Source organism: Actinoplanes sp. NPDC049802 (assembly GCF_040656595.1).
Lineage (GTDB): Bacteria > Actinomycetota > Actinomycetes > Mycobacteriales > Micromonosporaceae > Actinoplanes.
In genome coordinates, this window is sequence record NZ_JBFAMR010000011.1 from 1 (window position 1) to 113,275 (window position 113,275).

Annotated in this window: 109 protein-coding genes and 1 riboswitch (1 of these 110 cut by a window edge); of the genes, 34 read left to right on the top strand and 75 right to left on the bottom strand. The window is 71.2% G+C overall.

Translation table 11 applies throughout. The features are described 5' to 3' along the window. Positions 1-145: 145 nt before the first annotated feature. The 3 genes from AB0I88_RS10620 to AB0I88_RS10630 form a co-directional block, all read right to left on the bottom strand. The gene (locus AB0I88_RS10620; RefSeq protein ID WP_361021005.1) at positions 146-1,222 is read right to left on the bottom strand and encodes an NAD-dependent epimerase/dehydratase family protein; all 1,077 of its coding nucleotides are present in this window, start codon (positions 1,220-1,222) and stop codon (positions 146-148) included. Between the two features lie 385 nt (positions 1,223-1,607). Beyond that, on the bottom strand, positions 1,608-1,955 hold the full coding sequence (locus AB0I88_RS10625; RefSeq protein ID WP_361021007.1) for an Lsr2 family protein: 348 nt from the start codon (positions 1,953-1,955) through the stop codon (positions 1,608-1,610). A 780-nt stretch (positions 1,956-2,735) separates the two neighbouring features. After that, positions 2,736-3,287, bottom strand: a complete 552-nt coding sequence (locus tag AB0I88_RS10630) for a hypothetical protein (RefSeq protein ID WP_361021009.1) — start codon at positions 3,285-3,287, stop codon at positions 2,736-2,738. Between the two features lie 279 nt (positions 3,288-3,566). Between AB0I88_RS10630 and AB0I88_RS10635 the strand changes: the two genes are divergently transcribed. The 4 genes from AB0I88_RS10635 (at position 3,567) to AB0I88_RS10650 (ending at position 7,418) form a co-directional block, all read left to right on the top strand. Continuing rightward, complete coding sequence (locus AB0I88_RS10635; protein ID WP_361021011.1) at positions 3,567-4,289, top strand: HipA family kinase; 723 nt, start codon at positions 3,567-3,569, stop codon at positions 4,287-4,289. Next, positions 4,286-4,651, top strand: a complete 366-nt coding sequence (locus tag AB0I88_RS10640) for a DUF3037 domain-containing protein (RefSeq protein WP_361021013.1) — start codon at positions 4,286-4,288, stop codon at positions 4,649-4,651. Before AB0I88_RS10635 ends, AB0I88_RS10640 begins: the two co-directional genes overlap by 4 nt. A 101-nt stretch (positions 4,652-4,752) precedes the next feature. Then, positions 4,753-5,820 carry an ATP-dependent DNA ligase gene (locus AB0I88_RS10645; protein ID WP_361021015.1) on the top strand — a complete coding sequence of 356 codons (1,068 nt, stop codon included), beginning with the start codon at positions 4,753-4,755 and terminating at the stop codon, positions 5,818-5,820. Positions 5,821-5,855: 35 nt separating this feature from the next. Next, positions 5,856-7,418 carry an alpha/beta hydrolase gene (locus AB0I88_RS10650; RefSeq protein WP_361021017.1) on the top strand — a complete coding sequence of 521 codons (1,563 nt, stop codon included), beginning with the start codon at positions 5,856-5,858 and terminating at the stop codon, positions 7,416-7,418. On the opposite strand, the gene AB0I88_RS10655 is transcribed toward AB0I88_RS10650, so the two are convergent. The 4 genes from AB0I88_RS10655 to AB0I88_RS10670 all read right to left on the bottom strand — a co-directional run bounded on the left by AB0I88_RS10655 (position 7,345) and on the right by AB0I88_RS10670 (position 10,232). Next, positions 7,345-7,830, bottom strand: a complete 486-nt coding sequence (locus AB0I88_RS10655; protein ID WP_361021019.1) for a potassium channel family protein — start codon at positions 7,828-7,830, stop codon at positions 7,345-7,347. The two genes, AB0I88_RS10650 and AB0I88_RS10655, sit on opposite strands and share 74 nt — an antisense overlap. Before the next feature lie 89 nt (positions 7,831-7,919). Further along, the gene (gene ligD, locus AB0I88_RS10660; protein ID WP_361021020.1) at positions 7,920-8,939 is read right to left on the bottom strand and encodes a non-homologous end-joining DNA ligase; all 1,020 of its coding nucleotides are present in this window, start codon (positions 8,937-8,939) and stop codon (positions 7,920-7,922) included. Positions 8,940-9,017: 78 nt separating this feature from the next. Then, positions 9,018-9,644 (bottom strand): hypothetical protein, encoded by a 627-nt coding sequence (locus tag AB0I88_RS10665; RefSeq protein WP_361021022.1) that lies wholly within the window; start codon positions 9,642-9,644, stop codon positions 9,018-9,020. A 99-nt stretch (positions 9,645-9,743) separates the two neighbouring features. Beyond that, positions 9,744-10,232, bottom strand: coding sequence for a hypothetical protein (locus AB0I88_RS10670; RefSeq protein ID WP_361021024.1), 489 nt, complete (start codon positions 10,230-10,232; stop codon positions 9,744-9,746). 63 nt (positions 10,233-10,295) lie between these two features. On the opposite strand from AB0I88_RS10670, the gene msrB reads away from it, so the two are divergent. Then, on the top strand, positions 10,296-10,694 hold the full coding sequence (gene msrB / locus AB0I88_RS10675; protein ID WP_361021026.1) for a peptide-methionine (R)-S-oxide reductase MsrB: 399 nt from the start codon (positions 10,296-10,298) through the stop codon (positions 10,692-10,694). Here the strand turns inward: msrB and AB0I88_RS10680 are convergent. Genes AB0I88_RS10680 through AB0I88_RS10695 form a run of 4 tightly spaced genes read right to left on the bottom strand, consistent with a single transcriptional unit; the run spans position 10,678 to position 12,897 of the window. Continuing rightward, on the bottom strand, positions 10,678-11,175 hold the full coding sequence (locus AB0I88_RS10680) for a dihydrofolate reductase (protein ID WP_361021028.1): 498 nt from the start codon (positions 11,173-11,175) through the stop codon (positions 10,678-10,680). The two genes, msrB and AB0I88_RS10680, sit on opposite strands and share 17 nt — an antisense overlap. Before the next feature lie 10 nt (positions 11,176-11,185). Continuing rightward, on the bottom strand, positions 11,186-11,983 hold the full coding sequence (locus AB0I88_RS10685; RefSeq protein WP_361021030.1) for a thymidylate synthase: 798 nt from the start codon (positions 11,981-11,983) through the stop codon (positions 11,186-11,188). 15 nt (positions 11,984-11,998) lie between these two features. Next, complete coding sequence (wrbA, locus tag AB0I88_RS10690) at positions 11,999-12,604, bottom strand: NAD(P)H:quinone oxidoreductase (protein ID WP_361021032.1); 606 nt, start codon at positions 12,602-12,604, stop codon at positions 11,999-12,001. A 38-nt stretch (positions 12,605-12,642) separates the two neighbouring features. Beyond that, the gene (locus AB0I88_RS10695; protein WP_361021276.1) at positions 12,643-12,897 is read right to left on the bottom strand and encodes an isoamylase early set domain-containing protein; all 255 of its coding nucleotides are present in this window, start codon (positions 12,895-12,897) and stop codon (positions 12,643-12,645) included. Between the two features lie 98 nt (positions 12,898-12,995). Between AB0I88_RS10695 and AB0I88_RS10700 the strand changes: the two genes are divergently transcribed. Further along, positions 12,996-13,451 carry a GNAT family N-acetyltransferase gene (locus AB0I88_RS10700; protein ID WP_361021034.1) on the top strand — a complete coding sequence of 152 codons (456 nt, stop codon included), beginning with the start codon at positions 12,996-12,998 and terminating at the stop codon, positions 13,449-13,451. On the opposite strand, the gene hemQ is transcribed toward AB0I88_RS10700, so the two are convergent. From hemQ to hemE, 3 genes are all read right to left on the bottom strand, one after another. After that, the gene (gene hemQ / locus AB0I88_RS10705; protein WP_361021036.1) at positions 13,448-14,152 is read right to left on the bottom strand and encodes a hydrogen peroxide-dependent heme synthase; all 705 of its coding nucleotides are present in this window, start codon (positions 14,150-14,152) and stop codon (positions 13,448-13,450) included. The genes AB0I88_RS10700 and hemQ overlap by 4 nt on opposite strands. Further along, positions 14,149-15,543, bottom strand: a complete 1,395-nt coding sequence (gene hemG / locus AB0I88_RS10710) for a protoporphyrinogen oxidase (protein WP_361021038.1) — start codon at positions 15,541-15,543, stop codon at positions 14,149-14,151. Before hemG ends, hemQ begins: the two co-directional genes overlap by 4 nt. A gap of 94 nt (positions 15,544-15,637) precedes the next feature. Beyond that, positions 15,638-16,672: a uroporphyrinogen decarboxylase gene (gene hemE, locus AB0I88_RS10715; protein WP_361021040.1), complete on the bottom strand. Its 1,035-nt coding sequence runs from the start codon at positions 16,670-16,672 to the stop codon at positions 15,638-15,640. Between the two features lie 81 nt (positions 16,673-16,753). Between hemE and AB0I88_RS10720 the strand changes: the two genes are divergently transcribed. Beyond that, complete coding sequence (locus tag AB0I88_RS10720; RefSeq protein WP_361021043.1) at positions 16,754-17,320, top strand: DUF3000 domain-containing protein; 567 nt, start codon at positions 16,754-16,756, stop codon at positions 17,318-17,320. Positions 17,321-17,330: 10 nt separating this feature from the next. Here the strand turns inward: AB0I88_RS10720 and AB0I88_RS10725 are convergent, their stop codons facing one another. Then, positions 17,331-18,383, bottom strand: coding sequence for a trypsin-like peptidase domain-containing protein (locus tag AB0I88_RS10725; RefSeq protein ID WP_361021045.1), 1,053 nt, complete (start codon positions 18,381-18,383; stop codon positions 17,331-17,333). A 143-nt stretch (positions 18,384-18,526) separates the two neighbouring features. Between AB0I88_RS10725 and AB0I88_RS10730 the strand changes: the two genes are divergently transcribed. The 4 genes from AB0I88_RS10730 to AB0I88_RS10745 all read left to right on the top strand — a co-directional run bounded on the left by AB0I88_RS10730 (position 18,527) and on the right by AB0I88_RS10745 (position 24,375). Beyond that, positions 18,527-19,846 carry a ribonuclease D gene (locus AB0I88_RS10730; protein WP_361021047.1) on the top strand — a complete coding sequence of 440 codons (1,320 nt, stop codon included), beginning with the start codon at positions 18,527-18,529 and terminating at the stop codon, positions 19,844-19,846. A gap of 323 nt (positions 19,847-20,169) precedes the next feature. Then, complete coding sequence (locus tag AB0I88_RS10735; protein WP_361021049.1) at positions 20,170-21,366, top strand: thiolase family protein; 1,197 nt, start codon at positions 20,170-20,172, stop codon at positions 21,364-21,366. After that, a complete protein-coding gene (locus tag AB0I88_RS10740; protein WP_361021051.1) occupies positions 21,363-23,423 on the top strand; it encodes a 3-hydroxyacyl-CoA dehydrogenase NAD-binding domain-containing protein in 2,061 nt (686 codons plus the stop codon). The genes AB0I88_RS10735 and AB0I88_RS10740 overlap by 4 nt, the downstream gene beginning before the upstream one ends. Positions 23,424-23,808: 385 nt before the next feature. Continuing rightward, positions 23,809-24,375: a hypothetical protein gene (locus AB0I88_RS10745; protein WP_361021053.1), complete on the top strand. Its 567-nt coding sequence runs from the start codon at positions 23,809-23,811 to the stop codon at positions 24,373-24,375. Positions 24,376-24,390: 15 nt separating this feature from the next. On the opposite strand, the gene AB0I88_RS10750 is transcribed toward AB0I88_RS10745, so the two are convergent. From AB0I88_RS10750 to dxs, 6 genes are read right to left on the bottom strand one after another with little or no spacing between them, the layout of a single operon-like run. Further along, the gene (locus AB0I88_RS10750) at positions 24,391-25,563 is read right to left on the bottom strand and encodes a HAMP domain-containing sensor histidine kinase (protein ID WP_361021278.1); all 1,173 of its coding nucleotides are present in this window, start codon (positions 25,561-25,563) and stop codon (positions 24,391-24,393) included. Positions 25,564-25,589: 26 nt separating this feature from the next. Further along, complete coding sequence (locus tag AB0I88_RS10755; protein ID WP_361021280.1) at positions 25,590-26,264, bottom strand: response regulator transcription factor; 675 nt, start codon at positions 26,262-26,264, stop codon at positions 25,590-25,592. A gap of 58 nt (positions 26,265-26,322) precedes the next feature. Then, on the bottom strand, positions 26,323-27,630 hold the full coding sequence (locus AB0I88_RS10760) for a PQQ-binding-like beta-propeller repeat protein (protein WP_361021055.1): 1,308 nt from the start codon (positions 27,628-27,630) through the stop codon (positions 26,323-26,325). Positions 27,631-27,657: 27 nt separating this feature from the next. Then, a complete protein-coding gene (locus AB0I88_RS10765; protein ID WP_361021057.1) occupies positions 27,658-29,010 on the bottom strand; it encodes a PQQ-binding-like beta-propeller repeat protein in 1,353 nt (450 codons plus the stop codon). Positions 29,011-29,026: 16 nt separating this feature from the next. Next, complete coding sequence (locus AB0I88_RS10770; RefSeq protein ID WP_361021059.1) at positions 29,027-30,337, bottom strand: PQQ-binding-like beta-propeller repeat protein; 1,311 nt, start codon at positions 30,335-30,337, stop codon at positions 29,027-29,029. Positions 30,338-30,353: 16 nt separating this feature from the next. After that, positions 30,354-32,267, bottom strand: coding sequence for a 1-deoxy-D-xylulose-5-phosphate synthase (gene dxs, locus AB0I88_RS10775; RefSeq protein WP_361021061.1), 1,914 nt, complete (start codon positions 32,265-32,267; stop codon positions 30,354-30,356). 143 nt (positions 32,268-32,410) lie between these two features. Further along, positions 32,411-32,493, top strand: a riboswitch (ZMP/ZTP riboswitch). Between the two features lie 14 nt (positions 32,494-32,507). Here dxs and AB0I88_RS10780 point away from each other — a divergent pair. Continuing rightward, entirely contained in the window at positions 32,508-33,368 is an 861-nt protein-coding gene (locus AB0I88_RS10780; protein WP_361021063.1) for a bifunctional 5,10-methylenetetrahydrofolate dehydrogenase/5,10-methenyltetrahydrofolate cyclohydrolase, read from the top strand. A gap of 292 nt (positions 33,369-33,660) precedes the next feature. On the opposite strand, the gene AB0I88_RS10785 is transcribed toward AB0I88_RS10780, so the two are convergent. From AB0I88_RS10785 to AB0I88_RS10795, 3 genes are all read right to left on the bottom strand, one after another. Next, positions 33,661-36,321 (bottom strand): DUF6493 family protein, encoded by a 2,661-nt coding sequence (locus AB0I88_RS10785; protein ID WP_361021065.1) that lies wholly within the window; start codon positions 36,319-36,321, stop codon positions 33,661-33,663. Between the two features lie 108 nt (positions 36,322-36,429). Beyond that, a complete protein-coding gene (locus tag AB0I88_RS10790; protein ID WP_361021067.1) occupies positions 36,430-37,707 on the bottom strand; it encodes a TRAM domain-containing protein in 1,278 nt (425 codons plus the stop codon). Continuing rightward, the gene (locus AB0I88_RS10795; RefSeq protein WP_361021069.1) at positions 37,704-39,725 is read right to left on the bottom strand and encodes an APC family permease; all 2,022 of its coding nucleotides are present in this window, start codon (positions 39,723-39,725) and stop codon (positions 37,704-37,706) included. Before AB0I88_RS10795 ends, AB0I88_RS10790 begins: the two co-directional genes overlap by 4 nt. Before the next feature lie 194 nt (positions 39,726-39,919). On the opposite strand from AB0I88_RS10795, the gene AB0I88_RS10800 reads away from it, so the two are divergent. Both AB0I88_RS10800 and AB0I88_RS10805 read left to right on the top strand, forming a co-directional pair. Then, positions 39,920-40,585 carry a TrkA family potassium uptake protein gene (locus AB0I88_RS10800; RefSeq protein ID WP_361021071.1) on the top strand — a complete coding sequence of 222 codons (666 nt, stop codon included), beginning with the start codon at positions 39,920-39,922 and terminating at the stop codon, positions 40,583-40,585. Further along, complete coding sequence (locus tag AB0I88_RS10805) at positions 40,582-41,268, top strand: TrkA family potassium uptake protein (protein WP_361021282.1); 687 nt, start codon at positions 40,582-40,584, stop codon at positions 41,266-41,268. Before AB0I88_RS10800 ends, AB0I88_RS10805 begins: the two co-directional genes overlap by 4 nt. Here AB0I88_RS10805 and AB0I88_RS10810 read toward each other — a convergent pair. The 4 genes from AB0I88_RS10810 to dut form a co-directional block, all read right to left on the bottom strand. Further along, on the bottom strand, positions 41,236-42,054 hold the full coding sequence (locus AB0I88_RS10810; RefSeq protein ID WP_361021073.1) for a DUF3159 domain-containing protein: 819 nt from the start codon (positions 42,052-42,054) through the stop codon (positions 41,236-41,238). The genes AB0I88_RS10805 and AB0I88_RS10810 overlap by 33 nt on opposite strands. Then, entirely contained in the window at positions 42,051-42,428 is a 378-nt protein-coding gene (locus AB0I88_RS10815; protein WP_361021075.1) for an OB-fold nucleic acid binding domain-containing protein, read from the bottom strand. The genes AB0I88_RS10810 and AB0I88_RS10815 overlap by 4 nt, the downstream gene beginning before the upstream one ends. A gap of 88 nt (positions 42,429-42,516) precedes the next feature. Continuing rightward, a complete protein-coding gene (locus AB0I88_RS10820; RefSeq protein WP_361021077.1) occupies positions 42,517-43,191 on the bottom strand; it encodes a DUF3710 domain-containing protein in 675 nt (224 codons plus the stop codon). Between the two features lie 29 nt (positions 43,192-43,220). Next, positions 43,221-43,673, bottom strand: coding sequence for a dUTP diphosphatase (gene dut, locus AB0I88_RS10825; protein WP_361021079.1), 453 nt, complete (start codon positions 43,671-43,673; stop codon positions 43,221-43,223). A gap of 93 nt (positions 43,674-43,766) precedes the next feature. On the opposite strand from dut, the gene AB0I88_RS10830 reads away from it, so the two are divergent. Then, positions 43,767-44,267 carry a DUF3093 domain-containing protein gene (locus tag AB0I88_RS10830; RefSeq protein WP_361021081.1) on the top strand — a complete coding sequence of 167 codons (501 nt, stop codon included), beginning with the start codon at positions 43,767-43,769 and terminating at the stop codon, positions 44,265-44,267. Here AB0I88_RS10830 and AB0I88_RS10835 read toward each other — a convergent pair. Together AB0I88_RS10835 and AB0I88_RS10840 are read right to left on the bottom strand one after the other, a co-directional pair. Continuing rightward, positions 44,230-45,042 carry a hypothetical protein gene (locus AB0I88_RS10835; protein ID WP_361021083.1) on the bottom strand — a complete coding sequence of 271 codons (813 nt, stop codon included), beginning with the start codon at positions 45,040-45,042 and terminating at the stop codon, positions 44,230-44,232. The genes AB0I88_RS10830 and AB0I88_RS10835 overlap by 38 nt on opposite strands. Before the next feature lie 144 nt (positions 45,043-45,186). Continuing rightward, positions 45,187-45,483: a DUF4193 domain-containing protein gene (locus AB0I88_RS10840; protein ID WP_014446959.1), complete on the bottom strand. Its 297-nt coding sequence runs from the start codon at positions 45,481-45,483 to the stop codon at positions 45,187-45,189. A gap of 334 nt (positions 45,484-45,817) precedes the next feature. On the opposite strand from AB0I88_RS10840, the gene AB0I88_RS10845 reads away from it, so the two are divergent. Next, positions 45,818-46,366, top strand: a complete 549-nt coding sequence (locus tag AB0I88_RS10845; protein ID WP_361021085.1) for a LytR C-terminal domain-containing protein — start codon at positions 45,818-45,820, stop codon at positions 46,364-46,366. A 4-nt stretch (positions 46,367-46,370) separates the two neighbouring features. On the opposite strand, the gene AB0I88_RS10850 is transcribed toward AB0I88_RS10845, so the two are convergent. Further along, the gene (locus AB0I88_RS10850; RefSeq protein WP_361021087.1) at positions 46,371-47,192 is read right to left on the bottom strand and encodes an inositol monophosphatase family protein; all 822 of its coding nucleotides are present in this window, start codon (positions 47,190-47,192) and stop codon (positions 46,371-46,373) included. Positions 47,193-47,446: 254 nt separating this feature from the next. On the opposite strand from AB0I88_RS10850, the gene AB0I88_RS10855 reads away from it, so the two are divergent. Further along, entirely contained in the window at positions 47,447-49,024 is a 1,578-nt protein-coding gene (locus tag AB0I88_RS10855; protein WP_361021089.1) for an RNA polymerase sigma factor, read from the top strand. A 245-nt stretch (positions 49,025-49,269) separates the two neighbouring features. Next, a complete protein-coding gene (locus tag AB0I88_RS10860; protein WP_361021284.1) occupies positions 49,270-49,512 on the top strand; it encodes a hypothetical protein in 243 nt (80 codons plus the stop codon). 78 nt (positions 49,513-49,590) lie between these two features. Here AB0I88_RS10860 and AB0I88_RS10865 read toward each other — a convergent pair whose 3' ends face one another. From AB0I88_RS10865 to AB0I88_RS10885, 5 genes are all read right to left on the bottom strand, one after another. Further along, entirely contained in the window at positions 49,591-49,815 is a 225-nt protein-coding gene (locus AB0I88_RS10865) for a helix-turn-helix transcriptional regulator (protein ID WP_361021091.1), read from the bottom strand. Further along, positions 49,815-50,312, bottom strand: a complete 498-nt coding sequence (locus AB0I88_RS10870) for a hypothetical protein (protein ID WP_361021093.1) — start codon at positions 50,310-50,312, stop codon at positions 49,815-49,817. Before AB0I88_RS10870 ends, AB0I88_RS10865 begins: the two co-directional genes overlap by 1 nt. Positions 50,313-50,359: 47 nt before the next feature. After that, on the bottom strand, positions 50,360-52,090 hold the full coding sequence (locus AB0I88_RS10875) for a DEAD/DEAH box helicase (RefSeq protein WP_361021095.1): 1,731 nt from the start codon (positions 52,088-52,090) through the stop codon (positions 50,360-50,362). Positions 52,091-52,181: 91 nt separating this feature from the next. Then, positions 52,182-52,796 carry a TRIC cation channel family protein gene (locus tag AB0I88_RS10880; protein ID WP_361021097.1) on the bottom strand — a complete coding sequence of 205 codons (615 nt, stop codon included), beginning with the start codon at positions 52,794-52,796 and terminating at the stop codon, positions 52,182-52,184. A 7-nt stretch (positions 52,797-52,803) separates the two neighbouring features. After that, positions 52,804-53,028, bottom strand: a complete 225-nt coding sequence (locus tag AB0I88_RS10885) for a DUF3039 domain-containing protein (protein ID WP_361021286.1) — start codon at positions 53,026-53,028, stop codon at positions 52,804-52,806. Positions 53,029-53,131: 103 nt separating this feature from the next. On the opposite strand from AB0I88_RS10885, the gene AB0I88_RS10890 reads away from it, so the two are divergent. Continuing rightward, positions 53,132-54,085: a pseudouridine-5'-phosphate glycosidase gene (locus AB0I88_RS10890; RefSeq protein ID WP_361021099.1), complete on the top strand. Its 954-nt coding sequence runs from the start codon at positions 53,132-53,134 to the stop codon at positions 54,083-54,085. Positions 54,086-54,087: 2 nt separating this feature from the next. After that, positions 54,088-54,972, top strand: a complete 885-nt coding sequence (locus AB0I88_RS10895; RefSeq protein WP_361021288.1) for a PfkB family carbohydrate kinase — start codon at positions 54,088-54,090, stop codon at positions 54,970-54,972. 201 nt (positions 54,973-55,173) lie between these two features. Here the strand turns inward: AB0I88_RS10895 and AB0I88_RS10900 are convergent, their stop codons facing one another. The 13 genes from AB0I88_RS10900 to AB0I88_RS10960 all read right to left on the bottom strand — a co-directional run bounded on the left by AB0I88_RS10900 (position 55,174) and on the right by AB0I88_RS10960 (position 67,078). Continuing rightward, positions 55,174-55,554: a DUF3099 domain-containing protein gene (locus AB0I88_RS10900; RefSeq protein WP_361021101.1), complete on the bottom strand. Its 381-nt coding sequence runs from the start codon at positions 55,552-55,554 to the stop codon at positions 55,174-55,176. 66 nt (positions 55,555-55,620) lie between these two features. After that, on the bottom strand, positions 55,621-56,199 hold the full coding sequence (locus tag AB0I88_RS10905) for an HhH-GPD-type base excision DNA repair protein (RefSeq protein ID WP_361021103.1): 579 nt from the start codon (positions 56,197-56,199) through the stop codon (positions 55,621-55,623). Between the two features lie 17 nt (positions 56,200-56,216). Then, on the bottom strand, positions 56,217-56,489 hold the full coding sequence (locus tag AB0I88_RS10910; RefSeq protein WP_361021105.1) for a hypothetical protein: 273 nt from the start codon (positions 56,487-56,489) through the stop codon (positions 56,217-56,219). 27 nt (positions 56,490-56,516) lie between these two features. After that, positions 56,517-57,563 (bottom strand): methyl-accepting chemotaxis protein, encoded by a 1,047-nt coding sequence (locus AB0I88_RS10915; protein WP_361021107.1) that lies wholly within the window; start codon positions 57,561-57,563, stop codon positions 56,517-56,519. A gap of 29 nt (positions 57,564-57,592) precedes the next feature. Next, on the bottom strand, positions 57,593-57,964 hold the full coding sequence (locus AB0I88_RS10920) for a response regulator (protein WP_361021109.1): 372 nt from the start codon (positions 57,962-57,964) through the stop codon (positions 57,593-57,595). Next, positions 57,961-58,236 (bottom strand): hypothetical protein, encoded by a 276-nt coding sequence (locus AB0I88_RS10925; protein ID WP_361021111.1) that lies wholly within the window; start codon positions 58,234-58,236, stop codon positions 57,961-57,963. The genes AB0I88_RS10920 and AB0I88_RS10925 overlap by 4 nt, the downstream gene beginning before the upstream one ends. After that, complete coding sequence (locus tag AB0I88_RS10930) at positions 58,217-60,571, bottom strand: chemotaxis protein CheA (RefSeq protein ID WP_361021113.1); 2,355 nt, start codon at positions 60,569-60,571, stop codon at positions 58,217-58,219. Before AB0I88_RS10930 ends, AB0I88_RS10925 begins: the two co-directional genes overlap by 20 nt. Further along, complete coding sequence (locus AB0I88_RS10935) at positions 60,568-60,966, bottom strand: response regulator (RefSeq protein WP_361021115.1); 399 nt, start codon at positions 60,964-60,966, stop codon at positions 60,568-60,570. The genes AB0I88_RS10930 and AB0I88_RS10935 overlap by 4 nt, the downstream gene beginning before the upstream one ends. Then, on the bottom strand, positions 60,966-61,832 hold the full coding sequence (locus AB0I88_RS10940) for a protein-glutamate O-methyltransferase CheR (RefSeq protein WP_361021117.1): 867 nt from the start codon (positions 61,830-61,832) through the stop codon (positions 60,966-60,968). Before AB0I88_RS10940 ends, AB0I88_RS10935 begins: the two co-directional genes overlap by 1 nt. After that, complete coding sequence (locus AB0I88_RS10945; protein ID WP_361021119.1) at positions 61,832-62,455, bottom strand: HEAT repeat domain-containing protein; 624 nt, start codon at positions 62,453-62,455, stop codon at positions 61,832-61,834. Before AB0I88_RS10945 ends, AB0I88_RS10940 begins: the two co-directional genes overlap by 1 nt. Before the next feature lie 27 nt (positions 62,456-62,482). Beyond that, entirely contained in the window at positions 62,483-63,544 is a 1,062-nt protein-coding gene (cheB, locus tag AB0I88_RS10950) for a chemotaxis-specific protein-glutamate methyltransferase CheB (protein WP_361021121.1), read from the bottom strand. 13 nt (positions 63,545-63,557) lie between these two features. Further along, positions 63,558-65,120 (bottom strand): chemotaxis protein CheW, encoded by a 1,563-nt coding sequence (locus tag AB0I88_RS10955; protein WP_361021123.1) that lies wholly within the window; start codon positions 65,118-65,120, stop codon positions 63,558-63,560. Between the two features lie 17 nt (positions 65,121-65,137). Next, entirely contained in the window at positions 65,138-67,078 is a 1,941-nt protein-coding gene (locus AB0I88_RS10960) for a methyl-accepting chemotaxis protein (RefSeq protein WP_361021125.1), read from the bottom strand. Positions 67,079-67,265: 187 nt separating this feature from the next. On the opposite strand from AB0I88_RS10960, the gene AB0I88_RS10965 reads away from it, so the two are divergent. Continuing rightward, positions 67,266-67,508: a hypothetical protein gene (locus tag AB0I88_RS10965; RefSeq protein WP_361021290.1), complete on the top strand. Its 243-nt coding sequence runs from the start codon at positions 67,266-67,268 to the stop codon at positions 67,506-67,508. A gap of 24 nt (positions 67,509-67,532) precedes the next feature. Next, the gene (gene dtd / locus AB0I88_RS10970; protein WP_361021127.1) at positions 67,533-67,952 is read left to right on the top strand and encodes a D-aminoacyl-tRNA deacylase; all 420 of its coding nucleotides are present in this window, start codon (positions 67,533-67,535) and stop codon (positions 67,950-67,952) included. Here dtd and AB0I88_RS10975 read toward each other — a convergent pair. Further along, positions 67,949-68,737, bottom strand: a complete 789-nt coding sequence (locus AB0I88_RS10975) for a sporulation protein (protein WP_361021128.1) — start codon at positions 68,735-68,737, stop codon at positions 67,949-67,951. The genes dtd and AB0I88_RS10975 overlap by 4 nt on opposite strands. 270 nt (positions 68,738-69,007) lie before the next feature. Between AB0I88_RS10975 and sigB the strand changes: the two genes are divergently transcribed. Continuing rightward, positions 69,008-69,961, top strand: a complete 954-nt coding sequence (gene sigB / locus AB0I88_RS10980; RefSeq protein WP_361021292.1) for an RNA polymerase sigma factor SigB — start codon at positions 69,008-69,010, stop codon at positions 69,959-69,961. Between the two features lie 54 nt (positions 69,962-70,015). Here the strand turns inward: sigB and AB0I88_RS10985 are convergent, their stop codons facing one another. Beyond that, entirely contained in the window at positions 70,016-72,562 is a 2,547-nt protein-coding gene (locus tag AB0I88_RS10985) for a GNAT family N-acetyltransferase (protein WP_361021130.1), read from the bottom strand. Between the two features lie 2 nt (positions 72,563-72,564). Then, on the bottom strand, positions 72,565-73,746 hold the full coding sequence (locus AB0I88_RS10990) for an acetoin utilization protein AcuC (RefSeq protein WP_361021132.1): 1,182 nt from the start codon (positions 73,744-73,746) through the stop codon (positions 72,565-72,567). Between the two features lie 248 nt (positions 73,747-73,994). Between AB0I88_RS10990 and AB0I88_RS10995 the strand changes: the two genes are divergently transcribed. Further along, the gene (locus AB0I88_RS10995; RefSeq protein ID WP_361021134.1) at positions 73,995-74,696 is read left to right on the top strand and encodes a metal-dependent transcriptional regulator; all 702 of its coding nucleotides are present in this window, start codon (positions 73,995-73,997) and stop codon (positions 74,694-74,696) included. Here the strand turns inward: AB0I88_RS10995 and AB0I88_RS11000 are convergent. Both AB0I88_RS11000 and AB0I88_RS11005 read right to left on the bottom strand, forming a co-directional pair. After that, on the bottom strand, positions 74,693-75,253 hold the full coding sequence (locus AB0I88_RS11000) for a hypothetical protein (protein ID WP_361021136.1): 561 nt from the start codon (positions 75,251-75,253) through the stop codon (positions 74,693-74,695). The genes AB0I88_RS10995 and AB0I88_RS11000 overlap by 4 nt on opposite strands. A gap of 70 nt (positions 75,254-75,323) precedes the next feature. Continuing rightward, positions 75,324-75,566, bottom strand: a complete 243-nt coding sequence (locus AB0I88_RS11005; protein ID WP_361021137.1) for a DUF5522 domain-containing protein — start codon at positions 75,564-75,566, stop codon at positions 75,324-75,326. Positions 75,567-75,618: 52 nt separating this feature from the next. On the opposite strand from AB0I88_RS11005, the gene AB0I88_RS11010 reads away from it, so the two are divergent. Beyond that, entirely contained in the window at positions 75,619-76,074 is a 456-nt protein-coding gene (locus AB0I88_RS11010; RefSeq protein WP_361021139.1) for a hypothetical protein, read from the top strand. Next, positions 76,074-76,973 carry an alpha/beta hydrolase gene (locus tag AB0I88_RS11015; RefSeq protein WP_361021141.1) on the top strand — a complete coding sequence of 300 codons (900 nt, stop codon included), beginning with the start codon at positions 76,074-76,076 and terminating at the stop codon, positions 76,971-76,973. The genes AB0I88_RS11010 and AB0I88_RS11015 overlap by 1 nt, the downstream gene beginning before the upstream one ends. Here AB0I88_RS11015 and AB0I88_RS11020 read toward each other — a convergent pair. The 10 genes from AB0I88_RS11020 to AB0I88_RS11065 all read right to left on the bottom strand — a co-directional run bounded on the left by AB0I88_RS11020 (position 76,970) and on the right by AB0I88_RS11065 (position 88,102). Continuing rightward, positions 76,970-77,929, bottom strand: coding sequence for an SGNH/GDSL hydrolase family protein (locus tag AB0I88_RS11020; protein ID WP_361021143.1), 960 nt, complete (start codon positions 77,927-77,929; stop codon positions 76,970-76,972). The two genes, AB0I88_RS11015 and AB0I88_RS11020, sit on opposite strands and share 4 nt — an antisense overlap. A gap of 69 nt (positions 77,930-77,998) precedes the next feature. After that, complete coding sequence (locus tag AB0I88_RS11025) at positions 77,999-78,547, bottom strand: hypothetical protein (RefSeq protein ID WP_361021145.1); 549 nt, start codon at positions 78,545-78,547, stop codon at positions 77,999-78,001. A 175-nt stretch (positions 78,548-78,722) separates the two neighbouring features. Next, entirely contained in the window at positions 78,723-80,066 is a 1,344-nt protein-coding gene (locus AB0I88_RS11030; RefSeq protein WP_361021147.1) for a hypothetical protein, read from the bottom strand. After that, positions 80,066-81,403, bottom strand: coding sequence for an AAA family ATPase (locus tag AB0I88_RS11035; RefSeq protein WP_361021149.1), 1,338 nt, complete (start codon positions 81,401-81,403; stop codon positions 80,066-80,068). The genes AB0I88_RS11030 and AB0I88_RS11035 overlap by 1 nt, the downstream gene beginning before the upstream one ends. Before the next feature lie 26 nt (positions 81,404-81,429). Further along, entirely contained in the window at positions 81,430-83,118 is a 1,689-nt protein-coding gene (locus AB0I88_RS11040) for a ribonuclease H-like domain-containing protein (RefSeq protein WP_361021151.1), read from the bottom strand. A 2-nt stretch (positions 83,119-83,120) separates the two neighbouring features. Beyond that, positions 83,121-83,267 carry a hypothetical protein gene (locus AB0I88_RS11045; protein WP_361021153.1) on the bottom strand — a complete coding sequence of 49 codons (147 nt, stop codon included), beginning with the start codon at positions 83,265-83,267 and terminating at the stop codon, positions 83,121-83,123. A 236-nt stretch (positions 83,268-83,503) separates the two neighbouring features. Next, positions 83,504-83,950 carry a hypothetical protein gene (locus AB0I88_RS11050; protein ID WP_361021155.1) on the bottom strand — a complete coding sequence of 149 codons (447 nt, stop codon included), beginning with the start codon at positions 83,948-83,950 and terminating at the stop codon, positions 83,504-83,506. Positions 83,951-84,105: 155 nt separating this feature from the next. Beyond that, entirely contained in the window at positions 84,106-87,012 is a 2,907-nt protein-coding gene (locus AB0I88_RS11055; protein WP_361021157.1) for a vitamin B12-dependent ribonucleotide reductase, read from the bottom strand. Between the two features lie 83 nt (positions 87,013-87,095). Continuing rightward, positions 87,096-87,614: a transcriptional regulator NrdR gene (gene nrdR / locus AB0I88_RS11060; protein ID WP_361021159.1), complete on the bottom strand. Its 519-nt coding sequence runs from the start codon at positions 87,612-87,614 to the stop codon at positions 87,096-87,098. A gap of 350 nt (positions 87,615-87,964) precedes the next feature. Beyond that, positions 87,965-88,102 carry a hypothetical protein gene (locus tag AB0I88_RS11065; RefSeq protein WP_361021161.1) on the bottom strand — a complete coding sequence of 46 codons (138 nt, stop codon included), beginning with the start codon at positions 88,100-88,102 and terminating at the stop codon, positions 87,965-87,967. A gap of 252 nt (positions 88,103-88,354) precedes the next feature. Between AB0I88_RS11065 and lexA the strand changes: the two genes are divergently transcribed. Next, a complete protein-coding gene (gene lexA / locus AB0I88_RS11070) occupies positions 88,355-89,128 on the top strand; it encodes a transcriptional repressor LexA (protein ID WP_361021163.1) in 774 nt (257 codons plus the stop codon). A gap of 73 nt (positions 89,129-89,201) precedes the next feature. Here the strand turns inward: lexA and AB0I88_RS11075 are convergent, their stop codons facing one another. Then, the gene (locus AB0I88_RS11075) at positions 89,202-90,986 is read right to left on the bottom strand and encodes a hypothetical protein (RefSeq protein WP_361021165.1); all 1,785 of its coding nucleotides are present in this window, start codon (positions 90,984-90,986) and stop codon (positions 89,202-89,204) included. Positions 90,987-91,202: 216 nt separating this feature from the next. Then, the gene (gene hflX / locus AB0I88_RS11080) at positions 91,203-92,615 is read right to left on the bottom strand and encodes a GTPase HflX (RefSeq protein WP_361021167.1); all 1,413 of its coding nucleotides are present in this window, start codon (positions 92,613-92,615) and stop codon (positions 91,203-91,205) included. A 221-nt stretch (positions 92,616-92,836) separates the two neighbouring features. Here hflX and AB0I88_RS11085 point away from each other — a divergent pair, with 221 nt between their 5' ends. Continuing rightward, complete coding sequence (locus AB0I88_RS11085; protein WP_361021169.1) at positions 92,837-94,297, top strand: NAD-dependent malic enzyme; 1,461 nt, start codon at positions 92,837-92,839, stop codon at positions 94,295-94,297. Between the two features lie 250 nt (positions 94,298-94,547). Here the strand turns inward: AB0I88_RS11085 and AB0I88_RS11090 are convergent, their stop codons facing one another. From AB0I88_RS11090 to miaA, 3 genes are read right to left on the bottom strand one after another with little or no spacing between them, the layout of a single operon-like run. Then, positions 94,548-95,270 (bottom strand): glycerophosphodiester phosphodiesterase family protein, encoded by a 723-nt coding sequence (locus AB0I88_RS11090; RefSeq protein ID WP_361021171.1) that lies wholly within the window; start codon positions 95,268-95,270, stop codon positions 94,548-94,550. Further along, on the bottom strand, positions 95,270-96,115 hold the full coding sequence (gene dapF, locus AB0I88_RS11095) for a diaminopimelate epimerase (protein ID WP_361021173.1): 846 nt from the start codon (positions 96,113-96,115) through the stop codon (positions 95,270-95,272). Before dapF ends, AB0I88_RS11090 begins: the two co-directional genes overlap by 1 nt. 8 nt (positions 96,116-96,123) lie before the next feature. Then, complete coding sequence (miaA, locus tag AB0I88_RS11100; protein WP_361021175.1) at positions 96,124-97,029, bottom strand: tRNA (adenosine(37)-N6)-dimethylallyltransferase MiaA; 906 nt, start codon at positions 97,027-97,029, stop codon at positions 96,124-96,126. 179 nt (positions 97,030-97,208) lie between these two features. Here miaA and AB0I88_RS11105 point away from each other — a divergent pair, with 179 nt between their 5' ends. From AB0I88_RS11105 to AB0I88_RS11120, 4 genes are all read left to right on the top strand, one after another. Continuing rightward, complete coding sequence (locus tag AB0I88_RS11105) at positions 97,209-98,417, top strand: DUF349 domain-containing protein (protein ID WP_361021177.1); 1,209 nt, start codon at positions 97,209-97,211, stop codon at positions 98,415-98,417. A gap of 238 nt (positions 98,418-98,655) precedes the next feature. Next, positions 98,656-100,557 (top strand): SCO2524 family protein, encoded by a 1,902-nt coding sequence (locus AB0I88_RS11110; RefSeq protein WP_361021179.1) that lies wholly within the window; start codon positions 98,656-98,658, stop codon positions 100,555-100,557. Further along, positions 100,557-101,474 carry an SCO2523 family variant P-loop protein gene (locus AB0I88_RS11115; RefSeq protein WP_361021181.1) on the top strand — a complete coding sequence of 306 codons (918 nt, stop codon included), beginning with the start codon at positions 100,557-100,559 and terminating at the stop codon, positions 101,472-101,474. Before AB0I88_RS11110 ends, AB0I88_RS11115 begins: the two co-directional genes overlap by 1 nt. After that, positions 101,471-102,445, top strand: a complete 975-nt coding sequence (locus tag AB0I88_RS11120; protein ID WP_361021183.1) for an SCO2522 family protein — start codon at positions 101,471-101,473, stop codon at positions 102,443-102,445. The genes AB0I88_RS11115 and AB0I88_RS11120 overlap by 4 nt, the downstream gene beginning before the upstream one ends. Here AB0I88_RS11120 and AB0I88_RS11125 read toward each other — a convergent pair. Further along, entirely contained in the window at positions 102,411-106,622 is a 4,212-nt protein-coding gene (locus AB0I88_RS11125; RefSeq protein ID WP_361021185.1) for a HEAT repeat domain-containing protein, read from the bottom strand. The two genes, AB0I88_RS11120 and AB0I88_RS11125, sit on opposite strands and share 35 nt — an antisense overlap. A gap of 46 nt (positions 106,623-106,668) precedes the next feature. Then, positions 106,669-107,634, bottom strand: coding sequence for an FAD-dependent oxidoreductase (locus AB0I88_RS11130; protein WP_361021186.1), 966 nt, complete (start codon positions 107,632-107,634; stop codon positions 106,669-106,671). A 170-nt stretch (positions 107,635-107,804) separates the two neighbouring features. Between AB0I88_RS11130 and AB0I88_RS11135 the strand changes: the two genes are divergently transcribed. Then, entirely contained in the window at positions 107,805-108,746 is a 942-nt protein-coding gene (locus AB0I88_RS11135) for an SCO2521 family protein (RefSeq protein WP_361021188.1), read from the top strand. Positions 108,747-108,832: 86 nt separating this feature from the next. Here AB0I88_RS11135 and AB0I88_RS11140 read toward each other — a convergent pair whose 3' ends face one another. Genes AB0I88_RS11140 through AB0I88_RS11155 form a run of 4 tightly spaced genes read right to left on the bottom strand, consistent with a single transcriptional unit; the run spans position 108,833 to position 113,141 of the window. Further along, positions 108,833-109,309 (bottom strand): hypothetical protein, encoded by a 477-nt coding sequence (locus tag AB0I88_RS11140; protein ID WP_361021190.1) that lies wholly within the window; start codon positions 109,307-109,309, stop codon positions 108,833-108,835. 17 nt (positions 109,310-109,326) lie between these two features. Then, positions 109,327-111,114, bottom strand: coding sequence for an NAD-binding protein (locus AB0I88_RS11145; RefSeq protein WP_361021192.1), 1,788 nt, complete (start codon positions 111,112-111,114; stop codon positions 109,327-109,329). A gap of 44 nt (positions 111,115-111,158) precedes the next feature. After that, the gene (gene miaB / locus AB0I88_RS11150) at positions 111,159-112,646 is read right to left on the bottom strand and encodes a tRNA (N6-isopentenyl adenosine(37)-C2)-methylthiotransferase MiaB (RefSeq protein ID WP_361021194.1); all 1,488 of its coding nucleotides are present in this window, start codon (positions 112,644-112,646) and stop codon (positions 111,159-111,161) included. 21 nt (positions 112,647-112,667) lie between these two features. Then, positions 112,668-113,141: a hypothetical protein gene (locus AB0I88_RS11155; RefSeq protein WP_361021196.1), complete on the bottom strand. Its 474-nt coding sequence runs from the start codon at positions 113,139-113,141 to the stop codon at positions 112,668-112,670. A gap of 129 nt (positions 113,142-113,270) precedes the next feature. Between AB0I88_RS11155 and AB0I88_RS11160 the strand changes: the two genes are divergently transcribed. Then, a protein-coding gene (locus AB0I88_RS11160) for an amino acid ABC transporter ATP-binding protein (protein WP_361021198.1) crosses the window boundary here: on the top strand, positions 113,271-113,275 show its beginning. The gene runs 739 nt beyond the window's last position; 5 of the gene's 744 nt are visible here — the first part of the coding sequence; its start codon is at positions 113,271-113,273; the stop codon falls past the right edge of the window.

Below are 113,275 nucleotides of genomic sequence, written 5' to 3' on the forward strand. Positions count from 1 at the left end.
CCGGCCACCCGCAGCGCCCGGCGCAGCGCCTCCCGAGCCCCGACGGTGTCGTCCTTGCCGTCCGCCAGCATCGCCAGCAGCAGCCAGGCGTCCAGTGCACCGCCGTAGGGGTGAGTGGTCCGTTTTGTGAAGGGGTCAGTAGGGGTCAGTAGGGGTCGCCGGTGCCGGGGAGGCGGCCGCGCAGCAGGCCGCCCAGACGGCCGGGACGGGTGGGATCGGCCGTCAGGGGTGGGCTGTCGGTGTGGGCGTGACCGGCCATGCCGGCGATCAGCTCGCGCAGCGCCGTGAGCGCGTCGGTCCGCGGCGCCCAGCCGAGTTCGGCGGCGGCCCGGTCGCAGCTCATCAACGGCGCTTTCAGCGCCAGGCGCACCCATCCGCGGTCCACCGGCTGCATGCGAAGGTGCCAGGTGAGCGCGGCGGCACCCTCCAGAAGCAGTCCTGGTACGGGCAGAGCGACGCCGTGGAACGCCCGCGCGACCACCTCGGCGTCGAGGACCGGCCCGGCCGCGATGTTGAACGCGCCCCGCACGTCGGCCCGCAACGCCCGCAGACAGGCGTCGGCCACGTCGTCGGCGTGCACCGCCTGCATACGGAGTCCGGGGTTGCGGGGCACCACCGGCAGCCGGCCGAACCGCAGTAGCCGGGCGGGCAGCAGCGGCCCGGCGAAGTACCGGGCGATCTCGGTGCCGGCCTCCCGCTGGAAGATCAGCCCCGGGCGCAGGCGGACGATCCGGAGCGTCGGATGGTCCGATTCGATCTCGTCGAGGATCCGTTCCACCAGCGACTTGTGCCGGCTGTACGACGACTCCTGCACCCCGGCGCGCAGCCACGTCTCGCGGACGTAGGCGTGCTTCGGGCCGGGCGCGTAGACGCCCACCGAGGAGGCGTGCACCAGCGACGGGACACCGGCCCGGAGCGCGGCCCGGAAGACGGCCCGGCTGCCGAGCACGTTGGTCCGGTAGAGCCGGCGCGGATCGTGGCTGGGCTGGATCTGCCAGGCCAGGTTCACCACGGCGCCGGCCCCGGTGAAGATCCCGGTGAGCCGGCCGGCGGCATCGTCGGACCCGACGTCGACCGAGTGCCAGTCCGGTCCGGCGTACGGCGCGGTGGGCGCGGGCGGCCGACGGGCCACTCCGGTGACCTCGATGTCGTCCTCGGCGTGGAGACGCCGCAACAGGGCGGTGCCGACGTTACCGGTGGCACCCACGATCACTACACGCATGAGTGTTCGGCTACCCCGTACGGCGGTGTTGAATCTTCGGTTATTTTCCGGCGTTTTCCGGTCCGGGGCCCGCGGATGCCCTTTTCGGGCTCGCCGGACCGGTGCCGGGGCGAAGTGCGGGCCGGTTTCCGGTCGACGCCGTTACGTCGGGCCGGTACCGTCTCATTCCCGGCCGGTTAACGCTCCTTTACCGGCAGGATTTCCCTCGGCCGGGGCGGGCTTTCCCGTCGATCGCGGCCGCCTCGTTCCCGGTCCGCTGAACCGGAATAGCGCCGAACCCGCCCGCTATCGACGCCCACCGCTGAGGTCAGAGCCCCGCCCGACCGTCCACAGGAGACGGAGCGGCGCCGCCCGGAAACCCGGACGGCGCCGCGCACCGAACGCTCTAGCGCTTGTTGTGGTAGGCCTCGACCACGTTGCTCGGGATCCGGCCCCGCTCGGAGACCGGGTAGCCGTTCTTGTTGGCCCACTCGCGAATGGCCTGATTCTGGTCGCGGCTGGAACGGCTCGACACCGTCGGGACAGCTCGCCGGGCAGTAGCCGGAACGTTGCCGTTACGACCCAGACGGGTGGCCGCGGAGAGGAACGGCTCCAAGGCTTTGCGCAGCTTACCGGCGTTCTTCTCGGACAGGTCGATGGTGTAGTTGACCCCGTCGAGACCGAATTCGACGGTGCGGTCGGCATCACCCCCGTCGAGGTCGTCGGTCAGAACGGTAATTATCTGCTTGGCCATGGTTGTTCGCTCCTACAGCGACGTTATTCGGCTGACGCTCGCGCCGGTCCTGGCCGCGAATGGTCGTCGTCGCATTCATTCTGTCGTCATGGCGGTGGCCAGTGCAAATTGCCCGTTCTGGCATGTCGCAATTGCCGGGCCATCAAGCCGTCGGCCGGGAGGTCTTTTCAGGCCCGCGAATATGCGGTAACGTCCGTCGTGGGAGCGCTCCCAGGCAGCCATCCCCCACGATGGCCCACAGACCCGAGCCGCCTCGTCGCCGATCCTCCGGTGCCGGGGCGGTTCGCCGTTTCCCGGCCCATGATCGGACCATACTGCCACGCGATCCGATCACGCGCCGCGCGCCTCCCCCGGCCCTTGATCCGCCCACGACCGCACGGCCGGCGCTGAGCGCCGCCTCGCTGCGTCTGTTGCAGCACCCACGACCAGCCAGAACCACAAAGCCGGCGCTGAACGCCGCCCCGAAGCGCTCGAGACAACACCTACCAACCAGAACCACACAGCCGGCACTGAACGCCGCCCCGGAACGCTCGAGACAACACCCACCAACAGCCGAACAGGAACAGCCAATGTTCGGACAATCCCCTCGGCGAGGACTGTTTGCGGGGCTTGAGCGGTCGGTCGCCCGCTCACGTGCCGGATCGCGCTGGTTGCCGCGACCGGCCGATCACCGTGAACCCGCATCGCCTCCCGTGGCGAGCGTGCCGCCGACGGGCCGGCGCCGAATGTCTCCTCCGGCAGGCTTCGGCGCCGGGCCCGCCCTGGACGGTGGCCGCTTGCTCAGGCCTCCGGGCCCCGGCGGCGGAGCTCGTCGACCTGGGTCATCGCCGCGCGGAGCTCGCCCAGCCACTCCTCGGTGTGCCGGCCGACCAGCTTCACGCACCAGGCCAGCGCCTCCGAACGGGAACGGGCCACACCGGCGTCGACCAGGGTGTCGAGGACCTGGCGCTCGGGTTGCCGCAGCCGGGTCATCACCGGCGCGGACAGGTGGGTGAAGAGCTCCGAGGCGTCCCCGCATCGGGCACCCCAGGCGACCTTGCGCTGGTAGCGGTGCTCGACCTGGCGGGCGACCCGGATCCGTGCCTCCCGGGTGTCCTCCCGGAACTGGGCGATCCGCCCGGCCTGACCGGCGGCCCGGTCGGCATCGGTGGCGTCCTCCGGCAGGTCGGGGCGGGGCAGCCGCCCCCAAATGATGATCTCGTCGCGGTCGATGACGACCTCGGGGGCCTCGGTGAACCAGCCGTCGGGAACCGCGCCGGTGATCCAGGCGGCGGCGTCGTCGGCGCTGGGCGGCTCGGAGCGGCCACCGGGCGGAGCGAAACGGACTCGCATGACTACCTCCCTCGCTTACCTGATTACATGCTTACAACCTTTCAGCGAACTCTGCCAGTGCTCGGCGAGGGATTCCCGCGAGCGATCACGCGGAGCCCTACGTGCGTGCCGTCCGGCGCATCCGGGCCTCGAGCGCGGGGCCGGGTGAGGGGGCGCTCAAGCCCGGCGGTCGCGCTGCGGCCGGGACGTGGGCAGGGGCAGGCGTGGAGCGGGCGGGACGGTCCGGGTTCGGCGGGGCGGCGCACCGCGTACGAAATCGTGGTCCGTAGGGTGAGTGGCGTGTTGCGTGAGGTCACCGCCATCCGTTATGTGACGCCCTTGCGGGAGGGTGGGTCGTTGCCCGGCATCGTCGAGACCGACGATTTCGGGACCTATGTCGTCAAGTTTCGCGGGGCGGGTCAGGGGCCGCGTGCGCTGGTGGCCGAGGTGATCGCCGGGGAGCTGGCGCGGCGGCTCGGGTTGCCGGTGCCGGAGCTGGCCCGGGTGGAGCTGGATCCGGTGGTGGCGCGGGCGGAGCCGGACGAGGAGGTCCAGGAGCTGATCAAGGCCAGCGCCGGGGGCAACCTGGGGATGGATTTCCTGCCGGGCTCGCTCGGGTACGACCCGGTGGCGCACCCGGTGGATGCCGGGCTGGCGAGCCGGGTGATCGCCTTCGACGCGTTCGTGGAGAACGTGGACCGCAGCTGGCGCAATCCGAACCTGCTGATCTGGCACGGCGAGCTGTGGCTGATCGATCATGGGGCGACGCTCTACTTCCACCACAACTGGCCGCGCGCCGAGCAGGTGGTGAACCGGCCCTACCGGTGGGACGACCACGTGCTGAGGCCCTTCGCGCACGAGCTGGCGGCCGAGGGCCCGGCGCTGGCCGCGCGGATCACGCCGGAACTGCTGGCCGAGGTGATCGCCATGGTGCCCCAGGAGTGGCTGGAGAACGGCGACCGGGCCGCCTATCTGAGTCATCTGTCGCGCCGGGCCGAGCGGCCGGAGGCGTGGCTGCCGTGATCCCCTACGAGTACGCGGTCATCCAGGCGATGCCCCGGGTCGAGCGCGGGGAGCTGATCAACGTCGGGGTGCTGCTCTACTGCCAGCGGCACGATTTCCTGTCGGCGCGGACGCACCTGGACGAGTCCCGGCTGCGGTCGCTGGACCCGTCGGCCGATGTGGCGGCGATCCGGGCGGCGCTGGACGCCTGGGACCGGACGTGCGCGGGTGGCGGGGCCGCCGAGCACATGCGGCTGGGTGAGCGGTTCCGCTGGCTGGTGGCGCCGCGGAGCACGATCCTGCGGGCCGGGCCGGTCCACATGGGCCTGACCGCCGATCCGAAGGCCGAGCTGACCAGACTGGTGGAGCTGCTCGTCCGCTGACGGCGCCGGCGCGGGCCGGAGGAACGGACTCGGTCCGCGGGGAGCGGGCTCCGTCCGTTGATGGGGCAGCCGGCGCGGGCCGGAGGGGGCAGACTGATCGGATGCAGCTCCCGCTGAACCCGCCGGTCAAGCCGATGCTCGCCAAGCCCGTCGCGGAGATCCCGCCCGGTCAGCTCTACGAGCCCAAATGGGACGGATTCCGGTCGATCGTCTTCCGCGACGGCGACGAGGTGGAGATCGGCAGCCGCAACGAGAAGCCGATGACCCGCTATTTTCCCGAGGTGGTCGCCGCGGTGCTGGCGAACTTCCCGGAGCGGGTGGTGATCGACGGCGAGGTGATCGTCGCCGACACCGAGCGCAACACGCTGGATTTCGAGGCGCTCCAGCAGCGCATCCATCCGGCGGCCAGCCGGGTCACGCTGCTGTCCGAGCAGACTCCGGCGAGTTTCGTGGCGTTCGATCTGCTGGCGCTCGGCGACGAGGATCTGACCGAGCTGCCGTTCAGCGAGCGCCGTGCCCGTCTGAGCGGGATTCTCGGGAACGCCGAACCTCCGGTGTACGTGACGCCGGCGACCGACGATCTGGAGACGGCCCGCCGGTGGTTCGCCGAGTTCGAGGGCGCCGGCCTGGACGGGTTGATCGCGAAGGGCCGTGATCTGACGTACCAGCCGGACAAACGGGTGATGTCGAAGATCAAGCACAAGCGGACGGCGGACTGTGTGGTGGCCGGCTATCGGGTGCACAAGTCGGCCGAGAACCGGATCGGGTCGCTGCTGCTCGGGCTGCACGACGACCGCGGTGTCCTGGTGAGTGTCGGGGTGATCGGCTCGTTCCCGATGAAGGTGCGCGAGGAGCTGTTCGCGGAGTTGCAGCCGCTGGTCACCACGTTCGAGGGACATCCGTGGAACTGGGCGGCGCACGAGCAGGGCGAGCGCACCCCCCGGAAGAACGAGGTGAGCAGGTGGAACGCGGGCAAGGACCTGTCGTTCACGCCGTTGCGCCCGGAACGGGTGGTCGAGGTCCGCTACGACTACATGGAGGGCCTCCGGTTCCGGCACACCGCCCAATTCGAACGGTGGCGGCCTGACCGGGACCCGCTGACCTGCACGTACGAGCAGTTGGAGCGCCCGGTGCGGTTCGAGCTGGCCGAGGTGCTCACCAGCCGCTGAGGGCCGTCCGGGCATCGACCGGATAGGGTCGGTGCGTGGATCGTCGCTCACGCCTGGCCGTCGCAGCCCTCGCCGTCCTGGTCACGGCCACCGGCTGCACCCTGCCGTCGTTCGCGCCGGAGGGGGCGGGCGCGCCGGCCCGCTCGGGCGCCGGCACGTCCGAGTCCGCCCCGGCGGGTTCGGTGGCATGGCGGGCCTGCCCCGAGGTGCCACGGGACCTGGTGGGCCGGTCCGCTCCCGGGATGGTCTACGAGTGCGGCACGGTTCAGGTGCCGGAGGACTGGGCCCAGCCGGGCGCCGCGGAGAAGTACGACATCTCGCTCATCCGGATCCGGTCCGAGAAGCAGCGCGACCGGATCGGCTCGCTGCTGCTCAACCCGGGCGGCCCGGGTGGCTCGGGCGTCGACCTGGCGGTCTATCTGTCGTTCGGCGAGGCGCTCGGCGGTCTGCCCACCGAGATCACCAACCGGTTCGACATCGTCGGCTTCGACCCGCGCGGGGTGAGCCGGTCCAGCCCGGTCAAGTGCATCGCCCCGAAGGATCAGGACGCCAGCTTCGCGGCCGACCCGGACCCGGTGAGCCAGGCCGAGTTCGACGCGGTGGCGGCGATCAACAAGAAGGTCGCCGACGGTTGCGCGACGAAGTACGGCGACGATCTGACCGACTTCTCCACCGAGCAGGCCGCCCGCGACCTCGACGCGCTGCGTGCCGCGGTCGGCGACGAGAAGCTCACCTACCTGGGGTATTCGTACGGCACGTTGCTCGGCGCCACCTATGCGCAGCTGTTCCCGAAGAATGTGCGGGCGCTGGTGCTGGACGGTGCGGTCGACCCGACGGAGACCTTCGCGCAGGGTTCGGAGCAGCAGGCCAAGGGCTTCGAGCGGGCGTTCACCAATTTCACGAAGTGGTGTTCGGAGAATTCGGGCCGCTGCCCGATCGCGCCGGACGCCCGGGGCGCCGTGACCGACGCGCTCGCCAAGGCGGAGACGTCGCCGGTGCGCGGGCCGGACGGGCGGGACGCCACGGCGGGCTGGGTGTTCCTGGGGCTGATCTCGTCGCTCTACACCGAGCAGGGCTGGACCGACCTGGCCAACGCGATCGACGATCTCCAGGCCGGTGACGCCACCGGCATCTTCAAGCTCGCCGATCAGTACGCCGAACGCGAACCGGACGGCACCTACTCCAACCTGTTCGACGCCAACCTGACGGTGAACTGCACGGACAACGAGAAGGCGCCGGGCGTCGAGGAGATCCGCCGGCTGCAGAACGAGTGGCGGACCAGGTACCCGCTGTTCGGCGCGGCGCTGGCGGTCGGGATGCTGCCGTGCGCGTACTGGGGTGGAGGGCGGGACCCGTACCCGGCCGGCAAGGCGGAGGGTGCGCCGCCGATCCTGGTGGTGGGCACGACCGGTGACCCGGCGACGCCGTACGAGAACACCGCCGATCTGGCGAACATGCTCGGTGTCGGCCAGGTGCTCACCTGGGAGGGTGAGGGGCACACCGCCTACCCGTCGACCGAGTGCATCAAGGACGCGGTGGACGGTTACCTGCTGGATCTGAAGATGCCGGCGGAGGGTCTGCGCTGTCCTCCGAAGTGATCACTCCCTGACGGACGGCCAGTTCCTCCAGCAGTGTCCGTACACGCCGGAGGTTGTCTTTGAGCTCCTCCTGCTCCTCGTGGCGGAAGGCGTCGGTGTCGACGATCAGCTTGCTGGCGAAGTGGGCCGTGATCAGCGGGATGACCAGCAGCACCATGACCGAGATGAGGATGCCGGCCATCACGCGGGCCTGCCACGTCTTGGGTGAGATGTCGCCGTAGCCGACCGTGGACGCGGTGACGACGGCCCACCAGATCGAGTCGCCGAACGTGGTGTCCTCCTCGAAGTGGTCGTACAGGGTGGCGCAGATGACGATCAGCATCGAGTACGACAGGAGCAGGGTCTTCGGCGAGTTGGCGAGCCAGACCACCGCGCGATAGACGAGTCTCGGCAGCGTGAGCAGCGCGTGCATGTGGTCATGGTGCCCGAGGTGAGCGGTCCGCGACAGCCCGTGACCGGCATTCGATCATGCGAGTCCGGGTCGCCGCCCGTGCCGGGTCCTCAGCGCTTCAGGTCGCGGTCCTTGGACGGCTGCACCCGTTTCGGCTCGCCCGGCATCTTCGGGTGGTCGGGCGGGTAGGGCAGGTCGCCGAGCCCGTCCCGTTCGTCGCGCTCCACCCACTCCAGCAGCGGGGTCAGGTCGTGGGCCACGTCGTCGATGCCGGAGTGCGGGTCACCGTCGCGGGCCAACCGGGCCGGCACGGTCTTCAGGTCGAAGTCGTCCGGTTCGGCGTCGGTCAGCTCGGCCCAGGTGACGGGGGTGGAGACGGTGGCCCGGGCGTTGGCGCGCAGCGAGTAGGCGCAGGCGATGGTGCGGTCCCGGGCCATCTGGTTGTAGTCGAGGAACACCCGTTCGCCGCGCTCCTCCTTCCACCAGGAGGTGGTGATGCCGGCCGGGTTGCGGCGCTCCACCTCGCGGGCCAGGGCGATGGCCGCCCGGCGCACGTCGATGAACGACCAGCGTGGCTCGATCCGCACGTAGACGTGCACGCCACGGCCGCCGGACGTCTTCGGGTAGCCGGTCCAGCCGAGGTCGGCGAGGACCTCACGGACCACGCCTGCGGTGGCGACCACGTCGGTGAAGCCGGTGCCGGGTTGCGGGTCGAGGTCGATGCGCAGTTCGTCGGGCTCGTCCGGGGCGGCGGCGCGGACCGGCCAGGGGTGGAAGACCACGGTGCCCATCTGGGCGGCCCAGGCCACGTGGGCCAGGTCTGCCGGGCTGAGCTCGTCGGCCGTACGCATGCTCGGGAATTTGATCTGTGCGGTCCGGATCCAGTCGGGGACGCCGCGGGTGGGGATCCGCTTCTGGAAGAACATCTCGCCCTCGATGCCGTCCGGGAAGCGCTGCAGCGTGGTGGGGCGGTCGCGGAGGGCACGCAGGATGCCGTCGCCGACGGCCAGGTAGTACTCGAAGACGTCCCGTTTGGTGAACCCGCGCTGCGGGAAGATCATCTTGTCCGGGCTGCTCAGGCGCACGGTGTGGCCGGCGATCTCGTGCTCTTCCGCGGCGGCTTTCGGCATGTCCTTCACCCTATGCGCCGGGACGCGGGAAGGCCGCCCGGCGAACCGGACGGCCTCCTACCGCTTTATAGCGATATTTCAGGCGTTGCGGCGACGGCGGGTGTACCAGACGGCCGCGGCGCCACCGGCCACCATCAGGCCACCGAGGGCCAGCGTGCCGCCGAGGGGCGCGCCGGTCAGCGGGAGGGTGCCGCCGGAGCTGACCCCCGCGCCCGCGGTGGTACGGGTCGGAGCGGGCGTGGCGGTCTCGGAGCTGACCCCGGCCGGCGGGACCGAGTTGACGTTGCCGGTCGGCACGCTCGGGCTCGGGCTGGGCGCCGGGCTCTCGCCGCCGTAGCCGGGCTTGCCGCGGGTCGGTGTGGTGGCGGTGGCCGTGGTGGGCACCGCCTTGACGGTGGCGGTGGTCTTGGCCGGGCGGGCCGTGGGCGGCGTGGTGGCGTTGTCGCCCGGTCCGGCCGGTGACTCGGTCACGCTGGCGCCGTACCCGGCGTTCCCTCGCTGGTCACCCGGATCAGGGCTCGGCGCCACGACCGCGTGACCGGCTTTTCCGGCGAGGTCGGTGACCGCCGCGGCGGAGGTGGCGCCGCGGGCGAGAGCGGGGAAGGCAGTGGCCGCCGCGGCGGGCGTGGCACCGAGGGCGAGAGCGGCGAGGACAGTGGCGCCGACCGCGGGAAGACCAGCGGCCAGCCGACGCGAAAAGCTCATGAGGAGTATCCGTTCTGTTGCTGAAGGTACGGTTCCATGGTCGCACGGGAGCTTAACGGTAATTGCCCGTTTTACCCGCAAACACCCCCCGGCGGGTCTTCAGCTAGGAAGACCACCGAATCGGTGACTCCGCCACAAATGAGACAACGCGAACACCTTGAGTTCGAACTGCGGGTCAGCCGCGAACAATCCCCCGCTGTACGGGGCGTGCAACTGCACGCTGGCCCCGGTGTCCAGGTAGACGGAGACCACACAACGGCGCCCACGCCGTTCGGCGCGCAGATCCACCACCCGGCTCCAGGGCGCCTCACCCTCCTCGAACACGGACGAGGTACGGATGCCGCCGGCGCCCACCTCGACACCGGTACGCCGCCCGGCCACCAGACCGGCGACCGCACCGAGCAGCAGCGGCCCGGCGATCAGCACGAGCCACACCCAGCCCGGCGGGCCGCCCCGCCCGGGCCAGGCCAGAGCCACGATCACCCCCGCCGTGACACTCGCCACCGCGCTCACCGCGCCGAGGTAGAGACCATGGCCGAGCACCTGCTGCCAGGTCGGCCGGAACGTCGCCGGGGATGCACCTTCCATGACCTCTCAACCGGCGCGATCACCACCTCCGGCGCACGCCACGTGCGACGTACGGTGGATGGCATGACAACCGATCTACCCACGACCGAGGACGAGTGGCGGATCCGCCTCTCCCCGGACGAGTTCCGGGTGCTCCGCGAGGCCGGCACCGAAGCGCCGTGGAGCGGCGAGTACGTCGACACCAAGACGCCGGGTGTCTACGACTGCCGGGCCTGCGGCGCCCGGCTCTACCCGAGCGACACCAAGTTCGACAGTCACTGCGGATGGCCGTCCTTCGACGACGCCATCCCGGGCGCGGTCAAGGAGATCGACGACCGCAGCCACGGGATGGTGCGCACCGAGATCCGGTGCGCCAACTGCGACTCACACCTGGGTCACGTGTTCCGGGGCGAGGGCTTCACCCCGAAGAACACGCGGCACTGCGTGAACAGCCTGTCGATCCGGCTCACGCCCGGGAAGTGAGCTCCGTCCGGGTGAGCTCCGTCCGGGTGAGGTCCTCGACCACGTAGGTGACACCGTTCGGCGCCCGGACCTCGGTGGCGCTCGCGACCTGCCAGTCGTCTCCGAGCTCCGGCGCGAACGCGTCCCCCGGTACGGCGATGTCGATCCTGGTACGCACGATGTGCCCGGCCCGCGGAAGGAAGGCGGCGTAGACCTCGGCACCGCCCATCACCCAGAAGTCGTCGTGTCCCACCTCGTCGAGGGAGTGCGCCACCGTGGCGCCCGCCGCCGCCCAGGACGGATCCCGGGTGAGGACGATGTTCTCCCGGCCCGGCAGCGGCCGCTTCGGCAGCGACTCCCAGGTGAGGCGGCCCATCACCACGGGCGCGCCCATGGTCCGCTCCTTGAAGACGGCCTGCTCCCCCGGCACCCGCCAGGGGATCGTGTTGCCGGCCCCGATCACGCGCCCCCGGGCCTCCGCCCAGATCATGTGGACCGTCATGCCCGGCCGGTCACACCGCGACCGGGGCCGGGATCAGCGGATGATGCCGGTAGCCGGCCACCGTGAAGTCGGCGAACTCGTGATCGAACAGGCTCGGGCGGGGCTTGATCTCGAGCGCCGGGAACGGGTAGGGCTCCCGGGCGATCTGCTCCTTCACCTGCTCGACGTGGTTGTTGTAGATGTGCACGTCACCGCCGACCCAGATCAGGTCACCCGGCTCCAGGCCCACCTGGGCGGCGATCATCATGGTGAGCAGCGAGTAGCTGGCGATGTTGAACGGCACACCCAGGAACAGGTCGGCACTGCGCTGGTAGACCTGGCAGGACAGCCGGCCGTCGGCCACGTAGAACTGGAACAGCACGTGACAGGGTGCGAGGGCCATGTCCGGGATCTCCGACACGTTCCAGGCCGAGACGATGTTCCGCCGCGAGTCCGGGTCGTTGCGCAGCGTCTCGACGACCTGCGTGATCTGGTCCACGTCACCGGCCGGTGTGGGCCAGGACCGCCACTGCTTGCCGTAGACCGGTCCCAGCTCACCGTCGGGCGACGCCCACTCGTCCCAGATGGTGACACCCTGCTCCCGCAGCCAGGCGACGTTGGTGTCCCCGCGCAGGAACCAGAGCAACTCGACCGCGATCGACTTGAAGTGCACCCGCTTCGTGGTGATCAGCGGGAATCCCCGGGAGAGGTCGTAACGCAGGCGCTCCCCGAACAGGCTGAGCGTGCCGGTCCCGGTCCGGTCGCCCTTCGGCGTGCCGGTCTGGAGCACCCGCCGGAGCAGGTCTTCGAATTGCGTGTCGACGGCCATCCCAGCACCGTACCGTCAGGCGCGCAGCCGCCCGCCGATGGTGACGACGCGCCGCGCCAGGTGTTCCAGGGCGGCGTGCTGGACCTCGGTGAGCGGGGCGTCGTTGCTGCCGCCGGTGACGTGCGAGACCCCGTACGGGTTGCCGTCGGCGAACTTGAGCGGGTCGGTGTAGCCGGGCGCCACCACCACGCCACCGAAGTGGTGGATCGTGTTGTAGAGGGCCAGCAGGGTCGACTCCTGGCCGCCGTGTTCGGTCATCGACGCGGTGAACCCGGCGTACGCCTTGTTCGCCAGCAGACCCTGCGCCCACTGCGGGCCGAGCGTGTCGATGAACTGCTTGAGCTGGCTCGTCACGTTGCCGTACCGGGTGGGTGTGCCGAAGAGCACCGCGTCGGCCCACACCACGTCGTCGGCGACCGCCCTCGGCTCGTCCTTGGTCAGGTCGTGGTGCCGGCTCCAGGCGGCGTTGGAGGCGATCGCCTCGGCCGGCGCCAGCTCGGGCACCTGGCGCAGCCGCACCTCGGCGCCCGCCTTCTCACCCGCCTCGGCGAGCCGCTGCGCCATCGTGTGAATGGTGCCCGTGGACGAGTAGTAGATGATCGCCAGCTTTACGTCAGCCATGCGTCAAGCAGATCTTCCCGCAGGCCCGGCCGGACCGCTTATAGATGAAGTTCGCTGCCGTCCTCGTCGTCGAGCCACACGCCGCCGGTGGCCAGGTAACGGAACTTGTAGTGGCCCGGGTCGAGAGGCACGCTCACCGTACGGGTGCCGTTGCGGCGCACCTGGAGCTCGTGCGTGCCGGGCCGCCAGTCGTTGAAGTCACCCACCACGCTGACCCGGCCGGGCGGCTCGCCGGCCGGGAGGCAGAAGGTCACCCGGGTCTTGTTGCCGAACAGTCTGCTGCGTTTGATCATGACGTCCTCCAGCCTAGCCCTGGTCATCGGGGGAGGCCCGGCTCCCCGAGAACCGGAGCTACCCGGTACAACGTCGGACGGCCGCGTATGTTGTGCCGGTGCATCCCGAACCTCACGACGAGCTGCGGGTGGCGTCCTTCCGCGACCTGGACACCACCACCCTCTACGAAATCCTCAAGCTGCGCAGCGAGGTCTTCGTGGTCGAGCAGGAATGCCCCTACCTCGACCCGGACGGACGGGACGCCGAACCCGGAACCCGGCACGTGTGGTTCGCTCAGGGCAAACACGTGCGGGCCTACCTGCGGATCCTCAGCGACCACGGGGTGGAGCGCATCGGCCGGGTGGTGACCGCGCCGGACGCCCGCGGCGCCGGACTGGCCGGGCGGCTCGTCGAGGAGGCCCTGCGCGTGATCGGCAACCGGCCGGCCGCGCTCGACGCCCAGGCGCACCTCGCCGGTTTCTACGCGAGGTACGGCTTCGAGACGACCGGCCCGGAGTTCCTGGAGGACGGCATCCCCCACGTACCGATGGCCAGGCTCTGTCACGGAACCTAGGGAAGATTCGCCACCAGTTCGGTGACCGAGCGGCGGCGGCCGGTGTAGAACGGGACCTCCTCGCGCACGTGCAGCCGCGCCTTCGAAGCCCGCAGGTCACGCATCAGGTCGACGATCCGGTGCAGCTCGTCGGCCTCGAAGGCGAGCATCCACTCGTAGTCGCCGAGCGCGAACGACGCGACCGTGTTGGCGCGCACGTCCGGGTACGGCCGGGCCATCTGGCCGTGCTCGGCGAGCATGGCACGGCGCTCCTCGTCGGGCAGCACGTACCAGTCGTAGGAGCGGACGAACGGGTAGACGCACAGGTAGGCGCGAGGGTCCTCACCGGCCAGGAAGGCCGGCAGGTGGCTGCGGTTGAACTCGGCCGGCCGGTGCAGCGCCATCTGCGACCAGACCGGCGCCAGGTGGCGGCCCAGCGCGGTCCGGCGGAACAGCCCGTAGGCGTCCTGAAGCGCGTCCGGCGAGCCGGAATGCCACCACACCATGATGTCGGCGTCGGCGCGCAGACCGGCCACGTCGTAGGTGCCACGGATCGTCACGTCCTTGCCGGCCAACTGCTCGAAGAGCGCGTCCACCTCGCCGGCCACCTCGTCGCGGAGCGTGGGCAGCGGAGCGGACACCCGGAACACCGACCACATGGTGTAGCGGATGGTCGCGTTCAGCTCGTTGATCCGCGCCGCGTTGGTCTGCTGTTCGCTCATGAGATCTCCTTCAGGAAAGTGCTCACATCATCCGCGGCGCGCTCGCCGCTGGCCACGCACACCGGGATGCCGACACCGTCGAACGCCGCGCCCGCCAGCGCCAGCCCCTCCGGCAGCCCGGCCCGCGCCGCGCCGACCCGGTCGGTGTGACCCGGCGCGTACTGCGGCAGGCCGCCACCCCACCGCTGCACCCACGCCCCGTCCGGCGCCGGAAGCTCCACATCGAGCAGGCCGCTCAGCTCCCGGTGGGCCACCTCCAGCAGGGAGGCGTCGTCCTGCTGGAGCCGCTCCTGCTCGCCGGACCGGCCGAGCGACACCCGCACGATCACCGGGCCGCCCTCGCGGGCCAGGTGCGGCCACTTGGTGGTGAAGAACGTGGCGGCCTTCACCATGGTGCCCTCGCCGGGCGGCACCAGGAAACCGGAGAGGTCCGGCAGGGCGGTCCCGGCCGGCAGGGCCATCGCGGCGAGCGCGACGCTCGCGTACTCCAGGGCGGCGATCGCGGCGGCCGGCTCCGGCGCCACCTCGCTCAGCAGCCGCGCCGCCGGCTTCGCCGGAACCGCGAGGATCACCGCGTCGAACTCCTCGGTCCGCGGCGCCGGCACCGGCCCGGAGACCAACAGCCAAGACCCGTTCCCGGTACGCGTGAGCTCCCGCACCGGCGCACCCGCGCTGATCCGTGCCCCGCTCGCCACCGCGGCGGCCTCGACCAGCCGGCTCATCCCGCCCTCCACGGTCGCGAAGACCGGCCGCCCGGGAACCCGGCGACCACCCGCCTGGGCGGCCCGGACCGCGGCCCGCAGCGTGTGCTCGGTCTCCGCGGTGCGGGCCAGTTGCGGCATGGTGACCCGCAGGGACAGCTCGTCGGCACGGCCCGCGTAGACGCCGCCGAGCATCGGGTCGACCAGCCGGTCCACGACCTCGTCGCCGTACCGCTGCCGGACCAGCGCGCCGACCGCCACGTCCTCGCCGGGCGCCAGCAGCGGGCGGCCGGTGTCCCGGTCCGCGTCGCTCGTGGGCCGCGCCACACCGTCCAGCGTGGACAGGTCACCGGGGACGCCGACAAGCGTCCCGCCGGGAATCGGGGCGAGGCGGCCACCGAAGGCCAGCGCCGCGGGGCGGGCCGCCGGATGCGCCAGAGCGTCGCCGAGGCCGACCCGGCGGGCCAGGGCCACCGCCGCGGACTCACCGCCGTCCGGCCCACCGTTCAGGAACGACTCGGCGCCCCGCTCGACCACCCGTCCACCGAGCTCGCCGGTCCGGAGCTTGCCGCCCAGGGTGCCGGCCTGCTCGAACACCACGACCTCGGCGCCCGCGTGGACATCCCGCAGGCGCACGGCGGCCGCCAGGCCGGCGATACCGCCACCGATGACCGCGATCCGCTTCCGCACGCTTCACACACTCCCAGGTCCCAGCGGACCCCGGCCAGTGGGGTCCGCGTCTGTGACGCGAGCCTTCCGCGACCCGGCCCGACCGCCCAGTGTCTTACGACCCGGAGGCCTCGTGGACCAGCGCGACCAGACGGGTGAGGACGTCCGGATCGGTCTCCGGCATCACGCCGTGTCCCAGGTTGAAGACGTGCCCCGGCGCCGCCCGGCCCTGCTCCAGAACCCGGCGGGCCTCCCGCTCGACCACGTCCCACCCGGCGAAGAGGATCGCCGGGTCCAGATTGCCCTGTACCGCGCGGTCCGGGCCGATCCGCCGGGTGGCCGCGTCCAGCGGGGTCCGCCAGTCCACACCCACCACGTCGGCGCCGGCCTCGCCCATCGCCTCCAGCAGCACCCCGGTGCCGACGCCGAAGTGGATGCGCGGCACCCCGGCGCCGGCCAGACCGTTCAGGACGGAGGCCGAATGCGGCATCACATACCGCCGGTAGTCGGCCTCGGACAGCGCGCCGGCCCACGAGTCGAACAGCTGCACGGCGCTCACCCCGGCGTCCACCTGGACCCGCAGGAACGTCAGCGTGATCTCGGCGAGCCGGGAGAGCAGCGCGTTCCACAGTTCGGGAGCGCCGTACATCATCGCCTTGGTCTTGAGATAGGTCCGCGACGGACCGCCCTCGATGAGGTAGCTGGCCAGCGTGAACGGCGCGCCCGCGAAACCGATCAGCGGCGTCTCGCCGAGCTCGGCGACCAGCAGCTTCACCGCCTCGGTGACGAAGTCCACGTCGGCCGGAACGATCGGCCGCAGGCGGGCCAGGTCGGCCTCGGCGCGCACCGGCTCGGCCACCACCGGGCCGGTGCCGGCCACGATGTCGAGGTCGATGCCGGCCGCGGCGACCGGCACCACGATGTCGCTGAAGAAGATGGCCGCGTCGACGTTGTGGCGGCGCACCGGCTGGAGGGTGATCTCGGTGACCAGGTCCGGCCGGCGGCACGACTCGAGCATGCCGACACCCTGCCGGATCTTGCGGTACTCGGGCAGCGAACGCCCGGCCTGCCGCATGAACCAGACCGGCGTATGCGGGCCGGGCAGACCACGACACGCCCGAACGAAGGGGGAATCCTGGAGAACCGTCACCGGGCCATGGTGCCACGTGAGTGCGGTGACGTGGCGGCGTGCCGACCCCGGACCGTCGCTAGATCGGCATAGGCTTCCCCCATGGCGTCCCCCTCCGCTGTCCCTGAGGCGTTCACCCGCGCCGTCGCCGGGCTGCGCGCGGAGTCGCCGCGGCCGGAGATCCTGCTCGAGGAGATCGCCGCGCCACAGCGGCTCGCTCCGTACGCGTTCGCCCTCAGCGCCACCGTGCTCCGTGGCGGTGACGAGGTGGCGAGCGGCCGGCTGATCCTGCTGCACGACCCGGCCGGGCACGACGCCTGGCGGGGCGATCTGCGTCTGGTCACGTTGATCACCGCGGAGCTGGAGGAGGATCTCGCCTCCGACCCGCTGCTGCCGGCGGTGGCGTGGACCTGGCTGACCGACGGGCTGGACCAGCACGCGGCGGCGTACACGGCGATCGGCGGCACGGTCACCCAGACGGCGTCCACCCGGTTCGGTGAGCTGGCCGGCCCGGCGCCGACCGCCGACCTGGAGGTGCGCGCCTCCTGGACACCCACCTCCGCCGACTTCGGCGCCCATCTGTACGGCTGGTGCGCGATGCTGGCGTCCACGGCCGGCCTGCCGCCGCCCGGGGTGTCCTCGCTCTCCGACCGGCACCTGCCCGTCTGAGCCCGCGGCGTCAGCCGTTGCCGCAGGCGCCCAGGGTCTTGCAGGCGGTCTCGATCGGGATGGCCAGGCCGATGCCCTCGGCGTCGCGCGCCTTGGCGGTGGCCAGCCCGACGACCTGCTTGCCGGCGTTGACGACCGGCCCGCCGGAGTTGCCGGGGTTGATCGGGGCGTCGAACTGGATGGTCGGCCCGTCCTCGGCGTCCGGCCGGTACGCGCTGATCACCCCGGTGGTGACCGAGTCCTCGAGCCCGAGCGGCGCGCCGACGACCATCACCTGCTGACCGGGTTTCACCTCGTCCGCGGCCACGCCGAGCGGGGTGATGTCCTGGTTGGTACGCAGCAGCGCCAGGTCCCGCCCCTCGCTCACCTTGATGATGGTCGCGTTGATCCGGGTGGTGCCGCGTTCCAGCGACACCGCACGGTCGCCGCCGGACCACACCTCCTCGACCACGTGGAAGTTGGTGAACAGGTTGGTCCGCCCGTTGGCCCGGCCGACCGCGAACGCCGTGCCGGTGAAGTCGCCGGCCCGGACCCGGAAGACGCTGGGCAGCACGCTGCGGGCGATGCCCTCCGGGTCGAAGACGGTGGCGAGCTGCTTCTCCAGCTCCTGGCTGCGGCCCTGTTCGGCGGTGACGGCGGAGGCCAGGTCGCTGCTGCTGCGGATCATCGTCTCCACCCGGAACGCCTGCCATCCGGTGACCAGCAGCAGCGCCGCGACCAGGCCGATGACGACGGTGCGGCCACGGCCACGTTTCGCCGCCGGCGCCGGCTCGTGGACCGGCTGCTGTGGCTGCGCCGCATGGACCGGCTGGTTCCACTGCGGCTCGGGCGCCCACTGCGGCTGCTGCGGTCCGGCCGCCCACTGTTGCTGCGGCTCCGCCGCCCACTGCGGTTGCTGCTGGGGCTCCGCCGCCCACTGCGGTTGCTGTGGTTGCTGCTGCGACCAGGGGTCGTAGGCGGGCTGCTGATTCCAGGAGCGGTCGTCCTCCCAGGACCACTCCTGGGCACGCCGGCGCCCGCCGGATCCATTGGCGGGCGTGAAGGGTTCGAATGGTGCGGTCATCCGGCGCGGCCTCCCCGGTCTCGGCGCTGCGACAGGTGGTACGGACCGGAACGCTGTTCGGATGAACTTCACCGGAGATCAAGAATCGACGCGCCGGACCCCGGCTGCGCGCGGCAAGGGTGACACCCCCGTACGGTTACGGAGTGACCGACGAAGCACCCCTGCGCCGTCGGGACTCGCCGGACACGGCAGGAGACGGACCGCACCCAGTGCCGCCCGGCCCGCACTCTGGCGGCCCCGATGGCGGTCCCGAGGATCCTCGCCCCGCGACACCACTGACCGCACCCCGTGACGGCACGCCCCGCCCGGTGGAGACCGAGGCCGAGCTGGCCGAGATCGTCTCCCGGATGGCCGACGGCACCGGGCCGGTGGCGGTGGACGCCGAGCGCGCCTCCGGCTACCGCTACACCCAGCGCGCCTACCTGCTCCAACTGCGCCGGGCCGGGTCCGGCACGGTGCTGCTGGACCCGCTGCCGCTCGACGACCTGCGCACCCTCGACGCGGCGCTCGCCGACACCGAGTGGGTGCTGCACGCCGCCAGCCAGGACCTGCCCTGTCTGGCCGAGCTGGGGATGCGCCCGCGCCGCCTGTTCGACACCGAGCTGGCGGCCCGGCTGGCCGGATTCGAGCGGGTGGGTCTCGCGGCGCTGACCGAACAGTTGCTCGGCTATTCGCTGGAGAAGCACCATTCGGCGGCGGACTGGTCGACCCGGCCGCTGCCGGAGTCCTGGCTGACCTATGCCGCGCTCGACGTGGAGCTGCTCACCGACCTGCGCGACGTGCTCGCCGCCGAACTCGACCGGCAGGGCAAGACCGCGTGGGCGGCCGAGGAGTTCGCCGCCCTGGTGGCCGGCGCGGACCGCCCGCCGCGGGTGCGTCCCGACCCGTGGCGCCGCACCTCGGGCATCCACCGGGTGCGTGGCGCTCGCGCCCAGTCCCGGGTGCGCGCGTTGTGGTATGCGCGGGACGGCGTGGCGTCCCGCCGTGACACGGCGCCGGGCCGGGTGCTGCCCGACTCGGCGATCGTCGCGGCGGCCGAGGCCGATCCGAAGGACGAGCGCACCCTGCTGGGCATTCCCGGTTTCGGCGGCCGGTCGGTGCGCCGGCTGGCCCGGATCTGGCTGGACGCCCTGGACCAGGCGCGGTCCCTGCCGGACGACGCGCTGCCGGTGAACCAGCCGGTCGACGGGCCGCCCCCGCCGCACCGCTGGGCCGAGCGCGACCCGATCGCGGCGGCCCGGCTGTCCCGCTGCCGGCAGATCGTGGTGGGCACCGCCGAGCGGCACAATCTTCCCCCGGAGAACCTGATCAGCCCGGATTTCGTGCGCCGGCTGGCCTGGTCGCCGCCGGACGAGGTCACCCCCCGCACGGTCGGCGACACCCTGCTCGGCTTCGGCGCCCGCAACTGGCAGGTGGTCCTGCTGGCCGACGATCTCGCGGCCGTCCTTCCCGACCCTCTCTGAGCGGTACGCGTCGGCTCTGGGCTTCAGCCGGCTGAAGCCCGTGCCGCGCCCACTGAGCTCAGCCCGGTGGCGCGGCACGGGCGGGAGTGGGCAGCGGATCGCGCCGCACGGACGGGACGGTCCGAATGGGACGGGACGGGGTCACGCGTACCGGAGAACGGGTTTGATTCGGGGGTTTCCGGAGTTCTTCAGTGGGGTGCGATGACGCCGATGTGGGGCGCCGACTCCGGGTGTGACCTTTTCCCGGTGGGCCTGGCAGCCACTAGTTACTGACGAGTAGCATTGCCGTCACATTTGGGTTCACGCCCGCAAGGAGGCTTGCTGTGCCCCGTGAAGTACGCGAGGTCGTCTTCGTCGACGGCGTCCGCACCCCGTTCGGCAAGGCGGGCGGCATGTATGCCGAGACCCGCGCCGACGACCTGGTGATCCGCTGCATGCGCGAACTGCTCAAACGGAACCCCCAGCTTCCGCCGGAGAAGGTGGAGGAGGTCGCGATCGCGGCCACCACCCAGATCGGCGACCAGGGCCTGACTCTCGGCCGGACCGCCGCGCTGCTCTCCGGCCTGCCGAAGACCACCCCCGGCTACTCCGTCGACCGGATGTGCGCGGGCGCCATGACCGCCGTGACCAATGTCGCCGGCGGTATCGCGATGGGCGCGTACGACATCGCCATCGCCGGAGGCGTCGAGCACATGGGCCGGCACCCGATGGGCGAGGGCGTCGACCCCAACCCGCGGATCCTGGCCGAGAGGCTGGTCGACCCCTCCGCTCTGGTGATGGGCTCCACGGCGGAGAACCTGCACGACCGGTTGCCACACATCACCAAGGAGCGGGCCGACCTCTACGGCCTGAACTCCCAGATCAAGACCGCCAAGGCGTACGCCGACGGCAAGATCCAGCCGGACCTGGTGCCGGTCGCCATCCGCTCCGCCGAGCTGGGCTGGGGCCTGGCCACCGTCGACGAGGCGCCCCGCGCCACCTCGATGGAGAAGCTGGCCACCCTGAAGACGCCGTTCCGCCCGCACGGCCGGGTCACCGCGGGCAACGCGGCCGGCCTCAACGACGGCGCCACCGCGGCGATCCTGGCCGACGAGGCCACCGCCCGCGAGCTGGGCCTGCCGGTCGCCATGCGGATGGTGTCCTACGCGTTCGTCGGCGTCGAGCCCGAGGTCATGGGGTACGGCCCGGTCCCGTCGACGGAGAAGGCCCTGAAGAAGGCCGGCCTCACCATCGACGACATCGGCCTGTTCGAGCTGAACGAGGCCTTCGCGATCCAGGTGCTCGCCTTCCTCGACCACTTCGGCATCGCCGACGACGACCCGCGGGTCAACCCGTGGGGCGGCGCGATCGCCATCGGTCACCCGCTCGCGTCCTCGGCGATCCGCCTGATGACGCAGCTCGCCCGGCAGTTCGCCGAGCGCCCCGACGTCCGCTACGGGATCAACGCGATGTGCATCGGCATCGGCATGGGCGGCACCGTTATCTGGGAGAACCCGTACTGGGAAGGCGCGGCCAAGTGATCGAGAACCCGAACGAGGTAGTCACCAAGGCGATCCTCCGCCTGGTCGGAGTCCCCGGTCTGGAGAAGCCCGCGGCCCTGATCACGCTCGACAACGGCTTCGACCACAAGAAGCCGAACAGCTTCGGCCCGGGCGGGCTGACGTCGCTCGACGAGGCGATCACGGCGGCCACCGCGGCGAACCCGTCGTTCATCGCGGTCACCGGCAAGCCGTACATCTTCTGCGTCGGCGCCGACATCACCGGCATGCCGCTGATCAACTCCCGTGAGCAGGCCGTGGCGCTGGGCGAGCTGGGCCACCGGGTCTTCGCCCGGCTGCGCAACAGCACCATCCCGACGTTCGCGTTCGTCAACGGCGCGGCGATGGGCGGCGGCCTCGAGGTGGCGCTGCACTGCCACTACCGGACCGTCTCCACCGGCGCGGCGGCGCTCGCCCTGCCCGAGGTCGCGATCGGCCTGATCCCCGGCTGGGGCGGCTCGCAGATCCTGCCGAACCTGATCGGCATCATCAACGCGGCCACCGTCATCCTGCAGAACCCGCTGACCCAGAAGCAGCTGCGGCCGAAGCAGGCCAAGGAGATGGGTGTCGCCGACGCCCTCTTCGAGGCGGCCGACTTCCTGGAGGACTCGCTGGCCTGGGCGGCCGGCGTGGTCAAGGGCGAGATCACCGTCGAGCGGCCGGAGATCGACCGCAAGGACTGGGACGGCGTCCTGGAGTTCGTCAAGGCCATGCTGGACGAGAAGCTGCACGGCGCCGTCCCGGCCGCCAACAAGGCCGTCGAGCTGCTGGCCCTGGCCAAGAGCGCGTCGTTCGAGGACGGTACCGCGGCCGAGACCGAGGCCCTCGCCGACCTGATCATGGGCGACGAGTCCCGCGCCAGTCTGTACTCGTTCGACCTGGTCCAGCGCCGCGCCAAGCGCCCGGTCGGGGTGCCGGACAAATCCCTGGCCCGCAAGGTCACCAAGGTCGGCATCATCGGCGCCGGCCTGATGGCCTCCCAGCTCGCCCTGCTGTTCCTGCGCCGCCTCCAGGTCCCGGTGGTCCTCACCGACCTGGACCAGGAGCGGGTCGACAAGGGCGTCGGCTACGTGCACGCCGAGATCGACAAGCTGGTCGCCAAGAAGCGCATGGACGAGGGCACGGCCGCCAGGCTGCGCCTGCTCGTCAGCGGCTCGGTCGACAAGTCGGTCTTCGCCGACGCCGACTTCGTGATCGAGGCCGTCTTCGAGAACCTCGACCTGAAGAAGCAGATCTGGGCCGAGTTCGAGAAGATCGTCAAGCCCGAGGCGATCCTGGCGACCAACACCAGCTCGCTGTCGATCACCGAGATGGCCGCCGATCTGGAGCACCCCGAGCGGGTCGTCGGCTTCCACTTCTTCAACCCGGTCGCGGTCCTGCCGCTCCTGGAGATCATCCGGGGCGAGAAGACCGACGACACCACCCTGGCCACCGCGTTCGAGGTGGGCAAGACCCTGAAGAAGTCGTCGGTGCTGGTCAAGGACGCGCCCGCGTTCGTGGTCAACCGCCTGCTCACCCGGGTCACCAGCGAGATCTTCCAGGCCGTCGACGCCGGCACCCCGCTGGACGTGGTGAACGTGGCGATGGACCCGCTGGGCCTGCCGATGCGCCCGATCGCCCTGCTCCAGCTGGTCGGCCCGGCGGTGGCCTACCACGTGGGCGAGACGCTGCACGCGGCGTTCCCGGACCGCTACGCCGACTCGCCGAACCTCAAGCGGATCGCCGACGCCAAGCTGCCGGTGATGGTCGACAAGGAGATCAACCCCGAGGTCGTCAGGCTCCTCGAGGTCGGCGACTCCCCGCTCACCGCCGACGAGGTACGCCAGAAGGCGCTCGACGGCCTGGCCGAGGAGATCCGGATCATGCTCGACGAGGGCGTGGTCGCGGAGGCGCAGGACATCGACCTGTGCATGATCCTGGGCGCCGGCTATCCGTTCCACCTGGGTGGCGTCACGCCGTACCTGGACCGCAGCGGCACCGCCGAGCGGGTCACCGGCAAGCGCTTCCTGCCGGACGGCGTGGCGAACGTCCGCGCCTGATCGGGTAACCCCTTCGAAGGCCCTCGCACCGTCGGTGCGGGGGCCTTCGGTGTACGGGTGTGCCTACTCGCCGGATGAGACGTCGATCAGCGCTTCCCGCCGTCGATAAGATCCACCGACCTTCCCGAGTTCTGGAGCGTTGATGACCTACCCTCCGCACCCCGGCCAGCCGGAGTACCCACCGACGCAGCCGTACCCGCCCGCGGGATACGGCACGCCACAGCCCGGGTACGGACCGCCCGCGCCGGGATACGGCCCGTCCGCGCCCGGATACGGACCGCCCCAGCCGGGATACGGCCCGTCCGCGCCCGGATACGGACCGCCGCAGCCCGGTCATCCCGGTTTCCCGCCGCTTCCGCCGCCGGGGAAACCCACGTCCCGTACCGTGCCGATCGTCCTGCTCTCGGTGGCGATCGCACTGGTCCTCTGCGTCGGCGGCGCCGCCACGATCCTGCTGATCGGCAAGAACGCGGTCGACGACGCCGAGGCCGCGGCCGCCCGGGTCACCATCGCCCAGCCGGTGACGCTCGGCGGGCTGCCGCTCGTCGACGACCCGCGGTTCTCGGCCGTCACCGAGGAGATGGAGAGCAGCCTGGCCGCCTACCCGGGCGCGTCCAGCTCGTTCGGCGCCCTCTACGGCTCGCCCACCGGGCAGAACATGGTGGCCGCGCTGGCCACCAAGGCCACCATCACCGACCCGGAGAAGGAGGTCGCCGAGTCGTTCCGGGTCTTCGGCCAGAGCGCCACGGTGTCCGGCCTGGCCGATGCCGCCACCGGCGAACTGGGCGGCGTCGCCAAGTGCGGCACCAGCAGCACCTCCGGCATCGACCTGGCGATCTGCGGCTGGGCCGACGAGGGCAGCGTCGGCATGATCATGTGGTTCTTCAAGACGGCCGCCGACGTGCGGGCCGACTTCCCGGCGCTGCGCGCCGAGATCGAGAGCAAGAGCTGACGGCTGCGTGGATCCTCAGCGGACCCGCGGGACGCTGGCCGTCGCCGCCACCACCGGGGTGGTGTCGGCGGCCGGCAGGGCCACCGTGACCTCCAGGCCACCGCCCTCCTGCGCCACCGCCGACACGGTTCCGCCGTGCGCGTCGCAGACCGCCCGCACGATGGACAGCCCCAGACCGGACCCGCGGGAGCCGGTCCGCTCCCAGCCGCCCCGGCGGAACGGCTCGAACAGGCCGGGCACGTCGCCCGGCTCCACCTCGTAACCGGTGTTGCCGACGATCAGCCGGGCCTGGCCGCCCACCGACTCGGTCCGCAGCCACAGCCGGCCGAGCAGGTGGTTGTACCGGATCGCGTTCTCGATCAGGTTGCCGGCCAGCCGGTCCAGCAGGCTCGGGTCGCCGACCACCGGGGCCGGCGACAGGTCGGTGGTGACGTCGAGTTTGAGGCGCACCGCCTCGGCCTTCACCGCGGAGAACGCGTTGTAGACGCTGGTCGCCAGGTCGGCCGGCACCTTACGGACCAGGCGGCGGCCGGACTGCGCCTCCGACCGGGCCAGCACCAGCAGCGCGTCGACCAGACCGTTCGCCCGCTCCGAGGCGTTGCGGACCACCTTGGCCATCCGCCGGTACTCGGCCACATCCGCCTCGTCGTCGCTGAGCGTCACGTCGATCTCGGTTCGCATCACCGCGAGCGGGGTGCGCAGCTCGTGCGACGCGTTCGCCACGAACCGCTTCTGCGACTCGAACGCGGCCGTCAGCCTGTCCAGCATGGCGTCGAAGGTCCGGGCCAGCTCGGCCACCTCGTCGTCCGCGCCGGAGTAGCGGATCCGCTGGTCCAGCGTCTCCTCACCGAGCCGCTGGGCGGTCTGGGTCACGTAGTGCAACGGGCGCAGAGCCCGGCCGGCCATCAGGTACGCCAGCGCCACCCCGATGATGCCGACCGCGATCAGCGCGCTGAACCCCTTGATCAGCACTTCCCGGGAGGCCTGCGCGACCATCCGGGTCTGCCAGGCGATCGCCTCCTGCGTGGTTCCGTCCTCGAGGGTCACGCTCGAACCGGCCCGCAGCTCGTCGACCGGGTGCAGCGACTCGCTGACCATCAGCCAGGCCAGCAGCACCAGGATCGCGCCGGCGCCCACCAGCAGGATGCCGTTGAGCAGAGTGAGCCGCAGCCGCAGGGTGGGCCGCATCCCGCCACGGGCCCCGGGGTAGAGCGTCACGAGGCCACGACCGGGTCGGGGATCCGGTAACCGGCGCCCACGACGGTCTCGACCAGCGGCGGATCACCCAGCTTCTTTCGCAGTGTGTTGATCGTCACGCGTACGGTCGTGGTGAAGGGGTCGGTGTTGGCGTCCCACACCCGGTCGAGCAGCTCCTCGCTGGAGACCACCCCGCCCTTCGCCTTGAGCAGCTCCTCCAGAACGCAGAACTCCTTGTTGGTGAGTTCCAGCGTCACCCCGCCCCGGGTCACCACCCGGCGGGACTGGTCCAGCACCAGATTGCCGACGGCGAGCACCGGGGGCGCCACCGGGGTGGCCCGCCGGCCCAGCGCCTGCACCCGGGCCACCAGCTCCTTGAAGTCGAACGGTTTGACCAGGTAGTCGTCGGCGCCCAGCTCCAGGCCCTCGACCTTGTCCTCGACCGTCGAGCTGGCGGTCAGCATCAGCACCCGGGTCAGCGCGCCCGACTCGACCAGGGCGGCGCAGATCTCGTCGCCGTGCATGCCGGGCAGGTCACGGTCCAGCACGACCACGTCGTACCGTGTCACGTAGGCCATCTCGTGGCCCTGGGACCCGTCGTAGGCGACATCCACCGCCATGCCCTTGCGGCGCAGGCCCCGCGCGATCGCGTCGGCCATGTCCCGCTCGTCTTCCACCACCAGCACCCGCACCGCGGACCTCCCGAACACCCGGCCGTACGTGCAGGCTACCCAGCCGCCGCTCGCGGTGTCAGAGCCGCCAGATCCCCGCCGAGGCGTCCAGCCGCCGGCAGATCAGCACCCCCGCCCGGAACTGGCAGTCGCCGGCGATCCGGTCCGCCGAGCCGAGCAGCCGGACCTTTCCGGTGGCCAGTTCGAGGACCCCGTACCGCATGGTGTTGTCGGTCGCGTCGACGCGGTGGACGTAGGCCGTGCCGGGCCGCGGGCCCGGGCCACCGTTGGACCAGCGCCCGGCCCGGGCGATGATCCGGCCGGTACGCGTGTCGAGCACCGCCAGCTCCGGATCCCCGCGGGCGGCCGAGCTCAGCATCACGTGGTCGCCGAGCGGTTCGCGGCTGTCCCAGCCGTCCTGCCGCCACACCTGGCGCCCGGTCGCCGGGTCGATGCCGGCGAGACCGTCCTGCCTGGTGAAGGCGCAGATCAGCGGCTTGCAGTCCAGGAGGTACCCGTCCGGGCCGACGAGCGGTCCGGATCGCCAGCGTTCGGCCAGGCTGGTGTCGTCGTAGGCGACCGTCTCGTCGCCGTGGCTGATCCCCAGGACGCCGCCGGCCACCCACAACGTCGTGATGTCGTCCACCGGCTGCAAGATACGGGTGGTGACGGTGACTCGGCCGGTGCCCGTCTCCCGGGCCTCCAACCGCCCGTCACCGTGCAAGGTGTAGATCAGCTCTGGGAATCCGGTGTAGAAGTAGCCGGTCCGCAGCGCCGACCCGCCCGGGTCCGGTGGCGAGCCGACGGTCCAGCGGACCTTCCCGGTCCGGCTGTCCAACCCGTGCCAGGCCTGCCGGTGCCGGCCTTCGTCGTCGTCGTGGATCAGCGCCGTGCCGCGGTCGCCGGAGAGGCCGAACATCAGGCCCGCACGCCGCCAGACCGGCTCGGTGGACCCGGGCCGGACGGCCGTCACGGTGTCCCGCCCGGACTCCGGGTCGCTGTGGCTGATCAGCAGCGTGCCGTCGCCGCCGTCGGCGATCGCGAAGACGTCGCCGGTGAGGGCGGCCGTCCACACTCCCAGCTCGGTCACGCCGGGCAGCAGGTAGCCGCGGACGGTGTGGGTCCGGACCGGGCCGCCGACCGGCTCGCCCGGGCCGATCAGGTAGAGCCGGTCGTCACTCACCCGGATCGCGTCACGCAGCGTCAGCGGGATGATCCGCGGGGGCGGTGGGGGCGCCGCCGCCGGGGCCGCGCCGCCGAGGGCGATCAGCAGAACCAGAGCCAGAGAACCCAGGATCCATCGGTACGGCGGAGGGGCGCCCGGCAACACGGCCTCACCCGGCTCACCGGCCGGCACCTCGCCGAGGTCGATCACGCGGTCCCGCACGTCGCGGCTCCCCGGTCCGGCTGACGGTCAGATCCGGTACGCCCAGACGCGCAGGCCCCCGGTATCCCGACAGACTACGTAGCGATCGTCGCCACCGCATTCCCCGCCGTGCACGCCCGCCGGCCCGAGCACCTTGACCTCGGGCTTCCCGGCCAGCACCACACCGAACGTCTGCCCGCCGCCACGCTCGTGGCGCCGCAGCAGCAGCACCCGTTCGGAAGTGCCGTCGACCACCCCGGTCCAGCCCTTCAGGTCGACCAGGGGCGCCGCGGTGGCCGGGTCGACCAGAATCCACGGCTCACCGGTCTCCGACCTGGTCAGCAGCGTGTACCCGGCCCGCACGCTCATGCTCATGTCGGACGGCACGAACCACTTCGGCCGCCCGGTGGCCGAGTCCAGCACCGACACCTCGGCCTTGTCGCGGGAGCACAGCAGCCCGGTGCAGTCGGCCGGCGCCGGATCGTCGGCGAGCGAACGCTTCCACAGTCGTTCCAGCGTGCGGGCGTCGTACCCCAACTGGACGTCGATGCTCTGGTAGCCGACCAGGACCAGGTCGCCGAGGACCGACGCGGTGCTCGGCCCGGCACCGTCCACCCGCTGGAGCGGCGCCTCCCGCAGCACCCGCCCGGTCACCGCGTCCAGCAGGGTGAGCCGCTCCGAGGCGGTCACCAGGACAGCCCGCGGCTCCCCGGCGACCGGGTCGGCGGTGACCGAGCCGGGCGACGAGACGGCCCACCGTGCCCGTCCGGTGGCCGGGTCCAGGCCCCGCACCTCGGTCCGGACCGGTGGTTCGGTGTGCGGCCGCCCGTCGCCCGAGAAGTAGAGCGTGCCCGGGTCGCCGGACTCCTGGTCGTAGAGGGTGCCGGGGCGGAAGACCCGGTCCACCACGAACGCGGTGTCACCGGCCGCGGTGACGTGGACCGCCGAACTCCAGAGGACCCGGCCGTCCTCCGGGTCCAGCGCGGTGGTCGGCCCGGCCCCGTCGGCGACCAGCAGCACGCCGCCGGCCGCGACCACCGAGACCGGCCCGAAGAGGCTGCTCGCCGGGTCGTGACTCGCGGTGGCCGGCAGCGGGGCACTCCACAGCCGGTACGGCCCGGACCGCAGGGCCCAGGCGCTCAGCACGCGCCCCTGCTCCGAGAAGGCGATCGTGAAGAGGCGCCCGCCGGCCAACTGGAACGGCGCGTCGGTGCCCGCCGCCGCCGGGACCAGACCCAGATAGCGCCAGAACGTGCCGCCGGGGAGAGCCGCACCGCCCAGGGCCACGGTCAGGGCGGCCGACAGCAACAGGCCGAGATGCCGGTAACGCCACGGCGGCGGCGAGCGGCGAGCCGGTTCCGGATCGAGTGGGGCGTCCCGGTCCAGCTCGATCACCGTCACGCCGAATCCTCCTCGGTCACGCCGTAAACGGCCGGTACGCCCAGACGACCAGTTCCCCGTACACCGACCGGCAGATGAGCCGCTTCGGGGCGCTCTGACACTCCCCCGTGCCGGGGGGCAACTCGGCGAGCAGGCGCGGCTTGGGCAGGCCCGGGACCGCGACGGCGATCATCGTACGCGAACCCGGATCGATCTCCCGGGTCACGAGCAGGTCACCGCCGCCGGCCTTCCCGGCGACCGGCCGCCACCCGGCCAGGTCGACCAGCAGCTCTCCGGTCGCGCCGTCGACCACCCCGGTCGGTGACTCGGGCCCGTCGGCATAGGCGATCAAGCCCGCCCCGGAATCCTCGACGGAGCGCCAGCCCGGCCGGTGCCAGCGCTGGTCGCCGGTGGCCGGATCGACGGCCCGCACCCCGTCCAGCCCGATGAGGCAGGCCATCGGCCCGCACGGCTGGATCTCCCGGATGCTCGGGGCCGGCTTGGTCCACATCGGCCGCAGCGTCAGCGGGTCGTAGGCGGAGATCTCGATCCCGGACGGGCCGGGGTGCCGCAGCAGCACCAGACCGCCGGTCACCACCGGGTTCTCCGGGTCGTAGTTGGCGGGCGGCATCTCGCGGACCGCCAGCGGGGAACCGGTCTCCACGTCGTACAGGTGGGCGGTCAGATCGTCGCGGACGAGCAGCAGCCGGGCCCCGGCACCGGGCGGGCCGGGCACCGCGAGCAGAACCGCGGTGGACGGCACCCACAGCCGCCAGCGGGCCTCCCCACGGGCCGGATCGATCATCTCGACCCACTTCTCCACCCGGCGGCCGCTGCCGGACAGGCTGCGCACGCCCTCGACCGCGAGCATCAGGTCGTCGGCCGGGAAGGTGATCACGTTGCGCTCGTGGCGCCAGGCGTGGGCGCCGGTCCGCAGCGACACCGCGGTGGTGCCGGGCTCACCCTGGCCCGGCGCCCAGGGCCGCAGCAGCACCAGGCCGCCGCCGGTACGCAGCCGGTAGACCGGGATGTCCTGCGCGACCCGCCACTGCCGGTCGCCGGTCTCCAGGTCGTAGGAGGTCAGCTCACCGGCCGTCTGCACGACCAGCCGGCCGCCGGTCAGCGTGTGCGGATCACCGGGCCCGATCGGCACCCGGAGCAGCGCGGACAGCGGCGGTCCGGCCGGCGGCACCGAGGCCGCGACGGAGAAGAGCAGCAGGACGGCGAGGATGGCCGGACCGAACCAGAGCGGCGTGGTCCGCCGCTCCGGCCGGTGGTACGTCTCCGGCTCACCCCGCTCCAGACCCAGGTCGATGACAACTGGCCCGCCGGAGGTGTCCGCGCTCATCCATCAAAGGTAACAATCACGTAACGGGAATGCTCGTCTCAAGGCTCGAAGCCCACTCGACAACATCGCGCGCCACGTCCTGCGCGGTCAGACCGAGCGCGGACAAGATCTCGGTACGGCTGCCGTGCGGGTGGAACCCGACCGGCACACCGAAGTCCCGCAGCGGGGTGGCCACACCCGCGTCGCGCAGCGCGGCGGCCACCGCGTCACCGACGCCACCGGCGCGGACACCGTCCTCACACGTCACCACCAGCCGGTGCTGGGCGGCCAGGCCGGTCAGCTCGATCGGCACCGGGCGCACCCAGCGCGGGTCCACGACGGTCACGCCGTACCCCTGCTCGGCGATCCGCTCCGCGGCGTCCAGCGCCAGGCCCGCGAACGAGCCCACCGCCACCACCAGCACGTCCTGCCGGGAGTCCTCACGCAGCACGTCCACCTGGCCGACCCGGCGGATCGCCGGGGTGTCCGGGGCGACCGCGCCGGTCGGGAACCGCACGATGGTGGGGCCGTCGTCCACGGCGACCGCCTCACGCAACTCCTCGCGCAGCGTCACGGCGTCCCGCGGGGCGGCGATCCGCAGCCCCGGCACCACACCGAAGACGCTCATGTCCCACATGCCGTAGTGACTCGGCCCGTCCGGTCCGGTGATCCCGGCCCGGTCCAGCACGAACGTCACCGGCAGACGGTGCATCGCCACGTCCAGCAGGACCTGGTCGAAAGCCCGGTTCAGGAAGGTCGCGTACACCGCCACCACCGGGTGCAGCCCGCCCATCGCCAGGCCGGCCGCCGAGGTCGCCGCGTGCTGCTCGGCGATGCCCACGTCATACGTCCGCTCCGGGTACTTCTGCGCCAGCGCGGCGATGCCGGTCGGCTCGGCCATCGCCGCGGTGATGCCCACGACGTCCGGGCGCTCGTCGGCGATCCGGACCAGCTCCTCGGAGAACACCTTGGTCCACTTGAGCGTCGGCGCGGCCAGCAGCTTGCCGGTCTCCACGTCGAAGGCGCTGCCCGGGCCGTGCAGGCAGTCCGCCTCGTCCTGCTCGGCGGGCCGGTAGCCGTAGCCCTTGCGGGTCACCGCGTGCACGATGACCGGCGCGTCGAAACCCTTGGCCCGCCGCAGCGCCGACTCCATGGCCTGCTGGTCGTGGCCGTCGACGGGGCCGATGTACTTCAAGCCCAGGTCCTCGAACATCGGCTGCGGGCTGATCGCGTCCTTGATGCCCTTCTTGACCGCGTGCAGCACCTCGAAGACCGGCTTGCCCACCACCGGCGTCTGGCCCAGCGCGTCCTTGACCAGGTCGAGCACCTTCTCGTAGCCCGGGTTGAGGCGCAGTGTGGACAGGTGATCGGCGAGACCGCCGATGGTCGGCGCATACGACCGGCCGTTGTCGTTGACCACGATGACGAGACGGTTCCGGGTGGCGGCGATGTTGTTCAGCGCCTCCCAGCACATGCCGCCGGTCAGCGCGCCGTCACCGACGACCGCCACCACGTGCCGGTCCTCACCGCGCAGCGCGAACGCCTTGGCCAGGCCGTCCGCGTAGGACAGCGCCGTCGAGGCGTGCGAGTTCTCGATCAGGTCGTGCTCGCTCTCGGCCTGGCTCGGGTAGCCGGTCAGGCCACCCCGCTGGCGGAGCAGGTCGAAACCGTCCTGCCGACCGGTCACGATCTTGTGCACGTACGCCTGATGACCGGTGTCGAAAAGGATCTTGTCACGGGGAGAGTCGAAGACGCGGTGCAACGCCAGGGTCACCTCGACCACGCCCAGGTTCGGGCCCAGGTGACCACCGGTGCGGGACACCTTGGCCACCAGGAAGTCACGGATCTCGGCCGCGAGCAGGGTCAACTGCTCCGCGGTCAGTCGCTTGAGATCACCGGGATCGGTGATGCTGCTCAGCAGGCCGGCCGGGGTCGAGGGGGAGTCACTCATGAGGGGAGAGTCTATCCGTGCGCCGCCCGGACGCGACTTGAGCGAACGGACCGTCACCAATCCTCCACACAATTGGAACCTCCCCCGACCGACGCCGATCAGACCCCCGGGCGGGCATCGGACGGGCTCGTCCGGCATCCTGGAAGGCACACAGCGACTGGCGGCACGGGGATGGTCGAACCATCGGGGAGCTCGTCACGAGGAGTCGACCGCCTGGGCTCCCCGCGCGAGGAGTCACACATGCCCACCGCACGTCTTCTTCCCGGCGCCCCCGTCGCCGAGTCCGTTCTCGACGATGTCCGCGACCGTGTCGCACGTCTCAAACAGCGCGGCGTCCAGCCCAGCCTCGCCACCATCCTGGTCGGCGACGACGACGCCAGCGCCGGCTACATCCGGATCAAGCAGAAGCAGGCCGCCGAGCTCGGTTTCTCGTCCCCGCACCAGCACCTGAGCGGCGACGTCACCCAGGCCGACCTGCTCAAGGTGATCGCCGGATACAACGACGACCCCGGCGTGCACGGCGTCCTCATCCAGTACCCGATCCCCGCCCACCTCGACTACGACGCGGCCCTGCAGACGCTCGACCCCGACAAGGACGTCGACGGCATGCATCCGCTGAACATGGGCCGCCTCGCCGTCGGCCTGCCCGGCCCGCTCCCCTGCACCCCGGCCGGCATCGAGGCGCTCCTCGCCTTCCACGGCATCGAGGTCTCCGGCCGCGAGGTGGTCATCCTGGGCCGCGGCGCCACGCTGGGCCGCCCGCTCGCCATGCTGCTGGCCCAGAAACGCCCGACCGCCAACGCCGCCGTCACGGTCGTGCACACCGGCGTCAAGGACTGGCCCCGCTACACCCAGCGCGCCGACATCCTGATCGCCGCCGCCGGAGTCCCGGGCATCATCAAGCCCGAACACATCCGGCCCGGTTCGGTCGTCATCGGCGCGGGCGTCCGCTACGAGGGCCGCCGTCTCCTCCCCGACGTCGACGAGTCCTGCGCCGAGGTCGCCGGCGCCATCACGCCCCGCGTCGGCGGCGTCGGCCCCACCACGGTCGCCATGCTCTTCCGCAACGCGGTGACCGCCGCCGAACGAGCCACCGCCTGACGGCCCGCCGGGGTGCTCCCCCACCCCGGCACACCCGCACGACGGCCCACCGCGGTCCTCCGCCACCCCCGACACCAGCCACCGGCCCGCCGCAGTCCTCCGCCACCCCCGACACCAGCCACCGGCCCACCGCGGTCCTCCGCCACCCCCGACACCAGCCACCGGCCCACCGCGGTCCTCCGCCACCCGGGCACACGCCCGCACCACGGCCCACCGGCGATGCTTCACGCTCCGGTGTCCACCCCGCCGACGCGTCCCGTCTCCGTGCCCATGCCGACACGGGGCCGGCACGTCACCGGCAAAGGACCGATCGCAGCCGTCTCGCCTCCTGGACCAGCCGGGTGCCGCCCGCCCGTCCCGCGACCTCGGCGAGCCCGGGGATGTCGCCGGCCACACCCACCTCCTCGGCGACCTGGGCGCCCAGCATCAGCAGCTCCGGCAGCCCTCGCGGCGCCGCCGGGAGCAGCGGCACGAGGGCGGCGGCGAGCGACTCCCACACCTGGGCGGAGGCGCCGGCCAGGTGCGCGTCGCGGAGGGCGGCCACCACCCGGCTCAGCTTGAGCATGCCGTCGGCGCCCAGATCGCCGAGATCAGCGCCGACCGCCGCCGCGAACGGCTCGTCACGGGCGGCCAGTGCCACGAACGCGTCGACGGCCGCGACACGGTCGGACTCGTGCCGGGCGCCCAGGGCGTACGCCAGCGCCGCTGACATCGCCGGGCCGATCGGACCGGCGCATTCGGCGAGCACCGGCAGCAGCTCCGCGCCGCCGTGGGCGTCTTGATCGGCCAGCCGGGCGAGATCGGGCAGCGCCCACGCGGCGGTGACCTCGCGGTGGTGCGGCAGGGCCATCGCCAGGATGCCGGTCTCCGGGCCCAACCCGTGGTCCACCCTGAGGTAGGTCGGCGACGGTCGCCGGGTCAGGGTGAACAGCGCCGTCTCCAGGAAGAGGCCGTCGGTGCGGGCCGGCCGAAGGTTCGCCACGACCCGGCGCGGCACGGGGCAGGGGCCGTAGCCGGGCCGGTCCGGTACCGGGCTGGCGCGCTGCTCGAAGCGGGTGCTGATCGGCTCGGGAGGGCCGGCCGCGATCCGGTCGGCGAATCGCCGCCCCGCCGGCGTGGTGAGCCGTGCCGCGCCCGCCCGCACCCCGGCGCCGACGCCGCGCGGCAGGCGCAGCAGCGCCTGCTCGAAGTCGAGCGGCCACGGCTGCCATCCCTCGGCCTCGGCACGCACCAGACGCTCCAGCAGAACGTCGGCGGCCAGACTGCCGTCGACGTGTGTGGGTGTGCAGACCAGTACGGGCACCGGGTCGGTGGACACGTTCATCGCGATCTCGGCGAGGCGCAGCGACAGCACACCGTCAGCGCTGTCCGGGAACACCGGGTCCCCGTCACGGGCGGCCCGGTCGAACGCGACCATGCGCCGCCAGGCGTGGTCGTCGCGGTCCCGGCGCATCACCGCCTGAAGTGCCGGGCCGAGGAACCCGGCGGCCGCCGGCCGTGTCTCCGCGATGAACGAGAGTTGCCCGTAGCGGGCCAGCACCGGCGTGATCGCCGCGGCCAGCCCGTCGTGCTCCCCGGTGGCGTGCAACGTCACCATGGCGGCCAGGACGCGCTCCCACCGGGGGCCGGACGGGTGGCGGAGAAGCGTGACGACTTCCCCGGCCAGTTCGGCGGGGTCGCCGATCGGTGGCGGCATCGGCGCCGCCGACCACGGCGCCGGCAGGCGAGCCGGGACGGGCGCCGGCGCCGGCTGTGGCGCCGTGCCCAGCAGCGTCGCGGCGCGGGCCGCGAGGTCACCGGTGAGTACGCGGGACGCTTCGGCGAGCCGCTCCCTCGTGGCCGCGGGCAGCCGCCCGGCCTGCCGCCCGATCAGGGTCAGCGCGCGGTCGCGAAGGTCGAGCGCGGGATTGCCGAACGCGGCGGTCATCGTCTCGAGCACCGCGCCGGCATTCTCCGGATCGCGGCGAGCGACCTTGTCCAGCCAGGCGAGTTGCGTCCTCACCAGTGACTTCTCGGATCGCTCCAGCGTGGGGCGGCTGGCTTCGAGCAGCGTCCGCAGATCCAGCCGGCCCGCGTCGTCGAGCGTGCGCAGCACACCCTGAGCCATACCGGCGATCGGCGACGGCGCGCCGGCCAGCATCCGGGCGTAGTCGTGCACGTGGCCGGCCCGCTCGTCGGCGGTGAGCGCCAGCGACTCGTGCAGCACCGCGAACGGCCGCAGCCGGGCCGGCCGGTCACCGCGGACCAGCCGGTCGACGGTGGCGGCGGCGATCCGTCCGCGGTCCAGCCGGCCCGCCGTCACCAGCTCGGCGACGGCGATCGGAAAGGCCGTGGTCCGGTCCGTCTCGTCCCACGGCCCGTCCGCCAGCGCGTCACCGAGGCCGTCGATGTCGAAGACGGCGGGCGTCAGCAGGTCGAGAAAGGGGTCGTCCCGCATCCGGACGGACAGTGGCGCGGGCCGCGAACCGATCCGGGGACGGCCCAGTTCACGCAGCCAGCCTCGAACCACGCCCTCGGTGACCGGCGGAACGGCGCCCGTCTCGCGCAGCAGGACGGAGACCAGCGGCCAGCCCGCGCCGCTCTCCGGCAGCCGCTCGGCCAGCCGGCACGCGAGCTCGTCCCACCACGGCAGGTCACGGGCCCGCACGATGCGCAGGACCGCGTCGGAGTCGTACGCGGCCTGCCCCCAGGCCCCGCGCATCTCGCGCCGGCACAGCAACGCGGTCGCGCGGGCGGGTGTCGGCATGCAGGCGAGCGTGGCGAGGACATGCATCGGGGCCGGGTCACGCCCGAAACGGGTCCAGAACTCGGTCCGCTCGGCTGTGGCACGGCTCTCGATCTGCGCCCCGAAGGCGAGTCGCTCCGGCTCCGTCGCCGTCACCAGCACGTCAGCCACCTTGCCGAAGGCGTGGCGGCGCCCCAACTCGTCGAGGACCTCCCAGTCGAGGCTCATGCCGTGGCCCCGGTGGGGAAGAACCGTGCGGTCGGAGTCGTGCCTGCCGTCGCTGCCATGAGCGTCAAGGTAGCGGTGGGGTACGACATCCGGGCCTCGCCGCGGGGGTCAGGCCGGGACCAGGTGGGCCACGCATTCGACGTGCTGGGTCATCGGGAAACAGTCGAAGGCGCGCAGACTCTCCAGACGCCAGCCGGCCTCCCGGAAGGTCTTGAGGTCGCGGGCCAGAGCCGCCGGGTCACAGGCCACGTAGGCGACGGCCCGGGGCCGGGCCGCGGCGATCGCGCGGACGACACGGGCGCCGGCTCCGGCCCGGGGCGGGTCGAGCACCACGAGGTCGACCGGGCCGGTGACGCGCCGCCGGGCCAGGGCCACATCGACCCGGGCCTCCACGATGTCGGCGTTGTCCAGGTCGGCGAGGTTGACGCGGGCCGCGGCCGCCCCGGCAGGGGCGGACTCGACGACGGTCACCCGGGCGCCGGTCCGGTCGGCGAGCGCGGCGGCGAACAGGCCGGCGCCGCCGTACAGGTCCCAGGAGGTCTCGCCGGCGGCCGGGCGCAGCATCTCCAGGACCGCCGTGACCAGGGTGTCCGCGGCCCTCGGGTGCACCTGCCAGAAGCCTTGCGGCGGGATCCGCCAGGACCGGCCGGCCGCCTCCTCGGTGACCTCGGCGGGCCCGGTGAGACGGATCAGCGGGCCGCCGTCCGGGGCTTCGCCCGGATCGTCGCCGGGTGCGGGGCCGGCCGAGCCGGACGGGCGGCCGAGGACGGCGACGTCGCCGCCGGTGGAGGCGACCGTCTGGAGGGCGTCCACGTTGGGCCAGTCGTGGGCGAGGACGTCCAGGTCCTGGATGGCCGGATGGGCGATCCGGCAGCGGTCGACCGGCACCACCTGGTGCGACCGGTGCCGCAGCAGTCCGGGGCGTCCGGCCGCGTCGACGGCGTACCGTACCCGGCTGCGCCATCCCAGCAGGCCCTGGTCGCCGGGCAGCGGCTCCACCCGTACCGGAATCTCGTCGGGGTCGAGGCCGGCCAGCCGGACGAGCTGTTCCCGGACCACCGCGGCCTTCCACCGCAGTTGGGCATCGCCGGAGGCGTGCTGGAGGTCACAGCCGCCGCACCCGCCCGGATGGGCGTAGGGGCACGGCGGGGCGACCCGGTCCGGGGACGGCTCGTGGATCTCCACGGCGTCGGCCCGCAGGTAGCCGCGGTGCAACTCGGTGATCTCGGCGGTGACACGTTCGCCGGGCAGGGCATGCCGGACGAAGATCACTCGCCCGTGCGGGCCGCCGAGCCGGGCGACACAGTGCCCGCCGTGCGCGGGCGCGCCCACGGTGACCTCGACCCGGTCCCCTTCGACCAGGTCGTCGACGATCGCCGGGGTCATCGCTGGTCCTCGTCGTCCTCGCCGTGGCTGCGCGGCCCCCGGGCGGGCGCCCGGCTGAGCACCCGGTCCAGACGGTCCAGGTCCCGGTCCTGGCTGGAGCGCAGCTGCCAGGGCACGCTGACGACCATGACGCCCTGTTCGAAGAGCAGGCGGCCCTTGATCCGCAGCGCGCTCTGGTTGTGCAGCAGGTTCTCCCACCAGCGGCCCACCACGTACTCCGGGACGAAGACGGTGACCACGTCGCGCGGTGACGCGCGCCGGGTGTTCTTGACGAAGTCGATGATCGGGCGGGTGATCTCCCGGTACGGCGACTCGACCACCGTGAGCGGGACCGGCAGCTGTCGCCGTTCCCATTCGGCCTGGATGGCCCGGGTGTCGTTGTCGTCGACGTTGACGGTGACCGCGGTGATCGTGTCCGGCCGGGTCGCCTGTGCGTAGGCGAGCGCCCGCAGGGTCGGCTGGTGCACCTTGCTGACCAGCACGAGCGCGTGGTTGCGGGACGGCAGGACGGGCCGCTCGTCGGTCGGTTTGAGTTCCTCGGCGACCCGGGTGTAGTGCCGGTGGATGGCGACCATCAGCCCGTAGATCACGATCATGGCGGCGATCGCGATCCACGCCCCGAGCAGGAACTTGGTGATCAAGACCACGATCAGGACCGCGCCGGTGAGGATCATGCCGAACGTGTTGATCGCCCGGGAGCGGACCATCTGCCGGCGCCGGGCCGGGTCGCGCTGGGTGCGCAGATGCCGGTTCCAGTGCCGGATCATGCCGGCCTGCGACAGCGTGAACGACACGAACACGCCCACGATGTAGAGCTGGATCAGCCGGGTGACCTCGGCCTCGAAGGCCACGATCAGCACCATGGCGGCAACCGCCAGGAAGAGGATGCCGTTGCTGAAGGCCAGCCGGTCGCCGCGGGTGTGCAGCTGCCGGGGCAGGTAACGGTCCTGGGCGAGGATCGAGCCGAGCACCGGGAAGCCGTTGAAGGCGGTGTTCGCGGCCAGGAAGAGGATCACAGCGGTGACCGTGCCCACCACGTACAGCATGATCGAACCGGATCCGAAGACGGTTTCGGCGAGCTGCGTGGTGACCGTCTTCTGCACGTAGCCCTCGGAGGCCGCGTTCGGGACGATCTGCAGGATCGGATCCTCGACGTACTGCAGCTTCGTGGCCTGTGCGAGCAGGATGATGCCGGAGAGCATGACGATCGCGAGCCCGCCGAGCAGCATCAGGGTGGTCGCCGCGTTCTTGCTCTTCGGCTTCTTGAACGCGGGCACCCCGTTGGAGATCGCCTCGACGCCGGTCAGCGCCGCACAGCCCGAGGAGAACGTCCGTAGCAACAGGAAGGCGAACCCGATCTGGGTCAGGTGGTGTTCCTCGGCGTCGATCGTCAGGGCGGCGCTGGGCGCCCGCAGGTCGTCGCCGAGCACGAAGACCCGGAACAGGCCGGTGAGGATCATGCCGATGATGACCACGATGAACAGGTAGGTGGGCACCGCGAAGGCGGCCCCGGACTCCCGCAGGCCGCGCAGGTTGAGCGCGCTGAGCACGACGATCGCCAGGATGGCGATGATCACTTTGTGGGTCGCCACCCAGGGGACGACCGAGCCGAGGTTGCTCACCCCCGAGGAGATCGACACGGCGACCGTGAGGATGTAGTCGACGAGCAGCGCGCTGGCCACGCCGAGCCCGGCCTTCGGCCCGAGGTTGACCGTGGCCACCTCGTAGTCGCCGCCGCCGGACGGGTACGCGTGCACGTTCTGCCGGTAGCTGGCGACAACCGTCACCATGACCACCGCCACCGCGAGTGTCACCCAGGGGGAGTAGACGTAGGCCGCCGCGCCGGCGATCGACAGGGTCAGCAGGATCTCGTCGGGCGCGTACGCCACGCTGGAGAGCGCGTCGCTCGCGAAGACCGGCAGCGCGATCCGCTTGGGTAGCAGCGTGTGCTGCAGCTTGTCCGAACGGAACGGGCGGCCCAGGAGCAGCCGTTTGGCTAGAGAGGTGGTACGTGCCACGAGTGCCAAGCGTACGGGCGGTCCTTTCCGCTCGTGGTCCGCCCCGGACAGCGGTCGCGCGAGGGGCATGGCAGGCTCACGGTAAGCCTTGTTCAGGACGGTGGAGACCAAACCGCCGACTACGGCTGAGCGCAGCTCGAGGCGGGTCCTGAACAAGCCTTACTGGTTGGTACTCATTCGGGAGGGCACGAACCGTGCACGTGGTCATCATGGGGTGCGGCCGGCTCGGTTCGACGCTGGCCCAGAAGCTCGACGCTCAAGGTCACCAGATCGCGGTGATCGACCGGGACGCCGACGCGTTCCGGCGGCTCGGCGACAACTTCGGCGGTGTCACGGTCAACGGCATCGGCTTCGACCGGGACGTGCTGCGCGCCGCCGGCGTCGAGCGGGCCGACGCGTTCGCCGCGGTCTCCAGCGGCGACAACTCGAACATCATCTCGGCCCGGCTGGCCCGTGAGACGTTCGGCGTCTCGCGGGTGGTGGCCCGCATCTACGACTCCCGCCGCGCGCAGGTCTACGAGCGGCTGGGCATCCCGACGATCGCGACGATCCGGTGGGCCGCCGACCGGATGTACCGGCTCCTGGTGCCCGAGGAGCGGGTCGAGGTGTTCCGCGACCCGACCAGCGTGGTCAGCATCGTGGAGACTCCGCTGCACCGGGACTGGATCGGCCGGACGGTCAAGTCGCTGGAGGACCGGACCGGCGCCCGGGTGGCGTACCTCGCCCGGTTCGGCATGGGCACCCTGGCGGTGCCGTCCACCATCCTCCAGGACGGTGACCAGGTCTACATGCTCGTCACCGACGAGACGGTCGATCAGGTGCTGGACATCGCCCAGGGCGCCGACAAGGAAGGGAACTGACCGTGCGGATCGCCATCGCCGGCGCCGGCAACGTGGGCCGGTCCATCGCCCAGGAACTGATCGGCAACGGGCACGAGGTCATGCTGATCGAGCGGCAGCCCCGGCAGCTGTGCCCGGAGCGGGTGCCGCAGGCCCGCTGGGTGCTCGCCGACGCCTGCGAGCTGACCAGCCTGGAGGACGCCGAACTGGCCGGCTGTGACGTGGTGGTCGCGGCCACCGGCGACGACAAGGCCAACCTGGTGGTGTCGCTGCTCGCCAAGACCGAGTTCGCGGTGCCCCGGGTGGTGGCCCGGGTGAACCGGGCGGAGAACGAGTGGCTCTTCAACGAACAGTGGGGCGTCGACGTCGCGGTGAGCAAGCCCCGTCTGATGGCCGCCCTGGTCGAGGAGGCGGTGACGGTCGGCGACCTGGTCCGGCTGATGACCTTCCGGCAGGGCGAGGCGAACCTGGTGGAGATCACCCTGCCGAAGAACGCGCCCTACGAGGGCCAGCCGGTCCGCTCGGTGCCGATGCCGCGGGACGCCGCCCTGGTGGCCATCCTGCGCGGCAAGCGGGTCGTGGTGCCGACCCCGGACGATCCGCTGGAGGTCGGCGATGAGCTGATCTTCGTGTGCACGGCCGAGGTGGAGGACCAGGTCCGTGCCGTGGTCCTAGGCGACGGCGGCATCCCGGCGCTGGGCTGACGTCACCCGGTGGATGGCCCAGATGGTGAAGGCGAACGTGGCGGCGTAGATCGGCCAGCTCACCAGGATGCGCACGATGCCGAGCGCGTTCGCCTTGTCCATGGCGTAGAGGACCGCCTGGATGCCGGCGCGGGTGCTGAGTGAGACCGCCCACAGCACGGTCAGCCACTGGAAGGTGCGGAACAGCCGGGCGTTGCCGAACCAGTCCTGTTTGCCCTTGTTGGCCATGATGCCCCAGGCGTACCCGATCAGGGGTTTGCGGAACGCCACCGAGACCAGCAGCACCGCGGCCTGCCCGAAGGTGAGCAGGATGCCGGGCAGGTAGAAGTCCTTGGCGTCGCCGCTGCGCCAGGCCAGCCAGGCGCCGAGCGCGATGCCGAAGAGGCCGTTGACGGCGTGCCGGACCGGCTGCCGGCGGGCCAGCCGCACCCCGCCGATGATCAGCGCCGAGCCGACCGATCCGATGATCGCCCAGAGCAGGGCGGTACGCTTCTCCAGCCCCGCCACGGACTCGCCGAGAAGCACGTTGAGCAGCACGAACGCGAGGACCGGGACGCTCGACTCGATGAGACCGCGGACACCGCCGAGCTGCTCGGCGATCTGTTCGCTCATCGACGGGAGGGGCTCCTCGTCGTCGCCGGATTTCCCGGCCGGCTTCACCTCGTGGAGATCGTGCTCCGCGATGATCTCCTCGGCGATCTTCTCCTCGGCCGATCCCAACATCTCGGAGAGCCGCTCCTCGACCGACTCGTGCGCGGCGTGGCGCGGCTCGCTTCCGGATGTCACCGGGGCGCCTCCAGCTCGTAGTAAGGGTTGTACATCACCTTGCGGTCGTCCCGGATCGCGATCCGGCCGCGCGCGGTGAGCTGCCGCCCCGGTTCGATGCCGGGGATGGACCGGCGCCCCAGGAAGACCAGCGTGACCACGTCGCTGCCGTCGTAGAGGTCGGCCTCGAGCGTCGGCAGGTTGGTGCGAGGAGTGTACGCCACCGTCCGCAGTCGTCCCGACACCGAGACGACCTGGCCACGCCGACAGTCACCCGCCGGGACGGCGCCGCACTTGGCGCTGTCCCGTTGCAACTGCCGTGCGTCCAGCTCGGAATCAGTGGCTGTCAGCCGGTCCAGGAACCGGCGGAGTCCGGTGCGCTCTTCGGTCGTCATGACTTGGCCGTCACCCTTCGTCGACGCGACGCAGTGTGCGCGTGTGCCAGATGTCCACGCTACGCCCGAAGCGCCCCGGTGATCTAGCTCATCCCGGCTGGCCGCCGTTCGCCGCCCGCTGCGCCGCGGCCTGACCCTGCTCGGCCATCTCCCGCGGCAACCGCAGCGGCAGCGGCTCGCGCACCGGGCGGGGCTCGTTGTCCCGCACCACGACCAGGCCGGACAGCACCTCACCGAGGACGCCCTCGTGCCCGGGCGCGGCGGCGGCCGCACCCTGGAACAGCGCCCGGACCATCCAGCGCGGCCCGTCCACACCGACGAACCGGACCTCCGCCGGGCCGTCCGGGGTGTTCACCCGGGCCAGCAGCTCCACGCCGTACTTTCCGTCGACCTCACGCGGGGACACCCCGTCGGCCGCCATCGCCCGGGCGATCTCCTCACGCACCTCGACCCAGATGCCCTCGGTACGCGGCGCGGCGAACACCCCCAGCTGAAGGGCACTCTCCCCGTCGACCAGGACGACCTGCTCCACGCTTCCGTCCGGGTTCGCCTGCACCCGTACCTCGACGCCCTCCAGCGCGGGGATCTGCAGGCTGCCCAGGTCGAGCCGCTGCACCCCGGCCGGGGCGTGCTTGGCGTCCCACGGGCCGAACTCGGGGGCCGGCGCCTCACCGTCGGAGGCGAGGCTCTCGGCGAGCGCCTTGGAGGGCGGCGCGTCGGCCGCGCGGACGTGCTTCGCGGCACCGCGCTTACGGGAGAACATCACTGCCAGCCTTTCCTTCTCTTCGGGGCTCAGAGGGCCTGATGGCCGCCGGTCGAACCGTGCCCGCCCGCGCCCCGCGCGGTGTCGTCGAGCGTGTCCACCTCGTGGAACACCGCCCGCTCCACCCGCTGAACGACGAGCTGGGCGATCCGGTCGCCCCGGGAGATCTTGACGGTGTTCTGCCGATCGTGGTTGATCAGATTCACCAGGATCTCGCCGCGGTAACCGGCGTCGACCGTACCGGGCGCGTTGAGGACCGTCACGCCCAGGCGCGCGGCCAGTCCGGAGCGTGGATGCACGAGGCCGACGTAGCCCTCCGGCAGAGCGATCGCCAGACCGGTGCGCACCTTGGCCCGGGCGCCTGGGGCGAGCTCGGTCTCCTCGGCCGCGAACAGGTCCGCGCCGGCGTCCCCGGGATGGGCGTAAGCCGGCACCGGCAGCTCCGGGTCGATCCGGAGAACCTGGATGTTCACGTCGGTCACGGTCGGGGTCCTCACTGGCACGGGCACTGCGGGCGGCACCTACCCTGCCATCCTGCCGCGCCCCGCCACGGAGGCGCGCCGTACCCTTCGAGGGTGACACCCGAGTCCCCGGCCCGCACGCTGGCGGCCCATCAGGAACGGCTCAGCCTCCCTTGGTGGGCGTGGCCCGCGAGCCTCGCCGGCGCCACGATCCTCGCCGTCGAGTTGTTTCTGGGCCTGCCCGAAGTGCCCGCCTGGCTGCCGTTCGCGGTGCTGCTCCCGCTCGGTGTCCTGCTGCTGCTCCCGCTGAACAGGCTGCGGATCGAGGTGACCCCGGACGAGTTCCGGGTCGACGACGCCCGGCTTCCGGTCGAGTTCATCTCCGGCGTGGTGGCCCTCGACGCGGCCGGCAAGCGGGAGGCGCTGGGCGTGGGCTCGCACCCGTTGGCCTTCGTGGTGCAGCGCGCCTGGATCGGCCCGGCGGTGCAGGTGCTCCTCGACGACCCGGCCGACCCGACCCCGTTCTGGGTGGTCAGCACCCGGCGCCCGGTCGAGCTGGCCACCGCCCTGCTCGAGGTCAGCGGTCCAGCGCGGGCCGGCCGGACGGCTCCGTGAGGCCCTTCCTCCGCAGTTCGTCGTGCACCTTGTCGCCGACCGCGCGGGTGGCCCGCCGGTTCAGGTAACTGGCGACGGCCGCGCCGGTGAGCATCGGCGCCAGCGTGGTGAGGTTGCGGCCGAATCGCTTCATCAGCGCCTTCTGCAGTTCCTTGCGCGAGGCCGTGCCGAGTACGGTGGCGACCCCGCCGCCGGGCATCATGGGATTGACCCCGCGCTGTCCCGACCAGGCCTCGATCAGTCGCCAGGCGCGCTCGCCGACGTCTCCGGTGATCGGCCGTCCGTAGAGCTCGTGGAGCTCGCCGACCAGCTTGATCTCGATGGCCACCACGGCGACCGTCTCGGTGGCCAACAGCACCGGCGCGGAGAGCAGGGCCGGAGCCGCGACCCACTCGACCGAGGCGATGCCGCCCCCGGCCGCGCCCACCCCGGCGGTGGCCCGGGCGGCGTTGCGGATCAGGCGCGTGGCCAGTTCCTCGTCGTCCATGCCGGGAAAGTGCCGGCGTAGCGTCTCGCGGTCCCGGACCGGCACGTGCGGCGCCAGGTCGGCGACGGTGTCGGCGATCCAGCGCAGCGCGGTGCTCGGCCGGAACAGCCGGCCGACACCACGACCGCGCAGCTGACCGGCCAGCCGGCCGAGCAGCCGCCGACGGCCGCCCTCTTCCAGATCGTCGGCGGTGAGGGCCGCGACGGTGCGGCCCACCTCCTCCGGCGCACGGGGCGCGACGGGCTCGATCTCGGCGCCGGGTTCGGTCGCGTGATCCGGATGGCTCATCGTCGTCCTTCCCGTGGTCGTCACCGGCGTGTTATGCCCGGTCCCACCCCAGGGTCAAACCCGGCGCCGAACCGCGACGAGAACGCCGTTTACCCGACCGCGGAGCCCGCGACCGGGTGATGACGCGACCTGCGCGCGAGTGCGTCAGGCGCACTCGCGGCAGATCAGCTCCCCGTTGCGCTCCGTCGCCAGCTGGCTCCGGTGGTGCACGAGGAAACAGCGGGAGCAGCGGAACTCGTCGGTCTGCATCGGCAGAACCTTCACGGTGAGCTCCTCGTCGGCGAGGTCGGCGCCGGGCAGCTCGAAGCTCTCCGCCACCTCGACCTCGTCGACGTCCACTGCGCCCGACTGCGAGTCGGCGCGACGGGCCTTGAGCTCCTCGAGGCTGTCCTCGCCGAGGTCGACCTCATCGCGACGCGGGGCGTCGTAGTCGGTGGCCATCGGTCTTCACTCTCCTGTATCGATGTGTCACTTTGCGTTTGTAACGCCGATGACAAGGTTTCGGTTCCCGGTTGCGCTGGACGATTTCTGACACCAGAAACAGGCCTGCCGGGCGCGGAACCTTACCCCTATCGCGGCAGGCTTGTACGCGCTCTGACGGCACATTGTTCCCGATGTGACTGAGGCGACATCAAAGTAGGGGCACCGGGCTCTGGATCATCGTCAACGCGCCGGAAGCATTCCCTGTTTCCGCGCCCCTGGCGGACAGACGCTAACCTCTCGACAGGTCCGGGCGCCTACCCCGGGTCCGCCGTCAGATCCTGGAGCATGTCCCATGAGTTTTGCGCGCGTCCGAGCGCTCGTCGTCGTCGGCGTGCTCGCCGTGGCCGCAATCGTCTTCGTCGTCGTCGCCCTCTTCCGGGACACGCAGCGAGACTCGGCGAACGGCAGCGACTGCCCCGCGGGGGCACCGCTGGCCGACATGCGGCTCCCGGACGATCCGGCCGAGATCACCGTCAAGGTGTTCAACGGGACCAACCGGGCGGGCCTGGCCGACCAGGTGACCAACGAGTTCAAGAACCGGCGCTTCACCGTCCAGGACCCGGGCAAGAGCAAGACCAAGTACGAGGGGGTCGCCGAGGTCCGTTTCGGCCCGGACGCGGCCGGCAAGGCCCAGCTCATCCGCGCGTACTTCCTGGCCCAATCCAAGATGGTCTACAACGCCAAGCGCAAGGGCGACGTCATCGACATCGTCATCGGCGACCAGTTCCAGCAGCTGGCCACCACGACCGAGGTCAACCAGTCGCTGGTCGAGGTGGGCGAGCCCACCCTTCCGCCGGGCGCCTGCGTCAAGCCGGTCGTGGCCACCAAGGACCCGGAGTAGGCCGTCACGGGCCACCCGCCGCGTCCAGCTCCACCAGGACGTCGTGCAGGGCCGGGAAGAGCGCGGGGGGCGCGGCCACCAGCATGGTCCGGCTCGCCGGTGCGCCGGCGAGCCCGGCCACGGTGAGACCGGCCTCGGCCGCGATCAGCCCGCCCGCCGCGTGGTCCCACGCGTTGAGACCCTTCTCGAAGTACGCGTCCAGCAGGCCCTCGGCGGCCATGCAGAGGTCCAGAGCCGCCGCGCCGAACCTCCGGATGTCACGCACCCGGGTGATCAGACCGGCCAGCACGGCCCCCTGATGGGCCCGTCGGCGCGCGTCGTAGCCGAACCCTGTGCCGACCAGGGACTGGTCCAGCGTGGTCCGCACCGAGCCGCTGAGCCGCCGCCCGGCCCGCCACGCCCCGCCACCCCGGGTGGCGGTCCACTCGTCGCCGGTGGCCGCGTTGACGACCACCCCGGCCACCACCTCGCCGTCCCGTTCGGCGGCCAGCGAGACCGCGTACTGGGGCAGTCCGTACAGGTAGTTCACCGTGCCGTCGATCGGGTCGAGGATCCACCGGATCGCGCCGGGGGCCACCTCCGCCGAGTCGCCGTACTCCTCGCCGAGAACGCCGTCGCCCGGCCGCTCGGCCAGCAGCGCCTCCACCACCTGCCGCTCGACCGCCTTGTCCGCCGCCGTGACGACGTCGGTGTCGGTGCTCTTGGTCTCGACGTCGCCGATCGCCTCGGCGCGCATCCGCCGGGCCGTGGCAGCCGCCTCCCGGGCCACTCGGACCGCCAGGGCCAGCAACTCGTCAGGTGCCGTTGCCACCGAAATCTCGCTCACGTTTGTGTCCTTTCCGCCGATAGCATTCTCGCGTCAGGCGTCTCTGACGAGGTCGTCGGCCCCCGGTGGCGCGCGGTGGGCGGAGGATCTCGGTAAGCGGCGCTACAATTCACCCCTGCACCCGCTTCGCGGACACCGACCACCAGGACGGTCCGTGACCCGGGGGTCCCCAAACCGACTCCGGCGACACTCGCCCCCGCGTGCTGCGCTGGACCATGGCCGTGCCCAATCTCATCGCCTCCGGAAGGTCATTCGTGACAGAAGCCCACCAGAACGGTGCCGACGTTCGCTCTCTCACCGAGGCCTTGATCACCCATGCTCAGGGTGCTGGCGGGCAACTCACCTCGGCACAGGTCGCGCACACGCTCGAGTCCGCCGCGGTCAACCCGGCGCAGGCCAAGAAGATCCTGCGGGCGCTGGTGGACGCCGGCATCACCGTCGTGGTCGACGGCTCGGCCAGCACCCGCCGGCCGAAGGTGGCGGCGGCTCGCGCCACCACCCCGGCGTCGCGGGCCACCACCGCCAAGACCGCGCCGGTGAAGAAGACGGCGCCCGCGCCGAAGCAGGCCGCGCCGGCAGCCGAGGGCGACGTCCCGGCAGCCGCGAAGAAGGCCGCTCCGGTCCGCAAGGCCACCGCCGCGGCCGCCAAGGCCACTCCGGCCCGCAAGGCCACAGCCGCCAAGGCCACCCCGGCCAAGGCCGCCAAGCCCGGCGAGGAGGGCCCCGAGGGCGAGGAGATCGACCCCGAGGAGCTCGCCGCCGAGATCGAGGACGTGGTGGTCGAGGAGCCGCCCGCCATGGTCGCCGCGGCCGCCACCGACGCCGCCAGTTCGGCCACCGACGGCGACTTCGAGTGGGACGACGAGGAGTCCGAGGCCCTCAAGCAGGCCCGCCGTGACGCGGAGCTGACCGCCTCGGCCGACTCGGTCCGCGCCTACCTCAAGCAGATCGGCAAGGTTCCGCTGCTGAACGCGGAGCAGGAGGTGGAGCTCGCCAAGCGGATCGAGGCGGGCCTCTACGCCGCCGAGCGCCTGCGGGCCGCCGAGGAGGGCGAGGAGGCGCTCGAGCGCAACTTCGAGCGTGACCTCAAGTGGATCAACCGGGACGGCGAGCGGGCGAAGAACCACCTGCTCGAGGCCAACCTGCGGCTCGTCGTGTCGCTCGCGAAGCGGTACACGGGCCGGGGCATGGCGTTCCTCGACCTGATCCAGGAGGGCAACCTCGGCCTGATCCGCGCCGTCGAGAAGTTCGACTACACCAAGGGCTACAAGTTCTCCACGTACGCCACCTGGTGGATCCGGCAGGCCATCACCCGCGCCATGGCCGACCAGGCCCGCACCATCCGCATCCCGGTGCACATGGTCGAGGTGATCAACAAACTCGGCCGGATCCAGCGCGAGCTGCTCCAGGACCTGGGCCGCGAGCCCACCCCGGAGGAGCTGGCCAAGGAGATGGACATCACGCCGGAGAAGGTGCTGGAGATCCAGCAGTACGCGCGTGAGCCCATCTCGCTGGACCAGACGATCGGTGACGAGGGCGACAGCCAGCTCGGTGACTTCATCGAGGACTCGGAGGCGGTCGTCGCGGTCGACGCGGTCTCCTTCTCGCTGCTGCAGGACCAGCTCCAGCAGGTGCTGCAGACGCTCTCCGAGCGGGAGGCGGGCGTGGTCCGGCTGCGCTTCGGCCTGACCGACGGCCAGCCGCGCACGTTGGACGAGATCGGCCAGGTCTACGGGGTGACCCGGGAGCGGATCCGGCAGATCGAGTCGAAGACCATGTCGAAGTTGCGCCATCCGTCCCGGTCGCAGGTTCTGCGCGACTACCTCGACTAGGACCTTTGGTCAACTTTGCGTGTCTGATTGGTCACCACCCGTACATCAACGGGTGGTGATCAGACCGTTGTGCAGAAGTGATCGTTGACGTGGCACCCTTGGATCACGGCACACTAGCCCGACCAACGTGTGACCTCGGTCCCCCCGGGGCACTTTGGGAAGGCAGCAACGGTGCAGGGTGTTGCACGATGTGTGAGCAGTAGCCGAGGAACATGTTCATCGGTGACGAACAGAGGAGGAAGGCGATGACCCCGACCCTCACGCCGCCGGCCGGAAGTCTGGCCGGCCCCGCAGCCGATGAACGGTGCGACCGCTGCAATGCAGCCGGGAAGCTCCGTTTGGGTCTGGCGGGTGGTGGAGAGCTGGTGTTCTGCGGCCACCACGCCAACCGGTACGCCGAAGACCTGGTGAAGATCGCGGTGCAGTACACCGCCGATCCGGAATTCACCTGGCGCGGCGCGGACAGGATGTCGAACTCCAGCAACTAGCAGCGGTCCCCTAACCGATACGTGTGACGAAGAGAGGGCGCTCCCCCTGCAGGGAGCGCCCTCTCTGCCGTACAAGCCTCACCGGCCCCACAGGTCCTCGACGGTCACGCCGAGCGCTCGGGCGACTTTGATGGCCAGGTAGACGGAGGGGGCGTAGTCGCCGGTCTCCATGGCGATGACGGTCTGCCGGCTCACCTGTATCTCGGCGGCCATGGTCTGCTGGGTCAGCCCGGCCGCTTTGCGGGCCTCACGGATCCGGGCGCCGGTGGTGCCTCCGGACTCGGCGGCCCGCACCGGGGCCATCAGTCCTCGTCCCCGACGAGGAGCGCGTCCCGGCGGCGGATGCGGTAGGTCTGCACGCCCTGGATCACCACACCGGCCGCAAGGCCGATGAGCGAGCCGATGAGGGCCGAACGCCACACGTCCGACTCCGGGTAGACGTGGTAGAGGAAACCGATCCCGAAGACCACGTAGGGCGCCCCCAGCAGCGTCGAGATGACCAGGCGCTTGCGGCTCCACACCCGGGGCGTCGTGTCGACCCGGCGGCTCTGCACGTAGGCCGAGCAGAAGGCGATCGGGACCAGGAAGACGGCGAGCAGGATGAGCAGCGGCCAGGCGGCAGGCTCCCCGACGGTCCAGACCAGCGCGGTGGCCGCCCACGGGACGATGATCGCCTGGAGCTGGAACGCGGTGGTGGTCGCCTCGTACCAGCGCAGGCGCTCACGCTCGTCACGGCCATACAGGTCACCGTCGAAGTCGAGGTTCCAGCGGACGAATCGATCCATCAGCGTCGCAGTCATGCCTCTATGATGATGTTAAGTGGACTTGACGTCAAGTCCACTTAACATCAGAACGTTTGGATCGTCGCGATCCGCTCCTCCAACTGCTCTATCGTGGCCTGCGCGCTGGGCGGCCCGCCGCAGATCCGGCGAAGCTCGGCGTGGATCTTCCCGTGCGGCAGGTTGGTCCGGTGGTGATGGGCCGCCACCAGAGTGTTCAGCTGACGGCGCAGGCTGTTGCGGCGCTCGCCGGCACTCATCGGCACCACCGGCTCGCGGACCGCGGGCTCCTGGTTCCTCGCCTCCTCCGCCTGCCGCCTCGACGCGGCCACCATCTGCTCCTGCTGCCGCTTGTTCAGCAGGGTGGTCACCTGGTCCGGCGTGAGCAGGCCGGGCAGCCCCAGGTAGTCCGCCTCCTCGGGCGTACCGGTCCGGGCCGCCATGCCGAACGACGTGCCGTCGTAGATGACCTGGTCCAGCTCCGCGGTGGCGGACAACGCCTCGAACATCTTGTCCATGTCGCCGAGAGCGTCCTCGGCCTTCTGCGCCCGCTCCAGGACGTCGTCGTCGAGGCCGTCCTTCTCCTTCGGGGCGCCCAGCACGTGGTTGCGCTGTGCCTCCATCTCACTGGCCAGCCCCAGCAGGTGCGGAACGCTGGGCAGGAACACCGTGGCGGTCTCGCCCTCCCGCCGGGCCCGCACGAACCGGCCGATCGCCTGCGCGAAATACAGCGGGGTGGAGGCGCTGGTGGCGTAGACACCGACGGCCAGACGGGGGATGTCGACGCCCTCGGACACCATCCGGACCGCGACCATCCAGCGCTTGCCCGACGCGGCGAACTCGGCGATCCGGCCGGAGGCGCCCTCGTCGTCGGAGAGCACCACGGTGGCCGCCTCGCCCGTCAGGTCGTGCAGCAGCTTCGCGTACGCCCGGGCGGCCTGCTGGTCGCTCGCGATGACCAGGCCGCCCGCGTCCGGCATGCCGTGCTCCCGGATCTTGGTGAGCCGGGCGTCGGCGGCCCGCATCACCTGCGGCATCCAGTCACCCCGGTGGTCCAGGGCGGTCCGCCAGGCCTGCGCGATCAGATCCTTGGTCATCGGCTCGCCCAGCCGGGCGGCCAGTTCGTCACCGGCGTTGGTACGCCAGCGGGTCTCCCCCGAGTACGCCATGAACAGCACCGGCCGGACGACCCGGTCCTTGAGCGCGTCGGCGTAGCCGTACACCGAGTCGGCGTGCGAGCGCTGGATGCCGTCCTGGCCGCGCTCGTAGGTCACGAACGGGATCGGGTTCTCGTCGGACCGGAACGGGGTGCCGGTCAGCAGCAGGCGGCGCTCAGCCGGCTCGAAGGCGTCCTTGACCCCGTCGCCCCAGGTTCGCGAGTCACCGGCGTGGTGGATCTCGTCCAGGATCACGAACGTACGGCGGGTCAGGGTGCGCCGCTTGTGCACGGCCGGGGCCATGCCGACCTGGGCGTAGGTGAGGACCGCCCCGTGGAAGTCCCGCGAGGAGTGCACGTCCGAGTTGCGGAACGCCGGGTCGAGCTGAATGCCGACCCGGGCGGCCGCCTGCGCCCACTGCGTCTTGAGGTGCTCGGTCGGGCAGACCACGGTGACCGCGTCACAGGTGCCGTCGACGAGCATCTCGGCCGCGATCCGCAACGCGAAGGTGGTCTTGCCGGCGCCGGGCGTCGCCACCGCCATGAAGTCCGCGGAACGGCGGCGCAGGTACGTCACCATCGCCTTACGCTGCCAGTCCCGCAACGGCGGGAAGGTCTCCAGGTTGGGCACAGGCGGACTCAAGCTCCGTTGATCCCTTCTCCATGGAAAAACCTCCGCGGTTCAAGGCGCGGAGGCGGGCTTCAGCATAACGGTGGAAAGTTGCGGAACGGGTCTACGGCACCGCCACCGGCGCCGACCAGCGACGGTAGAGGGCGATCAGCCGGACCGTCGTCATGAGGGCCGCGGAGCCTGCCAGCGGAAGCAGGCCGGTGAACTGGAGCCGGTGCAGGACGGCCACCAGCACGGCGCCGCCGAGCGCGACCACCGCGTAGATCTCCCGTTGCAGAACCGCCGGGATCTCCCCGGTGAGCAGGTCGCGGGTCAGCCCGCCGCCGATCGCTGTGAGCATCCCCACGAGGCAGGCGCCGACCTCCGGCACACCGGCGTCGAGCGCCTTGAGCGTGCCGGTCACGGTGAACAGGCCCAGCCCGGCGGCGTCCAGCACCAGCACGGCACGCCGCATCCGGTACAACGCCGGGTGCAGCCAGAAGACGGCGACCGAGGCGGCCACCGCGGTCACCGCGTAACGCCAGTCGGCGAACGCCAGCGGGGGCGCCGCGCCGATCACCAGGTCACGCAGAATGCCACCACCGAGCGCGGCCGCGAAGCCGACGAACGCGACACCGAACAGGTCGAGCCGTTTCGCGACACCGGCCGAAGCGCCCGAGGCGGCGAACACCGCCACACCGATCAGATCCGCGACGAGCAGCGCATATCCGCCCGTCACGCCCCGATCAGGCCTTCATGGCTTCGTAGATCTCCTTGCACTGCGGGCAGACCGGCGACCCGGGCTTCGGCACCTTGGTCACCGGGAAGGTCTCTCCACAGAGGGCGACCACGTAGGTGCCCATGACCGCGCTCTCGGCGATCTTCTCCTTGCGGACGTAGTGGAACATCTCCGGCCCGGTGTCGGCGTCACGGGTCTCCGGACGCTCCAGGATCTGGGTGCTCACGGTTATCTGCCCTTCAAGAAATCAGCGAAGCCTCAGCCGCCAAGTCTGACACCTCACGCCTGGTCGGTCCAACGACAACGCAGGGGGCCCGGCCCGTACGGTTACCAGCGTGACAACTGACTTCGCGATTCGATACGGCGCGCACGTGACCCGTGCCCGCCGGGACGGCCGGCCGGTGGTGGCACTGGAGAGCACCATCATCTCGCACGGCCTACCGCACCCCGACAACATCCGGGTGGCCCGGGAGATCGAACAGGCTGTCGAGGACAACGGCGCGGTCCCGGCCACGATCGGCATGATCGACGGCGAGGTGATCGTCGGGCTGGAGGACGCCCAGGTCGAGCGGCTCGCGTCAGCGGACTCGGTGGCCAAGCTGTCGGTGCGCGACCTGGCCATCGCGGCCGCCCGGCGCGCCGACGGGGCGACCACCGTGGCTGCCACCAGCGCGATCGCCGCGGCCGCCGGCATCGGCGTGTTCGCCACCGGCGGCCTCGGCGGGGTGCACCGGGAGGCGAACCTCACGTACGACGAGTCGGCCGACCTCACCGCGCTCGCCCGTACCCCGATCGTGGTGGTCTGTGCCGGGGTGAAGTCGATCCTCGACGTGGGCGCCACCCTGGAGCGGCTGGAGACGCTGGGCGTGTCGGTGGCCGGGTTCCAGACCCGGCGGTTCCCCGGTTTCTTCATCACCGACGGCGGCTTCGACCTCGACTGGCAGCTCGACTCGCCGGAGCAGGTGGCCGACTTCATCCGGGCCCGGGACGGGCAGGGCGTCACCGAGGGCGCCCTGGTGCTGGCCAACCCGCTGCCCGCCGAGGAGCAGCTGGACCCGGCGCTGCACGACCGCACGCTGGCGACCGGCCTGAACCTGCTGGCCGAGCAGAACATCACCGGCAAGGCGGTCACGCCGTTCCTGCTGGGCCACTTCCACTCCAGCACCGAGGGAAAGAGCCTGGCGGTCAACGTCCAGATCATCCTGCGCAACGCCGCGCTCGCCGCGCGGATCGCGGTGGCGGCCACCAGCGGGTCGGCCGCGCCGGTCGGATTCGCCGTCCCGGCGTGACCATGATCATCGTCGTCGGCGACCTGGTCACCGACGTCCTGGTCGAGCATCACGGGCCCATCCGGGCCGGCTCTGACACGGACGCGGCGATCCGGGTCGCCGGGGGCGGCCAAGCCGCCAACACGGCCGCCTGGCTGGCCCACGCCGGGCGGGCGGTCACCCTGGTCGCGGCGGTCGGCGCCGACCGGGCCGGCCGGGAGCGGATGGCCGAACTGGAGGCGGCCGGGGTGTCCTGTGCCGTGCGTGTCCATCCGGATGTCGCCACCGGCAGTGTGGTGGTGCTCACCGGAGCCGCCGAGCGCACCATGATCACCGACCGGGGCGCGTCGCTGCTGCTCGACCCGGAACACGTCACCGCGGCGGTCGCCGCCGTGCCGGCCTGCGGCCACCTGCACCTCTCCGGCTACCCCCTGCTGCACGGCGGGTCGCGCCCGGCGGGACTCGCGGCCCTCGCCGCCGCTGCCCGGGCAGGGCTCACGGTGAGCGTCGACGCGGCCTCGGCCGGCCCGTTGCGCGACGTCGGGGCCGATGTCTTCCTCGCTTGGGTACGGGGAAGCGACCTGCTCCTGTGCAACTCCGACGAGGCCGAGGTGCTCGCCGGGCCGGGCAGCGCCGCCGAGCAGGCGGAACGGCTCGCCGGGCAGGTACGCAACGTGGTCGTCAAGCGCGGCGCGGGCGGGGCGCTCTGGCACGGACCGGAGGGCGTGTTCACGGTGGCCGGCGAGGCGGCGCCGGTGAAGGACCCCACCGGTGCGGGCGACGCCTTCGCGGCGGGACTCCTCGCGGCCTGGTGCTCCGGTGCCGGGCCGGAGGCGTCGCTACGGGCGGGGAACGCGCTGGGGGCGACCGCGGTGGCCGGCGTCGGCGCCCGGCCGGCACTCGGGTGAACGGCCGGCACTCCGGTGAACGGCCGGCACTCCGGTGAACGGCCGGCACTCCGGTGAACGGCCGGCAGGGACGGGCTGCGGGCGGGGCTGTGCCGGGCCTACCCTGCCGGTCGGCCCGCCTCTTTCGGCGACCGGGCCGCGCTCACGGCGTACCGCTGAGGGGTTGGTGGCGAGATCGAAGCGGGCGGCGCGTCGCGGAGATCAGCCGGTGCGGCCTCGCGCCTCGTCGACCACCTCGACGTCGATGGTGATGTGATCGGGCTCCGGGACCGGCCGGGTCAGGGCACGCCGGGTGTCCTCCCGGGCGGCCGCGTCGGCGGCACGCTCGGCCTTGGTCTTGGGTGGCCGATCGTTCGCGATCAGCACCGCCATCCAGGGCAGGAGGACCATGCCGAGGCCGCACAGGATCAGCCAGAGCGGGAGCAACGGCGGCCGGGCGCTGATCAGGATCGCGCCCAGAACCAGGCATCCGGTCCGCACCGCCATCATGCTGACGTAACGGATCTGCCGGCTGTGGAGCTGGTCCTCCTGGCTGGTGGCGGCGTCGGTGATCAACACCGGGCGCTCCGCGTGTCTCTTCACTCGAGGTCTCCGATCGACCCCGTCATCCTCCCACCGGACGGGCCGTCCCGCCCAGCAGGGCCGGACCTAAGCCTCTTTCGCCGCTTTCGCGTCGGCCTTGGCCTGCTTCTTGTACGCCCGCACCTTGGCCAGCGAGCCCGCATCGACGATGTCGGCCACCGACTTGAACGAGCCCTCCTCGCCATACCCGCCGGCGGCCTCCCGCCAGCCCTCCGGCCGCACGTCGTAGAGCTTGCCGAGCAGCGCAACGAAGATCTGCGCCTTCTGCTTGCCGAATCCGGGCAGGGCCAGGATCCGCCGGTACAGTTCGGCGCCGGTCTTCGCGTCCCGCCACAGGTTCGCGGGGTCGCCGTCGTACTCGTCGGCGATGATCCGGCACACTTCCTGAGCCCGCGCCGCCATCGCCTTGGGGAAGCGGTGCAGCGCCGGTGGCTCGGCGAAGATCGCGACCAGGCGCTCCGGGTCGAAGTCGGCGATCTCGGCGGCGGTGGGCTCGTGCCCGAGCCGCTGTGCCAGCACCCACGGCGAGGTGAACGCCTTCTCCAGGGTGATCTGCTGGTCCAGGACGATGCCGAGCGTCACAGCGAGCGGGTCCCGGTTGAGAAGGTCGTTGGCCTCGGCCGGCACGGGCAGGGAGAACGTCACGCCATCATGATGGCAGGTCACACCTCGATGACACGGCCCAGCGCCTCATAGGTGATGATCCGTACCTTGAGCGACCGGCCGGCCACCCGGCTGAGCTCACCGACCTCCATCACGTGTTCGGCGACGCGCCGCAGGTCGGCCGAGGTCGTCACCGGCCGGCGCAGGCCGAGCGACTGGACCGACAGGGCCCACAGGCCCTCGGCCATCTGTGGGCCGATCAGGTCCGCCAGAGCCTTCACGGCGTCCTTCTCGGTGGGCCGTTCCTTGCCGTGATCCTCGGCGCGGGCCATGGGCGGTACCTCTCACTGGCGGGACGGTCAGAACAGTTCGATGAGCGGTTCGACGTCGGATTGCGCGGACCCGCCGGTCTGCTCGGCGTGAGTGGACCGCTGCCGGGACATGACGTGCTTGGAGCGCAGATCCTCCACGCTGATGCGGCGTTCCCCGAGCTCCTCCTCGGTGAGGGCGCCGCGGGAGTAGGCGGCGACGTCCTCGGCCTGCCGGCGGACGTCGGCCACCGCGTCCATCACGTGTTCGAGCATCTGCCGGCTGATGTCCTGGAACTGCACGTGCCCGACCGCGCCGGTGGTCACCGCGGTCAGCGCCGCCGAACTGCGCTCCACCTGCTCGGCGGCGCCGACGGTGTCCTTGAGGATGCCGGCGACCATCTCCGACATCTCCCGCTGGGCGTTGGCGATGCCGCTGAGACGGCGGGTCATGGCCGTCTCCTCGGTCGCCGGCGGCAATTCCTGGCTACGGTCGAACTGGCTGTCGTCGGAGAGCACGGCGTCCAGCTTGGCGGTCAGGTCGCCGATGCTTCTGCCGATGCCGTGCGCCGCCTCCGCGGACCGGTGGGCGAGTTTGCGGACCTCGTCGGCGACGACCGAGAAGCCCTCGCCGGCGTCCCCGGCCCGGACCGCCTCGATCATCGCGTTCAGGGCGAGGATGTTGGTGGCCCGGCTGACCTCTTCGATCTCCTTGACGTGCTGGTTGAGCTCGCGCATCTGGTCGACCAGGGTCCGGATCTGGTGGTCCCGGTGCAGGAAGTACGCGATCAGGCGGCTGACCAGCTGGTCGTTGCTGTAGCTGACCTGACCCAGCTCCAGCTCGGTGCGGCTGAGGGTGCCGGCGAGCTGGACCACGTCACCGGCCATCACCTCCGCCAGCGAGTCGACCTTCACCATCTGCTCGACGATCGCCTGCGCAGCCTCTCCGGTCAGCTCGATGACGTCCCGCACGTGGCCGTCGACCACGTCGCAGTAGGCCGGGACGGGGTCGAGGGAGGTGGCCACGGCCTCCAAGTCCGGACGGTGTTCCTCCGCTCCCTTCGGGTTCGTCGTGAGCTTCCGGAGCAGGCTGGGCATGCGATACCTCCGTTTCGCGGGTGAACCGATCAGGCCCCGGGCAGGACCTGCTTGATCACTCCGAGGAGCTGGTCCGGGGCCACCGGCTTGACCAGCCAGCCGGTGGCCCCGGCGCTCTTGGCCTCGGCGCGCTTGCTCTGCTCCGACTCGGTGGTGAGCATGAGGATCGGGGTGAAGCGCATACCCGGGGCCTTGCGAGCCTCACGGGCGAACGTGATTCCGTCCATCTGCGGCATGTTGACGTCGCTGATGATCAGGTTGGGCTTGACGCCCTTGCCCAGCTTGTCGAGCGCCTCCTTGCCGTGCCCTGCCGTCTCGACGGTGTACCCCGCCTTGGTGAGGATCGACTTCAGGCTCATCAGCATCGTGGCGGAGTCGTCGACGAGCATCACAGTGGTCATGGAGGTTCGCTTCCCTGTCGGCCGGCGGGACCGGTGCTCCCGGTGAGCAACGGCAGCACCTGGGCCGCCAGGAAGGCGTCGTTCGGTGCCGAGCTAATCCTCGGCTTGAAAAGCAGCAGGGCCTGGAGTGCGCCGGTGTGCAGATGGTTGCAACGGCGCAGGGCCACCTTCGGCCGCCGGGCCGTGCGCAGCCAGCCGGTCAACTGTTCGACCTCGTCGACGGTGACCACCCCGACCAGGTTGGCGGTCTCCTCATGCAACTCGAGCGGCAAGGCCGAGCACCTCCTTCATGTTGAGCACCAGCAGGACCAGACCGTCGCCGAGCAACGCCGTGCCGGAGAACTCGTCGGCGTAGGCGAGCAGGCCCTCCAGCGGCTTCAGGATCACGTCGACCTCCCGGTGGAACTGCTCGACCAGCAGCCCGATCCGCTGGCCGCTCACACTGGCCACCAGGATCGCCCGGTCCGCGCCGGAGTCCAGCGACCACGGCATGTCCAGGGCGCGGGCCAGGTCGATCACCGGAACCACCTCGCCGCGCATCATCACCACGTCCTGGTGCAGCACCCGGCTCACCTCGCCGGCCGGGACGCGTACCGTCTCGACCACCAGATCCACCGGGATGCCGAAACGCTGCCCGGCCACGCTGACCACCATCACCTGGGTGACCGCCATGGACAGCGGCAGCCGCAGCCGGGTGGAGGTGCCCTCACCGAGTTTCGACCGCATGGTCACCGCGCCGCCGAGCTTCTCCACGCTCGCCCGCACGGCATCCATGCCGACTCCCCGCCCGGAGAGATCCGAAACCTGATCGACGGTCGAGAAACCCGGGCGGAACACCAGGTCGACCGCTTCGCCATCGCTCAGCGTCTCCAGTTCCTCCTCCGAGATCAGACCCTTCTCGTACGCCTTCCGCTTGACCCGGTCCGGGTCGACACCCCGGCCGTCGTCGGACACCTCGACGATGACCGCGTCACCGTCTGCCACCGCGGCGAGGGTGAGCCGGGCGGTGGGCGGTTTACCGGCCGCCAGCCGCTCCGCGGACGGCTCGATGCCGTGGTCCAGGCTGTTGCGCACCAGGTGCACCAGCGGGTCGCCGAGGGCCTCGATGACGTCCTTGTCGGCCATCGTGTCCTCACCCTCGGTGACCAGCTCGATGGTCTTGCCGAGCCGCCGGCTGAGATCCCGGACCAGGCGCGGGAACCGGCCGAACGCCACCGACAGCGGCAGCATCCGGACGTCCATGACCGCCGACTGCAACTCCTCGGCGATCCGGTGCATACCGGCGTACTGGTCCTTGATCCGGCGGCTGAGCACCCGGCTGCCGAACTCCTCCTCGGCGGCGTCGGCCAGGAAGGTGAGCCCGTTCTTGGCCACGTTCAGTTCGCCGACCAGCTCCATGAGCCGGTCCACCTTCTCCTGGTCGACCTTGAGCACCCGGGTGCCGACCTGGCCGCCCGGATCGTCGGCGCGGCCCGCCGTCTCGGCCGGGGCCACCGTCGGCGGCGGCGCGGCGCCCGCGAGGTCCGGAACCATCACCGGGGCCGGCGCCGCCTCGCCCAGGAGCCGGCCGATCTCCTCGACCAGCCGGTCCGTCCCGGCCGACCCCAGGTCGGCCGGGAGGCCGAGCGCCCCCGCGGCCGACACGACCGCGTGCGCCACCGACCGCAGGTGGGCGCCCTCGACGGCCAGGCCCTCCATGGTCAGAGTGCGGTGGGCGGCGTGCAGCAGGGCACGGGCGTCGGCGGCCAGGTCGGAGTCGATCATCGGGGTGACCGCGACGGTCATCGCCTCCTCGGTCTTCAGCGGCGGCTCGCCGCTGAGGTGCCGGGTGATCGCGCCGGAGTCCAGCTCGATGATCTCGATCTGGTCGGCGACGTAACGGAACAGGTACTCCAGCTCGCCGGTGGCGGCCCGGGTGGCCAGCACGAAGGAGAGCAGGCAGGTGTATTCGTCGTACTCCTCCGGGCCGGGCCAAGCCTCCGGCTGCACCACGCCGAGCCGTTCCAGGGCGGGCACCTGGCGGACCAGATGCAACGGATCCTCGGCCCGGAAGAAGCAGTCCGAGTCCGGCGTGTACCGGACGAAACGCAACGTCGACGACGTCGTCTCCAGCCAAGCGGCGGTCGCGGTGAGCCATTCGGCGTCGAACCAGGCCAGCCAGTCCGGCGCGGCGCCGATCACCGGCAACGGGACCCCGGCCGTCCGGGTCGCGGTCACCTCCTCGCCGCCGAGCGGGGAACGCAACCGGGTGATCAGCCCGGCCGCGTCGTTGCCGGCGCTCCCCGGGAGCCGCTCGTGCGTGGTGACGTACGCCAGCCAGCCGCGGATCAGGTCGAAAGCGGCGAGCAGGTCGTCGGTCATGCCCGAGTCGAGGGCCAGCCGGCCGGCCCGGACCGCGTCCAGCAGGTCCTCGGCGGCGTGCGTGAGCCGCGTCAGGTCCGGAAAGTCGAACAGGCCGGACGAACCCTTGAAGGTGTGCGCGGCCCGGAACACCTCGTTGACCAGCTCCGGGTCGCCCGGGACACGTTCCAGTTGGAGGAGTCCGTCGTCCACCTGGGCGAGCAGGTCGTTGGCCTCGGCGAGGAACTGCGCAAGCAACGGGTTCATGTCGCCACCTCCGCCGCGGTCAGCATTCTGGCGAGGCGTACCAGCCGGTCGCCGGTCGCCGGTTTGACCAGGTAGAGGTTCGCCCCGGCCTGGTACGCCCGGTCGGCGTCGCCGGGCCGGTCCTCGGTGCTGATCATCACGACCGGGGCGGCGGAGCCGACCGTCTCCGACCGCAGCGTCTCGACGCAGGTGTAGCCGTCCATCTTCGGCATGTTCACGTCGACGATGAACAGGTCGAACTCGGTGCTGAGGGCCGCCTCGACGGCCTCCAGCCCGTTCACCGCCTCCTCCACCTCGAACCCGGCATCGCTGAGCAGGCTGGTGTGGTAGAGCCGCACCGTGGCGGCGTCGTCGACGACGAGCACCCGGGCTCTGGTCGCGGTATCCGAGGTCATCACTTGGCTCCGGTCGGTCGCTGGTAGACGATGCCCTCCGGCAGGCGGGAAGGGGTGAAGATCGGGGAGATCCGGCTCATCGACTCGGAGTGGCCGAGGAAGAGGTAGCCGCCGGGTCTGAGCGAGCTGTACAGGTTCTCCGCGGCCCGGCGGCTGGACAGCTCGTCGAAGTAGATCAGCACGTTGCGGCAGAAGACGACGTCGAAGTCCCGGAACGCCCGCATCGCCGCGGTGTCGCAGACGTTCACCCGGTGCAGCGTCACGGCGCTGCGGATGCCCTCGTCGACCTGATAACGGCCGGCGCCCACGTCTACGAAGTACTTGTTAACCCACGCCTTGGGGACCCGTTGCAGGGATCGTTCGCCGTAGCTGGCGTGCGCTGCCTTGGCCAGCACGTCGCTGTCGATGTCGGCGCCGTGGATCTCCACGTCCACCTGCTCGATGTGCTCCCACTCCTCGAGCATGCGCAGCGCGATCGAGTACGGCTCCTCGCCGGTCGAACAGGGCAGCGAGAGGATCTTGACCGGCCCGACGATCCGGCCCAGCCCACCCCGGGCCTTCAGCACGGCCGGCAGGACGTTGCTGAGCATCGCGTCGAACTGGTAGTCCTCACGCAGGAAGTACGTCTCGTTGACGGTGAGCTGATTGATCAGGTCCTGCAGCATCTCGCCCTTGTCGGCCATCCGCAGGGCGGCGAACCAGCTGGCGAACGTGTCGTAGCCGGAGTTGCGGATGCAGGTGTCGACCCGCTTGTCGACGAAGTACCGCTTCCCGGGGGTGAAGTGGATGCCGGTGCGCTTGTAGAAGTACTCGCAGAAGCGTGTGAAGTCGGCGTCGGACAGGCCCGTGGCGGGTGGGCTCGTCATCACGACCCTCCGGTCAGGCGGGGCAGTGCCGCGTTGACGGTGAACCGCAGGAACGGGTCGTCCGGGAAACGCTCCACCGCGTCCCGCAGCAATTGCACGTCGTCCTCGGTGGCGGACGGCAGCAGCGCGTCGATCGCCCCGGTCACCACGTTCGGGTGCGGGTCCTCGGAGATCATCCGGGCCAGCCAGGCATGCGCGTCCGGATGCGGCAGATCGGCCAGAATCATCGCGGTCATCACGCGTACGTCGTGGTCAGGGGCGGCGAGCAGGCTCGGCAGCACGGACGGGACCGACCGGGGCATGGTGGCCAGGGCGGCCGCCACCGCCGTGCGCAGGCCCGCCTCGTCGCTGGCCAGATGGACCGCGAGCCCGCCCGCGACGTCCTCGCTGTCGTGCGCCGCGAGAGTGATCAGGATCGACTCCAGGACCCGTGGATCCTCCTCCGTGCCGACCCGCGCGAGCAGTGCCGGGATCGCTTCGGCGACACCGACCAGGCCGAGCGCCGCCTCCCGCCGGCAGTCCGCGTCATGGTCGTGCAACCGGGTCAGCAACGTCTCGGGCGACGGCTTCACCGGCAGCGCTTCCTCGGGCTGCTGGGGGGCCTGCTTACGAACGAGTCCCATCGTGCTCACCTCTTCTTCGACGACGGCTCAGCGGACCCAGTCGGCCAGCAGTCCGGCGATCTCGTCCGCGGGCAGCACCACGGTGGCCCCGCCGCGCCGGGCGAGCTCACCCGGCATCCCCCAGACCACGGCCGTCTCCTCGGCCTCGGCGATGGTCCGGCCACCCCCCTCCTTGACCGCGGTCATCTCGGTGGCGCCGTCGTCACCCATACCGGTGAGCAGGGCGCACACCAGCCGCTGTGGGTCGATGTAGCGGCGGGCCGAGGCCACCAGCCGGTCCACACTCGGATGCCAGCGGTATTCGGCGGCGGCCGGCACGCTCTTCACGATCAGCCCGTCGGTACGCCGTGACACCACCACATCCGCGTTGCCCCGGCCGATGTAGATGTTCCCCCGCCGCATCGTCATGATCCGGTCCACCTCGAGCACCCGCAGGGGACAGATCTCGTCGAGGCGCCGGGCCAGCGCGCCGGTGAACGACGCCGGGATGTGCTGCGCCACCACCACCGGCGCGCCGAACGAGCCGGGCAACTGGGGCAGCAGGTCGGAGAGCAGCGCCGGGCCGCCGGTCGACGAGCCGATCAGCACCAGGTCGACCGTGCCGACCGCTCCGGGCTTCCGGCGCGGTGGCGCGGCGGCACGCTGGGACTGTGCGCGGATCCGGGACGTCAGCCCGCTGGCTCGCTTGAGCCGGGCCGCGGAGGCGCCGCGGACCTTGCTGACCAGGTCGGCCGCGACCTCCTCGATGTTGAGCGACACGGTGCCGCCCGGTTTCGGCACGTAGTCCACCGCGCCGAGTTCCAGCGCCTCCAGGGTCACCAGCGCGTTGTGCTCGGTCAGCGAGGACACCATCACGACCGGCGTGGGCCGCTCCTGCATGATCTTGGTGAGGCAGGTGAGGCCGTCCATCTCCGGCATGTTGATGTCGAGGGTCACCACGTCCGGCTGGAGCCGGTTCAGCTGCTCCAGCGCGTCCACGCCGTTGCGGGCGGTGTGCACCTCGAAATCACCGGCGTCGGTCAGGATCCCTTTCAGCGCGCGGCGCATCAGCGCCGAATCGTCCACTACCAGAACCGAGGTGGCGGGCATCGGTCTACTCCGATCAGACGCCGGCGAGCGCCTCGTCGATGACGGCCTCACAGAGCTCCGCGGCCTGATCGGCCTGGTCCGCGGCGAGCAGCTGGTCCACCTGGACGAGCAGCAGCATCCGCTGCTGGTCCGGCAGGTTCGCCACCCGGGACACCACCCGGGCCTGCTCCGCCGACAGCTCCGGCGCCGGCTCCAGCACGTTGCGCCCGACCCGGGCCACCTCGGCCACCGAATCCACGATGAACCCGGTCCGCGCACCGCCGATGATCAGCACGACGATCCGCTGCCGCTCGTCCCGTTCGCCACGCCCCAGCCCGAGCCGGGTCCGCAGGTCCACCACCGGCAGGACCGTCCCCCGCAGGTTGACCAGGCCCTCCACGAAGTCGAACGACTTGGGCACCCGGATCAGCGCCTCCGGCACCCGGATGATCTCCTGGACCGCGTCCACGTCGACGGCGTACTCCTCTTCGTCGAGGTGGAAGACCACGAAGAGCTCCTCGTCACCGCGCCCGTCGTCGGCCGCCGTCCCGGCGCCTTCGTCGCTCATCTCCAGCTCGTCCTCCCGCCGGTAGTCGGCGATCTCGTCACGTACCTCCGGCGAGTCGAACATCCGGTTCACGCTCAGCACCGAAACCAGGCGCTTGCCGTCCTCCAGCCGGCACACCGACTCCACCTCGGTCTTGCGTCCCTCCCCGGTGACCACGCTCGGCAGCGGGGCGACCAACTGGTGCGGCACCCGCAGCACCTCGCGCACGGTGTCCATCACCACGCCGACCACACCCTCGTCGATGGAGACCACCACGATCCGGTTCTGCGGCTCCAGCGGGGTCACCGGCAGCCCGAAGACCCGGCGCATGCTCACCACCGGCAACAGCCGGCCGCGCAGGTCGATGACGCCGAGCACCCGGCTGCCGGCATTCGGCACGTGACTCACCGACTCCGGGGCCTGGACGATCTCCTGCACCTGATCGATCGGGAGCGCGTACTCCTGGCCCTCCACCGCGAAGCTGACCAGCTCCAGGGTGTCGTCGGAGTCGGCGTCGCCGTCGGTCTCCGCGGACACCCGGGTCATCGCCGAGGTGTCCCGCCCGGCCCGTTTCTCCGTCAGCCGGGAGAACTGGCTTCCGATCAGACGGTCCACGTCCAGCACCGTGGTCATGTCGCCGTCGCCCGACTTGATCACCCCGACCAGCACGTCGGAGCGAACCGTGGACTGCACCGACTCGGCCGGCTCCACCTGCTGCGGGTCGATGCTGATCACGCTGGACACCCGGTCGACCACGAAGCCGAGGGGCACTCCCCCGTCCACCACGATCACCCGGGTCGTCTCGTCGTGGCCGGTCTGGTCCATGGCGCAGCAGCGCCGCAGGCTGACCACCGGCAGCACCCGGCCGCGCAGGTTGGCCAGGCCCTCCAGGGAGGGCGGCCCGAGCGGAACCTTCACCACGGCGGGCATCCGGATGATCTCCTGGACCCGGCGCATCGGGAAGGCGTACCGCTCCCCCGCCATGTCGAAGGTGACGTAGTCGCTGTTCTCGAGCAGATCCTCGTCGGCGAGATCGGTCTCGGTGTCCATCTTTGTCCCCGTCCCGCTCAGGCCGCGTTCTGGAGCTCGTCGGCGAGCGCGGCGATCTCCTCGACCGCGGCCGCGAGCTCCTCGGCGCCCTGGGCCTGTTCCCGGGCCGCGGTGGAGCACTGCCCGGCGAGCTGCTCGGCCTGATTGGCGGACGACGCGATCTGCTCCAGACCGACCTTGACCTCACCGAGGATGCTCGCGATCTGCTGCGCCGACTCGCGGACCTCGTCGTTGCCGCCGCGCACCTGCTGCATGTCGCGCCAAAGCTCCTCGAGCCGGGCGGTGATCGCCTTGGCCGCCTCGGCCTCGGCCAGCGACATCCTGCTGGTCTCCTCCAGGTCGGCCCGGACCTCGACGATCCGGTCCTGCACCGCCTTGACCAGGTCCTTGATGCGATCGGCGTTGTCCGCCGAATCGCGGGCCAGGTTACGGATGTCGGTCGACACCACGGCGAAGCCCTTGCCGAACTCGCCGGCCCGGGCGGACTCCACCGACCCGTTCACCGCGAGCATGTTGGTCTGGATCGACACGTTGGCGATCGCGTCGACGATCTTGTCGATCCGCCGGGAGATCTGCTCCAGTTCGCTCACCTTGCGAACGTTCTCGATCCCCTCCCGCGCGGCCCGGTCGATGGCGTCGATCATCGATTCGACCGACTCCTTGTTGCCGGCGAGCAACACCAGGATGTTGTCGGAGCGCTCCACCGCCGAGCGGCCACGATCGGTGGACATCTGGGCGCCCTGCTCGATCTGGCTGACCGACTCGGCGGTCTGCTGCCCCTTCTCGGCGGCGGTACGCGCGCCCACGTTGATCTCGTTGATCGCCACGTTGATCTGGCTGGCCGCCCGGTTGATCTCCTCGACCGCGGCCGACAGCTCCTCGGCGGCGGACGCCACCTCCTCGGCGCTCTTGGCGATGTCGGTGCTGCTGCGGAGGGTCTCGGCCACCTCGGCCAGCGCCTCGGCCGCCTGCTCGCTCTGCCGCAGAGCCTGGCTCTGCTGGCTGACCGTCTGCAGCGACTCCTCACAGGCGGCGGACTGCTGCTCCGCCGCGGCGGCGATCTCCTCGGACCACTGTTTGGCGGTCGACGCGGACCGCTTGGCCTGCTCCGCCGCGGCCGCCATCTCGACCGCCCCGGCCATGATCGTGCCCATGTCGGCATGGATTGTCTCGAGCTGGGAGGTGATCGTCTTGCCCTTCTCCGCCTCCCCCCGGGCCGCCTCGGCGGAGGTCTGCACCGCGCCGGCGATGTCGGTGACACTGTTGCGCACCTCGTCGATGAGATCGCGGATCTGCCGGGCGCTGCGCTCGCTGGTCTCCGCGAGGGTGCGCACCTCGTCCGCCACCACCGCGAAGCCCTTGCCGTGCTGCCGGGCCCGGGCGGCCTCGATCGCGGCGTTGAGCGCCAGGAGATTGGTCTGGTCGGCGATGTGCGCGACCGTCTTGACGATCTCGCCGATCTCGTCGGCCTGCTTCTCCAGCTCGGTGATGGTCGCGACCGAGGTGGTCTGCCGGTTCGAGGCGCTCTCCACGTTCGCCAGCAGGCCGCTGATCCCCTGACGGGTCTCGTTCAGCAGGGCCTGCAGGGCCTGGCTCAGCTCGGCCACCTGGCGGGTGGTCTGCTCCTGCCGGCCGACTCGCTCCTCCACCTGGTTCATCCCGGCGAGGCTCTGCTGGGTGGCGCCGGAGGCCTGCTCGGCGCCCGCCGCGATCTGCTGCATCGAGTCGGTCAGTTGCCGGGACGACTCGGCCGCCTCGGCGTTCTGCGCCGAGATCTCCGCCGTCGCGGTCGCGATGCGCTCGGCGGCCTGCTGCTGTTTCGCCACCGACCGGGCCTGCCGCCGGTTCGCGTCCGAGTCGTTGCCACGGGCGGGGCGGCTCGCCGCCGGGGCCGCCGAGGGCCGGGACGCTCGGGAGCTCTCGGTGGTGCGCACGGTGGTGGTGCTGGTGAGGGGCATGGGTTGGTCTCCCATCTGGTGTGCCGGCCGATCCGGCACATGCGGGGTCGGGTCGCCACGCGCGGGGAGCGGTCGACGACGGCCCCTCCGAACAGGCAAATCCTGGCACCGGCGCAAACCTCCACGAGGAGATATTCATCGAATTCACAGTGCGTTTGGCGGGACCGGGAACGGGCAAACCGGTCGACTGAACACACAACCGGAGAGAGGCGTCATGAGCGATCCGCGTACCGAGGGCGAGCTGTCCAACACACTCGACCCGCAGACCGACACCGAGGAACTCCGCAACGGCGGCCCCGCGGGCGAGGGCATCCTCACCACCACCGGGGGCACCGCGGGCCCGGCCAGCTTCCCTCACCGCCCGCGCACCGGGCCCGGGGTGGCGAACCCGACCACCGGCGACGCCACCACCGGAGACATGGACGTCTGAGCCGGTCGGCTACCGTCCACGGTCATGCGCGCAGTGGTACAGACGGTGAGCCGGGCGAGTGTGACCGTCGGTGACGAGGTCGTCGGCAAGATCGAAGACGGTCTGCTGGTCCTGGTCGGGGTCACCCACGACGACAGCCCGGCCAAGGCCGCCGAACTGGCCCGCAAGACCTGGGAGCTGCGCGTGCTGGACGACCGGTCGGCCGCCGACCTGAACGCGCCGCTCCTGGTGGTCAGTCAGTTCACCCTCTACGGCGACGCCCGCAAGGGACGCCGCCCCAGCTGGAGCGCGGCCGCGCCGGCCGAGGTCGCCGAGCCGCTCATCGAGGAGTACGTGAAAGCACTGCGCGCCCGGGGAGCGACCGTCGAAACCGGTCGCTTCCGGGCGCACATGCTGGTGGAGAGCGTGAACGTGGGACCGTGCACGGTCCTGCTGGAACTCTAGAAGAACATGCCCCGGCGCTGGGCCGACTGGCGCAGCCACTGGTCCAGACGCGACACCCAGTCCACCTGGTCGACGGTGGCGTAGTCCACGTCGAAACTGCCGAACGCGTCGTGGCCCTCGGTGAAGACGCCGCCGCGTTTGTCCAGCTCCAGCACCACCTGAAGCTTCTGCGGAGTGGGCAGGAAGGTCAGCTCCAGCTGGTTGACGCCGCGCGCGAACTGCGGCGGCGGGTAGAACTCGATCTCCTGATAGAACGGCAGGTGCTGCTCCACACCGTAGACGCGGCCCTGCTCGACGTCCGCCTTGCTGAACCGGAAGCCGATCTGGAGCAGCGCGTTGAGGATCCGCTCCTGAGCCGGCAGCGGGTGCACGGCCACCCGGTCCAGGTCCGACTTGTCGACCGCGCGGGCCACCTCCAGCTCGGTGGCGAGGCCCATCGTCATGCCGTGCAGATGCTGCCCGTACACCTCGGTGATCGGGGTCTGCCAGGGCACCTCGAACCGGAACGGAACGTCGTGCCGGACGCCGGGCTCGAGTTTGAACGAGCCGGTCAGCCGCTGCCGGTGGAACTCCCGATTCGACTGGTACTCACTGTCGCCGCTCTCCACCTCGACCCGGGTGGTGAGGGCGATCGCGACATACTCGATATCCACCGCGTGGTCGCCGCCGACCACGTGGACGTGCCCCTCGAGGAAGCCGCCCGGATAGGTGTTGGGGTTGGTCAGCACGGTGTCGACAGACGGGCCACCGACGCCGAACGCTTGCAACATCTTCTTGAAGACCACGCAGATCCCCTCCTAGGGCCAAGCACATTATCGGCCTGCGGCAAGTGTCCCGGCGCCTCGATCACCCGGGTTGTCGGCTTGACGACCACAGGGTTCTCCCCGATTCATGCCACCTGGACGCTGGCCTCACCTCCGCTTAACGCGCCTCGGACGAAGCTAGCCCTCACACCGGCACGCAGCGGCTGGTTCGCACGAGACGTTATCGCGGGGAGGGGACTCAAAGTGGTCCTGGAGATGAAGACGTCGGAGTCCAAGGTCGTCGAGGACATCATGACCGACGAAGTCGAGGCGCTGGCCGACCTGGACGCGACCGACGAGCGGGGCGTCTCGGCCGACCTGGTCCGCGCCTACCTCAACGGCATCGGCCGGACCCGGCTGCTCACCGCCGTCGAGGAGGTGACTCTCTCCAAGCGCATCGAGGCCGGCCTGTACGCCGAGGAGAAGCTGCCGTCGGCCCCCGCCGACCTGGCGCCGGTGCTGCGGGTCGTCATCACCGAGGGCAAGGCCGCGAAGAACCACCTGCTGGAGGCGAACCTCCGCCTGGTGGTCAGCATCGCGAAGCGCTACACCGGGCGGGGCATGGCGTTCCTCGACCTGATCCAGGAAGGCAACCTCGGCCTGATCCGCGCCGTCGAGAAGTTCGACTACACCAAGGGCTACAAGTTCTCCACGTACGCCACCTGGTGGATCCGGCAGGCCATCACCCGCGCCATGGCCGACCAGGCCCGCACCATCCGCATCCCGGTGCACATGGTCGAGCAGGTCAACCGCATGGTCCGCTGCCGGCGCGACCTGGCCGCCACGATCGGCCGCGAGCCCAGCATCGCCGAGATCGCCAAAGCCATGGACGTGCCCGAGTTCCAGGTCATCGAGCTGATCTCCTACGACCGTGAGCCGGTCAGCCTGGACCAGGCGGTCGGCGAGGACGGCGAGAGCGCCCTCGGTGACTTCGTCGCCGCGGTCGACCCGAACGTGCCCGGCGAGGGCCACGCCCGGGGTGAGCTGCGCAGCGAGGTGGACATCGTGCTCGCCACCCTGTCCGAGCGGGAGTCCGCGGTGATCCGGCTGCGCTTCGGCCTGGACGACGGCCGCCAGCGCACCCTCGACGAGGTGGGCCGCGAGTTCGGCCTGAGCCGCGAGCGGATCCGCCAGATCGAGAAGGTCACCATGCTGAAGCTGCGCGACCCGGAGCGGGCGTCCCGCCTCGAGGCCTACGCGAGCTGACCCCTCCCGTCGCCGGCCGCCGCCGAGTGCCGCCCGGTGCGGCCGGCCACGCTGTCAGGCGTTCCGCAACCTCCGGGGACCGGTGTCCGGCCGGGCCCCGGAATCACGGAACTCGACCGCCGCGTGCAGCACGGTCCACCCGTCCGGGCGGGCCAGCACCGGGTTCAACGTCAGCGACCGGACCCGCGGGTGCTCGTCGGCCAGCCGTCCCACCCGCAACAGCAGGTCGATCAGAGCGGCCCGGTCCACCGGGGTGGCGCCACGGTAACCGTGCAACAGCGGGGCCGCCCTGGGCTCGTCGACCAGCGCCGCCGCCGCGCGGTCGGTGAGCGGCGCCGCCCGCCAGGCCAGATCGCCGAGCAGCTCGCTCGCCACGCCACCGAGCCCGAAGCCGACCACCGGGCCGAACGCCGGGTCCTCGACCACCTCGACGACGCAGGCGACACCGGGGCGCACCATCGTCTGCACCAGCACGTCCGGGCCGAAGGCGCCTGCCAGTTCCCGGTACGCGGCGCGTACCCCGTCCTCGGTGGTGACGGCGAGGCGCACCGCGCCGAGGTCGATCCGGTGGCGCAACGCGACGCTCGCCGCCTTGAGGGCGACCGGATAGCCCACTTCGGCCGCCGCGGCGAGTGCCGCGTCCTCGTCGCCGACCTGCAACGACGGCAACACCGGAATCCCGTAGGCGGCGAGCAGCTCAGCGGGCGTCTCGGCGGCCTCCGCGGCCGCCGGGTCCACGCCGGGCAGCTCGGGCAGCGCTCCCGGCGGGCGCCGCAGCCAGTCGGCGTAGTCGGCCACCCGGGACAGCGCGCGAACCGCCTCCTCGACCGACGGATAGCCGGGCACCCGCGGCGGGGCCTGCCCGAAGACCAGCGTCGCGACGGTCGGCTTCTCCCCGGCCAGGGCCACGCTCGCCAGGGCCGCCGCGAAGTCGGCGTCCTCGTCGGCGTGCTGTCCGGGTATCGGCGGCGCGAAGACGACCAGCAGCGCGTCCACCCGGTCGTCGACGGACGCCTCGGCCAGTGCGTCGGCGATGTCGTGAGCGCCGGCCCCCGGCCCCATGTCGCGCGGGTAGCCGTCGGCCACCACCAGGCCGGCCGCCCGGCAGGCCATCACCGCCAGCTCGGCCAGCGCCGACGAGTTGCCGACCACGGCGACCCGGCGGCCGGCCGGCAGTGGCTGGTGGGCCAGGATCATGCCGACGTCGAAGAGTTCCTGCACGGTGTCCACACGGATCACGCCGGACCGGGCGAACAGGGCGGTCACCGCGTGCGCGTCCGGGCCGGGCAGATCACCGGCCAGTCCGGGTGGCCGGGTCGCCGCCGCCACCGCCACCACCGGCTTGATCCGGCTGATCCGGCGGGCCAGGCGGGCGAACTTGCGCGGATTGCCGAAGGTCTCCAGGTAGAGCAGCACCACGTCGGTGCCGGGATCGTCCTGCCAGTACTGGAGCAGGTCGTTGCCGGAGACGTCGGCGCGGTTGCCGGCCGACACGAAACTGGACAGGCCCAGGCCCCGGCGGTCGGCCTCGGCGAGCAGCGCCACACCCAGCGCGCCGCTCTGGCTGAAGAACCCGACCCGCCCGGCGACCGGCAGGCGTGGGGAGAGGGTGGCGTTCAGGCGTACCCCCGGGTCGGTGTTGGCGATCCCGACGCTGCTCGGGCCCACCACGCGCAACCCCGCGGCCCGCGCGGCCTCGACGAGGTTGCGCTGCCGCGCGGCGCCCTCCGGGCCGGTCTCGGCGAAGCCGGCCGACACCACCACGCCGCCGCCCGCTCCGGCGCGGGCCGCGTCCCGCCCGGCCTCGGCGACCCGGGACGCGGGCACGGCGATCACGGCCAGGTCGATCGGGACGCCGGCATCCGACGCCGCCCGGTACGCGGTGAGCCCGGCGACCCGTTCCGCGGACGGGTGGACCGGGACGATCGCGCCCGTGTAGCCGCCGTCACGCAGGTTGCCGAGGATGTGCGCGCCGATCCCCTGGCCGGTGGCGCTGGCGCCGTAGACGGCGATGCCCCGGGGCGCCAGCAGGCGGGCGATCGACCGCGCCTCGGTGACGTGCTCGCGGGACTCCTGCACCTCCCGGGACTTCTCGGTCGGCTCGATCGGGAAGCCGAGGTGCACCACCCCGTCGGCGTAGCGGCGCTGCACCTGGTAGCCGGAGTCGCCGAAGACCCGCAGCATGCCGCTGTTCTCCGGCAGCACCTCGGCGACGAAGCGGGTGATGCCGTTCTCCCGGGCCGCGTCGGCGAGGTGTTCCAGCAGCATCGAGCCGATGCCCCGGCCCTGGTGGGCGTCCTCCACCACGAAGGCGACCTCGGCCTCCGGCGAGCCCGGGCCGAGACGTTCGTACCGGCCGACCGCGGTGATGCGGCCGTCGGCGACGGTCACGAACGCCTCCCGGTCGCGGTGGTCGACGTTGACGAACCGTTGCAGGTCACGCTCGGGAATCCGGGGGTACGGCGAGAAGTAGCGAAGGTACCGGGTGCGGTCGCTCATCCGGGAGTGGAAATCCACGATGGCGGGCGCGTCCTCCGGCCGGATCTGGCGCAGATGCGCCGCGGTGCCGTCGGACAGCAGGACGTCTGCGCTGCGTTTCACCGTCAGTCCCGGGGATCGTGCGGGTCCAGGCCGTGCAGCGGGAAGACCGCCGTCCGGGTGGCGAGGACGGCACGGTCCACGGCGTCCTCGGTCGTCCCCGGCCAGGGCACCAGCGAGGGCTCGGTCCCGTCTGTCATCGTCTCCGGGATGGTATCGCCTGGCCGGCGCGACTTCGCCAGCACACGCCACGGCTGCGGGATCCGCGTCTCCGGGGGCAGCGGATCGCCGGTGGCCACGGCGAGCAGGTGCGCCCAGGCTCGGGGGACCACCTCGACCAGCGCGTACCCACCGCCGCCGGTGGCCACCCAGCGACCGTCGCAGACCTCGTCGGCCAGGGCGCGCATGGCGATGTACGCCGCACGCTGGCCGTCCACCGACAGCCGCAGGTCGGCGAGCGGGTCGAGCCGGTGGGCGTCGGCGCCGCACTGGCTGATGATGATCTCCGGGGCGAAGGCGCGGACCACCGACGGCACGATCGCGTGGAAGGCCCGCAGCCAGCCGGCGTCGCCGGTGGACGGCGGCAGGGGCACGTTGACCGCGGTGCCCTCGGCGTTCGGCCCGCCGGTCTCGTCGGCGAACCCGGTGCCCGGGAAGAGGGCCAGCGGCGTCTCGTGCAGGCTCACCGTGAGCACGCGCGGGTCGTCGTAGAAGGCGGCCTGCACGCCGTCGCCGTGGTGCACGTCGACGTCGAGGTACGCCACCCGCCGTGCCCCGTTCTCCAGCAGCCAGGCGATCGCCACCGCCGGGTCGTTGTAGACGCAGAAGCCGGCCGCCCGGGCCGGCATGGCGTGGTGCAGCCCGCCCGCCACGTTGACCGCGCGGCGGGCCGCCCCGTGCCAGACTGCCCGCGCGGCGGCGAGTGTGGCGCCACAGATCCGGGCGGCGGCCTCGTGCATGTCGTCGAACACGGGATTGTCCGGTGTGTTCAGTCCCCAGCCGGTGAAGAAGGGGTCTATCGGCGCGAGGCGGACGGCATCCAGATAGTCGGCGCGGTGCACTCGGGTGAGATCGACATCACTCGCCGGTCCGGGGGTTATCATCTGCACTCCAGGGCGGTCCAGAACACCCAGTTCGCGGGCCAGCGCCATGGTGAGTTCCACCCGTACCGGATCGAGCGGATGGTCACCCATGTCGTAGTCCAGCAGCGCACTGTCCCAGACCACCGCTGTCGCATCGTCCGCCATGACCGTCATGCTGCCATGCGACATGGTCCCCCGGTGGGGCACGCCGTGCTGTTAGCACACGTGTTCCGGCTTCGGGTAGGGTCGGACAGCACTTGTCCGGGCGGAGGCCGACCCCCCGCAACGCGTTATTATCGCTGCTGGGAGGACCGCATCGTGAACGATCTCGTCGACACCACACAGTCCTGGTATACCTACGCACCGGCCGGGGTTCTCGGCAATCTCACGTCCGACCGGCAGGAGCTCGGCGCATGAAGACTTCCGGCCACGGACACGATCTCGTCGACACCACCGAGATGTACCTGCGCACCATCCTCGAACTCGAGGAGGAGGGTGTGCCCGCACTCCGCGCCCGGATCGCCGAGCGCCTGCACCAGAGCGGTCCCACGGTCAGCCAGACCGTGGCCAGGATGGAGCGTGACGGCCTGCTCACCGTCGAGGGCGACCGCCATCTGGTGCTGACCGATCTGGGCCGGGGCAGCGCCGTCGCGGTGATGCGCAAGCACCGCCTCGCCGAATTGCTCCTGGTCAACGTCATCGGGATGCCCTATGAGGAGGCCCACGAGGAGGCCTGCCGGTGGGAGCACGTGATGAGCGACTCCGTCGAGAAGCGGGTCTACGAGCTGCTCAACAAGCCGACCCGCTCGCCGTACGGTAACCCCATCCCCGGCCTCGAACAGCTCGGCGCCTCGGACGACACCGCCGAGGTCCTCACCCGCGGTGAGCGCAACCTCGTCTTCCCGGGCCTGAGCGGCAGCGTCGAGATCCGCCGCATCTGCGAGAGCGTGCAGACCAACTCCGACGTGCTGCGCCAACTGCACGCCGCCGGCATCAACCCGGGCACGACGGTGACCGTGGCACAGGAGCGGGACGGCGTGACCATCGACCGCTCCGGCGACAAGATCCGCCTGCCGCGCGAGGTGGCGTCCCGGGTGTTCGTCGCGGCACCCTAGCCGTTCGTCGTGCTCAGGGCCTTGGCGAGTTCGAGCAGCTTCGCGTTCATGTCCTTCACCTCGGCCGCCGGGGCGCCCTTGGCGAAGGTGAAACGCAGCGTCTGAAGCTGCTTGGCCTCGCTGAGCCAGCCGATCTCGACGATCGGCCCGTGGCCCGCGGCGGCCTTCGTGGTGAGCCGGTAACCGGCACGCCCCAGGCCGCTCAGCTTGGTGGCCTTCTCCGGCATCCGCTCGCTCAGGAAGATGGCGGCGCTCGCCTTCGTCGTCTCCACCACCGAGAGCGTCAGGTCCGGCCAGGCGGCGCCGAGCGTCTGCACCGCACAACTCGACGTGTCCTGCACCTGGCCCGCGGCGGCGACCGCGAAACGGACACCGGTCGTCTGTTCGATGAGGTCGTAATCCCACAGGATGCAGGCGCCGCCGGCCGACGCCGCGGGCTCCTCGACGGCGGCCTCCGTGGGAGGCGGGGTGGCCACGGTGGCGGCGTCCTCGGTGGTGTCGCAGCCGGCGGCGGCGAGCAGCACCACGGCGCCCAGAAGGGCCAAACGCGTGCGCACTAAGAGATCCTTCCCGGGGGCAGGGCGCACACACCGTACTGGGGAGCCCGGCGGCAACGGAAGAGGGTGATCACGGGTCGCGCACATACGGACAGTGACGGCAGCCCCGGGTGCAGCAGGCGCCGCGCTCCGCCAGGAATCCGGCGGTGAGGACGAAGAGGCCGGTGTCCGGATCCGGGTAACCCGCCTGCCCCTCGGCCAGCGCCGCGGCGTGCGCGGCCAGGATCGCCGAACGGCGCGGATGGTCCGGCGCGAGACGGGACGGATGCGGCTCGGTCAGTGACCTGCTCTCGTCCACCGGCCGCTTCTCCACGAGGAGACCATATCGCTTGACGCGCACTGTCAAGTAGCGGGAGGATCGGTGGGTGGACCTCGCCGACCAGATCCTCCGCCTGCTGGACATCCGGCTGGTCGACCCGCTGGAGATCCTGCTCGACGACGACAGGACCGTCGGGGTGGTGCGTGAGCGCCTCCGGCTGCGGGCCGCCCACTGGGCCCACACGATGCGGCACGGTGACGACGCCGAGGCGGCCCACGTGATCGCGCGGCTGATCGGCACGCTCTACCCCGACGATCACGCGTTCGCGCCACCGGTGGACTGGTGGCGCGCCCCGCTGGGGCAGGTGGTGATCCGCCGGATGGGTCATCCGTTCGCCGAGTCGGTGTCCTACGCGACCGCCGGCGCCATGCTCGGCATCACCCGGCAGGGTGTGCACGACCTGGTGCGCCGCGGTCGTCTGCCCCGCCATCCGGAGGGTGGCGTGCCGGTCGCCGCCATCCGCGACCGGCTCCGCGACAACCCTCCCACCGAGGAGTTCTGATGATCAACGACCGTCTGATCGACGCCGGCGAGGTTCAGCTGGCCGTCCGCGACTTCGGCGGCGACCAGCCACCGCTCCTGCTGCTGCACGGCGCCGGGGGCAACCTGGCACACATGACCACCCTGGCCCGGGCCCTACGGCCGGCCCACCGGGTGGTCACCCTCGACCTGCGCGGGCACGGGCGCTCCGCCGACGGCCCGTGGACGTGGGATGCCGCGCTCGGCGACCTCGCCGCCGTCTGCGTCCAGCTGGAGCTGGAGCGGCCCGCCGTGGTCGGCCACTCGCTCGGTGGCATGCTGGCCGCGCTGTGGGGCCAGCGGCACCCGGAGTGCCCGGGCGTCGTGAGCCTCGACGGCAACCCGCCGCCGACCCGCCCCGAGCACCTTCTCGGCCTCGACCCGGAGAAGGCCACGGCCGAGCTGGCCCGGCTGCACGCGGTCTTCGACGCCGTGCAGGCCGCCGCCGGCCAGGTGATCCCGGCCGAGCAACTGCCCGACCTGGTGGAGCGGCAGCAGATGGCGGCCCGTGACATGGGCGCCAACGAGAAGGTGTGGCTCGAAGGTTTCCGGCGCAACCTGGTACACCAGCACGGCGACACCTCGCTCCGTCCGTCGGCCGAGCTCACCGCCCAACTGCGGACCGCGATGAACGAGCTGGACCTGGCACCGGTCTATGCGGCCACCACCTGCCCCGAGCTGGTCGTCCTGCCCACCCGCAACCTGCCGGAGCAGGAGCCGTTCGCCGAGCTGTATGAGGCTCATCGCCGCTTCCTGGTGGAGCAGGCGCGGGCCGTGCCGCACCTGCGCCATCTGTCGCTGGCCGACGCCTCGCACGCCATGGTGATCGAGCAGCCGACCGCCCTGGCCGGCGTGATCACCGACTTTCTCGGGGCACGCTAGACGCTGGACCAGCGGGTCACCTGACGGTTCCGGGTCACCTGACGGCCCGGGACCCAGGTCGTGCCGTTACGCCCGCGCACGTGGTGGCCGGGCCGCCATTCACGGACCGTCTCGGTGATCCGGCGCTGCGTCTGCCAGCGCTCCACCGTGACGGTTCTACCGTTCACCTTCGTGACCACCCGGCGCAGGTGCCACCAGCGGCAGTCGCGGACCGTCGGGCTCTGGGCATGGCACAGGTGGGCCTTGCGGGCCCGGAACGGGTTGCCGGTCGGCGGCAGTTCCGGGCGCACGGTGGCGCGCAGGGCTTGGTACCAGGTGTAGGACATCTTCCGGTAGCCGAACGCGTTCGGGTGATGCCGGTCGTAGATGTCCAGGCCGGCGACCGTCGACTGGTCGACCAGGTGCACCTTCGCGTCCTTCGACCTCACCACGCCCGGGATCAGCGCGTTGTAGGCCCGGTTGGCGGGGACCTCCGACGCCACCGCGGTTCCGACGATCGTCGCTACGTAGATGTGCGCTCGGGGTACGCGTACGCGTACCCGATCGATGAGGTCGGAGAGCTTGCCGGCCACCACGACCGGGTTCTCCGACCGGGTGATGTTGTTGGTGCCGGCGTGCAGCAGCACGACGTCCGGTGCGGACTCCTCGAGGCGCCGGTCCACCTGGGCGGCGATCTGGTCGATCGTCCAGCCGCCGACGCCCTCGTGGTCCAGGTCGCCGTCGCTGCCGTCAGCGTGCGAGCCGACGAAGTCGACGGTCAGGCCGGCGGCACGGAGCCGGCGCTGAAGGTCGAGACGGTAACCGTCCTTGCCCGGCGAACCGACTCCCACCGTGATGCTGTCGCCGAGCGGCATGATCCGCAGCGGCGCCTCGGCGAATGCCGGGGTTGCCGTTCCGGTGCCGAACAGCAGTCCGGCCGCCGAGGCCGCGAACATGCCGAGCAGGGTACGCCTCATCTGTGCCCATCCTGGAGTGCCGATGCCTACGACCTGGATTTCGGCCGGCGCCGGACGAGCATTGAGGTGTCAGCGGGCGTTGCGCTCGGTTCGCAACCAAACTCCGAACTCCACCGCGGTGCGCACCCCGTGCTCCAGCACCGCCGTGTAGATGTCGAAGCCGCTCACCTCGTCCGGATACTCCGGACGCTGGTGCCACACGTTCTTGATCGCGAGGATGGCCTGCCGCTCCTCGTCGGTGAGCCGCCCGGCCAGCTCGCGATGCCAGGCGGCGCCGTCGGCGTGGTCGTCGTGCAGCCAGATCGACAGATCGACACGCCACTCGCCCACGGTGAGGGTGACGTGGTGCCGCTCGTCCCGCGCCTTCCCGGTCGGCGACCGGTCGCCCCGCTCGTCGGTGTAGGCGAAACCGGTCAGGCCCGGGATCGTGACCGCCCGCCCGAGCAGCGCCACCACGTCCTCCGGAGCGAACTCCGGGCCTCCGGCCAGCATCACGTCGAGGTCGCGCCACACCATGAGCCCTGAGACGTAGCTGCCGGTCGGCAGCAGCGGCCCCAGCGGCTCCAGCAGCGCGAGCACCGAACGCGCCTCCGCCTGCAGATCCTCGGGCCGGCCCATCCTGCTCTCCTTCCCCGCCGAATACATCCATGACCCCTGTAGACGGACATTGTCGGATGTGGCCGATGGACGGGTGGGCCGGGGGCGTGGCTGACCTCGACATCGACCGGCCCGGGTCGCGCTCCGCCGAGGTCGCGGTCGCCTTCGGCAGGGACGATCCGACCGACGGACGGCTCTACCGGATGTCTGGAACGGGATCGAGCGCCAGCAGGCGGTGGAGTTCGTTCCCGAGCGCCTCGGCGATCCCGGTGTCCGAACCGATCAGGAACCTGTCGGCGACGACGTCGAACGGCACGGCGACCAACCGCAGTTCCCCCATCCGGTAGCGCACCGGCGCAGTGAACCGCGGAGTGCTCGGATAGACCAACACGACGGGGCCGCGGCCACTGAGGAAGCGATGCCCATAAGCGAACATCTGGTAGGCGTCGTCCTCGGAGGGCACCCCGTCGGTCTGCTTCCATTTGGCGTCCAGCACCGCGACGAACTCGCCGGCTCGCCGGAGGGCCAGGTCCGGTTTCAGACGGAACGCTCCTTCTCCCGCGGCGTTGACGCCGAGGTGGCGCCGCGGCCCGCCTTGGGCGACGAGTTCGAGGTGCTGGTCGGCGGTCTCCAGGCGCGCCCGGAGCCTCACTTCGAGGTGCCGCTCGAACATCCGGTCGGTACGCCACAGCCAGGCCTCGCCCAGTTGTGACCCGGCGGTGAGGCCGACCACCGGTTCCAGCACCAGCCGGCACCATGGCCGCACCGCGGCGTAATGGGCGAGCAGCCGACCGCTGTCCCACTGTGCCAGGTCATGACGAACCGTCTGCGACGCCGGAACGTCGTGCATGATCTCGGCGAGTTGCGCGGCCCGGGTTCGGAGGATCGGATCCCTGCTGCGGCCGGCGACCCGCAGCAGCGCCGACTTGATCAGCCGGTTCTCCGGACGGCTGGGGTGAAACCGGGTGTGCCGCAGGTGGAACAGGTGCTCCTTGCCCGGCATCTGCCGGATCTGCCGTGCCACGTCGAGCCGGCCGCGCAGGAACGGGTGCTGCTCCTGGACCGGCGAGTACCCGAACCGGATGCCGGCCTGCATCACCGCCTCCGCCTCGGCGGTGAATCGCTGCAGGATCCGCTCGCCCACCGACATCGGGGTGGCCCGCAGGTGAGCCTGCTGCAGCCGGCGCGCGCTGCGCCGTGGGGACAACCGGCCCTGATCGACGTAGCTCTCCAGCATCGCCTCCAGTGCGGCGCGGGCCATGGACGGATCCTGGCCCGGCGACCACGTCTTGGGCAGCAGTTCCACGACGGTGCCGGCGGTTTCGACGACACCGACGTGTTCCGCGCCGGCGATGGTCCGGCCGTCGACGTAGCGGAAAGGGCTGAGCACCTTACGTTCCGGGTCGAGCAGGTCGGTGCCGCGAACCGCCAGCATCTGCCGGAACGGGAAGTCCGCCGGCACGTGCACGGTCGCGCCGGTACGCCGATCGGTGCTGAGCAGGCCGGTTTCCGATGCCCTGAAGGTCCGCGACCGGTTCATCACGCGGCTTCGTCGTCCGGCACGATCTCGACGGCCGGGGTGGCGCCGCCGATGACCTGTCGGTAGAAGGCGGCCTCGTCGAGAACGCTGCGCTCGTACCGCCAGATCGGGTTGCCGCCGGCCACCGGCGTGTTCTCCCTGACCAGCAGGTTCGCGGCGTTCGCGGCATGGCCGCGCTGGCCGAGGACCTGGGCGATCTGCTGCTCGTCCTCGAAGAAGTACTCCTGCAGCAGCGGGATGACCTTGCCCTCGACCACCCTGCGGAGGTCGGCGACGGTGAAGTCGCCTTCCAGCTCCAGGAAGAAGGCGTGCCCGATGGTGAAGTCGCGGCCCTTGAGGGACTGCAGCCGTTCGTTGAGCCGGGTCAGGAACAGCGCGACGTCGACGCCGGGCACGTGCACCTTCTCGAGCTGTTCCGGGCACGGCGGCATCTCGATGAACTGGAACCGGCGCCGCAGCGCCAGGTCCAGTCCGGCGAGGGACCGGTCCGCGGTGTTCATGGTGCCGATCAGGAAGAGATTCTGCGGTACGCCGAACTCCTGCTTGGAGTACGGCAGCGTGACCTTCAGCGCCTCCCTGGCCCCGGTCCGCTTGGTCTCCTCGATCAACGTGATCAGTTCGCCGAAGATGCCAGACACGTTGCCGCGGTTGATCTCGTCGACGATCAGGACGTACGGCTGGCCGGGGTCGGCGGCGGCACGCTGGGCGAGGTCCTTGAAGACGCCGGGCGCGACGTCGTAGGTGATCGCGCCGTCCCGGGTCCCGGGCCGGATGCCCTCGACGAAGTCCTCGTAACTGAGCGCCTGGTGGAAGGTGACGAACCTGATGTGACCGTCCCGTACGCGCTGATCGAAGACGGCCTTCATCTGCGCGCGGTCCCCGGTGACCGGCACGCCGAGGCAGACGAGTGCCTGCTCCACGGTGCGGTAGGTCTTTCCGGTGCCGGGCGGGCCGTACAGGATCACGTTCTTCGGCGGTGCGGATTCCTGTGTCCTCGCGGCCCGGCGGGCCGGGCGCCGCTCCGACCAGAAGTCTTCCGGGGTCGCCGCGCGCCGGACGGCGTCCCGGCCGGCCGCTGTCAGTTCCCAGTCGCCCTGCCGCGTGGTGAGGATTCCGGCGTTCACCAGGGCCTGATAGCCACGGACGATCCGGCGGCTCCAGAGCTGTTTGTCTCCCCCCACCAGCACGGTCTCGGCCGGGATCACGGGCACGGCGACGTTGGCGGCGGCGCGCAACGCCCCGGGGTCGATCGGCTGCCCGACCTCCGCCAGCAGTCTGAGCATCACGAAGAGGCGGCGTTCGCCGCGAAGGTCGAGGGCGTCTGATATGTCCGGCAAGTCGAGTCCTTTGGAGAAGAGGAGAGTCAGCGGAGGGCGTCGCGGATGTGGGCGGTCGCCGCGGTGTCGGCGTGGTTGTAGTCGCGCAGCCACTGCCGTGCGGTCTCGTCGCCGCGCTGGGCCTGTTCGATGACGCCGAGAGAGTGCTCGCCGCCGGCGTCCTGCATCGGCCACTCGAACCCGAGTGACCGGGCGACGTTCTTCAGGCCGGTGCCGTGCACGGAGAAGTACCGCTTACGGAAGTGGTCCCAGAGGTCTACGTGATGCTTCTCGACGGCGGAGAACTCCTCCTCGGTGATCGTGCCGGGGAGATGCCGGCGCAGTTTGCCGACCTCAGGGGAGGTCCAGTGGAAGAAGGCGATGGTCTTTCCGGCCGCCTCCGCATCCGCGATCTGCGCCTGCAACCACCGGAAGTAACGCTCGGCGAGATGCCCGGCCCGGTCCACGTCGAGTTCCGCCCAGGTGTGGAAGTCGTCGACGTACTCGGCGGTGGTGTCGTCCTGGCCGAGCCGTTTACGGATTCCCCACATGTAGACCAGGCCGCCCTGCTGCTGATTCTCCATGTCGACGTCGATCTCGATGTCCGCGGCGGGCATCTCGTCGGCGGGGGCGACGCGTTCCCACGGTTGGCCGGCGACGATCAGCCGTGCCCGGCGGATGGCGTCACCGAGACGCTTCTCCATCTGCTCCTCGTTCTTCTCGACCTCCGGCACCAGCCTCTCCACCAGATCGGACCGGTCGAGGTCGACCGCTGCCAGATCGGCGGTGGTCACGATGCCGAGCCGGCCGAGCGCCTTCCACTCACGTACGCTGAGAGCCCCATGGGTGATGTCGCGGTGCGCGCGCCCCTCACTCTCGACGAGGCAGCGGGAGCTGTACGGGCAGTCGCCGCAGTCCTCCTGCCGGATGGGTTCGACCGGCCGGGCCGTGTCGTCGAGACTCTCCGCCGCCTTCCGGGCGACCTCGAGCCGGAAGGCGAACTCGTGGTCGTAACGGTCGAGCGCGGACCGCACCTTCGGACCTTCGAGGTCGCGTGAGTAGGTCGTGAACAGAGGCTCGTTCAGGTCGAACCAGCCGAGCACCCACCGGCCGGCGCCGGGTACGACGTCGGTGATGTCACTGGTGCCGATCACCGCCCCGGTGAGCCAGTTCGGACCGGGATGGAAGCCGCACGCCTGCAACATCCGGGTGTAGTGCGTCAACTGCATGCACGCTTTGAACCGGTGATCTGAGGAGCCGCTGATTCGCGGAACCTCGACCAGGGCGTGGGGATCGGCCAGCGTGGAGTACCTCGGCACACCCTTGCGGGCGGCACGGGCCAGCGTCTTCCCGAACTGCCGGTAGTGCTTGACGTCGACGGGCACGTACCGGGGCGGTTCGTCGTCCGCCGTCACCCGGAGCAGGATGTCGGGCTTGCCGACCCGTCCGCCCGCCCGGTCGTGCGGCAGTTGCCCGCCGAGCACCAGCCGGCGACCCGAACGCATCGCGTCGAGTGTCGCCTCGACCCGTTCGCCCGTCGAATCACCGCCCACCAGCACCGCCTCGGGACCGTGCAGCGCCGACAGTTCCGCGAAGATCTGCTCCTCGAACACGTTGCCCCCGTCGAAGCGGCGCTGCAGCGAGGATGACGCCTCCGAATCGAGGGCGGCACCGGGCAGGTGATCCCACCAGACCCGCACCGGGCATCGGAAGGCCTCATAACCACCGAGAAGCATGCTTACCTCTCCCACATCAGGGGCTGTGCGAGCGCCAGCTCGCCGAACAGGTGCTGCGGGCCAGCCCCGTGGAGATCCGGGCCGGTGGCGACGGCCCAGCCGCTGCGGTCGTCGCGCGGGCGGATCAGGATCCGGCGTGGTCCCGGCACGGGTCACTCCCGACGGCCCGGACGACTACCGGATCGGCGTACGGAAGGTCCTGGTCTGCGGGAACGCATGCACGTTCCCGCCGCGCCGACCCGTGGCGTCGCCCGCCGCAGCGGGTCGAACGGGATCGAACGTACGAGCCGTCGGTTGCGGGCCGGGTGCGATCGGGTCTCGCCGACGGTGCGGTCTAGCGAGTCGATGCCTTCGGCCCGGTGCCGACCGCGCCCGGAGGTCGCGGCTATCGATCCTGGATCGCGAGCGCGTGATTGCGGTAACGCACGGTCAACTCATGGTTGGAGGTGGACCACACGGAGCCGGGGTCACGGGCCGACGCGGCGGCCAACCACTGGCACACGGTGGGTAACGCCCCCACAAGCAGCGTCGAGACCTCACGGCGGCAGTCGGAAGGAACGGCCCACACACGCATGAACAGGGCGTCGGCCGGCATCAGCGAAGCGTTCGCCAGCCGGCGGCTCCTGGACCTGCCGAACCAGGAGACCTCGATGACGTCCTGGTCTTCCGGCGAAACGGGGTGGCCAGCGGTGGGCACGGCGAAGTCGAGACTTCCTATGGCGATACCGGTCTCGCGCAACGAACGTTCGATGAGGTCACGCCCGACGGGATAAGACATACCGGACCGCAAACGGCTCCTGCGGTAGTCATTCCACGGCGGCGCATCCGACATGCCGATCATGCTAGACACACCGCCACGGCCGGATCCGGTGGCAAAAGGATGTCCCCCGGACGGAAGCGTCCGGGGGACATCCCTTTGGTCAGACTCGCCGATGACTCTCAGAACTCAAGGTGTCCCTGGAGGGGACACCCTGAGAATGGTCAGACTCAGCTGCAGCCGGAGGTGGAGCCGCAGCCCTCGCAGACGTAGCAGCTTCCGGCACGGCGCATCTTCGTGCCGCAGGTGAAGCAGAGCGGCGCGTCGGCCGCGTGGCCGGTGACGATCTCCAGCAACTCGGTGGAGGAGCCGGCCGTGACCGTGACCGGGGGTTCCTTCTCCGGGGTGGTGGCGGCCTGCACCTCGGCCACCGTGACCCTGGCGGGCGACGGGGCCGGGGTCACCGGGGCGGAGGAGGCCAGGGCGGCCATCTCCTCGGCGGCGGCTTCCGCGGCGGCTTCGGCGGCGGCCTGCGCGATCCGCTCCTTGGCCGTGAAGATGCCCAGCTCGGCGCGGGTCTCGTAGGGCAGGAAGTCCAGCGCCAGGCGACGGAAGATGTAGTCCATCACCGAGGAGGCCATGCGGACGTCCGGGTCGTCGGTCATGCCGGCCGGTTCGAAACGCATGTTGGTGAACTTCGCGACGTACGTCTCCAGCGGCACTCCGTACTGCAGGCCTATCGAGATGGCGACCGAGAAGGCGTCCATCACACCGGCCAGGGTGGAGCCCTGCTTCGACATCTTCAGGAAGACCTCGCCGAGGCCGTCGTCCGGGTAGGACGACGCGGTGAGGTAGCCTTTGGCGCCGCCGACCGAGAAGGACACCGTCTCCGACGGGCGCTTCTTCGGCAGCCGCTTGCGGACCGGCCGGTACTCGATGACCTTCTCGACGACCTTCTCGACCGCCTTCTCCGCAACCACAGGTGCGTCAGGGGCGACGGACTTCTTCTTCGAAGCCGAGAGTGGTTGCCCGACCTTGCAGTTGTCGCGGTAGATCGCGAGCGCCTTGAGGCCGAGCTTCCAGCCCTGGAAGTGAATGTCCTCGATCTCCTCGACGGTCGCCGTCTCCGGCATGTTGACAGTCTTCGAGATGGCGCCGGAGATGAACGGCTGCACGGCGGCCATCATCCGGACGTGGCCGATCGGGGCGATGACCCGGTCGCCCATGGCACAGTCGAAGATCGCGTAGTGCTCCGGCTTGAGGCCGGGGGCGTCGACGACGTTGCCGTGCTCGGCGATGTGCTCGACGATCGCCTCGACCTGCTCCTCGGGGTAGCCGATGCTGCGCAGGGCCCGCGGGACCGTCTGGTTGACGATCTGCATCGAGCCGCCGCCGACCAGCTTCTTGAACTTGACCAGGGCCAGGTCGGGCTCGATGCCGGTGGTGTCGCAGTCCATCATCAGGCCGATGGTGCCGGTCGGGGCGAGCACCGACGCCTGCGCGTTGCGCCAGCCGTTCTTCGCGCCGAGCTTGTTGCCGTTCTGCCACTGGCGGGTGGCTTCGCGAAGGATCTCGGTGGCGACGGCGCCCTGCGGACGGATGTCGTCGTTGGCGGTGGCGTGCTTGCGCATGACGCGCTGGTGCGCCTCGGCGTTACGGGCGTAGCCGTCGTACGCGCCGACGACACCGGCCAGCTCGGCGGAACGCCGGTACGCCGTACCGGTCATCAGCGAGGTGATCGCCGCGGCGACGCTGCGGCCGCCCTCCGAGTCGTACGGCAGACCGGACGCCATGAGCAGGGCGCCGAGGTTCGCGTACCCGATGCCGAGCTGACGGTAGGCGCGGGTGGTGACCCCGATCTTCTCGGTCGGGAAGTCGGCGAAGCAGATCGAGATGTCCATCGCGGTGATGATGAACTCGACGCTCTTGACGAACTTCGCCACCTCGAAGCCGCCGTCGGCCTTGAGGAACTTCATCAGGTTGAGCGACGCCAGGTTGCAGGACGAGTCGTCCAGCGACATGTACTCCGAGCACGGGTTGGACGCGGTGATCCGGCCGGTCTCGGGGTTGGTGTGCCAGTCGTTGATGGTGTCGTCGTACTGCAGACCGGGGTCGGCGCACTCCCAGGCGGCCTGGGCGATGTCGCGGAACAGCTTCCTGGCGTCGATCTCCTCGATCACCTCGCCGTTCATCCGGCCGCGGAGCGCGAACTTGCCGCCCTCCTCGACGGCGCGCATGAACTCGTCGCTGACCCGGACCGAGTTGTTGGCGTTCTGGTACTGGACGCTGACGATGTCGGCGCCGCCCAGGTCCATGTCGAAGCCGGCGTCCCGCAGCGCGCGGATCTTGTTCTCCTCGCGCGCCTTGGTCCAGACGAACTCCTCCACGTCGGGGTGGTCGACATCGAGGATGACCATCTTGGCCGCGCGGCGGGTGGCGCCACCGGACTTGATGGTGCCGGCGCTGGCGTCGGCGCCGCGCATGAAGCTGACCGGGCCGCTGGCGGTGCCGCCGGAGGAGAGCAGCTCGCGGGAGGACCGGATCCGGGACAGGTTGACACCCGAGCCGGAGCCGCCCTTGAAGATCAGGCCCTCCTCCTTGTACCACTCGAGGATCGAGTCCATCGAGTCGTCCACGGAGAGGATGAAGCAGGCGCTGACCTGCTGCGGCGACTTGGTGCCGACGTTGAACCAGACCGGCGAGTTGAAGCTGAACACCTGGTGCAGCAGCATCCACGTCAGCTCGTGGTCGAACAGTTCGGCGTCCGCCGCGGTGGCGAAGTAGCCGTGGTCCTCGCCCGCCTTGCGGTAGGTCTGCACGACACGGTCGATCAGCTGCTTCAGCGACCGCTCCCGCTCCGGGGCGCCCACCGCGCCACGGAAGTACTTGGTCGTGACGATGTTCGCCGCGTTCACACTCCAGAACGCGGGAAACTCCACACCGCGCTGCTCGAAGTTGATCGAGCCGTCGCGCCAGTTGGTCATGACGACGTCGCGGCGTTCCCACTCGACCTCGTCGTACGGGTGAACGCCCTCGGTCGTCCAGACCCGCTCCACTCGCAGCCCCCCGGCCGCCGCGCCGGTGCCGCCGTTCGTCCGGCTGCGCTGGCGACCTGCAGTGATGCCGTCTCCGGCCATATGGATGTGCTCCCCCTCGTAGGTACCGCTACAGGTGTGTCGGTAAGAAATGCGTCAGACTGAGGCCGGCCGCCGTCGGGGCCTCAGCCGTTGAGCTTGGGTGGCCGCCCGCCGGACCGTGGCGCGACGGCGTGTCGCGTCCCGGCTTCCCGGACTACGGCGGCGTCGCGCAGCGCGGCGATCTCCTTCTCGAATTCGTCGAGAGAGTCGAAAGACTTGTACACGCTGGCGAATCGGAGGTAAGCCACCTGGTCCAGCTCACGCAACGGCGTGAGGATCGCCAGGCCCACGTCGTGGCTGGGGATCTCGGCGGCGCCGCGGGCCCGGACGGTCTCCTCCACGCGCTGCGCGAGCTTCGCGATGGAGTCCTCGTCGACGGGCCGGCCCTGACAGGCCTTGCGCACACCGCTCATGATCTTCGTCCGGCTGAAGGGCTCGGTGACGCCGCTGCGCTTGACGACCGCGAGGACCGCTTCCTCGACGGTCGTGAAGCGTTTGCCGCACTCGGGGCACGCCCGCCGGCGACGGATCAGTTGACCGTCATCGGCCTCACGCGAGTCGACCACGCGTGAATCGGCATGGCGACAGTACGGGCAGCGCACCGGGATCTCCCTCCGGACCCCTTCTCAGGACTGGCGGACATGACGAAACGCAGCGGAACCAAGGTCGGAACGACCGGTTGCGCTGTGGATGACATGTGGATAACCAGGGAGAAGGAAACCCAACCTGTGGATGACTTACATCCGTGTGACCACTAGATGTTGGGGTAGACGCTAGGCCCCGGCGGACGGCGACGCAAGCTCAGCAACGTGCCGACGCGCCGTATTCTGCACCTCACCACCACGGGTGATGTCACGATCACTCGCAGCGGCCGGAGTGGGACGCGCGGCGCGCCGGAAAAACGGGCGGGACACCCGACGGAGATCAACCAGGGGCGCCCGGGACGGCCAGCTCAGGCCGCGGAAGCCGTCGCGAAGAGGACAGCACTCGCCAGGACGACCATGGCGAAGAAGGCACCGAGCAGCACGACCCGGCCACGCCGCGTGAGCCGTAGGGGCGGTTCGACGTGTCGCGCACCACTGACGGTCATGACGATCCCTCCTCTAGGACATCCGTTCGATAGAACGCCCGTACGACGGTCTATCAGAACACAGGTACGGAAGTCGAGCTCTTCGGAGCGACACGCCGTGGAATCTCGTACAGATGTTTGAATATGTCGCACGTGCCCATTAAGTTTTCCGTCAGAAGGGGTCAGCCGGACAAACGCCATCCCCACGGCGTTGCCCCCGGCTCCGCGACGCACCACGTGCCGACGAGGCACTGGCCGACAGGGAGGGCGGACGTGTCGACCGACGACCGGACGAGCCGACAGCAGCAGACCAGGAAGACCGAGACCGGCCGGCGCCGTGCGACGAGCCGCTCCCGCGCTCCGGAGGCACCCCAGTTACGGGCGGTCACACCGGTCGGTCACCTTCCCGAGGTGGTGGCCTCCGACCTCACCGCCCGGCAGCGCCGCATCCTCGAGTTCATCCGCGACTGGGTGGAGAAGTACGGTTACCCGCCCAGCGTCCGTGAGATCGGCGAGGCGGTCGGCCTGGTCTCCCCGTCCAGCGTGGCGTACCAGTTGAAGGCCCTCGAGAGCAAGGGATACCTGCGCCGCGACCCGAACCGCCCCCGGGCCGTGGACGTGCGGGCCCCCGGCGAGCTGGTCGACGACGAGGCCATGCGGGCAGCCCGGCCCCAGCCGGCCTACGTGCCCCTGCTCGGCCGGATCGCCGCCGGTGGCCCGATCCTGGCCGAACAGGCCGTGGAGGACTTCTTCCCGCTGCCGCGCGAGCTGGTCGGCGAGGGCGAGGTCTTCATGCTGGAGGTCAAGGGCGACTCGATGATCGACGCGGCGATCTGCAACGGCGACTGGGTGGTGGTCCGCCAGCAGCCCAACGCCGAGGCGGGCGACATCGTGGCCGCCATGATCGACGGCGAGGCGACCGTGAAGAGCTACCGCCAGCGGGACGGGCACGTCTGGCTGATGCCGGCCAACCCGGCCTTCGACCCGATCCCCGGCGACGACGCGACCATCATGGGCCGTGTGGTGGCGGTCCTGCGCCGGGTCTGACCGCCCGGCGGCGAGAACGCCGAAGGCCGGTTCGCTCCGGGAGCGGACCGGCCTTCGTTCGCACGCCGGATCGTCAGCGGTTGCCGGGGCCCGGCGGGAGGCCACCGCCGCCATTCGTCCCCGGCCCCTGCTGCGGGCCGCGGGGCTGCTGCTGACCGCCGTAGACGCCACCGCCACCGCGGGCGTGGGGCTGCGGGCCGCCACGGCCGGGCGGCTGCTGAGGGCCCCGCTGCGGCTGCTGCGGACTGCGCGGGGGCACCTGGCCCGGGCCACGACCGGGCGGAGGCTGCTGGCCGCGACCGGGCGCCTGCTGCGGGCCGCGCGGCGGCTGCTGCTGTGGACCGCGCGCCGGAGCCTGCTGCGGGCCACGTGGCGGCTGCTGCTGCGGACCACGCGGCGGAGCCTGCTGCGGGCCACGCGGCGGCTGCTGCTGTGGACCGCGCACCGGAGCCTGCTGCGGACCGCGTGCCGGAGGAGCCTGCTGCGGGCCAGGTGGCAGCGGCTGCGGGCCGCGCGGCGGAGCCTGCTGGGGGCCACGTGCGGGTGGCTGACCGGTGGGGCGGCCGTACTGCGGGCCGCCTGCGGGCGGGCCGGACTTGGCGCCGTAGACCGGGCCACCCCCACCGGGGCGGCCGGCGCCGTAGGCCGCGCCCCGCGGCGGCGCTCCGCCGACCCCGATCAGCTCGGTCCCCGGCTCTGCCTTGTCGAAGCCGCTGGGCAGATCGTCGTCGAGCGGGCCGGCGGCCTGCGGCGACTTGCGGAACCTGACGATGCCGAAGACGCCGGCGGCGACCAGGATCAGGCCGAGCAGGCCGACGCCGCCCACCGCGTACGTCAGGTTGTCCACCGACATGTACCACGGCGTGGACGTCGTGCCGCCGCCCTGCTTGCTGGACTTCACGGCGACCGTGCTGGCCGGCGTGTACTGCCGGATGTGGTTGGCGGTGGCGGTGTCGCCGCTCATGTCGGAGGCGGTGAGGAACGTCGTGCCGTCCGGGCTGTACGAGATCGCCTCACCGAACGGCTCGTTGGGCAGGCCGGTGGTGCGCGGCGTCTTCTTGAGCGCGGCCAGCACGTCGCCGCCGGTCACGTCCCACTCGAGGGCGTCCGTGTAGGTCCGCAGGGTGACCTTGCCGCCGCCGGGCGCGATCGCACCGCCGGTGATGGTCTTGTTGCCGATCCGGGCGACCCGGTTGCCGGCGGTCTCCGTCGCGAAAAGTGTGATCTCGCCGACCCTCTTCAACGGGACGCCGGTGGAGTTGTTGGTCTTCAGCGCCGCGGTGGGCTGGTAGATCCCGGCCGCCTTGCCGATCTCCTTGGTCACGATGAGCGGAGTGCCGTCACCGTTGAACAGCAGCGCCTCGGCGTCGTGGACGTCACCGGACGGGTAACTGAGCCGGTGGATCTTCGGCTTCTCGGAGCCGTCGACCGGCATGCTCCACAGCGCGACGCCGGGCCGCGGGGCGGGCGGCGAGTCACGGACGCCGTTGTCGCCGGTGTCCGCGATCCAGAGGGTCTTGCGGTCCGCCGAGAGGACGATGTCCTCGGGATCGCGTGGGCCCGCACCGCTGAACGGGATCTTCTTGATGACCTTGCAGGAGCTGTTGAGGAGGAAGACCTGCTCCTTGGCCTCCGAATCCTCCGCGGCGCCGTCGTTGATCGCGACGTAACCGTTCTTGACCGCGACCAGACCGGACAGCTCGGACAGATCGGCATCAGCGATCTTGCAAAGCTTCTTGCCGGGCGTCGACTTCGCGCTGACCGTCGGTGCCGGGGTGGGGTCCTCGGCGGACGCACTGGAAGACCCGACCATCACGAGACCGAGAGCCACGATGGTAGGGAAGACGAGACGCCGCATTGGCACAGTGTCGCATGCGGGAACCCGTGCCGGTATTACGTGTGGATCAAAGCTGGGACACCCCGGGCACCGGCGTGGTACCACCGCTTCACCCTCGGTGAGGAAGCTGACCGGATTGGCCGCACCCGTCCCCAGCGGGTCCGGATGCGGCCTTCCGATCAGGATCGGAACTCGGTTCGTCTTCGTCCCCCGGCACGGATGACGAGAATCACGGGATCAGGAACGAAACTCCGCCAGATCCGCCGCGAGCCGCTCGTCGACTCGGGCGAGCAGTTCGGTTCCGTCGTCCAGGTGTCGCGACTGCAGCACCTGACCGGTCCGGTGCACCCGGGCGACCAGGTCACCCCGGTCGTAGGGCACCAGGATCCGCATCTCGACGGCCGGCCGTGGCAGCCGGTCGGCGATGGCCTTGTGCAGCTCCGCGATGCCGGCGCCGGAGCGCGCGGACACGAAGACGGCGTCCGGCCAGGTCCGCTTCAGCCGGAGAATCGTCTCCTCGCCGGCCGCGTCGACCTTGTTGATGACCAGCAGCTCGGGCAGCTGGTCGGCGCCGACCTCGCCGAGCACCTCGCGGACCGCGCTGACCTGACCCTCCGGGTCCGGATGGGCGCCGTCGACGACGTGCACCACCAGGTCGGCCTGGGCCACCTCCTCCAGCGTCGAGCGGAACGCCTCGACGATCTGGTGCGGCAGGTGCCGGACGAAGCCGACCGTGTCGGAGAGCGTGAAGACACGCCCGTCCTCCGCGGCGGTCCGCCGGGTGGTCGGGTCGAGGGTGGCGAACAGTGCGTCCTCCACCAGCACCCCGGCCTGGGTCAGGCGGTTCAGCAGGCTGGACTTGCCGGCGTTGGTGTAACCGGCGATCGCCACGGCCGGCACACCGCTGGCGGCACGACGGGACCGTTTGGTCTCCCGCACCGTCTTCATGGACTTGATCTCGCGCCGCAGCTTGGCGATCCGGGTGTTGATGCGCCGGCGGTCGGTCTCCAGCTTCGTCTCGCCGGGACCACGCGTGCCGACGCCGCCGCCACCGGAGCCGCCACCCGCGCCACCACCCTGCCGGGACATCGCCTCACCCCAGCCACGGAGGCGGGGCAACAGGTACTGCAACTGGGCCAGCTCGACCTGGGCCTTGCCCTCACGGCTCTTGGCGTGCTGGGCGAAGATGTCGAGGATCAGGGCGGTCCGGTCGACCACCTTGACCTTGACCTGCTGCTCCAGGTTGCGCAGCTGGGACGGCGACAGCTCGCCGTCACAGATCACGGTGTCGGCGCCGGTCATGACGACCACGTCACGCAGCTCGTCGACCTTGCCGCGGCCGATGAAGGTGGCCGCGTCGGGCTGCTTGCGCCGCTGGATCAGGCCCTCGAGGACCTGGGACCCGGCGGTCTCGGCGAGCGCGGCCAGCTCGGTCAGTGAATTGTCAGCATCTTCCACGCTTCCTTCGGTCCACACTCCGACCAGCACGACCCTTTCGAGTCGCAACTGCCGGTACTCGACCTCGGTGATATCGGTCAGCTCGGTGGATAGACCGGCCACCCGCCTGAGCGAGTGCCGCTCCTCGAGCTCGAGCTCACCGGTGGTGGGATCGATCTCGTCAAGGACGGGTGTCTGGTACGTGTTTCGCAAAAGTGACCTCCTACGACCGATCGTGGCACGTCCGGCGACCGAGTGCATCCACATAACCGGGGCTGACTCACAAGTAACCACCGCGGGGAGATCGAACCATTCGGCGCGAGCGACAATTCGAGTGCCCGCCCGCGGGTCGTGCGGCCGCCGCCGGGACCATGCCGCGGCAGCGCGGCCCGCGGGCGGGCACTCAGCACCCCACCAACGTCGGAGGGACCACAGTGGTGACCACCCGCCTGCCGAGCGCAGGATTCTCGATCACGATCCGAATCGCCGTCACCGCGGACGCCTCGTCCATCGGCCGGCTCACCACCTGTGTGGGTGAGGCCGGGGCGATCGTGACGGCGCTGGACGTGGTGGACTCCGACCCCACTCACGTCCTCGTCGACCTGACCTGTGACACCGCCGACGCCGCGCACGCCGACCAGGTCGTCAAGCAACTCGAGGACCAGGACGGCGTGGACGTCCGCAAGGTCTCCGACCGGACGTTCCTGCTGCACCTGGGCGGCAAGATCGAGGTGTCGTCGAAGGTCGCGCTTCGCAACCGGGACGAGCTTTCCCGCGCGTACACCCCGGGGGTCGCCCGGGTTTGCATGGCCATCGCGGAGAACCCGGCGGACGCGCGCCGCCTCACCATCAAGCGCAACACGGTCGCCGTGGTCAGCGACGGTTCGGCCGTGCTCGGCCTGGGCAACATCGGCCCGGCCGCCGCGATGCCGGTGATGGAGGGCAAGGCGGCGCTGTTCAAACGGTTCGGCGGCGTGGACGCCTGGCCGGTGGTGCTGGACACACAGGACACCGACGAGATCGTGGCGATCGTGAAGGCGATCGCCCCGGCCTACGGCGGCATCAACCTGGAGGACATCGCGGCGCCACGCTGCTTCGAGATCGAGGCGCGGCTGCGGGAGCAGCTGGACATCCCGGTGTTCCACGACGACCAGCACGGCACCGCGATCTGCGTGCTGGCGGCGCTGACCAACGCGCTGCGGGTGGTCGGCAAGCGGATGCAGGACGTCAAGGTGGTGGTCTCCGGCGCGGGCGCGGCCGGCACCGCGATCATGAAACTGCTGATGCGGCAGGGCGTGGCCGACATCATCGCCTACGACCGGAAAGGCGCCCTGCACCGCGGCATGCCCGGCCTCAACGAGTCGATGCAGTGGCTGGCCGACCACACCAACAAGGAGAACTACTCCGGCGACCTGCCCGGCGCGATCGCCGGCGCGGACGTCTTCATCGGCGTCTCCGCGCCGAACCTGCTGACCGGCGACGACATCGCCCGGATGGCGGACAAGGCGATCGTGTTCGCGATGGCCAACCCGGACCCGGAGGTCGACCCGCGGGAGGCCCGCAAGCACGCCGCGATCGTCGCGACCGGCCGTTCCGACCAGCCCAATCAGATCAACAACGTGCTGGCGTTCCCGGGCGTCTTCCGCGGCATGCTGGACGCGGCGGCCGAGGAGTTCACCGAGGAGATGGCGCTGGCCGCGGCCCGCGCCATCGCCGATGTGGTGGGCGAGGACAAGCTCAACCCGACCGTGATCATCCCGAGCGTCTTCGACCCCAAGGTCACCCCGGCGGTGGCGGCGGCGATCCGGGCGGTCGTGCGGGGCGGACCGGTCCCGGCCAATCCGGCTGCGGCGCCGGAGGCGGAACTCGGCAAGGCCCCGGAGACGACCTTCTGAAACCAAGACCATTTCCGGGTACGCGTGACGCGCGCCCGCCGTGTGAGGTTCGGGTGCGGACCGCGCCCGCCGTGTGAGGTTCGGGTGCGGACCGCGCCCGAACCCCACACACGTCGAGACACGCGCCGTGGCCCGCCGGGTGCGCTCGGCCGGGCCGGTGCACGGCCGGGCCGGGGCACGGCCGGGCCGGGGCACGGCCGGGCCGGGGCACGGCCGGGCCGGGGCACGGCCGGGCCGGTGCACGCCGACGTCAGGCGCCGGCCCAGCCGGTGAGTTCGCCGACCAGGTCGGTGATCAGGCCGGAGACGCCCGCGTCCACCAGCGGGCGCCACTGGGTCATGTCGTTGGGCGTCCACGGCATCACGCCGATCCCGGCGGCGGCCAGCGCGGCCATCATCTCCGGGCCGTTCAGCACGTCCTCCACCGACGGGTTGGTGAAGGTGACACCCAGCTCCCGGGACAGCTCGACGGTCTCCGCGTCGAACCGGAACAGCAGCAGAGCGCGCCGCACCTCGGGGGCCACGTCGCGAACCTTGCGGACCACGTCGGCGTCGAAGCTCTGCAGCACCGAGCGGTCCAGCAGGTCGCGCTCGGCGAGCTGGGCGACGATCGACTTCACCTCGTCGAGGGTGGCCGGCGGTTTGATCTCGACGAGCAGCCCGGCCTTGCCGGGGGCGAGCAGGTCGAGGGTCTCGGCCAGGGTCGGCACCCGCAAACCGTCGAAGCCGGCGCCGAACCAGGACCCGGCGTCGAACCCGGCGATCTCGTCGTAGGTCAGGTCCCAGACCCGGCCGGAGCCGCTGGTGGTGCGGTTGACCGTCCGGTCGTGGATGACCACGGGCACGCCGTCCCGGGTGACCCGGACGTCGAACTCGACGAAGGTGGCGCCGGCCCGCAGCGCGGCGGCGAAGGCGGGCAGAGTGTTCTCGGGGGCCACCGCCGAGTAGCCCCGGTGCGCGACGCGGTGCAGCATCAGACCAGCGCCGCCGGGTCGATCTCGCCGTCGGCGACCAGCACCGCCGGGCCTTCCAGCCACCAGCCGCCGTCGCTGTCGTGGGTGACCACCAGGCGGCCGCCGGGCAGGTCCACCGCGACCGAGCCGGTTTCCAGGCCGGCGTCGCGCAGCGCCACCGCGCCGACCGCGAGCGCGCCGGTCCCGCAGGACAGGGTCTCGCCCGAACCGCGCTCGTGCACCCGCATCCGGACGTGCCCGTCGGCGCCGTCGACCGGCTCGGCGGGCTCGGTGAACTCGACGTTCACCCCGTGCGGGAAGAGGGCCGGGTCGTGCAGCGGGGCGCCGGTCAGGTCCAGCGAGGCCAGCTCGACGCCGTCGTGCAGGCCGCAGACCAGGTGGGGATTGCCGGTGTCCACGGCGACGCCGGGCACGGTGAGGGCGCCGACGGTCGCGGTGCTTCCCGCGTACACCCTCGGGGTCGTCATCCGTGCACGGACGGTGCCGTCACCGATCAGGGTGACCAGGACGCCGGCCCGGGTGGCGATCGGCAGGCCCTCCGGGCCGGGCGTGGCGAGGCCGCGGTCGAGCAGATAGCGCACGAAGACGCGGAGGCCGTTTCCGCACATCTCGGCGATCGAGCCGTCGCTGTTGCGATAGTCCATGAACCACTCGGCCTGTGCCGCGAAGCCGGCGGCCTCGGGATGCTTGGCGCTGCGGACCACCCGGAGCACACCGTCGCCGCCGATCCCCTTACGGCGGTCGCAGAGCGCCGCGACGAGCTCGGGTGTCAGCTCCAGCTCCCCGTCGGGGTCGGGGAGGATGACGAAATCGTTGCCTGTTCCGTGGCCTTTGGTGAACCGCACGCCGACCATCATCGCGCAAGCGCGATCGCGTCCGCCACGAGCTTCGGGTCCGTCCCGTCCAACCAGGTGATCGAGGGGTCGCGACGGAACCAGGAGCGCTGCCTGCGGACGAACCGGCGGGTTCCCTGGACCGTGTCCGCCTTCGCCTGCTCCTCGGTCAGCTCGCCGTCGATCTGGGCGATCGCCTGCTGGTAGCCGAGCGCGCGGGAGGCGGTCCGGCCCTCCCGGATGCCGGTCAGGCCGCGGACCTCGTCGATCAGCCCGGCGGCCCACATCACGTCGACGCGCAGCGCGATCCGCTCGTCCAGCGCGGCGGTGTCCCGGTCGACGCCGATCTGCGCCGACTCGTAGACCGGCCGCGGGGCGGGCAGGCTCGCGGTGAACGGCAGGCCGGTCAGCTCGATCACCTCGAGGGCTCGGACGATGCGGCGGCCGTTGCTCGGCAGGATCCTGGTGGCGGCCGCCGGGTCGCGGTCGGCGAGCCGGGCGTGCAGCACCGCCGGGCCGGCCGCGGCGAGCTCCTCCTCCAGCCGGGCCCGGATCGCCGGGTCGGTTCCGGGGAACTCGAAGTCCTCGAGGACCGCGCGGACGTACAATCCGGAGCCGCCGACCAGCAGCGGCACCCGGCCTCGGCCGAGCACGTCGTCGATCGCGGCGCGGGCCAGCCGCTGGTACTCGGCGACCGCGGCGGGCTCGGTGACGTCCCAGATGTCGAGCAGATGGTGCGGTACGCCCTCGCGCTCGGCCAAGGTGAGTTTGGCGGTGCCGATGTCCATGCCACGGTAGAGCTGCATCGAGTCGGCGTTGATCACCTCGCCGCCGAGTTCGTGTGCGAGGGCGATGCTCAGCGCGGATTTACCGGCCGCCGTCGGGCCGACGACGGTGACCACCCGTTGACCTGTCCGGTACGGCACCGGCCAACCGTAGGACACCGTTGTGTCACGGTCGTCGGCGGGAGCTTTCCCCTGACCGGGTTGGACCTGTGACAATGCGCGAGAAAGAATGCCGTTGAGAAGTTGGCATTCGAGACTGCGCTATGGCGGTGGCCGAGGTCCGGTTGGACCTGCGGCGCCGGGAGACTGAGGATGAGCTCATGAACGACTGGACGGCCTTCGGGCGCGTGGATGCCGACGGCACCGTGTACGTGAAGACCGCCGAGGGCGACCGTGTGGTCGGCTCCTGGCAGGCGGGCACCCCCGAGGAGGGGCTCGCTCACTTCGCCCGGCGATTCGACGACCTGGTCACCGAGGTCGACCTCGTCGAGGCTCGCCTCAAGTCCGGCGCGGCGGACGCGGCCCACTCGCTGACCAGCGTGAAGCGGCTGCGGACCCAGCTCGACGAGGCTCACGTGGTGGGTGACATCGACGGGCTGGCGGCCCGGTTGGAGCGCCTCGCCACCCTCGCCGAGGAGAAGGCCGGGGAGGCCCGTGCCGCCCGCGAGGTGGCCCGGACCGAGGCGGTGGCCCGCAAGACCGCTCTGGTCGAGGAGGCGGAGAAGATCGCCGCCGAAGCGACCGGGTGGAAGTCGGCGGGCGACCGGCTCAAGGAGATCCTCGACGAGTGGAAGACCATCCGCGGCGTCGACAAGAAGACCGACGGTGAGCTGTGGAAGCGGTTCGCCGCCGCCCGGGACGGGTTCACCCGCCGCCGGGGCGCCCACTTCGCCACCCTCGACGGCCAGCGCAAGCAGGCGCAGGGCGCCAAGGAGGAGCTGGTCAAGGAGGCGGAGGCACTGGCCGACTCGACCGAGTGGTCGAGCACGGCCAACCGGCTCAAGGACCTGATGACCGAGTGGAAGGCGGCGCCGCGCGCCGCGAAGGAGGCCGAGCAGCGCCTCTGGGAACGCTTCCGAGCCGCTCAGGACGCGTTCTTCACCCGGCGCAGCGAGGTCTTCTCCGCCCGGGACGCGGAGTACCAGGGCAACCTGGAGAAGAAGCAGGCCATCCTGGCCGAGATCGAGGCCGTCGACGTCGACGCCGACCCGCGCGGCGCGCAGAACCGTCTGCGGGACGCGCAGGCCGCCTGGCACGACGCGGGCCGGGTGCCCCGGGAGGCCGCCGCCTCGCTGGACCGCCGCTGGCGGGCCGCCGAGGAGCGGATCCGGGTGGCGATGGACTCGGCATGGCGCAAGACCAGCCCGCAGGACAACCCGCTGCTGCGCCAGATGCGCGAGCAGGTGGCCGAGGCCGAGCAGCGGCTGGCCCGGGCCCAGGCGGCCGGCGACGCGCGTCGGATCAAGGAGGCCGAGCAGGCGCTCGCCTCGAAGAAGCAGTTCCTCGCTCTGGCCGAGCAGGCGAACTGATCTCTCGCTCCGGGCGGGGGCGACGGACCACCGGTCCGTCGCCCCCGTTTTTCGTGTGTCCTCCCGGCCGCCGGATCGTTCTTCATTGGAGGGTCGCGCGCGATTTTTGATGCCGTTGCGCTACTTTGGAGCGTCGCCAAGGTTGGTACCTTGACGAGTGCGACATCATGAGGGAGCCGGCACCGCCGCGTGCCTCTCGGTGCGGCCGGCGAGGTCCGCAGGATGGTGGTGTGCACCAGTGAGGATCGAACCGCGACAGCACCTGCTGGAGACGTGGAAAGCGACAATCCAGAGTTCCTGGCGCGACGGCGTCTGGCACTGGGGCGGCCGCGACGGATCGAATTCGATCAGTGATGCCGAGCAGTTGCTCTGCATCCTGCTGCCAGCGACCCAGGTGGGCCCGTTCGCGCTGGACCGGCCGAACGCCACGGCCGAGGCCATGCTGGAGGCTCTCCGCCCGCTCGGCGACGAGAAGACCATCCCGCTGAACCTGGTGCGGATCGCCACCGAGTACTTCACCAGGTATGTGGACGGGGACCGGCCGGTGTTCTCCGGCGGCAGCTACTTCAAGGCCGACGAGGACGCGAAGGTGAACGAGGCTCAGCAGAGCCGTGACATCGTTGACTCGTTCGCCATCTCGGTCACCCTCTCCCTGTCCACCATCGGTTTCGTGCGGATCTTCCGGCAGTCGGTCACCCGGATGGGGCTGCGCCGCGAGCTGCGGGCGCTGGAGCGGCTGGCCAGCATCCGGCTCACCGCGGCGATGGTCGGCCTGCTGCGCAGCTTCTCCACACACGTCTTCGAGGCCGACGACGACCCCGGCCAGATCCTGCTCCAGACGATCAACAAGTCCGGCACGCCGTCCAAGACCGTGGTCAACCAGTTCCGGACGGTGCTCCAGGAGACGATCGCGTCGTTCAACGAGGTGCTGATCGGGTCGGGGCAGACGGAGGACCTGGAGAGCGCCAACGCGCTGTTCGAGTGCGGTTGGTCCTGGGGCATCGTGAGGGACGCGCCGGCGGTCGAGCTGGAGTACAAGTCAGCGAGCCGGGAGAAGGACGCGACCGCTGCCACGGGCTCCACGGACGACGAGGTGGAGGACATCGGCCCGCAGCCCGACGGGGTGGCCGAGAACAAGCCCTACCTGTATTTCACCGTGGTGGCGGTCGACGCCATCGAGGACCTCTTCTCCGAACGTACCCGGGTCCTGGGCCTGCTCAACGAGGAACAGCAGCGCCTGTCCCGTGCTCTCCAGCTGCGCTGGGACCTGACCCTCACCTACTGGGCCACGGTCGCGACCTTCGGCGGCGGCCCGGTCTGGCCGCTGGAGGACCCGCCCTGGCAGACCACCGACGGCCTGCGCAGCGAGTACTACACCCTTCTGGTGACCTCGATCGTCGTCAAGGACCTGGTCCGTAAGCGCGGTTCGGACACCCGCCTGGCCCGGATCGGCGCGGTCCTGGCCGATCTGGCCAACGAGGCCCGGGTGACCCGCAAGCACCGGCCCGGCGACTCGGGCATCAAGCTGCACTCCCCCGGGCTCCGGGTGTCGCTGGAGGGCAGCGCCGAGGACTCGGCGGACGACACCACCGCGATCTGGTTCGTCGGTGAGTTCGCCTCCCTGCTGCTGCAGCGGTGCATCGCGATCGCCGGCCTGCTGAGCGATGTGGAGGAGCGGGCCCGGCTGCTGCGCCTGGCCGACCGGGTGTGGGACCACCTCTCCCGCCGCCGGTTGCAGGAGTCCCACCACCGGCGGTTGTGGGACCAGCCGACGCTCGTCTTCGAGGAGCTGCCGGAGTACGACAAGCCCTCGTGGTATTACACCGAACGGGTGGTCGCCGGCCTGGTCAGCGCGGCGAACCTGTTGAGCGAGGAGCCGCTGGTCAACGATCGGCTCGTGGTCCGCGCCTTCGACCTGCTCTACGAAGCGGAGCACCTGTACGACATGGAGCTCATGAGGGGTTCCGCCGATGCCAGCCTCGAGGTGATGGACGTCTTGACCGAGATCCGGGCCAAGTTGGAGCGATCCCGCTCGATCGCCCGTACCCGGCCGGGCGCCGCGTCCGCCCTGGTGAACTGGGTTCTCATGGAGCTCGACGGTCTCGAGGCCGTCCGTCACAGCGAGAGCACGGCGATCTGATGTTCGTCTTCGCCGCGTCCGACAAAGGCGGCACCGGCCGTTCGGTGACCAGCAGCAACCTGCTGTATCGCAGCGCTCTGCAGGGGAACGACGTCTGTTACCTCGACTTCGACTTCGGCTCGCCGACCGCCGGCGCGATCTTCGGCATCGAACGCGCGGAGAACGGCACCACCAGCGGCTCCGGCATGCACCGTTACCTGTTGCAGGAGGTGTACCAGCCGGAGCGGATCGACGTCTGGACCGCCACCGACCGGCGTGGCATCCGGGACGGGCAGGCCAACACCGGCCGTCTCGTCCTGCTGCCCGGTGACGTGGGCGGCGGGGACTTCCCGGATCGTGCCGACCTGGTGGGCCGGTGTCTGGAGCTGTTCCTGCGGCTCAACGAGGAGTTCAGCCTCTGCATGGTGGACCTGAGCGCGGGCCGCAACCTGGCGGTCGAGATGGTGCTCAAGGTGACGGCGATGCCGGAGATGCAGAAGATCATGAGTCGCTGGCTGGTCTTCCACCGATGGACCCGGCAGCACGTGGTGGCGGCCGGCGGGCTGGTGAACGGTCCGCGAGGGCTGCTCACGATCGCCGAGAAGTCCGGGCACGACCGGCAGCAGTTCGCCAACCACCTGCGGTACGTGCGTACCGCGGTGATCGACCCGGCGCCGTCGACCCAGAGCGGTCTCACCGCGAAACAGGGCATTTGGCTCGATGAGTGCAATAGACGGCTCACTCGACTGGCCGGGGAGCACCAAGTCGGCAAAAATCTGTTATTAGGGTCGGTACCACTGGACCCCATGCTCCAATGGCAAGAACAGTTGATCACTGACAAAGACGTGGTGAGCGGCGTCGCGAACCAGGAGACCCGGAACGCGTTCGACTTGCTGGCGAGGCGCCTCGTCGACGACTCCTCTTGGGAGACCCTATGACGGTCGCGCTGCACCGCATGGATTACCGGGAGCAGGCGACGGAGGTCGTCGCCCCCTCCGTCGGCCTCTCGCACGTCTCGCTGGAACTCGGCCACCTCTACATGGAGGACCTCCAGGCCCGCGAGGGCGAGAGCAGGCTGGCGGACTACTTCGTGAGTGTCTACCCATGGGTCAAGGCCATCGAGTCGATGGGCCGCTGGGGCACCACCTCGCCACGGATCAGCACCTGCTTCCTGATCGACGACTACTTCAGCCGCCTCGACGAGCCGGGCGTCATCATCAAGAAGGTGGTCGACGCGGCCGCGAAGAGCGGGCTGTCCATCGACTACATCGCCCGTGAGTCGAGTTGCGCCGAGTTCGGCGACACCAGGCTGGCCCAGCTGGTCTTCGACCAGATCGTGCCCGAGCCGCTGCGCGGCGCCAACGGTGGCCGGCCCGCCGTCAAGGACAGTGGCTGGCTGTCGAACGGGCGGCGGTCCCCCAACACCGCGGCCGCCCCGGCGATGGCCGCCGAGCCGTGGCAGAGCCCGGAGCAGACCGCGGCGAACCGGCACTCCGTCTTCATGGACGTCGAGATCCGCGACGACGAGCTGTGGTCCTGCTCGTTCCTGGCGTCGGTGTGGCAGCTGCTCCGGCTCGGATTGCTGCGCCCGGAGGAGAAGCAGCTCACCAAGCCGGTGACGATCAAGGGCGCCTATCCGAGCGACTGGTCCGACCTGCCGCCGGTGATCAAGCTGACCGGTACGAAGAACTCGTTCTGCGCGTACCGGAGCTTCTCCATCCTGCCGACCCGGTTCATGGAGATCGAGATGGCGGCGCGCACGGTCCTGCACCAGGTCCGGGTGGATCCCCTGATCATGGAGGATCTGGAGACCCGGGCCGCTCCGGAGGGCATCGAGCTGCCGCCGACCATCCTGGACCGGATCGACTACGCCTTCATAAACGACTGGACCCCGGCCAGCGGCCGCTGAGCCGCAGCAACGCGTCCGCCGTGTTGCGGACGGCGAAATCGTCGTCCTCGGCGCAGTCGATCAGGATGTCGCGGACCTCGTCGAGGTGGGCGATCGGCGCCAGCGTCTCGACGGCCGCGCGGCGGGTCTCGTAGGCCTCCGCGGTCCGGGCCTGTGTCAGCAGCACCTGCCGCACCTCGTCGTCGGTGATCCAGTGTGCCAGTGCCCGGACCAGCACCGGCCGGATCACCGGGTCGGAATCGGCCAGGCGGGACAGCAGGTCGGCCCGGGTCCCGTCCTCGCTCAGCGCCGCGGCCGCGCGGGCCGCCGCGGCCACCACCGCCGGGTCGGTGTCCACCCGTACCCGGTCGCGCAGCACCTCCCCGGCCGGTTCGACGGCGCCGGCCCGGTCGGCGTCGCCGCCGGAGCCGAGGATCTCCACAGCCGCGGCCCGGATCTCCGGATTGGGGTCGGCGGCGGCCCGCTCGGCGATCACGGCCCAGAACCGGCCGGCGCCGTCGCGGTCCAGCACCGCGGCCCGGGCGGCGGCCGCGAACACCTCGCCCACGCTGTCGTTGCTGGTCCGGTCGAGCAGCAGCGCCGGCAGGTCGATGTCGGGCGGGCAGTCGGCGATCAGCACCCGCAGTGCCTCGAGCCGGACCTCCGGGTGGCCCTCACCGGTGAGGTCCAGCAGGCGGCGGGCGTCGGACAGCTCCAGGATCCGCCCGCACAGCCCACGCAGCGCCGCGGTCCGCGTCTCGGTGTCCGAGTCGTGCACGGCCGCGGTGATCAGCGCCCGGGTCGCGGTCGGCCCCCGGTCACCGGCGAGCGACTCGACCGCGGCCCGGCGGACCGACGGCGTCGGGTCCTGCCCGGCGACCCGCGCCAGCACGGCCTCGCGGGACGGCGCGGCCGGCAGGCCGGCCAGCCCCAGCACGGCGGCCAACCGTACGGCCGGCTCGGTGTCCGCGGTAGCCGAGCCGGTGAGGATCTCCTCGGTACGCGGATAGGCCCGGTAGGTGGTCCCGAGCACCCGGACGAGAGCCACCCGCAGCACCTCGTCCGGTTCGCCGGCCAGCCGGGTCACCAGCGTCTGCCAGGATCGCTCCCCCGGGCGGTGCCCACGCCCGGCGAGCGCCACGGCGGCCGCGCGGACGACCGCCCCGTCCGGGTCCGTCTCGATCCGTTCGAGCAGCCGCGCCTCCGGGCCGCTGCGGGCCAGCAGTCGCACCGCGGCACGGCGCACGCCGGCCACCGGGTCGGTGCGCATCCGCCGGAGCAGCAGCTCCCGCACCGGCCCGTCGCTGCCGGCCCGGGGCAGCAGGATCCCGGCCGCCGCCTCCACCACCTCGGGGGCCGGGTCGCTGCGGCAGGCGTCCACCAGATCCTCCTCCACCGCCGTTGACAGCTGCCGGGGGCGGGCCAGGACGCGCAGGGCGCCCGCCCGGACGGCCGGGTGCGGGTCGCCGCGGCGGCACTCCAGCAGGATCTCCTCGATCCCGGACTCGGCCCGCAGCCGTTCACCGAGAATCTGGACGGCGGAGAGCCGCACCGTGGAGAAGCCGTCCCGGCGGCGCGGGTCCGGCGCGACCGCCCGGACGAGCACGGCACGGGCCTCCGGGTAGACGGCGGCCAGCGGCGCGAGCGCCTGCACCGATGCGAGGCGGACCACGGCCCGGGTGTCCCCGGCGGCACGGACCAGCGGGTCCAGCGCGAGGCGGCCCTCGTCGGCCCGTTCCTGCCGGACCGCCTGATGGGCCAGCTCGCCGAGGCCGGCGACCGCGGCGCACACCACGCGGACGTCGTCGGACCCGCCGATGCGGGCTTTGAAGACCTCGTCGAAGAGGTCGTCCGGCCGGGCCAGGATGGCCGCGATCCGGGCGGCGGAGGCGGCCGCCGGGTTGCCGACGATCTCCACCCCGACCGTGCGATACCAGTCCAGGTAGGCCTCGCGGTCCGGCCAGTTCGGTCCGATCGCCTCGATCGCCGGAATGAACTCGTCGACCAGCAGGTCCGCGTAGTCGGGGCCGGGCAGGTCGCGGTCCGGTGTGGCGGCGCAGTGCTCGATGAGCCGGACCACTTCGCGCAGCGCCAGCTCGGCGGCGTGCCGGGCGTCGGCGATCTGCCGCACCCCGGCCAGGCACTGCACGGCGAGAGCGACGTTCCACGGCGGGCCGGGGCGGGGCGCCCGGCCGGACGGTCCAGGATGCTCCCACCACTCCGGGTTGACCTCGGTGATCAGCAGCTCGACCAGCTCCGCGGCGAAACCCGCCGACAGCTGACCGGCGACCAGCCGCAGGGTCTCGCGCCAAGCCGGATCGGCCCAGTTCTCCCGGAACACCGCCCGGATCTCGTCGAACCGGGACCCGCCCGGGCTGAACCGCTCGATGATCGCCCAGGCGCAGTAGAACTCCTGGAAGGTCCGGTGCACGAAACGGTAGTCGGCCCGGCCGTACCGGCCCAGCACGTAGCTGCGGCGGCGGAGCTGGTCGATGGCCTGCCGGGCGAACTCGCTGGCGTCGGCCCAGCCGAGACCGTGCCGTTCCAGATGCTGGGTGAAGATCCGGCGCAGCTGGTCGCCGCCGACATGGTCGCGGTGCCCCAGCCGGCCGGACATCATGTCGAAGGCCAGCCCGCGCAGCAGCTCGTGTTTGACCTCGGAGTCCAGGCGCTGCGAGGCGGCCGGCGCGTCCACCATCCGGCTGTCGTCCCAGCTGTCCACCAGGGTGACCGCCACCTGCTCGTACAGCCGCCAGCGCTGTTTCGGCAGCATCCGGTGCCGGCCGATGACGGCGAGGATGCTGAGCAGCATCGGGTTGCCGGCCAGCTCGGTCAGCTCCGGCGAGCGGCGGATCGTGCCGATCACCACCTCCCGGCGGACCGTCGCGTCGGTGCCCCGGGCCTCCGGCAGCGCCTCGAACCAGCGGCGCAGGAACTCGGCGGTCTGCTCGGGCACGAACCGCTGGAGCGTGTGGTGGGCGAACCCGGCGGCGGCGAGCGCCCGCCGGTTGTACTCCGCGGGCCGGGTGGTGACGAGGACCCGGGCCTCCGGGAACGTCTCGGCGAACGTGGCGATCTGCCCGGCCGTCTCCTCGCGGATCCGCCGTTCCAGGATCTCGTCCAGGCCGTCGAAGACCACCACCGCCGGATCGCCCCGGGCCAGATGCAGATGGAGCCCCTCGGGTTCCTCCTGGTAACCGTCGGTGGCGGCGCGGTGCGCGAGGTACTCCCGGAAGTTGCGGCACTGCCCGGCGGCTACCGCCGCGGCATAGGAGCGCAATTCGACGAGTACGGGCAGACGACCCGCCAAGGACGCCAGCCGCTCGTCGGCATGTGCCCGGGCCAGCGCCAGCGTCAGGTAGCGGACCACCGCCGACTTGCCCGCCCCCGGGTCGCCGACCAGCACGAACCGCCGTTGCGCCGGCTCGCACAGCACGTCGAAGACCGGTTGTCCCGGCCAGGACAACGGCAGCGCGTCCCGGTCCAGTCGCTCGGCCTCGCCGGCGCCCTCCCCCCACGGCGCCCGGCCCAGCTGGGGTGGGTGGTCGGCGCGGGCGAACGGCTCGACGAAGACGTCGAACAACTGCGTGCCCAGGTACGGAGAGGACTGCTGGGCGAGGTTCAGCAGGTCGAGCCCGCCGTACTGCTGGCGGAGCCGCTCGAAGTAGTGGGCCGTCACCGCGGCGCTCAGCCCCGGGGCCACCGGCGCGACCGGGACCGCGGCGGCGCCCCGGGACCGCTGCTCCAGCAGCTTGTGGACGGCGGCGTAGACGAGCAGGCTCAGGTCCGCCGGGGAGTCGAAGAAGCTGCACAGATGCTCGCGCTGGAGCACGTCGCGCAGCGCGTCCACCTGAGCGGCCTTGGGGCCCCGGTCGACGAATCTCACCGGCCAGGCGGCGCGGTCGCTGAGCAGGAAGATCAGGCAGTCCTTGCCGCTGGCGACGGCGTGCTCGTACTCCAGATGGGTGATCGACTTCGACTGCTTGGGCGGGGTGTAGCCGTACCGCCAGCCGAAGATGCCGATGTAGATGTCACAGGACTCGACGTCGTCGAGGCAGCGCGCGAGCGGGGCGGTGGCGCCCGCAACGTACTCCTCCATGGTTTTGAAACGCAGCCCGATGAGGCCGAGCGCATGGCGGACGGCCTCGCGACACTCCTTCAGATCCTCGAAGGTCGCGGAGATGTAGGCCTCGCTCAAGCGAATCTCCCCTCGCCGCGTTCCCCCTAAAACGCCGCGTAGCGAATCAATATAGTCGCGTCAGGCAAGCCTCCACCATGGACGCGGTGTCCCGGCCGCAGCCCCAGGAGACGGTCACGCCACCGCCGCCGTGGCCGTAGTTGTGGATCACCACCTGCCCGCCCAGGGTGGTGGTCTCCAGCCGGATCCGGTCGCGGACCGGCCGGTGCCCGGAGCGGACCCCGATCACCGGCGCGTCCCGCAGCAGCGGCTCGATGCCGGCACAGCGGCGGCGGATCCGCTCGACCGCGACGGCCTCCGGAAGCGCCACCCCGCCGGGCGCCTCGATGGTGCTGCCGAGCACGACCGTGTCACCGTGCGGGATGTAGTAGGTGAGCTCGGGGCCGTCGCCGTCCTCGGCGAAGAACGTGTCGATGCCGGGATTGCGAACCACCACCACCAGACCGCGCACCGGGACCAGGCCGGGATCACCGGCCAGCCGGCGCGCGCCGCTGCCGCTGCAGTTGACGATCACCGGGGCCTGACCGGTCAGCTCCCGCAGCGACCGCAGCTCGCGCCGCTCCACGTGGACGCCCTCGGCCCGCAGCCGGGCCATCAGGTACTCCGAGTAGACCGGCATGTCGACCGCGGCCGTGGTGTAGCGCCAGGCGCTGCGATACGCCGGCCAGGCCCACTCGTCGCACCGCTCCAGGTCCCCGGTGAGGTGCAGCCAGGGATGCGGATCGGCGACGCCCCGGGAGACCTCGACGCCACGCACCATGGTGACTCCGGCGGCACGCGCGGCGGCCAGCTCGCGGAAGGCGGTCAGGCCCTCCCCGGCCCAGCGCTCGGCCTCCGGATGATCGACCAGGAACGGCCCCCACATGGCGCCGGCGGCACAGGAGTCCGTGGCGGGCGGCAGCCTCCGGGCCACGACACTCACCGAGAGCCCTCGCCGGGCCAGGCACAGTGCGCTGGTCAAACCGCAGACGCCCGCACCGACCACAATGGCATCGATGTTGGTAACGGTCACCCCCCGACACTAACGGCTTACTCGGCGGCGTCGCACGGGCAGAAATTTCGGCACCCGGCCGCACCTCGGCCGACCTCGGCCGACAAGCCCTTATCCTTCCGGCGCGAGGTGATTGCCGGGTCTCGCCGCAGAACGTCACGATGGAATCAGAAAACGGCCGCGGAGGACTCATGTTGGCATTCGGAGAGGTCCAGACCGGCCTCCTGCAGAACTCCGCCGCCCTGCCCCGGCGCGCCACCGAACACCTGCTCCGCAACGAGGCCAACGAGCGGGTCCGCTCGGTCGAACGGCCCATCGCGCGGTCGATCTCGCCGGACCATCTCGAAGGGGTGGACTGCCGGCTGCCGACCACTTCCGGACGCCAGACCCGGGCCATCGGCACGGTCGTGTCCCGCGCCGTCGTGGTGGCCGGTCATGTCGCGCAGGGTTCGGCGTACGCCCGGGTGGCGCCCGCCCGGACCACCATCCGGCTGCCCTGGTCGCACTACCTGGCCAGTCCCGGTCATCTGGAGGCGATCGGCAGACTCGACCAGTCCGACCTGGAACAGGGCGTGCTCACCGGGACGCGGACCGCGGAGACACTGGAACTGAGCGCGATCGCGGCGCGGATGCTCGACACGGTCCAGCGGTCCCGGCTGATCGACCACGCCCCGCCGCTGCGCACCCCACGGGTCCGGCTGCGCTGGACCGCCCGGCTGGACCGGACGGTGGACCGGCCCGGCGGCACGTTCACGCTGGTCTCCGACGACATCCGCTCGCTGCGGCTGCGGGTGCCGACCACGGACCTGGGCGCCGTGGTCGCCCTCTGCGAGGACCTGGCCCTGCACGACTGGCTGCTGACCACCGTGCTGTCGGTGCTCGACTCGACGCTCGCCCACGACCACAGCCGGGCCGAACGGGTCAGCCGGCTCCAGCCGCTGCTGGAACACCTGCCGCATCTGTGGATGCCGGCCGCGCACGTGCCGGAGGAGATGCTGCCGATCTGGTCGGCGCTGAATCAGCGGCCCGGGTTCACCCGGCAGTGGGACGGGGCGATGGCCCGGGTCCGGGATCAGATCACCATCGGCGCCCTCGATCTGTTGCAGGCGACCTCCGGCAGACCGGCGCGGTGAACCGCTGCGCTCGCTGTCTGCTGCAGGGCGCTTTCAGCGAACCGGCGCGGTGAACCGCTGCGCTCAGGATCTGTTGCGGACCGCTTTCAGTGGACCGGCGCGGTGAGCCGCTCCGCTCCCTCGGGCCAGACCCGGACGACCCGGCGGCCCATCGCCTTGGCCCACTCCACCGTCTCGGCCGTGCCGCCCCGGCCGCCGGTGGGATCGCCGTCCCAGATCGCGACCAGGACGTCGCTGCGCTCCACCACCTCGCGGCTGGCCGCCTCGTAGGCCGCCTCGGGCGGGCCCGCCACCTCGAGCCGGGTCACCCGGCGGGCCTGGCGCAGCAGGCGCGGAGGCGGCGCGGCGGGCGGTGCCGTGGCGGCCGGCACCGGAAGCACCACGTCGAAGGTGCCGCGGCAGGCGCGGACGGCCCGGGCGAAGATCTGGTCGGACCCCTCGGCCAGGCAGGTGACCCCGTGCACCCGTGGATAGCCGGACAGCAGCTCGACCAGCTCGCGAAGGATCAGCCGATGGGTGGCCGGCCGCAACCGGATGTGCCCGGTGACGCCGATCGTCGTCATGCCCGCTCCCCAGGGGGTCACGCCGGGTTCAGCGCCCGGCTGACTCCATTGTCCGTCAAACGGACCACCCGGAACCCGGCGTCCGCCAGGATCTGCGGAATCTCCAGCACGGCGGCGCGACATTTGGCACGTCCCTCGGGCCCGAGCTCCTCCCAATCCACCAGATCGGGCGACTCCCGGCGGGCACGGTCACGCTCCGCGCCGTGCACCCAGCCGTTGCCGCGGGCCACCTCCGCCCAGCGCTGCTGCTCCCGGCGGGCGAGCAGTTCCACCTCGGCCTCGGTGAAGCAGAAATCGTCGTCGCCACCGTCGGCCGGCACCACGGCGCAACCGGCCATGTGCAGCTTCAGCCCGAAGTCACCGGCCTGGAGCCGGTTCGACCGGCGCAGCTCCTCGTCCAGCTCGGACCACGGGCACAGCGCCGGGCTGCTGCCCAGCCGCTCGCCCCGCAGCAGGCAGGCCTCGACGAACCGCTCGTGGATGAGCCGGCCCAGCCGCTCCGACAGGTCCTCGGCGATCAGCGCCGGGTCACAGCCGGCCGCGACAGCCGAGAAGAGTTTCACCCGGCCGTCGATCGGGTCGAGCAGCGGCTGCTCCCGCTGGTCCCGGCTGAACGCCTCGGTGATCGCGGCGAGCGCGTCCACCACCACGATGATGTCGCCGGCGACCCGGCCCCACAGGCGGTGCTCCCGCAGCGCCAGCTCCAGCCCCACCCGGTCGTCGGTGTAGCAGAGGAAGGCCCGGTCGTAGCCGGCCCGGCCCGGGTCGTCGAGGAGGGCGGCCACGTCCGTCTCGTACGCCGTCACCCGGCACCCGTCCGGAACCGCCCCGCCACGCTGGGCGAACCTGTCCCGCACCCGGATCGCCTCCGGCGCCACCAGGTCCACCGCCACCCGCTGCCCCGGGTTCGACCGGCGCAGCCGCCAGTGCCGGGCGATCTCCACGATCAACGCCGGGACCAGCGAGGAGTCACCGGCCACCAGCAGCCGCGGCACCCGGTCCGGGCGGTTCGGCAGCGGCTGCTGGTCCAGCAGCACGTGCACGGCCAACTGGTCCAGGTGGAAGAAGTCGAGCCGCTGGCCGGGCGAGTGCGGCACACCGAGCCGCCGGGCCTGGAGGGTGAGCGCCCAGTCCGCCTCGTGGATCTGGGCGTAGACGGCGATGTCGCCCGGCGGGGCGGCCATCCGGGCGGCGGCCGCGGCGATCTCCAGGTTGGCGGCGCTCGTCTCGGCACAGGCGTACAGCATCGCGGCATGCGGGACGCCGGCCCCGCGCAGCACGTCGGCGTCGCGGGCGTCGCCGTTGACGCCGAGCATGCCCCGGCGGCGCAGCTCCAGCGGGCCGATCGGCTGCGTCCGGACCACCACGACGCGGTGGCCGCTCAGGTGCAGGCGGTGCGCCAGCGTCCGGGCGACCGAGGAGTCACCGCAGACCACCACGTGCCGGCGGGAGCGGCGGGCCCGCAGGCGCCGCATCTCGCTGGCCAGCAGGACGCGGGCCGCCTCGGCGAAGGCGTACAGCGTGACGATCGGGGCCACGAAGCGGGCCACCTGGAGCGCGGGCGGGAACTCGGTGCCGCCCTCCAGCGGGTCGGAGCCGAGGACGAACAGCTGCAACGTGCCGTACAGCAGGTTCAGCGGGTCACGGTCGGTGACACCCTGCTGGGCGAGGTACTGATCGAGGCCGACGAAACCGAGCACCAGCGCCAGCACCCCGGCCAGGGCGAACACGGCCCGCGTGACGGTGACCGCGGGCTGGCCCTGGTCATCGCCGAAGGACAGCGGGGTGCGCGGAAAGGTGGCCATCGATCCACATTGTCACACCCCGCTGCCATGCGGCTACGCGGCGGTCAGAGGGCGCATCCTTCGGACACGGGCGGCAGCGGGGCCGGCACACCGACGCCGGGCAGGCCGAGCGACACACCCTTCAACTTCGGGGTACGCCCGGACTCGTACGCGTCTCCGGCCCGGGTACGACGGTGGCTGAGCGGGTTGCCGTCGGCGTTCAGGTGGTGCGGCGCGGCGTAGGTCACCACGGTCTCGACGATGTCACCGGGACGCGGCGTGATGTCGCCGGTGGCGAAGTGCACGAGGCGGCCGTCGCGGGACCGGCCGCTGAGCCGTCCGGTCCGCTCGTCCTTGCGGCCCTCGCCGACCGCGACCAGCACCTCGACCTTCTCGCCGACGAGCTTCCTGTTCTCGGCCCAGGTGATGTCCTCGAGGGTGGCGATGAGCCGGTTGTAGCGGTCCTGGACGACCGCCTTCGGCACCTGCTCCTCCATGGTCGCGGCGGGTGTGCCGGGACGCTTCGAGTACTGGAAGGTGAAGGCGCTGGAGAACCGCGCCCGGCGAACCACCTCGAGGGTCTGCTCGAAGTCCTCCTCGGTCTCACCGGGGAACCCGACGATGATGTCGGTGGTGATCGCGGCGTCCGGCATGGCGTCCCGGACCCGTCCGATGATGCCGAGGAACTTCTCCTGCCGGTAGCTGCGCCGCATCGCCCTCAGCACCCGGTCGGAGCCGGACTGCAGCGGCATGTGCAGTGAGTGGCACACGTTCGGCGTCTCGGCCATCGCGGCGATCACGTCGTCGGTGAAATCCTTCGGGTGCGGGCTGGTGAACCGCACCCGCTCCAGGCCCTCGATGTCACCGGTGGCCCGCAGCAGCTTGCCGAAGGCGAGCCGGTCACCGAACTCGGCGCCGTAGGAATTCACGTTCTGCCCGAGCAGGGTGACCTCGAGGACACCCTCGGCGACCAGGGCACGGACCTCGGACAGGATCTCGCCGGGCCGGCGGTCCTTCTCCTTGCCGCGCAGGCTCGGGACGATGCAGAACGTGCAGGTGTTGTTGCAGCCCACCGAGATGGAGACCCAGCCGGAGTAGGTCGACTCCCGCTTGGTCGGCAGGGTGGAGGGGAAGACCTCGAGCGACTCGAGGATCTCGACCTGCGCCTCCTCGTTGTGCCGGGCGCGCTCGAGCAGGGCCGGCAGCGAGCCGATGTTGTGGGTGCCGAAGACGACGTCGACCCACGGCGCCTTCTTGACGATGTCGTGCTGGTCCTTCTGCGCCAGGCAGCCGCCGACCGCGATCTGCATGCCGGGGTTCTTGAGCTTGGTGGGGCGCAGGTGGCCGAGGTTGCCGTAGAGGCGATTGTCGGCGTTCTCCCGGACCGCGCAGGTGTTGAAGACCACGATGTCCGCCGCGTCCGCGTCGGCGGCGCGCAGATAGCCGGCGTCCTCCATCAGCCCGGAGATCCGCTCGCTGTCGTGCACGTTCATCTGGCAGCCGTAGGTGCGCACATCATAGGTACGCGGGGCGCCGCTCATCTCGGTAGTCATGGCAATTGACCAGGCTACCCGTTACGCCGCGGCGGGCCGCTCCGGAGTCGGGCCGGGTTTCCACCGCGATCGGTCACAGCCGGCCGGGTGGGCGCAGGCCGGGTCGGCGCCGGTGCAGGGCCGCAGCCGGCGGCGCTCCGGCCCGTCGTCGGTCTCCACCTCGTCGACGTGCACGGCCCGTAACGATCCGTCGGGCTCCGCGAGCACGTACCGCGACGGGTTGAGGGTGTCGTCGGGAAGCAGGAGCGCGGCACGCAGCCGGACCGCGACGGCGCTCGCGACCGTCTCCTCGGCGACTCCGCCGGGTGTCAGGTAGACGTCGACGAGGGTCGGGAAGTCGCCACCGACGTGGTAGACGTCGCAGAGCAGATCGGCTCCGGGGAGCAGGCCGTGGACCGGGCGTTCCAGCGCGCCGGCGAGCGCGCCCATGACGCGGTCGGGCTCGACGCGCCCGGCGACACACCAGTTCCACGGGCCGTTCGCCATGTACTCCATGCTGTCGGCCCCTCTCTCAGCGCACCGGCTGTGTTACCGCTCCGTGACCATTCTCGACACAATCCGATACGGAGCGCCCCATAGGGTGTGTCCATTCGAGTGAACCGAGAACGAGTGGATGGACCAGGGGTGAC

What these genes read in the sequence shown, in the direction of transcription:
- AB0I88_RS10620 (WP_361021005.1), bottom strand. Translation starts at nt 1,222, where the DNA reads ATGCGTGTAGTGATCGTGGGTGCCACCGGTAACGTCGGCACCGCCCTG.
- AB0I88_RS10625 (WP_361021007.1), bottom strand. Translation starts at nt 1,955, where the DNA reads ATGGCCAAGCAGATAATTACCGTTCTGACCGACGACCTCGACGGGGGT.
- AB0I88_RS10630 (WP_361021009.1), bottom strand. Translation starts at nt 3,287, where the DNA reads ATGCGAGTCCGTTTCGCTCCGCCCGGTGGCCGCTCCGAGCCGCCCAGC.
- AB0I88_RS10645 (WP_361021015.1), top strand. Translation starts at nt 4,753, where the DNA reads ATGCAGCTCCCGCTGAACCCGCCGGTCAAGCCGATGCTCGCCAAGCCC.
- AB0I88_RS10655 (WP_361021019.1), bottom strand. Translation starts at nt 7,830, where the DNA reads ATGCACGCGCTGCTCACGCTGCCGAGACTCGTCTATCGCGCGGTGGTC.
- ligD (WP_361021020.1), bottom strand. Translation starts at nt 8,939, where the DNA reads ATGCCGAAAGCCGCCGCGGAAGAGCACGAGATCGCCGGCCACACCGTG.
- AB0I88_RS10665 (WP_361021022.1), bottom strand. Translation starts at nt 9,644, where the DNA reads ATGAGCTTTTCGCGTCGGCTGGCCGCTGGTCTTCCCGCGGTCGGCGCC.
- AB0I88_RS10670 (WP_361021024.1), bottom strand. Translation starts at nt 10,232, where the DNA reads ATGGAAGGTGCATCCCCGGCGACGTTCCGGCCGACCTGGCAGCAGGTG.
- msrB (WP_361021026.1), top strand. Translation starts at nt 10,296, where the DNA reads ATGACAACCGATCTACCCACGACCGAGGACGAGTGGCGGATCCGCCTC.
- AB0I88_RS10680 (WP_361021028.1), bottom strand. Translation starts at nt 11,175, where the DNA reads ATGACGGTCCACATGATCTGGGCGGAGGCCCGGGGGCGCGTGATCGGG.
- AB0I88_RS10685 (WP_361021030.1), bottom strand. Translation starts at nt 11,983, where the DNA reads ATGGCCGTCGACACGCAATTCGAAGACCTGCTCCGGCGGGTGCTCCAG.
- wrbA (WP_361021032.1), bottom strand. Translation starts at nt 12,604, where the DNA reads ATGGCTGACGTAAAGCTGGCGATCATCTACTACTCGTCCACGGGCACC.
- AB0I88_RS10695 (WP_361021276.1), bottom strand. Translation starts at nt 12,897, where the DNA reads ATGATCAAACGCAGCAGACTGTTCGGCAACAAGACCCGGGTGACCTTC.
- hemQ (WP_361021036.1), bottom strand. Translation starts at nt 14,152, where the DNA reads ATGAGCGAACAGCAGACCAACGCGGCGCGGATCAACGAGCTGAACGCG.
- AB0I88_RS10720 (WP_361021043.1), top strand. Translation starts at nt 16,754, where the DNA reads ATGGCGTCCCCCTCCGCTGTCCCTGAGGCGTTCACCCGCGCCGTCGCC.
- AB0I88_RS10725 (WP_361021045.1), bottom strand. Translation starts at nt 18,383, where the DNA reads ATGACCGCACCATTCGAACCCTTCACGCCCGCCAATGGATCCGGCGGG.
- AB0I88_RS10750 (WP_361021278.1), bottom strand. Translation starts at nt 25,563, where the DNA reads ATGCGGCCCACCCTGCGGCTGCGGCTCACTCTGCTCAACGGCATCCTG.
- AB0I88_RS10770 (WP_361021059.1), bottom strand. Translation starts at nt 30,337, where the DNA reads ATGAGCGCGGACACCTCCGGCGGGCCAGTTGTCATCGACCTGGGTCTG.
- dxs (WP_361021061.1), bottom strand. Translation starts at nt 32,267, where the DNA reads ATGAGTGACTCCCCCTCGACCCCGGCCGGCCTGCTGAGCAGCATCACC.
- AB0I88_RS10780 (WP_361021063.1), top strand. Translation starts at nt 32,508, where the DNA reads ATGCCCACCGCACGTCTTCTTCCCGGCGCCCCCGTCGCCGAGTCCGTT.
- AB0I88_RS10785 (WP_361021065.1), bottom strand. Translation starts at nt 36,321, where the DNA reads ATGAGCCTCGACTGGGAGGTCCTCGACGAGTTGGGGCGCCGCCACGCC.
- AB0I88_RS10790 (WP_361021067.1), bottom strand. Translation starts at nt 37,707, where the DNA reads ATGACCCCGGCGATCGTCGACGACCTGGTCGAAGGGGACCGGGTCGAG.
- AB0I88_RS10815 (WP_361021075.1), bottom strand. Translation starts at nt 42,428, where the DNA reads ATGACGACCGAAGAGCGCACCGGACTCCGCCGGTTCCTGGACCGGCTG.
- AB0I88_RS10820 (WP_361021077.1), bottom strand. Translation starts at nt 43,191, where the DNA reads ATGTTCTCCCGTAAGCGCGGTGCCGCGAAGCACGTCCGCGCGGCCGAC.
- AB0I88_RS10835 (WP_361021083.1), bottom strand. Translation starts at nt 45,042, where the DNA reads ATGAGCCATCCGGATCACGCGACCGAACCCGGCGCCGAGATCGAGCCC.
- AB0I88_RS10840 (WP_014446959.1), bottom strand. Translation starts at nt 45,483, where the DNA reads ATGGCCACCGACTACGACGCCCCGCGTCGCGATGAGGTCGACCTCGGC.
- AB0I88_RS10845 (WP_361021085.1), top strand. Translation starts at nt 45,818, where the DNA reads ATGAGTTTTGCGCGCGTCCGAGCGCTCGTCGTCGTCGGCGTGCTCGCC.
- AB0I88_RS10860 (WP_361021284.1), top strand. Translation starts at nt 49,270, where the DNA reads ATGACCCCGACCCTCACGCCGCCGGCCGGAAGTCTGGCCGGCCCCGCA.
- AB0I88_RS10865 (WP_361021091.1), bottom strand. Translation starts at nt 49,815, where the DNA reads ATGGCCCCGGTGCGGGCCGCCGAGTCCGGAGGCACCACCGGCGCCCGG.
- AB0I88_RS10870 (WP_361021093.1), bottom strand. Translation starts at nt 50,312, where the DNA reads ATGACTGCGACGCTGATGGATCGATTCGTCCGCTGGAACCTCGACTTC.
- AB0I88_RS10895 (WP_361021288.1), top strand. Translation starts at nt 54,088, where the DNA reads ATGATCATCGTCGTCGGCGACCTGGTCACCGACGTCCTGGTCGAGCAT.
- AB0I88_RS10910 (WP_361021105.1), bottom strand. Translation starts at nt 56,489, where the DNA reads ATGGCCCGCGCCGAGGATCACGGCAAGGAACGGCCCACCGAGAAGGAC.
- AB0I88_RS10915 (WP_361021107.1), bottom strand. Translation starts at nt 57,563, where the DNA reads ATGCCCAGCCTGCTCCGGAAGCTCACGACGAACCCGAAGGGAGCGGAG.
- AB0I88_RS10920 (WP_361021109.1), bottom strand. Translation starts at nt 57,964, where the DNA reads ATGACCACTGTGATGCTCGTCGACGACTCCGCCACGATGCTGATGAGC.
- AB0I88_RS10930 (WP_361021113.1), bottom strand. Translation starts at nt 60,571, where the DNA reads ATGAACCCGTTGCTTGCGCAGTTCCTCGCCGAGGCCAACGACCTGCTC.
- AB0I88_RS10935 (WP_361021115.1), bottom strand. Translation starts at nt 60,966, where the DNA reads ATGACCTCGGATACCGCGACCAGAGCCCGGGTGCTCGTCGTCGACGAC.
- AB0I88_RS10940 (WP_361021117.1), bottom strand. Translation starts at nt 61,832, where the DNA reads ATGACGAGCCCACCCGCCACGGGCCTGTCCGACGCCGACTTCACACGC.
- AB0I88_RS10945 (WP_361021119.1), bottom strand. Translation starts at nt 62,455, where the DNA reads ATGGGACTCGTTCGTAAGCAGGCCCCCCAGCAGCCCGAGGAAGCGCTG.
- cheB (WP_361021121.1), bottom strand. Translation starts at nt 63,544, where the DNA reads ATGCCCGCCACCTCGGTTCTGGTAGTGGACGATTCGGCGCTGATGCGC.
- AB0I88_RS10955 (WP_361021123.1), bottom strand. Translation starts at nt 65,120, where the DNA reads ATGGACACCGAGACCGATCTCGCCGACGAGGATCTGCTCGAGAACAGC.
- AB0I88_RS10960 (WP_361021125.1), bottom strand. Translation starts at nt 67,078, where the DNA reads ATGCCCCTCACCAGCACCACCACCGTGCGCACCACCGAGAGCTCCCGA.
- dtd (WP_361021127.1), top strand. Translation starts at nt 67,533, where the DNA reads ATGCGCGCAGTGGTACAGACGGTGAGCCGGGCGAGTGTGACCGTCGGT.
- sigB (WP_361021292.1), top strand. Translation starts at nt 69,008, where the DNA reads ATGACCGACGAAGTCGAGGCGCTGGCCGACCTGGACGCGACCGACGAG.
- AB0I88_RS10990 (WP_361021132.1), bottom strand. Translation starts at nt 73,746, where the DNA reads ATGGCGGACGATGCGACAGCGGTGGTCTGGGACAGTGCGCTGCTGGAC.
- AB0I88_RS10995 (WP_361021134.1), top strand. Translation starts at nt 73,995, where the DNA reads ATGAAGACTTCCGGCCACGGACACGATCTCGTCGACACCACCGAGATG.
- AB0I88_RS11015 (WP_361021141.1), top strand. Translation starts at nt 76,074, where the DNA reads ATGATCAACGACCGTCTGATCGACGCCGGCGAGGTTCAGCTGGCCGTC.
- AB0I88_RS11020 (WP_361021143.1), bottom strand. Translation starts at nt 77,929, where the DNA reads ATGAGGCGTACCCTGCTCGGCATGTTCGCGGCCTCGGCGGCCGGACTG.
- AB0I88_RS11025 (WP_361021145.1), bottom strand. Translation starts at nt 78,547, where the DNA reads ATGGGCCGGCCCGAGGATCTGCAGGCGGAGGCGCGTTCGGTGCTCGCG.
- AB0I88_RS11030 (WP_361021147.1), bottom strand. Translation starts at nt 80,066, where the DNA reads ATGAACCGGTCGCGGACCTTCAGGGCATCGGAAACCGGCCTGCTCAGC.
- AB0I88_RS11040 (WP_361021151.1), bottom strand. Translation starts at nt 83,118, where the DNA reads ATGCTTCTCGGTGGTTATGAGGCCTTCCGATGCCCGGTGCGGGTCTGG.
- AB0I88_RS11050 (WP_361021155.1), bottom strand. Translation starts at nt 83,950, where the DNA reads ATGTCGGATGCGCCGCCGTGGAATGACTACCGCAGGAGCCGTTTGCGG.
- AB0I88_RS11055 (WP_361021157.1), bottom strand. Translation starts at nt 87,012, where the DNA reads ATGGCCGGAGACGGCATCACTGCAGGTCGCCAGCGCAGCCGGACGAAC.
- AB0I88_RS11065 (WP_361021161.1), bottom strand. Translation starts at nt 88,102, where the DNA reads ATGACCGTCAGTGGTGCGCGACACGTCGAACCGCCCCTACGGCTCACG.
- AB0I88_RS11075 (WP_361021165.1), bottom strand. Translation starts at nt 90,986, where the DNA reads ATGCGGCGTCTCGTCTTCCCTACCATCGTGGCTCTCGGTCTCGTGATG.
- AB0I88_RS11090 (WP_361021171.1), bottom strand. Translation starts at nt 95,270, where the DNA reads ATGCTGCACCGCGTCGCGCACCGGGGCTACTCGGCGGTGGCCCCCGAG.
- AB0I88_RS11105 (WP_361021177.1), top strand. Translation starts at nt 97,209, where the DNA reads ATGAACGACTGGACGGCCTTCGGGCGCGTGGATGCCGACGGCACCGTG.
- AB0I88_RS11115 (WP_361021181.1), top strand. Translation starts at nt 100,557, where the DNA reads ATGTTCGTCTTCGCCGCGTCCGACAAAGGCGGCACCGGCCGTTCGGTG.
- AB0I88_RS11120 (WP_361021183.1), top strand. Translation starts at nt 101,471, where the DNA reads ATGACGGTCGCGCTGCACCGCATGGATTACCGGGAGCAGGCGACGGAG.
- AB0I88_RS11135 (WP_361021188.1), top strand. Translation starts at nt 107,805, where the DNA reads ATGTTGGCATTCGGAGAGGTCCAGACCGGCCTCCTGCAGAACTCCGCC.
- AB0I88_RS11140 (WP_361021190.1), bottom strand. Translation starts at nt 109,309, where the DNA reads ATGACGACGATCGGCGTCACCGGGCACATCCGGTTGCGGCCGGCCACC.
- AB0I88_RS11145 (WP_361021192.1), bottom strand. Translation starts at nt 111,114, where the DNA reads ATGGCCACCTTTCCGCGCACCCCGCTGTCCTTCGGCGATGACCAGGGC.
- miaB (WP_361021194.1), bottom strand. Translation starts at nt 112,646, where the DNA reads ATGACTACCGAGATGAGCGGCGCCCCGCGTACCTATGATGTGCGCACC.
- AB0I88_RS11155 (WP_361021196.1), bottom strand. Translation starts at nt 113,141, where the DNA reads ATGGAGTACATGGCGAACGGCCCGTGGAACTGGTGTGTCGCCGGGCGC.